The 114,212-nt window shown below is 72.5% G+C and carries 103 protein-coding genes, 3 tRNA genes, 2 pseudogenes and 1 riboswitch (1 of these 109 running past the window's edge); of the genes and pseudogenes, 22 read left to right on the top strand and 86 right to left on the bottom strand.

Features of this window, described 5'->3' with window-relative positions; translation table 11 throughout:
* From IF47_RS29310 to rimP, 3 genes are all read right to left on the bottom strand, one after another.
* A protein-coding gene (locus IF47_RS29310) for a YlxR family protein (RefSeq protein ID WP_078591716.1) crosses the window boundary here: on the bottom strand, window positions 1–162 show its 5' portion. It extends 117 nt beyond the left edge of the window; only the first 162 of its 279 coding nucleotides appear in the window; it begins with the start codon at window positions 160–162; its stop codon lies off the left edge, out of view.
* A 61-nt stretch (window positions 163–223) separates the two neighbouring features.
* Window positions 224–1,228 carry a transcription termination factor NusA gene (gene nusA / locus IF47_RS0110695; RefSeq protein WP_031508360.1) on the bottom strand — a complete coding sequence of 335 codons (1,005 nt, stop codon included), beginning with the start codon at window positions 1,226–1,228 and terminating at the stop codon, window positions 224–226.
* Window positions 1,229–1,230: 2 nt separating this feature from the next.
* Window positions 1,231–1,782: a ribosome maturation factor RimP gene (rimP, locus tag IF47_RS0110690; protein WP_031508359.1), complete on the bottom strand. Its 552-nt coding sequence runs from the start codon at window positions 1,780–1,782 to the stop codon at window positions 1,231–1,233.
* 262 nt (window positions 1,783–2,044) lie between these two features.
* Here rimP and IF47_RS0110685 point away from each other — a divergent pair, with 262 nt between their 5' ends.
* From IF47_RS0110685 to IF47_RS0110675, 3 genes are read left to right on the top strand one after another with little or no spacing between them, the layout of a single operon-like run.
* Entirely contained in the window at window positions 2,045–2,554 is a 510-nt protein-coding gene (locus IF47_RS0110685) for a hypothetical protein (protein WP_031508358.1), read from the top strand.
* Complete coding sequence (locus tag IF47_RS0110680; protein WP_078591715.1) at window positions 2,554–3,072, top strand: ferritin-like domain-containing protein; 519 nt, start codon at window positions 2,554–2,556, stop codon at window positions 3,070–3,072. Before IF47_RS0110685 ends, IF47_RS0110680 begins: the two co-directional genes overlap by 1 nt.
* A gap of 27 nt (window positions 3,073–3,099) precedes the next feature.
* Window positions 3,100–4,002, top strand: coding sequence for an aminoglycoside phosphotransferase family protein (locus IF47_RS0110675; protein ID WP_031508356.1), 903 nt, complete (start codon window positions 3,100–3,102; stop codon window positions 4,000–4,002).
* A 52-nt stretch (window positions 4,003–4,054) separates the two neighbouring features.
* Here the strand turns inward: IF47_RS0110675 and IF47_RS0110670 are convergent, their stop codons facing one another.
* From IF47_RS0110670 to IF47_RS0110630, 9 genes are all read right to left on the bottom strand, one after another.
* A complete protein-coding gene (locus IF47_RS0110670) occupies window positions 4,055–5,764 on the bottom strand; it encodes a proline--tRNA ligase (protein ID WP_031508355.1) in 1,710 nt (569 codons plus the stop codon).
* Between the two features lie 51 nt (window positions 5,765–5,815).
* Window positions 5,816–6,352 (bottom strand): GNAT family N-acetyltransferase, encoded by a 537-nt coding sequence (locus tag IF47_RS0110665; protein ID WP_031508354.1) that lies wholly within the window; start codon window positions 6,350–6,352, stop codon window positions 5,816–5,818.
* A gap of 89 nt (window positions 6,353–6,441) precedes the next feature.
* Window positions 6,442–7,287, bottom strand: a complete 846-nt coding sequence (locus IF47_RS0110660) for a GNAT family N-acetyltransferase (protein ID WP_031508353.1) — start codon at window positions 7,285–7,287, stop codon at window positions 6,442–6,444.
* A gap of 96 nt (window positions 7,288–7,383) precedes the next feature.
* On the bottom strand, window positions 7,384–8,538 hold the full coding sequence (ispG, locus tag IF47_RS0110655; RefSeq protein ID WP_031508352.1) for a flavodoxin-dependent (E)-4-hydroxy-3-methylbut-2-enyl-diphosphate synthase: 1,155 nt from the start codon (window positions 8,536–8,538) through the stop codon (window positions 7,384–7,386).
* 240 nt (window positions 8,539–8,778) lie between these two features.
* Complete coding sequence (locus tag IF47_RS0110650) at window positions 8,779–10,083, bottom strand: M50 family metallopeptidase (RefSeq protein WP_031508351.1); 1,305 nt, start codon at window positions 10,081–10,083, stop codon at window positions 8,779–8,781.
* Entirely contained in the window at window positions 10,080–11,354 is a 1,275-nt protein-coding gene (dxr, locus tag IF47_RS0110645) for a 1-deoxy-D-xylulose-5-phosphate reductoisomerase (RefSeq protein WP_031508349.1), read from the bottom strand. Before dxr ends, IF47_RS0110650 begins: the two co-directional genes overlap by 4 nt.
* A 63-nt stretch (window positions 11,355–11,417) precedes the next feature.
* Window positions 11,418–12,986 (bottom strand): FtsX-like permease family protein, encoded by a 1,569-nt coding sequence (locus IF47_RS0110640; protein ID WP_031508348.1) that lies wholly within the window; start codon window positions 12,984–12,986, stop codon window positions 11,418–11,420.
* Complete coding sequence (locus IF47_RS0110635) at window positions 12,983–13,690, bottom strand: ABC transporter ATP-binding protein (protein WP_031508347.1); 708 nt, start codon at window positions 13,688–13,690, stop codon at window positions 12,983–12,985. The genes IF47_RS0110640 and IF47_RS0110635 overlap by 4 nt, the downstream gene beginning before the upstream one ends.
* Window positions 13,687–14,226 (bottom strand): PadR family transcriptional regulator, encoded by a 540-nt coding sequence (locus IF47_RS0110630; protein ID WP_031508346.1) that lies wholly within the window; start codon window positions 14,224–14,226, stop codon window positions 13,687–13,689. Before IF47_RS0110630 ends, IF47_RS0110635 begins: the two co-directional genes overlap by 4 nt.
* Window positions 14,227–14,484: 258 nt before the next feature.
* Here IF47_RS0110630 and IF47_RS0110625 point away from each other — a divergent pair, with 258 nt between their 5' ends.
* The gene (locus IF47_RS0110625; RefSeq protein WP_031508344.1) at window positions 14,485–15,012 is read left to right on the top strand and encodes a GNAT family N-acetyltransferase; all 528 of its coding nucleotides are present in this window, start codon (window positions 14,485–14,487) and stop codon (window positions 15,010–15,012) included.
* A gap of 27 nt (window positions 15,013–15,039) precedes the next feature.
* Here the strand turns inward: IF47_RS0110625 and IF47_RS31195 are convergent, their stop codons facing one another.
* The 4 genes from IF47_RS31195 to IF47_RS0110605 form a co-directional block, all read right to left on the bottom strand.
* Window positions 15,040–15,804: a hypothetical protein gene (locus IF47_RS31195; protein ID WP_211257186.1), complete on the bottom strand. Its 765-nt coding sequence runs from the start codon at window positions 15,802–15,804 to the stop codon at window positions 15,040–15,042.
* Window positions 15,805–15,819: 15 nt separating this feature from the next.
* Complete coding sequence (locus tag IF47_RS0110615; RefSeq protein WP_031508342.1) at window positions 15,820–17,178, bottom strand: hypothetical protein; 1,359 nt, start codon at window positions 17,176–17,178, stop codon at window positions 15,820–15,822.
* Complete coding sequence (locus IF47_RS0110610) at window positions 17,178–17,603, bottom strand: hypothetical protein (protein ID WP_031508340.1); 426 nt, start codon at window positions 17,601–17,603, stop codon at window positions 17,178–17,180. Before IF47_RS0110610 ends, IF47_RS0110615 begins: the two co-directional genes overlap by 1 nt.
* A 193-nt stretch (window positions 17,604–17,796) precedes the next feature.
* The gene (locus IF47_RS0110605) at window positions 17,797–19,713 is read right to left on the bottom strand and encodes an acyl-CoA dehydrogenase family protein (protein WP_051717402.1); all 1,917 of its coding nucleotides are present in this window, start codon (window positions 19,711–19,713) and stop codon (window positions 17,797–17,799) included.
* Window positions 19,714–19,945: 232 nt separating this feature from the next.
* On the opposite strand from IF47_RS0110605, the gene IF47_RS0110600 reads away from it, so the two are divergent.
* Both IF47_RS0110600 and IF47_RS0110595 read left to right on the top strand, forming a co-directional pair.
* A complete protein-coding gene (locus IF47_RS0110600; protein ID WP_031508337.1) occupies window positions 19,946–20,959 on the top strand; it encodes a LacI family DNA-binding transcriptional regulator in 1,014 nt (337 codons plus the stop codon).
* Between the two features lie 43 nt (window positions 20,960–21,002).
* Complete coding sequence (locus tag IF47_RS0110595) at window positions 21,003–23,051, top strand: glycoside hydrolase family 31 protein (RefSeq protein WP_031508336.1); 2,049 nt, start codon at window positions 21,003–21,005, stop codon at window positions 23,049–23,051.
* A gap of 79 nt (window positions 23,052–23,130) precedes the next feature.
* On the opposite strand, the gene IF47_RS0110590 is transcribed toward IF47_RS0110595, so the two are convergent.
* From IF47_RS0110590 to IF47_RS0110575, 4 genes are all read right to left on the bottom strand, one after another.
* Complete coding sequence (locus IF47_RS0110590) at window positions 23,131–25,188, bottom strand: beta-galactosidase (RefSeq protein ID WP_031508334.1); 2,058 nt, start codon at window positions 25,186–25,188, stop codon at window positions 23,131–23,133.
* A gap of 172 nt (window positions 25,189–25,360) precedes the next feature.
* Window positions 25,361–26,242: a carbohydrate ABC transporter permease gene (locus tag IF47_RS0110585; protein WP_078591721.1), complete on the bottom strand. Its 882-nt coding sequence runs from the start codon at window positions 26,240–26,242 to the stop codon at window positions 25,361–25,363.
* Window positions 26,243–26,286: 44 nt separating this feature from the next.
* Window positions 26,287–27,351, bottom strand: a complete 1,065-nt coding sequence (locus IF47_RS0110580) for an ABC transporter permease (RefSeq protein ID WP_051717416.1) — start codon at window positions 27,349–27,351, stop codon at window positions 26,287–26,289.
* A gap of 157 nt (window positions 27,352–27,508) precedes the next feature.
* Window positions 27,509–29,173 carry an extracellular solute-binding protein gene (locus tag IF47_RS0110575; protein WP_031508329.1) on the bottom strand — a complete coding sequence of 555 codons (1,665 nt, stop codon included), beginning with the start codon at window positions 29,171–29,173 and terminating at the stop codon, window positions 27,509–27,511.
* A 314-nt stretch (window positions 29,174–29,487) separates the two neighbouring features.
* On the opposite strand from IF47_RS0110575, the gene IF47_RS0110570 reads away from it, so the two are divergent.
* The gene (locus tag IF47_RS0110570) at window positions 29,488–32,421 is read left to right on the top strand and encodes a glycoside hydrolase family 3 C-terminal domain-containing protein (RefSeq protein WP_031508328.1); all 2,934 of its coding nucleotides are present in this window, start codon (window positions 29,488–29,490) and stop codon (window positions 32,419–32,421) included.
* A gap of 154 nt (window positions 32,422–32,575) precedes the next feature.
* Here IF47_RS0110570 and IF47_RS0110565 read toward each other — a convergent pair whose 3' ends face one another.
* Window positions 32,576–34,030 carry an aldehyde dehydrogenase family protein gene (locus IF47_RS0110565; protein ID WP_031508327.1) on the bottom strand — a complete coding sequence of 485 codons (1,455 nt, stop codon included), beginning with the start codon at window positions 34,028–34,030 and terminating at the stop codon, window positions 32,576–32,578.
* Between the two features lie 288 nt (window positions 34,031–34,318).
* On the opposite strand from IF47_RS0110565, the gene IF47_RS0110560 reads away from it, so the two are divergent.
* The gene (locus IF47_RS0110560; protein ID WP_031508325.1) at window positions 34,319–35,656 is read left to right on the top strand and encodes a M14 family metallopeptidase; all 1,338 of its coding nucleotides are present in this window, start codon (window positions 34,319–34,321) and stop codon (window positions 35,654–35,656) included.
* 22 nt (window positions 35,657–35,678) lie between these two features.
* Here the strand turns inward: IF47_RS0110560 and IF47_RS0110555 are convergent, their stop codons facing one another.
* Window positions 35,679–37,379: a PucR family transcriptional regulator gene (locus IF47_RS0110555; protein WP_031508324.1), complete on the bottom strand. Its 1,701-nt coding sequence runs from the start codon at window positions 37,377–37,379 to the stop codon at window positions 35,679–35,681.
* 249 nt (window positions 37,380–37,628) lie between these two features.
* Entirely contained in the window at window positions 37,629–39,782 is a 2,154-nt protein-coding gene (locus IF47_RS0110550) for a hypothetical protein (protein ID WP_031508323.1), read from the bottom strand.
* Between the two features lie 209 nt (window positions 39,783–39,991).
* On the opposite strand from IF47_RS0110550, the gene gabT reads away from it, so the two are divergent.
* Both gabT and IF47_RS27680 read left to right on the top strand, forming a co-directional pair.
* Entirely contained in the window at window positions 39,992–41,344 is a 1,353-nt protein-coding gene (gene gabT / locus IF47_RS0110545; RefSeq protein WP_031508321.1) for a 4-aminobutyrate--2-oxoglutarate transaminase, read from the top strand.
* Between the two features lie 319 nt (window positions 41,345–41,663).
* Window positions 41,664–42,299: a phosphatase PAP2 family protein gene (locus IF47_RS27680; RefSeq protein WP_245641072.1), complete on the top strand. Its 636-nt coding sequence runs from the start codon at window positions 41,664–41,666 to the stop codon at window positions 42,297–42,299.
* On the opposite strand, the gene IF47_RS28680 is transcribed toward IF47_RS27680, so the two are convergent.
* Both IF47_RS28680 and IF47_RS30640 read right to left on the bottom strand, forming a co-directional pair.
* Entirely contained in the window at window positions 42,221–43,072 is an 852-nt protein-coding gene (locus IF47_RS28680) for a hypothetical protein (RefSeq protein WP_031508319.1), read from the bottom strand. The genes IF47_RS27680 and IF47_RS28680 overlap by 79 nt on opposite strands.
* A gap of 59 nt (window positions 43,073–43,131) precedes the next feature.
* Complete coding sequence (locus IF47_RS30640; RefSeq protein WP_051717400.1) at window positions 43,132–43,455, bottom strand: DUF4190 domain-containing protein; 324 nt, start codon at window positions 43,453–43,455, stop codon at window positions 43,132–43,134.
* A 431-nt stretch (window positions 43,456–43,886) separates the two neighbouring features.
* On the opposite strand from IF47_RS30640, the gene IF47_RS0110525 reads away from it, so the two are divergent.
* On the top strand, window positions 43,887–44,969 hold the full coding sequence (locus IF47_RS0110525) for an adenosine deaminase (protein WP_425423572.1): 1,083 nt from the start codon (window positions 43,887–43,889) through the stop codon (window positions 44,967–44,969).
* 119 nt (window positions 44,970–45,088) lie between these two features.
* On the opposite strand, the gene IF47_RS0110520 is transcribed toward IF47_RS0110525, so the two are convergent.
* Entirely contained in the window at window positions 45,089–46,537 is a 1,449-nt protein-coding gene (locus IF47_RS0110520) for a gamma-aminobutyraldehyde dehydrogenase (protein ID WP_031508315.1), read from the bottom strand.
* A gap of 297 nt (window positions 46,538–46,834) precedes the next feature.
* On the opposite strand from IF47_RS0110520, the gene IF47_RS0110515 reads away from it, so the two are divergent.
* Window positions 46,835–47,569: an ABC transporter ATP-binding protein gene (locus IF47_RS0110515; protein WP_031508314.1), complete on the top strand. Its 735-nt coding sequence runs from the start codon at window positions 46,835–46,837 to the stop codon at window positions 47,567–47,569.
* Window positions 47,551–48,723 (top strand): hypothetical protein, encoded by a 1,173-nt coding sequence (locus tag IF47_RS0110510; protein ID WP_031508312.1) that lies wholly within the window; start codon window positions 47,551–47,553, stop codon window positions 48,721–48,723. Before IF47_RS0110515 ends, IF47_RS0110510 begins: the two co-directional genes overlap by 19 nt.
* Before the next feature lie 35 nt (window positions 48,724–48,758).
* Here IF47_RS0110510 and IF47_RS0110505 read toward each other — a convergent pair whose 3' ends face one another.
* The 9 genes from IF47_RS0110505 to rpsB all read right to left on the bottom strand — a co-directional run bounded on the left by IF47_RS0110505 (window position 48,759) and on the right by rpsB (window position 58,710).
* Entirely contained in the window at window positions 48,759–49,817 is a 1,059-nt protein-coding gene (locus IF47_RS0110505) for an ABC transporter ATP-binding protein (RefSeq protein WP_031508311.1), read from the bottom strand.
* Window positions 49,818–49,819: 2 nt separating this feature from the next.
* Window positions 49,820–51,436, bottom strand: a complete 1,617-nt coding sequence (locus tag IF47_RS0110500) for an ABC transporter permease (RefSeq protein ID WP_031508310.1) — start codon at window positions 51,434–51,436, stop codon at window positions 49,820–49,822.
* Between the two features lie 56 nt (window positions 51,437–51,492).
* Entirely contained in the window at window positions 51,493–52,605 is a 1,113-nt protein-coding gene (locus IF47_RS0110495) for a thiamine ABC transporter substrate-binding protein (RefSeq protein WP_031508308.1), read from the bottom strand.
* A riboswitch (TPP riboswitch) is annotated at window positions 52,600–52,734 on the bottom strand. (Overlaps the previous gene by 6 nt.)
* A 44-nt stretch (window positions 52,735–52,778) precedes the next feature.
* Entirely contained in the window at window positions 52,779–53,885 is a 1,107-nt protein-coding gene (gene rlmN / locus IF47_RS0110490; RefSeq protein WP_031508307.1) for a dual-specificity RNA methyltransferase RlmN, read from the bottom strand.
* Window positions 53,886–54,063: 178 nt separating this feature from the next.
* The gene (locus IF47_RS0110485; RefSeq protein WP_031508306.1) at window positions 54,064–55,194 is read right to left on the bottom strand and encodes a phosphatidate cytidylyltransferase; all 1,131 of its coding nucleotides are present in this window, start codon (window positions 55,192–55,194) and stop codon (window positions 54,064–54,066) included.
* A 14-nt stretch (window positions 55,195–55,208) separates the two neighbouring features.
* Entirely contained in the window at window positions 55,209–55,766 is a 558-nt protein-coding gene (frr, locus tag IF47_RS0110480) for a ribosome recycling factor (protein WP_031508304.1), read from the bottom strand.
* A 170-nt stretch (window positions 55,767–55,936) separates the two neighbouring features.
* Window positions 55,937–56,707 carry a UMP kinase gene (gene pyrH, locus IF47_RS0110475; protein ID WP_031508302.1) on the bottom strand — a complete coding sequence of 257 codons (771 nt, stop codon included), beginning with the start codon at window positions 56,705–56,707 and terminating at the stop codon, window positions 55,937–55,939.
* Window positions 56,708–56,891: 184 nt separating this feature from the next.
* Window positions 56,892–57,728, bottom strand: coding sequence for a translation elongation factor Ts (gene tsf / locus IF47_RS0110470; protein ID WP_031508301.1), 837 nt, complete (start codon window positions 57,726–57,728; stop codon window positions 56,892–56,894).
* Between the two features lie 109 nt (window positions 57,729–57,837).
* Window positions 57,838–58,710: a 30S ribosomal protein S2 gene (rpsB, locus tag IF47_RS0110465; protein ID WP_031508300.1), complete on the bottom strand. Its 873-nt coding sequence runs from the start codon at window positions 58,708–58,710 to the stop codon at window positions 57,838–57,840.
* 384 nt (window positions 58,711–59,094) lie between these two features.
* Between rpsB and IF47_RS27665 the strand changes: the two genes are divergently transcribed.
* Window positions 59,095–59,781: a murein hydrolase activator EnvC family protein gene (locus IF47_RS27665; protein WP_078591711.1), complete on the top strand. Its 687-nt coding sequence runs from the start codon at window positions 59,095–59,097 to the stop codon at window positions 59,779–59,781.
* A gap of 49 nt (window positions 59,782–59,830) precedes the next feature.
* Here the strand turns inward: IF47_RS27665 and IF47_RS0110455 are convergent, their stop codons facing one another.
* The 17 genes from IF47_RS0110455 to proS all read right to left on the bottom strand — a co-directional run bounded on the left by IF47_RS0110455 (window position 59,831) and on the right by proS (window position 73,650).
* Entirely contained in the window at window positions 59,831–60,388 is a 558-nt protein-coding gene (locus tag IF47_RS0110455; RefSeq protein WP_031508298.1) for a TetR/AcrR family transcriptional regulator, read from the bottom strand.
* 52 nt (window positions 60,389–60,440) lie between these two features.
* Window positions 60,441–61,283, bottom strand: a complete 843-nt coding sequence (gene whiG / locus IF47_RS0110450; protein ID WP_031508297.1) for an RNA polymerase sigma factor WhiG — start codon at window positions 61,281–61,283, stop codon at window positions 60,441–60,443.
* 269 nt (window positions 61,284–61,552) lie between these two features.
* Complete coding sequence (gene dprA, locus IF47_RS0110445; protein ID WP_031508296.1) at window positions 61,553–62,683, bottom strand: DNA-processing protein DprA; 1,131 nt, start codon at window positions 62,681–62,683, stop codon at window positions 61,553–61,555.
* Window positions 62,680–64,287 (bottom strand): YifB family Mg chelatase-like AAA ATPase, encoded by a 1,608-nt coding sequence (locus tag IF47_RS0110440; protein WP_031508295.1) that lies wholly within the window; start codon window positions 64,285–64,287, stop codon window positions 62,680–62,682. Before IF47_RS0110440 ends, dprA begins: the two co-directional genes overlap by 4 nt.
* A gap of 1 nt (window position 64,288) precedes the next feature.
* Window positions 64,289–64,675 carry a YraN family protein gene (locus IF47_RS0110435; protein ID WP_031508294.1) on the bottom strand — a complete coding sequence of 129 codons (387 nt, stop codon included), beginning with the start codon at window positions 64,673–64,675 and terminating at the stop codon, window positions 64,289–64,291.
* A 145-nt stretch (window positions 64,676–64,820) separates the two neighbouring features.
* Window positions 64,821–65,144: a DUF2469 domain-containing protein gene (locus IF47_RS0110430; RefSeq protein WP_031508293.1), complete on the bottom strand. Its 324-nt coding sequence runs from the start codon at window positions 65,142–65,144 to the stop codon at window positions 64,821–64,823.
* Between the two features lie 13 nt (window positions 65,145–65,157).
* Window positions 65,158–65,907 (bottom strand): signal peptidase I, encoded by a 750-nt coding sequence (gene lepB, locus IF47_RS0110425; RefSeq protein ID WP_078591710.1) that lies wholly within the window; start codon window positions 65,905–65,907, stop codon window positions 65,158–65,160.
* A 70-nt stretch (window positions 65,908–65,977) separates the two neighbouring features.
* Window positions 65,978–66,811 (bottom strand): signal peptidase I, encoded by an 834-nt coding sequence (gene lepB / locus IF47_RS0110420; protein ID WP_425423571.1) that lies wholly within the window; start codon window positions 66,809–66,811, stop codon window positions 65,978–65,980.
* 43 nt (window positions 66,812–66,854) lie between these two features.
* A complete protein-coding gene (gene lepB / locus IF47_RS0110415; protein ID WP_031508290.1) occupies window positions 66,855–67,913 on the bottom strand; it encodes a signal peptidase I in 1,059 nt (352 codons plus the stop codon).
* Window positions 67,906–68,550 (bottom strand): signal peptidase I, encoded by a 645-nt coding sequence (lepB, locus tag IF47_RS0110410; protein WP_031508289.1) that lies wholly within the window; start codon window positions 68,548–68,550, stop codon window positions 67,906–67,908. The genes lepB (IF47_RS0110415) and lepB (IF47_RS0110410) overlap by 8 nt, the downstream gene beginning before the upstream one ends.
* A 91-nt stretch (window positions 68,551–68,641) precedes the next feature.
* Window positions 68,642–68,989, bottom strand: coding sequence for a 50S ribosomal protein L19 (rplS, locus tag IF47_RS0110405; RefSeq protein WP_031508288.1), 348 nt, complete (start codon window positions 68,987–68,989; stop codon window positions 68,642–68,644).
* Between the two features lie 132 nt (window positions 68,990–69,121).
* Window positions 69,122–69,931 (bottom strand): tRNA (guanosine(37)-N1)-methyltransferase TrmD, encoded by an 810-nt coding sequence (gene trmD, locus IF47_RS0110400; protein WP_031508287.1) that lies wholly within the window; start codon window positions 69,929–69,931, stop codon window positions 69,122–69,124.
* Window positions 69,928–70,494 (bottom strand): ribosome maturation factor RimM, encoded by a 567-nt coding sequence (gene rimM / locus IF47_RS0110395; RefSeq protein WP_031508286.1) that lies wholly within the window; start codon window positions 70,492–70,494, stop codon window positions 69,928–69,930. Before rimM ends, trmD begins: the two co-directional genes overlap by 4 nt.
* Window positions 70,495–70,594: 100 nt before the next feature.
* Window positions 70,595–70,834, bottom strand: coding sequence for an RNA-binding protein (locus IF47_RS0110390; RefSeq protein WP_031508284.1), 240 nt, complete (start codon window positions 70,832–70,834; stop codon window positions 70,595–70,597).
* Window positions 70,835–70,836: 2 nt separating this feature from the next.
* Complete coding sequence (gene rpsP / locus IF47_RS0110385) at window positions 70,837–71,274, bottom strand: 30S ribosomal protein S16 (protein ID WP_031508280.1); 438 nt, start codon at window positions 71,272–71,274, stop codon at window positions 70,837–70,839.
* 206 nt (window positions 71,275–71,480) lie between these two features.
* A complete protein-coding gene (locus tag IF47_RS0110380; RefSeq protein WP_031508279.1) occupies window positions 71,481–72,071 on the bottom strand; it encodes a hypothetical protein in 591 nt (196 codons plus the stop codon).
* A 163-nt stretch (window positions 72,072–72,234) separates the two neighbouring features.
* Entirely contained in the window at window positions 72,235–73,650 is a 1,416-nt protein-coding gene (gene proS, locus IF47_RS0110375) for a proline--tRNA ligase (RefSeq protein ID WP_031508278.1), read from the bottom strand.
* A gap of 216 nt (window positions 73,651–73,866) precedes the next feature.
* Here proS and IF47_RS0110370 point away from each other — a divergent pair, with 216 nt between their 5' ends.
* Window positions 73,867–74,676: a class I SAM-dependent methyltransferase gene (locus tag IF47_RS0110370; protein WP_031508276.1), complete on the top strand. Its 810-nt coding sequence runs from the start codon at window positions 73,867–73,869 to the stop codon at window positions 74,674–74,676.
* A gap of 156 nt (window positions 74,677–74,832) precedes the next feature.
* On the opposite strand, the gene ffh is transcribed toward IF47_RS0110370, so the two are convergent.
* The 4 genes and pseudogenes from ffh to nsdA all read right to left on the bottom strand — a co-directional run bounded on the left by ffh (window position 74,833) and on the right by nsdA (window position 79,811).
* Entirely contained in the window at window positions 74,833–76,383 is a 1,551-nt protein-coding gene (gene ffh, locus IF47_RS0110365; protein WP_031508275.1) for a signal recognition particle protein, read from the bottom strand.
* A 73-nt stretch (window positions 76,384–76,456) separates the two neighbouring features.
* Window positions 76,457–76,756 (bottom strand): annotated as a pseudogene (locus IF47_RS0110360) (P-II family nitrogen regulator); the annotation flags it as partial.
* Between the two features lie 5 nt (window positions 76,757–76,761).
* Window positions 76,762–78,084, bottom strand: coding sequence for an ammonium transporter (locus tag IF47_RS0110355; RefSeq protein WP_031508272.1), 1,323 nt, complete (start codon window positions 78,082–78,084; stop codon window positions 76,762–76,764).
* Window positions 78,085–78,308: 224 nt separating this feature from the next.
* The gene (nsdA, locus tag IF47_RS0110350) at window positions 78,309–79,811 is read right to left on the bottom strand and encodes a transcriptional repressor NsdA (protein WP_031508270.1); all 1,503 of its coding nucleotides are present in this window, start codon (window positions 79,809–79,811) and stop codon (window positions 78,309–78,311) included.
* 368 nt (window positions 79,812–80,179) lie between these two features.
* Here nsdA and IF47_RS0110345 point away from each other — a divergent pair, with 368 nt between their 5' ends.
* A complete protein-coding gene (locus tag IF47_RS0110345; protein ID WP_031508269.1) occupies window positions 80,180–80,860 on the top strand; it encodes a bifunctional DNA primase/polymerase in 681 nt (226 codons plus the stop codon).
* Window positions 80,861–80,956: 96 nt separating this feature from the next.
* Here IF47_RS0110345 and ftsY read toward each other — a convergent pair whose 3' ends face one another.
* From ftsY to IF47_RS0110320, 5 genes are all read right to left on the bottom strand, one after another.
* Window positions 80,957–82,186, bottom strand: a complete 1,230-nt coding sequence (gene ftsY, locus IF47_RS0110340; protein ID WP_031508268.1) for a signal recognition particle-docking protein FtsY — start codon at window positions 82,184–82,186, stop codon at window positions 80,957–80,959.
* 168 nt (window positions 82,187–82,354) lie between these two features.
* Window positions 82,355–83,788: a sugar porter family MFS transporter gene (locus tag IF47_RS0110335; RefSeq protein ID WP_031508267.1), complete on the bottom strand. Its 1,434-nt coding sequence runs from the start codon at window positions 83,786–83,788 to the stop codon at window positions 82,355–82,357.
* A 245-nt stretch (window positions 83,789–84,033) separates the two neighbouring features.
* Complete coding sequence (gene smc, locus IF47_RS0110330) at window positions 84,034–87,603, bottom strand: chromosome segregation protein SMC (RefSeq protein ID WP_031508266.1); 3,570 nt, start codon at window positions 87,601–87,603, stop codon at window positions 84,034–84,036.
* A gap of 183 nt (window positions 87,604–87,786) precedes the next feature.
* Window positions 87,787–87,996 (bottom strand): hypothetical protein, encoded by a 210-nt coding sequence (locus IF47_RS0110325; protein WP_031508265.1) that lies wholly within the window; start codon window positions 87,994–87,996, stop codon window positions 87,787–87,789.
* Between the two features lie 281 nt (window positions 87,997–88,277).
* Window positions 88,278–88,604: an acylphosphatase gene (locus IF47_RS0110320; protein WP_051717396.1), complete on the bottom strand. Its 327-nt coding sequence runs from the start codon at window positions 88,602–88,604 to the stop codon at window positions 88,278–88,280.
* Window positions 88,605–88,779: 175 nt separating this feature from the next.
* Here IF47_RS0110320 and IF47_RS0110315 point away from each other — a divergent pair, with 175 nt between their 5' ends.
* Window positions 88,780–89,700 (top strand): CAP domain-containing protein, encoded by a 921-nt coding sequence (locus tag IF47_RS0110315; protein ID WP_031508263.1) that lies wholly within the window; start codon window positions 88,780–88,782, stop codon window positions 89,698–89,700.
* Between the two features lie 84 nt (window positions 89,701–89,784).
* On the opposite strand, the gene mutM is transcribed toward IF47_RS0110315, so the two are convergent.
* From mutM to IF47_RS0110270, 9 genes are all read right to left on the bottom strand, one after another.
* Window positions 89,785–90,660 carry a bifunctional DNA-formamidopyrimidine glycosylase/DNA-(apurinic or apyrimidinic site) lyase gene (mutM, locus tag IF47_RS0110310; protein ID WP_031508262.1) on the bottom strand — a complete coding sequence of 292 codons (876 nt, stop codon included), beginning with the start codon at window positions 90,658–90,660 and terminating at the stop codon, window positions 89,785–89,787.
* A 110-nt stretch (window positions 90,661–90,770) separates the two neighbouring features.
* Window positions 90,771–91,595, bottom strand: a complete 825-nt coding sequence (rnc, locus tag IF47_RS0110305) for a ribonuclease III (RefSeq protein WP_211257185.1) — start codon at window positions 91,593–91,595, stop codon at window positions 90,771–90,773.
* Window positions 91,596–91,614: 19 nt separating this feature from the next.
* A complete protein-coding gene (gene rpmF / locus IF47_RS0110300) occupies window positions 91,615–91,788 on the bottom strand; it encodes a 50S ribosomal protein L32 (RefSeq protein ID WP_031508259.1) in 174 nt (57 codons plus the stop codon).
* A gap of 2 nt (window positions 91,789–91,790) precedes the next feature.
* Entirely contained in the window at window positions 91,791–92,390 is a 600-nt protein-coding gene (locus IF47_RS0110295; protein ID WP_031508258.1) for a YceD family protein, read from the bottom strand.
* A gap of 216 nt (window positions 92,391–92,606) precedes the next feature.
* Window positions 92,607–93,776, bottom strand: coding sequence for a F0F1 ATP synthase subunit B (locus tag IF47_RS0110290; RefSeq protein WP_031508257.1), 1,170 nt, complete (start codon window positions 93,774–93,776; stop codon window positions 92,607–92,609).
* A gap of 59 nt (window positions 93,777–93,835) precedes the next feature.
* Window positions 93,836–94,315 carry a pantetheine-phosphate adenylyltransferase gene (coaD, locus tag IF47_RS0110285; RefSeq protein WP_031508255.1) on the bottom strand — a complete coding sequence of 160 codons (480 nt, stop codon included), beginning with the start codon at window positions 94,313–94,315 and terminating at the stop codon, window positions 93,836–93,838.
* Between the two features lie 26 nt (window positions 94,316–94,341).
* Window positions 94,342–94,941, bottom strand: coding sequence for a 16S rRNA (guanine(966)-N(2))-methyltransferase RsmD (gene rsmD, locus IF47_RS0110280; RefSeq protein ID WP_281179459.1), 600 nt, complete (start codon window positions 94,939–94,941; stop codon window positions 94,342–94,344).
* A 115-nt stretch (window positions 94,942–95,056) separates the two neighbouring features.
* Window positions 95,057–97,297: an ATP-dependent DNA helicase RecG gene (recG, locus tag IF47_RS0110275; protein ID WP_031508252.1), complete on the bottom strand. Its 2,241-nt coding sequence runs from the start codon at window positions 97,295–97,297 to the stop codon at window positions 95,057–95,059.
* A 55-nt stretch (window positions 97,298–97,352) separates the two neighbouring features.
* The gene (locus IF47_RS0110270; protein WP_031508250.1) at window positions 97,353–99,023 is read right to left on the bottom strand and encodes a DAK2 domain-containing protein; all 1,671 of its coding nucleotides are present in this window, start codon (window positions 99,021–99,023) and stop codon (window positions 97,353–97,355) included.
* 271 nt (window positions 99,024–99,294) lie between these two features.
* Here IF47_RS0110270 and rpmB point away from each other — a divergent pair, with 271 nt between their 5' ends.
* A complete protein-coding gene (gene rpmB / locus IF47_RS0110265; RefSeq protein ID WP_031508248.1) occupies window positions 99,295–99,480 on the top strand; it encodes a 50S ribosomal protein L28 in 186 nt (61 codons plus the stop codon).
* A gap of 104 nt (window positions 99,481–99,584) precedes the next feature.
* Here the strand turns inward: rpmB and thiD are convergent, their stop codons facing one another.
* A complete protein-coding gene (gene thiD / locus IF47_RS0110260) occupies window positions 99,585–100,391 on the bottom strand; it encodes a bifunctional hydroxymethylpyrimidine kinase/phosphomethylpyrimidine kinase (RefSeq protein ID WP_031508247.1) in 807 nt (268 codons plus the stop codon).
* A gap of 79 nt (window positions 100,392–100,470) precedes the next feature.
* Entirely contained in the window at window positions 100,471–101,415 is a 945-nt protein-coding gene (locus IF47_RS0110255) for a thiamine-phosphate kinase (RefSeq protein WP_031508246.1), read from the bottom strand.
* Window positions 101,416–101,663: 248 nt separating this feature from the next.
* Between IF47_RS0110255 and IF47_RS0110250 the strand changes: the two genes are divergently transcribed.
* Both IF47_RS0110250 and IF47_RS0110245 read left to right on the top strand, forming a co-directional pair.
* Window positions 101,664–101,897 carry an Lrp/AsnC family transcriptional regulator gene (locus IF47_RS0110250; protein WP_031508244.1) on the top strand — a complete coding sequence of 78 codons (234 nt, stop codon included), beginning with the start codon at window positions 101,664–101,666 and terminating at the stop codon, window positions 101,895–101,897.
* Window positions 101,898–101,917: 20 nt separating this feature from the next.
* Entirely contained in the window at window positions 101,918–102,454 is a 537-nt protein-coding gene (locus IF47_RS0110245) for a DUF3515 domain-containing protein (protein ID WP_245641070.1), read from the top strand.
* A gap of 66 nt (window positions 102,455–102,520) precedes the next feature.
* Here IF47_RS0110245 and IF47_RS0110240 read toward each other — a convergent pair whose 3' ends face one another.
* Genes IF47_RS0110240 through IF47_RS0110230 form a run of 3 tightly spaced genes read right to left on the bottom strand, consistent with a single transcriptional unit; the run spans window position 102,521 to window position 105,531 of the window.
* Window positions 102,521–103,678, bottom strand: a complete 1,158-nt coding sequence (locus IF47_RS0110240) for a D-alanine--D-alanine ligase family protein (RefSeq protein ID WP_031508241.1) — start codon at window positions 103,676–103,678, stop codon at window positions 102,521–102,523.
* Between the two features lie 39 nt (window positions 103,679–103,717).
* On the bottom strand, window positions 103,718–104,719 hold the full coding sequence (locus IF47_RS0110235; protein WP_031508239.1) for an NAD(P)H-dependent glycerol-3-phosphate dehydrogenase: 1,002 nt from the start codon (window positions 104,717–104,719) through the stop codon (window positions 103,718–103,720).
* Window positions 104,716–105,531: a lysophospholipid acyltransferase family protein gene (locus IF47_RS0110230; RefSeq protein ID WP_037732356.1), complete on the bottom strand. Its 816-nt coding sequence runs from the start codon at window positions 105,529–105,531 to the stop codon at window positions 104,716–104,718. Before IF47_RS0110230 ends, IF47_RS0110235 begins: the two co-directional genes overlap by 4 nt.
* Before the next feature lie 144 nt (window positions 105,532–105,675).
* Here IF47_RS0110230 and cofC point away from each other — a divergent pair, with 144 nt between their 5' ends.
* Window positions 105,676–106,350 (top strand): 2-phospho-L-lactate guanylyltransferase, encoded by a 675-nt coding sequence (gene cofC, locus IF47_RS0110225; protein ID WP_051717393.1) that lies wholly within the window; start codon window positions 105,676–105,678, stop codon window positions 106,348–106,350.
* Here the strand turns inward: cofC and IF47_RS0110220 are convergent.
* From IF47_RS0110220 to leuC, 5 genes are all read right to left on the bottom strand, one after another.
* Entirely contained in the window at window positions 106,322–106,525 is a 204-nt protein-coding gene (locus tag IF47_RS0110220) for a hypothetical protein (protein WP_031508236.1), read from the bottom strand. The genes cofC and IF47_RS0110220 overlap by 29 nt on opposite strands.
* Window positions 106,526–106,653: 128 nt before the next feature.
* Window positions 106,654–107,262, bottom strand: a complete 609-nt coding sequence (locus IF47_RS0110215) for an HU family DNA-binding protein (protein WP_031508235.1) — start codon at window positions 107,260–107,262, stop codon at window positions 106,654–106,656.
* A 125-nt stretch (window positions 107,263–107,387) separates the two neighbouring features.
* Window positions 107,388–107,642, bottom strand: a complete 255-nt coding sequence (locus IF47_RS0110210; RefSeq protein ID WP_031508233.1) for an SCO5555 family protein — start codon at window positions 107,640–107,642, stop codon at window positions 107,388–107,390.
* A 257-nt stretch (window positions 107,643–107,899) separates the two neighbouring features.
* Window positions 107,900–108,493: a 3-isopropylmalate dehydratase small subunit gene (leuD, locus tag IF47_RS0110205; RefSeq protein WP_031508232.1), complete on the bottom strand. Its 594-nt coding sequence runs from the start codon at window positions 108,491–108,493 to the stop codon at window positions 107,900–107,902.
* Between the two features lie 8 nt (window positions 108,494–108,501).
* On the bottom strand, window positions 108,502–109,926 hold the full coding sequence (gene leuC / locus IF47_RS0110200; RefSeq protein ID WP_031508231.1) for a 3-isopropylmalate dehydratase large subunit: 1,425 nt from the start codon (window positions 109,924–109,926) through the stop codon (window positions 108,502–108,504).
* A gap of 152 nt (window positions 109,927–110,078) precedes the next feature.
* On the opposite strand from leuC, the gene ndgR reads away from it, so the two are divergent.
* Complete coding sequence (ndgR, locus tag IF47_RS0110195) at window positions 110,079–110,798, top strand: IclR family transcriptional regulator NdgR (protein ID WP_031508230.1); 720 nt, start codon at window positions 110,079–110,081, stop codon at window positions 110,796–110,798.
* Between the two features lie 168 nt (window positions 110,799–110,966).
* Here ndgR and IF47_RS0110190 read toward each other — a convergent pair.
* From IF47_RS0110190 to IF47_RS0110165, 6 genes and pseudogenes are all read right to left on the bottom strand, one after another.
* A tRNA-Glu gene (locus tag IF47_RS0110190) sits at window positions 110,967–111,039 on the bottom strand.
* A gap of 26 nt (window positions 111,040–111,065) precedes the next feature.
* Window positions 111,066–111,138, bottom strand: a tRNA-Glu gene (locus IF47_RS0110185).
* Window positions 111,139–111,162: 24 nt separating this feature from the next.
* A tRNA-Gln gene (locus IF47_RS0110180) sits at window positions 111,163–111,234 on the bottom strand.
* A gap of 452 nt (window positions 111,235–111,686) precedes the next feature.
* The gene (gene gltX / locus IF47_RS0110175) at window positions 111,687–113,177 is read right to left on the bottom strand and encodes a glutamate--tRNA ligase (RefSeq protein WP_031508228.1); all 1,491 of its coding nucleotides are present in this window, start codon (window positions 113,175–113,177) and stop codon (window positions 111,687–111,689) included.
* Window positions 113,170–113,952 (bottom strand): fumarylacetoacetate hydrolase family protein, encoded by a 783-nt coding sequence (locus IF47_RS0110170; protein WP_031508227.1) that lies wholly within the window; start codon window positions 113,950–113,952, stop codon window positions 113,170–113,172. Before IF47_RS0110170 ends, gltX begins: the two co-directional genes overlap by 8 nt.
* 130 nt (window positions 113,953–114,082) lie before the next feature.
* Window positions 114,083–114,212: pseudogene (locus IF47_RS0110165) on the bottom strand (ATP-binding protein); the annotation flags it as partial.

Genomic DNA, 114,212 nt, shown 5'->3' with positions numbered 1-114,212 from the left:
GGGGTGCAGATATGCGCCCCGGCCGGGCAGCGTACCGCGACGGTCGGGAACGCATCTGTCCTCGACCAACACCACACGCAGCAAATCGCCCTTGTCCGACCGCTCCCGGCAGCCCACGCAGGTGCGTTCAGGGCGTGCGCGGGCACGTGTCCGGCCAGACACTGTTCAGTCTACCTCCTGACGCCGATTGCGCCGTTGGTGGGGTACGGACGGTGATCGACGGTCAGCTCCGCGCCGCGTCCCGCTCTCCGCTCTGCTCGGTGTCGGGGCGGATGTCGATCCGCCAACCGGTGAGTCGGGCGGCGAGCCGGGCGTTCTGCCCCTCCTTGCCGATGGCGAGGGAGAGCTGGTAATCCGGCACGGTCACCCGGGCCGAGCGGGCGGCGGCGTCGACGACGTCGACCTTGCTCACCCGGGCGGGGGAGAGGGCGTTGGCCACCATCTCGGCCGGGTCGTCCGACCAGTCCACGATGTCGATCTTCTCGCCGTTCAGCTCGGCCATGACGTTGCGCACCCGACCGCCCATGGGTCCGATGCACGCGCCCTTGGCGTTCAGCCCCGGACGGGTGGACCGCACCGCGATCTTGGTGCGGTGTCCGGCCTCGCGGGCGATGGCGGCGATCTCCACCGAGCCGTCGGCGATCTCCGGCACCTCCAGGGCGAAGAGCTTCTTCACCAGGTTGGGGTGGGTGCGCGAGAGCGTGACCGACGGGCCGCGGACCCCCTTGGCGACCCGGACGACATAGCTGCGCAGCCGGGTGCCGTGGGAGTACTCCTCGCCCGGCACCTGCTCCTGCGGGGGCAGGATCGCCTCCAGCTTGCCGATGTCGACGAGGACGCTGCGCGGGTCCTTCCCCTGCTGGACGACCCCGGTGACGATGTCGCCCTCGCGACCGGCGTACTCGCCGAAGGTGACCTCCTCCTCGGCGTCCCGCAGGCGCTGCAGGATGACCTGCTTGGCGGTGGTCGCGGCGATCCGGCCGAAACCGGAGGGGGTGTCGTCGAACTCACGCGGTTCGGCGCCCTCCGGCAGGTCGGCCGGGTCCTCTTTGGCCCACACCGTCACGTGTCCGGTGGAGCGGTCCAGCTCCACCCGGGCCTGCCGGCTGCTGCCCTCGGTGCGGTGGTAGGCGATCAGGAGAGCCGCCTCGATCGCCTCCACCAGCAGGTCGAAGGAGATCTCCTTCTCCCTCACCAGGTTCCGCAGGGCACTCATGTCGATGTCCACGGCTACGCCTCCTCCTGGCTCTCGTCGTCAGAGGCCGCAGCCTGACGTGTCTTCCCGGCCTTCTCGTCGGCCTTGCGGTTGAACTCGATCTCCACCCGGGCCCTGGCGATCTCGTCGAGGGCGATCCGGCGGGTGGTGGGCTTGCGTCCCTTGACGCCGGGCACCTCCACCTCCACGCCGTCGCCGTCCGCGTCGAGGATCCGGGCGACCACCTCGCCGCCGCCCGCCTCCTCGGTCAGCCGGGCCCTGATCAGCCTGCCGACGGCGCGGCGGTAGTGCCGCGGCTCGGTCAGCGGACGGTCGGTACCGGGGGAGGTCACCTCCAGGACGTAGGGGGCGCCGCCCATCACGTCGGTCTCGTCGAGGATCTCCGAGGCCGCGCGGCTCAGTTCGGCACAGGTGTCGAGCTGCACGCCCTCGTCGGAATCCACCACCACGCGCAGGACCCGCCTTCTCCCTGCCGGGGTCACGGTGACCTCTTCCAGATCCAGGCCCCTGGTGGCGACGAGCGGCTCCAGCAGTTCTCGCAGCCTCTCGTTCTGGGTGGTGCTCATCCGGGTGACTCCTCGGCCGCGTGTGCTGTTGTGGGGAACATCCTGTCCTGGGGGTACGGGGGTCAAGCCTATCGCCTGCGGCGGGTCCCGCCGACCAGACGATCACGGAGCGCTCCACCGGGCGGCCGTCCCCCACACGGGGTACGCGCGGGGCACAGCGGTGACCCGCCTCGGGGGATCGTGCGAACACGGGTACGCTCGCAAGGCGGTGATCGCCTTCTTTCCCGCACACCACCGAACCACACCTCCCCAGGGAGCGCCCGTGCCGATCGACTCGCGTCCGCGCCGGAGGAGCCTGCTGGCCACCGGGGTGACGGGCGCCGCCGCGCTGGTCCTCGCCGGGTGCTCCGACGGCGCCTCGGAAGCCGTCGAACGCGAGCGCTCCTCCCACGCGCAACGGCTGCGGCGCCGGGCGGCCCGCGACAGCGTCGACCTGCTGGAGCGCTACGACCGGACCATCGACGCGCACCCCTCGCTCGCCGGGCGGCTGGAACCGCTGCGCGCGAACGTGGCGCGGCACGTGACGGCGTTCGGCGGCGCCGCGCCCCGTGGCTCCGCCTCCCCGCGGACCGCGGCCGATCCCGGCCCCGCGGGCACGGCCGTGCCCGCGGACACCGGACGTGCGCTGACCGCGCTGGCGAACGCCGAACGGGCGACGGCCGACGCCCGCACCCGGGCGCTCCTCGACGCCCCGCCCGAGCTGGCCCGGCTGCTGGCGTCCGTCGCGGCGGCGGGGGCGGCCCACGCGTACCTGCTCACGAACGGCGAGTGATGACCCGAGCGACGATCCCCACCGCGCCCTTTGTCCCGGCCTCCCCCACCGGGTCCGACGGCTCCGACGGCCCGGACGACGGCGTGCTCGCCGCCGTCCAGGCCGCGCTCGCCGCCGAGCACGCCGCCGTCTACGGCTACGGCGTCGTCGGGGGGCGGATCGCCGAGGATCTGCGTGCCGAGACACGTCGGGCCCACGAAGCCCACCGCGCGCGCCGTGACGCCCTGCGGCACGCGGTGCGGAAGATGGGCGGCGAGCCACGGGCCGCCGCCGCGGCCTACACCCTGCCCTTCGCCGTTCCGGACGCCGCCGCCGCGGTACGGCTCGCCGCCGAGTTGGAGGAGCGGGTGGCCGCCGTCTACGCGGACCTGGTCCGGGCGAGCGAGGGCGACCTGCGGCGCGAGGCGGCGGGCGCGCTGCGGGAGGCCGCGGTCCGCGCGGTGCGGTGGCGCGGCACGGGCGTACCCTTCCCTGGGCTCGCCGAACGCGCCGCGTCGGCGTCCCCGGAGACCTTCTGAACCGACGGAAAGGCACGGCCAGGGCATATGACACCCGCCCCACGCGTCGAACCCCCGCAGCGACTGGTGCGCGCCCTGGGCGCGGACTCCCCCTGGTTGGCCGAACTCCCGGAGCTGGTGCGGGAGTCGCTGGCGCGCTGGGAGCTGACGGTCGAACGGGTGGTCGTTCCCGGTGGGCGCGGCAGTCTGGTCGCCCTGGTGCGCCGGGCGGACGGCGCCCCGGCGGCGCTGAAGCTGCGTGCGACGGGTGCCGAGACGGAGGCGGCGGCCCTGGCCCGGTGGAACGGGCACGGCGCGGTGCGGCTGCTGGACGCGGCGCCGGAGACGGGCGCGCTGCTGCTGGAGCGGCTGCACGCGGAGATCTCGCTGCGGTCCCTGCCGGAGGCGAAGGCCAACCTGGAGGCGGTCTCGGCGCTGCGCCGGCTGTGGGTCCCCCCGACGCTCTCCGGTGCCGACCACCCCTTCACGACCGTGGCCGAGCACACCGCCCGGGCCGTGGACCACATCCGCGAACACGTGCCGAAGGAGGCCCGGCCGCTGGCCGACGAGGCGCTGGAGCTGCGCGCGGCGCTGCTCGCCGACGCCCCCGAGGAACTCCTGCTGCACGGCGAGTTCCGGCAGGGCACGGTGCTCTCCGCCGATCCGGGGCGGGCCCACTGGCTGGTGGTCGGCCCGGAGCCGCTGGTGGGCGAGCGGGCCTACGACCTGGCCCGGCTGGTCCGCGACCGGCTGCACGACCTGGGGGCCACCTCCGGCGCCGCCTCCCTCACCCGGCGCAGGGTGCGCAAACTGGCGGACTCCCTGGAGGTGGACCGCGACCGGCTGCGCGGCTGGAGCCTGTACCGGGCGGTGGAGTCGGGCGCCCGGCACATCGCCGCCGGGGACCGCGTGGACGGCGAGATGCTGCTGGAGTTCGCCGGCTGGCTGTGACGGGCCCGGCCGCGGTCCGGCCGGGCCCGACGGGCTCGGTCCGCGGCGGGGCTCAGTCGCGGCGGGTCAGCCGCTCCACGGCCTCCGCCACCGAGATCTCCTCGCGCTCGCCGGTGCGCCGGTCCTTCAGCTCCACCAGCCCCTTCGCCGCGCCACGGCCCACCACCAGGATCGTCGGCACGCCGATCAGCTCCGCGTCGGTGAACTTCACCCCGGGCGACACGCCCGTGCGGTCGTCCACCAGGACACGGACCCCGGCCGCGCCCAGCCGGTCCGCCAGTTCCAGGGCCGAGGAGATCTGGGCGCCCTTGCCGGCCGCGACGACGTGGACGTCCGCCGGGGCGATCTCGCGCGGCCAGCACAGGCCCTTGTCGTCGGCCGTCTGCTCGGCGAGCGCCGCCACCGCGCGCGAGACCCCGATGCCGTAGGAGCCCATGGTGACGCGGACGGGCTTGCCGTCCTTCCCCAGCACGTCCAGCCCGAAGGCGTCGGCGTACTTGCGGCCGAGTTGGAAGATGTGGCCGATCTCGATGGCCCGGTCCAGCCGCAGCCCGGCGCCGCAGGAGGGGCAGGGGTCGCCCGGCTCGACGGTGACCACGTCCAGGTACTCGTCGACCTCGAAGTCCCGGCCGCACACCACGTTGCGGGCGTGGGTGTCGGGCTTGTTGGCACCGGTGATCCAGGAGGTGCCCGGGGCCACGCGCGGGTCGGCGAGGTAGCGGAAGGCGGTGCCCGCCAGCCCCTGCGGGCCGACGTAGCCGCGCACCAGGGCGGGACGGCCGGTGAAGTCCTCGGCGGTGACCAGTTCGACCGTGGCGGGGGCGAGGTGCTCGGCGAGCTTGGCCAGGTCCACCTCGCGGTCGCCGGGGACGCCGACGGCGGTGATCTCCCCGTCCACCTTGACCAGGAGGTTCTTCAGGGTGGCGGAGGCGGGCACGCCCAAGTGCTCGGCGAGGGTCTCGATGGTGGGGGTGTCGGGGGTGTCCAGCTCCTCCAGCGGAGGGTGGCCCAGGGGGTCGGCCGACTTCAGGGGGAAGGTGACGGCCTCGGTGTTGGCGGCGTAGCCGCAGGAGGGGCAGTCGGCGAAGGTGTCCTCGCCGGCGGCGGCCGGGGCGAGGAACTCCTCCGACGCCGAGCCGCCCATCGCGCCCGAGACGGCCGAGACGATCCGGTGGTCCAGGCCGAGCCGGGTGAAGATCCGCACGTACGCCTCGCGGTGCAGCCGGTAGGACTCGGCCAGCTCCTCGTCGGAGGTGTCGAAGGAGTAGGAGTCCTTCATCAGGAACTCCCGCCCCCGCAGGATGCCCGAGCGGGGCCGGGCCTCGTCCCGGTACTTGGTCTGGATCTGGTAGAGGATCACCGGCAGGTCCTTGTAGGACGTGCACTGGTCCTTGACGACCTGGGTGAAGATCTCCTCGTGGGTGGGGCCGAGCAGGTGGTCGGCGCCCTTGCGGTCCTTGAGCCGGAACAGCAGGTCCCCGTACTCCTCCCAGCGTCCGGAGATCTCGTAGGGCTCCTTAGGGAGCAGGGCCGGGAGGAGGACCTCCTGGGCGCCGATGGCGTCCATCTCCTCGCGGACGATCCGGGTGACGTTCTCCAGCACCCGCTTGCCCAGCGGGAGCCAGGTCCAGATGCCGGCGGCGGCGCGGCGGACGTAGCCGGCGCGGACCAGGAGCCGGTGGCTGAGGGTCTCGGCGTCGGCCGGGTCCTCGCGCAGCGTCTTCAGCATCAGACGGGACATGCGCTGGACACGGGCTGCCATGGGGGTCTCTCCTGCGGGTGGTCGTGCGGACGTGCGATCTTCCGCAGGAGACTACCCGCGCCGCAGCGGCAGCGGCGCGCCCATCACCACGTACGGGCTCGGCGCGCTCGGGAACAGCACGTGGCGGGCCAGGTCGCGGTAGCCCAGGGAGTGGTAGAGGGCGCGGGCCGGGCTCTCGGTGTCGATCGCGGAGAGGATCGAGCGCGGCTCGTCGGCGCCGTCGGTGATCCTGGTGATCAGCTCCCGGCCGATGCCGTGCTTCTGGTGGCGGGGGTGGACGTGCAGTTCGGTGATGACGAAGACGTCGTCGAGCCAGTCGGCGTGCCCGGCCCGCCGCAGGTACGGTTCGACGACGGTGGACCACCACTGCGCGCGGTCGTTGGGCATGCCGTACACGAAGCCGACCAGCCGCCCGTCCGGTGTGGTGGCCCCCAGGGAGCGGGCCCCCGGGGAGGCCAGGTGCCGCAGCACGATGTGGCGGCGCACGTTGATCTCCTCGTCGGTCAGTCCGAAGGCGAGCGCCTGCACGGCGAGCGCGTCGTCCACCCGGGCGGCGAGATCCAAGGGACCGACCACGACGTCTTCCATGGACATCGACCCTACTGGAGAGCGCCGGAGGATTCACCGGAACGTCCACGTCCCGGTCCTCCGGCGCGGGCGGCACCGTTCAGAGCCGTTCAGAACAGCACGCTCATGAACGCCCCGGCCTCGCGGAAGCCCACTCGCCGGTACGTCGCGCGGGCCGGGGTGTTGTAGTCGTTGACGTAGAGGCTGACGACCGGGGAGACCTCGGTCAGCGCGTACCGCAGCACCGCGGCCATGCCGGTGACGGACAGGCCCTCGCCCCGGCGTTCGGGGGCGACCCACACGCCCTGGATCTGGCAGACCTTCGGGGTGACGGCGCCGATCTCGGCCTTGAAGACCACCTTGCCGTCCTCGATCCGGGCGAAGGAGCGGCCCGCGCCGACCAGTTCGGCGACCCGGGCCTGGTAGATCAGCCCGCCGTCCCCGGCCAGCGGCGAGACGCCGACCTCCTCGGTGAACATCGCCACGCAGGCGGGCATCAGCACGTCCATCTCGTCCTTGCGGACGCGCCGCACGTACGGGTCGGGCCGTATGTGCTCGGGCATGCGGTCGGTGACCATCAACGGCTGGTGGGCGCGGACCTCGCGGGCGGGCCCCCAGTGCGGCTCCAGCCGGGCCCACAGGTCGGCGGTGGGCTCGGCGGGACCGACGATGGACGAGCAGCGGCGGCCCTGGCGGCGGGCCCGCTCGGCGAAGGCGCGCACCGCCGCCGGTCCCGCGCAGACGGGGACGAGGTTGGCCCCGGAGTAGCACAGGGACTCCAGCCTCCCGCGGTGGTACCAGCCCCACATCTCGCCGCCGAGCCGCCAGGGGTCCAGGCCGGAGACCCGGACCCGGGCGGTGACGAAGGCGTTGTCGACGGGCGCGCGGTCGAGCACCGCGAGGGCGGCTTCGAGCTCGTGGGGCTCGACGACGCGGGTGGTGGTGGTCGTCAACACGTGGGATGCCTCACCGTACGGCCTGGAGGGTGTGCTGGTACTGCGTGGACGGGGGATGTCCCGCACTGTACCTCCAGGCCGCCGCGGGCGCGTACGTCAGCTCACGGAGACCTGGGGCTCCCCGGAGAGCACGCCGTCCTTCTCCATCTGCTCGGCGATCTTCATGGCCTCGTCGATGAGGGTCTCGACGATCTTCGACTCGGGCACGGTCTTGATGACCTCGCCCTTGACGAAGATCTGGCCCTTGCCGTTTCCGGACGCGACGCCGAGGTCGGCCTCGCGGGCCTCGCCGGGGCCGTTGACGACGCAGCCCATGACGGCCACGCGCAGCGGCACCTCCATGCCCGCGAGGCCGGCGGTGACCTCGTCGGCGAGCTTGTAGACGTCCACCTGGGCCCGGCCGCAGGAGGGGCAGGAGACGATTTCCAGGCGGCGCTGCCGCAGGCCGAGGGACTGGAGGATCTGGAGGCCGACCTTGACCTCCTCCACCGGCGGCGCCGACAGCGAGACGCGGATGGTGTCGCCGATGCCCTCGCTCAGCAGGGCGCCGAAGGCGACCGCCGACTTGATGGTGCCCTGGAAGGCCGGTCCGGCCTCGGTGACGCCCAGGTGGAGGGGGTAGTCGCACCGCTCGGCGAGGAGCCGGTAGGCGTTGACCATCACGACCGGGTCGTTGTGCTTGACCGAGATCTTGATGTCCCGGAAGCCGTGCTCCTCGAACAGGGAGCACTCCCACAGCGCGGACTCCACCAGCGCCTCGGGGGTGGCCTTGCCGTACTTGGCCAGCAGCCGCTTGTCCAGCGAGCCGGCGTTGACGCCGATGCGGATCGGGATGCCCGCGTCGGAGGCCGCCTTGGCGATCTCCTTGACCTTGTCGTCGAACTGCCGGATGTTGCCCGGGTTGACCCGGACCGCGGCGCAGCCCGCGTCGATGGCCGCGAAGACGTACCTGGGCTGGAAGTGGATGTCCGCGATCACCGGGATCTGGGACTTCTTCGCGATGACCGGCAGGGCCTCGGCGTCGTCCTGGGACGGGCAGGCGACGCGGACGATCTCGCAGCCGGCGGCGGTCAGCTCGGCGATCTGCTGAAGCGTGGCGCCGATGTCCGCGGTGACGGTGGTGGTCATCGACTGCACGGAGATCGGGGCGTCGCCGCCGACGGCCACGGAACCGACCTGGATCTTCCGGCTGGTCCGCCGGTCGGCCAGCTTCGTCGGTACGGACGGCATTCCGAGCGAAATCGCTGTCATTGTGCTGTGCAACCCCAAGCTGTGGTCGAGTGCCCCGTTCGGCCGCGGGCTCCGGCCTCCGAGATTACGTTACGCCGGGTGTGCCGAGCACACCGTGGTCCGCCGTACGCGGGTGACGGGCGGCCGGTGGCGGCCGGCGGCGGCTGGGGGCGGACGCGGTGCGGACCGGGCGCGAACGGACGGCGAACGCGGGACGGCGGCCGGACGACGCGCGTCCGGCCGCCGCTTCGGGTCCGGTGGTCAGCCGGTGAGGCGCACCGGGTTGACGATGTCGGCGACGAGCACCAGCAGCGTGAAGCAGACGAAGACGCCCGCCACCACGTACGCCACCGGCATCAGCTTCGCCACGTCGAACGGTCCGGGGTCGGGGCGGCGCAGGAGCTTGGCGAAGCCCCGGCGCACCGACTCCCACAGGGCCCCCGCGATGTGGCCGCCGTCCAGCGGCAGCAGGGGCAGCATGTTGAACAGGAACAGCGACAGGTTGAAGCCCGCCACGAGGAAGAGCATCACCGCCACCCGCTGCTCCGCCGGGATCTCCAGCGCGAAGACCTCGCCGCCGACCCGGGCCGCGCCCACCACGCCCATCGGGGAGTCCTGTTCGCGCTCGGCCCCCGCGAAGGCGGCGTTCCACAGGCCCGGGATCTTCTCCGGCAGGCTGATCAGGGCCTCGACGCCGCTGACCATCATGTCGCTCATCCGGTCGACGGCCTGGGGGAAGGACTGTTCGACGACGCCGGTGGCCGGGGAGAAGCCGAGGAAGCCGGTGGTGACGTACTCGCCCTCGACGTACCCGCCGCGTCCGTCGGACTTGGCGACCTGGTTCTCCACCAGGTCCGCGTGGAGGACCCGGCGCTCCCCGTCGCGTTCGACGGTGATGGTGGCCGGGCCGATGGTGTCGCGGATGCGCTGCTGGAGCTCGCCCCACTCGGCGACCTCCTTGCCGTCGAAGGCGACGATGGTGTCGCCCGGCTTGAGGCCGGCCGCCTTGGCCGGGGAGTCGGGGGCGCCCTCCGGGCAGGTGTCGGTCTTCGCCGAGGCCTTGATCACGCACTCGGAGACGGTGGAGACGGTGGTGGTCTGGGTGCTGATGCCGAAGGTCATCAGCGTGGCGAGGAAGATCACCACCGCGAGCACCAGGTTCATGAACGGCCCGGCGAACATCACGATCACGCGCTTCCAGGGCTTGCGCGTGTAGAACAGCCGCTTCTCGTCGCCCGGCTGGAGCTCCTCGAAGGCCGCCGCGCGGGCGTCCTCGATCATGCCCCGGAAGGGGGAGGTGGAGCGCTGCCGGATGGCCCCGTCCTCGCCGGGCGGGAACATGCCGATCATGCGGATGTAGCCGCCGAGCGGGATGGCCTTGATGCCGTACTCCGTCTCGCCCTTCCGCTTCGACCAGACGGTGGGACCGAAGCCGACCATGTACTGCGGCACGCGGATGCCGAACATCTTGGCCGTCGACAGGTGGCCCAGCTCGTGCCAGGCGATGGAGAACAGCAGGCCGACGACGAAGACGACTATGCCGAGAATGGTCATCACCGTCGTCATGCGCGTACCTCCGCCGTGGATCGGGCCGCCAGTTCGCGGGCGCGGGCGCGCGCCCACGTCTCGGCGTCGAGGACTTCCTCCAGCGACAGGTCGGTTCCCCTCGGGGTGCCGTGTTCCCCGACCACCGTCGCGACCGTGTCCACTATGCCGTTGAAGGGCAGCCTGCCGGCGAGGAACGCCTCGACGCACTCCTCGTTGGCGGCGTTGAAGACCGCCGGGGCGGTTCCGCCGAGCGCGCCGACGTGGCAGGCCAGCGCCACGGACGGGAAGGCCTTCTCGTCCAGAGGGAAGAACTCCCAGCTCATCGCCGTGGACCAGTCGAAGACGGGGCCGGCGTCGGGCACCCGGTGCGGCCAGCCCAGCCCGAGCGCGATGGGCAGCCGCATGTCGGGCGGGCCGCACTGGGCGAGGGTGGAGCCGTCGACGAATTCCACCATCGAGTGAATGTAGGACTGGGGGTGGACGACGACCTCGATGCGGTCGAAGGGGATGTCGTACAGCAGGTGCGCCTCGATGACCTCCAGCCCCTTGTTGACCAGGGTCGCCGAGTTGACGGTGATCACCGGCCCCATCGCCCAGGTGGGGTGGGCCAGCGCGTCGGCGGGCGTGACGTCCTGGAGCTCCTCCCGGGTCCGCCCCCGGAAGGGGCCGCCGGAGGCGGTGACCAGCAGCTTGCGAACCTCGGCCCGGGTGCCGCCCATCAGCGCCTGGAACAGGGCCGAGTGCTCGGAGTCCACGGGGACGATCTGGCCTGGCCTCGCCAGGGCCTTCACCAGCGGACCGCCGACGATCAGCGACTCCTTGTTGGCCAGGGCCAGGACGTGCCCGGCCTCCAGCGCGGCGAGGGTGGGGCGCAGCCCGATGGAACCGGTGATGCCGTTGAGGACGGTGTGGCAGGCGGACGCGGCCAGCTCGGTGGCCGCGTCCGGTCCGGCCAGCACCGTCGGCAGCGGCTCCCCCGCCCCGTACCGCGCGCGCAGGGCCTCGCGCAGCTCGCCGGCCTTGTCCTCGCGGGAGACCGCGACGGTGCGGACCCGCAGCCGGTGGGCCTGCTCGGCCAGCAGCTCGACCCGGCCGCCCGCGGCGGAGAGTCCGGTCACCCGGAAGCGGTCGGGGTTGCCGAGCACCACGTCGACGGCCTGGGTGCCGATCGATCCGGTGGACCCCAGGATCACGATGTCGCGCGGTCCGTCGTCCGGTCCGTCGGCGGCAAGGGCGCCGACCGGCCGGCGCAGGTGCGGGTCGGCGAGGGGAGCGGGACTGTCGGTCATCCCCCCATTGTGTCCGGTCCGCGAGACGGACCGGACACCGCGTCGCCCTGGGATCACCGGGGATCACCCCGTGCGCAGTTCCTCCACCGACGTGCCGGAGCGCAGGAACAGCAGACCGACGCCGGTGGCGGCCAGCACCAGGGCCAGCACGCCCAGGCCCTGGAGGGCCAGGTCGTCCAGGGGGACGGGGACGGAGAGGTGGAGGTCCGGGAGTTTCACCAGGCGGCTGTGCTCCTCGAAGGCCGTGGCGCAGACCTCGGGATCCGCGTCGCAGACCTCGCTCATGCCGCCGTACGCCTTGACCTCCACGCCGAAGTAGCCCCGGCCCATCAGGGCGCCCACCGCCGACGCCAGCAGCACGGCCGGGACCAGGGGCGCGAACGTCTGCCACAGCACCGCCCGGCCCAGTACCCGGCGGGGCACGCCGGAGGCCGTCAGGGCGGCATGGGAGCGGCGGCGGGCGACGACGGTCTCGGCGACGGCCACCAGCATCCCGCCGGCCGCGATCACCAGCGCCACGATCACGGCCGCGTCCACCAGGTCCATGGTCCTCAGGTAGAAGGTCTCCGGGGAGAAGGCGAGCCCGCCGTCCCCCAGCACTCCCTCTCGCACCGCCTCCTCGTGGCGCCGTTCCTGGATCAGTTCGGCCTTGTTCATGGTGATGAAGTAGGCGCGCGCGGCCAGCGCTCCGGAGCCGAAGACCACGGCCACCAGCAGGGCCGCCTGGGTACGGCTGCCGTGCCAGGGGTCGGCGAGCAGCCGCCGGGCGGCCAGCAGCGGGGCGGGGCGGCGGGCGAGGCGGAGCAGCACCCGACCGGCGGTGTGGGAGATCCAGCCGACGCCGAGCACCACGCCGAGAGCGGCGAGGAACCCGCCCCCGAAGAGCAGGACGAACGGCAGGGCGATGGAGGACTCGTCGGCGATGCTCGCGTGCCACTCCGTGAGCGCCTCGAAGGCGAAGAACGCGCCGACGCCGAGCACGATCGGGACGGCGGGCCAGGGCTTCGGCGTCCCCTTCGGGCGCGTCCGCCGAGTCACGCCGAGCGGGTCCACCGTCACCCGGCGCAGCATCACCGCGGCGGCGAGGGCCGCGAGCAGCGGGAGGCCGAGCACCGCGACGGCGAGCACGGGGACGGGGGGCAGGACGTCGGTGGGAAGGCGCAGCCTGCCCTCGGCGTCCGGCCGGTGCAGCACCTGGTGTCCGATCAGGTAGACGACGAGCCCGGCACAGGTGCCCAGCAGGCTCGCCACCCCCGTCTCGGCGGCGGCGACGGCGGTGGCCTGGCGTGGGGTGGCGCCGGCCAGCCGGATCGCGGCGAGCCGTCGGTCGCGGGCGGGGGCGCCGAGCCGGGCGCACTGCCCGGCCAGGGCCAGCACCGGGATGCCGAGCAGCAGCAGGGCGGTGACCACGCCGATGTGCAGTCCGGGTTCCCGGAGGACGGCGTTGGCGTACTGGTCGTTCAGGGGCACGCCCGCGTCGGCCCGGGGTTCGGGATCGGGGATGGCCAGCACGTTCAGCGCGGCGAACACCGCCAGGGCGGCGAGGAGGGCGCTGAAGGCGGTGAGCACCACCCGCAGGGTGTCGGTGCGGGTTCCGGCGAGGGCCAGTCGGAGGAGAGCGGTGGGTTTCATCGGCGCCCGCCCGTCGGAGCGGGCGCTATGTCGGCGCCGAGGCCGGTCGGGTCCACCGCGCCGTCCCGGAGGGTGATCTCGCGGTCGGCGTAGGCGGCCACCGATGCGTCGTGGGTGATCAGCACGATGCTGGTGTGCCGCTCGTGGGCGGTCCGGGTGAGGCACGCCAACAGCCGCTCGCCGGCGAGCGCGTCCAGCGCCCCGGTGGGTTCGTCGGCGAAGAGGACGCGCGGCTCGGTCACCAGCGCCCGCGCGGCGGCGCACCGCTGTTGCTGGCCACCGGACATCTCCCCGGGCCGGGCGTCGGCCACGTCCGCCACGTCCAGCCGCTCCAGCCAGGTCAGCGCGGCGGCGCGGGCCTCGCGCCGTCCCTGCCCGGCGAGCAGCAGCGGCAGGGCGACGTTCTCCGCCGCCGTCAGCTCGGGGACGAGCTGCCCGAACTGGAACAGCACTCCGAAGTCGGTGCGGCGCAGCCGCGAACGGTCGGCCTCCGAGCGGGTGTCGAGACGCTGCCCCCCGTACAGCACCTCGCCCGCGTCGGGGCGCAGGATGCCCGACAGACAGTGCAGCAACGTGGACTTGCCGCAGCCGCTGGGGCCGGTGACGGCGAGGATCTCCCCCTCGGCCACCTCCAGGTCGACGCCGCGGAGAGCGGGCGTGGGTCCGTAGGACTTCACGAGCCCGCGGGCTTGCAGAAGCGTCATGAGCGCACCTCCCGGTGCAGGTCGGCGACGCGCTCCAACGTGGTGCGCAACCAGCGCAGGTCGGCGTCGAGGTGAGCGATGGCGTAGTCGGCGGCGATCACGTCGCCGGGTGAGGACGCCGGGTCCGTCTTGACGGCGGTCAACTCCCGCAGCCGGGCGGTGTGCGCCCGGCGCTGCGCGGTGAGGTAGTCACGGGCCTGGCCGGCCCCGTCGACCAGGAGGGCGACGACGACCTTGGCCAGCAGGGTGCTGCTGATGTACGGGGCCGGCGTCTCGATCGTCTCCAGCCAGGTGCGGAGCTTCTCTCGACCGGTGTCGGTGATGGCGAACTCGGTGCGGTCCGGGCCCCCTTCCCGGCTCTGCCCCCGTTTCTCCACCAGGCCGTCGCGTTCCAGCCTGCCGAGTGTGCCGTAGACCTGGCCGAAGGCGATCGGTTTGGCCTGGGGAAGGCGCTGGTCGTGCGCCTTCTTGAGGTCGTAGCCGTGCATCGGCCCGGCGGCCAGCAGGGCGAGCAGTACATGGGCTGCGGTCGACATGGCCGTGACTATTCCCTGAGAGAATAGTCGGCGTCAAGTCGTCCTTGGCGAGGCGGTGTTGCCTGCTCCCCCGCGCCGTACCGGTCGCGGAGCTCGACCGGGTGGGACCCCACGGTTCCGGGCGGGGGTCCGGGCGGGCCGACGCCGGCCTTCCCCGCGCCTCCCGGACCGCCTCCCCCGGACGACGTACGCGCACAGGGCGAGGGACGGGCGCCTTATCGTGTTGCCCCGGCACGGGCGGCGCAGCAGACTGCCACGGTGCTGATCCGACGCGAGACCCCCGCCGACGTCCCCGCCGTGCGCGCCGTCACCGGCGCCGCCTTCGCGGCCAGGGCGGAAACCCCCGTCCCCGTCGAGGTGACCCTGCTCGACGAGCTGCGCGGCCACGGCGCGTGGCTGCCCGCGCTGTCCCTGGTGGCCGAGGGCCCGGGGGGTGAGGTCGTCGGGCACGTGGTGTGCACCCGTGGGCGCGTCGGCAGGGCGCGGGCCCTGGGGCTGGGTCCGCTCGGCGTGCACCCCGACCACCAGCGGCGCGGCGTCGGCTCGGCGCTCGTCCACGCCGTGCTCGGCGCGGCCGACGCCCTCGACGAGCCGCTGGTGGCCCTGCTCGGCGATCCCGCCTACTACGGGCGGTTCGGCTTCCGTGCCTCGACGGAGTACGGCGTCACCCCGCCCGATCCGGCCTGGGGGCGGTACTTCCAGGTCCGCACGCTCTCCGCGTACGACCCGGACGACCCCGCGCTGCGCGGCCCCTTCGCCTACCCCGAGCCGTTCGACCGGGTGTGAGCGCGCCCTCCCCGCAAAACCGGCGGCTTATGGCCCCGTCGAGGAGACGACGACTCCGCCCAGGTCTCGAGCGGCGGTACGTCCCGCCGACTCGTCGCAGAACCGGATGGACCAGTTCCCCGCTGTGACGATGAACCTGGGTATCTCCGGCACGCCGATGGCCAACCGCAGCGCGTCGTCACGGGCGGCGGGTGTGGCGTGCAGTTCGAGGTGGTGACAGGGTTCCTTCGACTGCTCCGTCCCACACGTCATCCCGCCCTCCGAAACCGTCTTCCGCCGCACACACCCGACGGAGGCGTCCAGGGCCTCCGCGAGGGCGTCGAGATCCGCGTACCGAGGCTTGTCCGGGATGTCGGGCAGCGGGTACAGGGGCGGGAGGACGACGGCGTCGAGGGCCTCGGCGATCCGTGGCGCGTAGAGGGGGTCCAGCACGCGGATGTACCAGTTGCCGGCGGCGACGATGGTGTGGCCGTACGGCTCCTTCCGGCGACTGGCGATGGACCGTCCGATCTCGCCTTCCTCGACCACCTCGGCGTCGAAGACCGAAACCTCGTTCTCGACCTTCGCCCCGTCGACCTCCGCCATGCAGTCAAGACCGCCCTGCCTGCGGCGCAGTACCTCACAATCCACGCCCTTCCTGCCGAGCGCGGCCAGGAGTTCGTCCGCGGACGCGAATCGAGGTTCTGAGGGAACGCTGTCGGGAATCGGCGTCGGCGGGCTTCCGCTGTTGCGGGTGAACGCGTCGCAGGCAGTGAGCACCACGGCCAACAGGCACGAGGTCAGTACCAGCACGGCCTTCTTCACCGCTCAACCGCCCTTCGGGTGCACAGGTGACGGGCCGGGACTCGGGGTCGGAATGCCGGGCTCGGGCTCACCGGTGCCCGTGCCGCTGGTCGGACTGCCGGCGCTGTAGATCGGGGCAATGGAGACATGGTGCCCCGCGGGGGTCTGTGACTCCAATTGCCTCATGGCCAGGGCACGTTCTTTTTCGTTGAGAGCGTCCCAGGCCATGGCGTCCTCAAGATGCGGCTCGATCTTGTCCCAGTTCTCTCCTCTGGGTCTGATGTCGCCTCCACGCTGACCGGACTCGGTACCGTACTGCTCGTTCAACTCCCGAACGCCCGGCGTGTCGGCGGAGTACAGAATGAACAGGTCCTTGTCGGTCTTGGCTCCGTAGTGATTCGCTCTGAGGTCCTGCAGATGATAAGCGGCGAGCCGTACGTCCAGTTCCGGATCCGCCTCGATCTCCGCGGCGAGTTCCGCATCGCTCACATCGCCCAAAGACCTGCCGTCAGTCAGCCGGAACGCCTGTGGATGGTTCTCTATGGTGCGGCGTGCCGTGGGCAGCTTGATATGCGTGATCCCCAGTGACTTGTCCGGGTAGGGCCCCACGGCGAGGCTCCAGTTGAAAAGTCGACCGAACTCCGTCAGCGGCCCGCGCAGGCTCGGATTGTGGTTCTGGTACCACTGCTGTTCCTGCCACAGAATGGCCAGCAGGAGCTTCCGGCTGATATTGGTCTCCCGCGCGGCTTGATCGACCGCGGCGAGGACCGTCGGTGGGACGTTGACCGGATGCAGTCCGTCCAGCCCGTCCGACAGACGCAGCGCAATACCCAACGGACTGTTGTCCTGAAGCGCTTCCTTCACCAACTTCGGGTCGCCTATGGCGGTGAGCCCCTCGATGGTGCGAAGCGCCCGGGCCGCTTCGATGTCCGCCTGGGTGGCCTTGGCCAGGGCACCGGAAATGACATCGCGGGCGTGTTCCAGCCGCTCCAGGTGACTGCCGCCGCCCTCGGGAGCCACGACGGGGTGGGCGAGCTGCACGCGACCGCTGTCGTCCACTTTCAGATCGTGCCTGCGCGCGTAGTCGAGCGCGCTGCGCAGGTCCCGCTGAGCGTCGGTGATGTCATCGGCGAGGCCGTCGTAGACACGCGCCAAGGCCCGCAGCGCGACGGCTGCGGCCTCGTAGTCGTCGGCGTGCCTGACGAAGCGGCTGCGGGCCGCCCTGCCGGTGTCGCCCACCCAACAGGTCCGGAGCGTGGCGGCGACCTCGTCCCGGGCGTAGGAGGCGAGGCTGTCGCACTGCTTCGCGGCGCTCACCGCGTCATCCGCCGCGTCCCGCCATTTCCGGGGCCGGGCGGTGTCGAGTTCGCGGACGGAGACCATCAGGCGCCCTCCAGCCAGCGGGCCGACGCGCGCAGCCGGGCCGCGGTGGAGTGGTCCTGGCTGATCTGCTGATCCATCGCCTTCGTCAGGGCGTCGGCCGCGTCGTCGACCAGGTCACCGAGGGCGCGGAGACGGTTCTGCCAGGCCGCCACACACTCATCGCTCGCCGCTCCGACGAGCCAACCGGAGTGGCTCTTCCCCGCCGCCTGCGCATCGGCCAGTTTCGACTTGGCACGGGCCTCCGCGTTCACCGTGCGAATGCCCGACGCTCTTGAGCGGACCGGCCCGTCAACCAGGCCCAAATCCGCGTTCTCCAATCCGGTTCCCCCCGGTGCGTCACCCTTGGCCGACGCGAGCCGCGTTTGCGCCTCGCGTCTGCGGCCCGCCTCCGCCACCAGGCGGTTCCACTCCTCGTCGAACGACATTCCCCCTCCTCCGCCGACATGTTCGGTCGGGGCCACGCGCGACTGCGCGTACGGCCCTCCGCCCCCTCGAACAGCAACGCGGCCACGCGGCATCCTGCCGCATGGCCGCGCCGGGTACGAAGGGGCCATGGCCGGTTTTCGGCCTCCCGAAAGGCGGCGCCGGGGCTGCCGGGGGCTGCCTCCGGTCCTGACCTCAGCCGATGGTGCGGTGGACGTCCGGCCTGGTGGACGCGCCGGGGGTGGTGTCCGCGATCCAGGGGCCGGGGGTGGAGGGGTCGATGACGCCCTCCTCCAGCCAGGTGTAGACACCGCCCAGCACGCCGCGGACGACCTTGCGGTCGACGTCGTCGGTGTTGGTCCACAGCCGGTCGAAGAGTTCCTCGACGCGGATGCGCGCCTGGCGGCAGAAGGCGTCGGCGAGTTGGTAGGCGGCGCGGCCGTTGTCACCCTCGGAACGGAGCATCTCGGCCCGGACGCAGGCCGCGCTCATGGCGAACAGTTCGGCGCCGATGTCCACGATCCTGCCCAGGAAGCCCTGCTTGGCCTCCAGCTTCCCCTGCCAGCGGGACATGCCGAGGAAGGTGGCGCGGGCCAGCCGGCGACAGGAGCGTTCGACGTGGCGCAGGTGGTCGGCCAGGTCGGGGTGGCCGGCCGGGTGGAACTCCCGGTAGGCGCCGGGGAGTCGGCCGGGGCCCACGACCAGCTTCGGCAGCCAGCGGGCGTAGAAGCCGCCGGCGCGGACGGCCGCCTTCCCCTTGTCGGTGAGCGTCGTGTCGGGGTCGATCAGGTCGCCCGCGACCGACAGGTGGGCGTCGACGGCCTCCCGGGCGATGAGCAGGTGCATGATCTCGGTCGAGCCCTCGAAGATGCGGTTGATGCGCAGGTCGCGCAACATCTGTTCGGCCGGTACGCCGCGCTCTCCCCGGGCGGCGAGGGAGTCGGCGGTCTCGAAGCCGCGTCCGCCGCGGATCTGGACCAGTTCGTCGGCCATCCGCCAGGCCATCTCCGAGCCGTAGAGCTTGGCGAGGGCGGCCTCGATGCGGATGTCGTTGCGGTCGTCGTCGGCCATCTGGGAGGACAGGTCGAGGACGGCCTCCAGGGCGAAGGTGGTCGCGGCGATGAAGGAGATCTTGGTGCCGACGGCCTCGTGGCGGGCGATCGGCTTGCCCCACTGCTCGCGGGCCGCGGACCACTCGCGGGCGATCTTCAGGCACCACTTGCCCGCCCCGGCGCACATCGCGGGCAGGGAGAGGCGGCCGGTGTTGAGGGTGGTCAGCGCGATCTTGAGCCCGGCGCCCTCGGGGCCGATCCGGTGGGCGGCCGGTACGCGGACGCGGTGGAAGCGGGTGACGCCGTTCTCGATGCCGCGCAGTCCCATGAAGGCGTTGCGGTTCTCCACGGTGATGCCCTCGGAGCCGGCCTCGACGACGAAGGCGGTGATGCCGCCGGGGTGCCCCTCGGACTCCGGCACGCGCGCCATGACGACGAGGAGGTCGGCGACGACGCCGTTGGTGGTCCACAGCTTCACGCCGTCCAGGACGTAGTCGTCGCCGTCGGGCACGGCGGTGGTGGCCAGCCGGGCCGGATCGGAGCCGACGTCGGGCTCGGTGAGCAGGAACGCCGAGATGTCGCCTCCGGCACAGCGCGGCAGGAAGGCCCTCCTCTGTTCCTCGGTGCCGAAGAGCCTCAGCGGCTGGGGAACGCCGATGGACTGGTGGGCCGAGAGCAGCGCTCCGATGGCGGGGGCGGCCGAGGCGACCAGGGCCAGCGCCTTGTTGTAGTGGAGTTGGCTCAGGCCCAGGCCGCCGTACTCCGGGTCGATCTTCATGCCGAACGCGCCGATGGACTTCAGGCCCTTGATCACCTCGTCGGGAATGCGTCCCTCGCGTTCGATGAGGCGGCCGTCCACCGAGGTCTCGCAGAACTCCCGCAGTCGGGCGAGGAACTCCTCGCCGCGCCGGACGTCCTCGTCCGCCGGTCGGGGGTGGGGGTGGACCAGATCGAGGCGGAAGCGGCCGAGGAAGAGTTCTCTGGCGAAGCTCGGTTTGCGCCAGTGGCGCTCCCTCGCGGCCTCGGCCACCTGCCGTGCTTCGCGTTCGGAGACGGTCATCGCGGGCTCACCTCGCACTACCGACGGGTGTTACCCGAGCGTATGTACCCATTTCATACCGTATTTAACGGATTTCACGCGCTGTACACCACGGGGCGCCCTTCCAGTTGAAGCGCTTCGATAACCCTGTGCGGAGTCTCTGGACAGTCAGTCGGCTCCGGTCTAGGGTCGGTCCGCAGATTCTTTGTCGAAGCGCTTCACCTGCCGCTTCCCGCACCACCCTGGAGAGCCCATGGTCACTCTCGCCGAGGTCGCCCGGCATGCCGGAGTCTCCGCCAGCACCGTGAGCTACGTCCTCAGCGGCAAGCGTTCCATCTCCGCCGCCACCCGGGAGCGCGTGGAGCAGAGCATCCGCGAACTGGGCTACCACCCCAACGCCGGCGCGCGGGCACTGGCCAGCAGCAAGTCGAACATCATCGCGCTGATGATGCCGCTCCGCACCGACATGTACATGCCGGTGATGATGGAGATCGCGCTGGCGGTCGCCACCACCGCCCGCGCCCACGACCACGACGTCCTGCTGCTGACCGGTGAGGAGGGGCCCGCCGCCGTACGCCGGGTGGTGGGCAGCGGACTGGCCGACGCCATGATCCTGATGGACGTCGAGCTGGACGACGCCCGGCTGCCGCTGCTGCGCGAATCCGAACGCCCCGCCGTCCTGATCGGCATTCCCGCCGACCCCGGCGGGCTCACCTGCGTCGACCTGGACTTCACCGCCACCGGCGCGCTGTGCGTGGAACACCTGGCCGAGCTGGGCCACCGCGACATCGCGGTGGTCGGCGAGGCCGCCGCCGTCTACGAGCGCCACACCGGCTTCGCCGAGCGAACCCGGGACGGACTGCGCGCCCGCGCCGCCGAGTTGGGGGTGCGGCTGCTGCACCGGCCCTGTGAGGGCAGCTACGCGGCGATGGCCGGGACGCTCTCCCGAATCCTCGACGAACGCCCGGACACCACCGCCTTCATCGTGCAGAACGAGGCCGTCATCGACCCGCTGCTCAGCCTGCTGCGCCAACTGGGCAAGGCCGTCCCCGAGGACGTCTCGGTGGTCGCCATCTGCCCCGACCAGGTGGCCGTCCAGGCGTCCGTGCGCCTGACCTCCGTGGCCATCCCCGCCCACGAGATGGGGCGGCGGGCGGTCGAGCTGGTGATGGCCAAGGCGCGCGGCGAGAAGGACGACCTGCTCGACCTGCTGCCGCCCCGGCTGACCGTACGGGCCAGTTCGGGCCCCGCCCCCGTCCCCCGCTGACACGTCCCGACCGACACCTCCGCCGACGAGCCCCAGGAGCACCGTGTCCACACCCTCCCTCTTCTCCCCTCCGCCGTCGTCCCTCGCCCAGCCCTCCCCCACCCACGGCACCTTCTCCACCCGCGACGGCGCGCTGGAGTGGAGGGGACGGCAGGAGACCCTGCGGCTGGAGCCCTGGGGTCCGGACGCCGTCCGGGTCCGGTCCCGGCTGGGCGGTCCCGTCCTCGACCGTCTGCCGGGCGCGCTGCTGGAGGAACCGCCGCCCGCCGAGGGAGCCGAGATCCGGATCGAGACCGGGTACGCCCTGGTGACCTGCGGCGCGATCACCGCCGTCGTCAGCGCCGACGGCATGCTCCGCTTCCTGCGCACCGAGGACGGCTCCGAGCTGCTGGCGGAGGACCGCGCCCACTTCTGGTGGCCCGGCTCCCGGCTCCACACCGCCACCGGCAACGGCTACCACCGTCTGGAACAGCGCTTCGCGGCGTACGAGGGCGAGCGGCTGTACGGACTGGGCCAGCACCAGCACGGCCTGCTGGACCAGAAGGGCACGGTGATCGACCTCGTCCAGCGCAACGCCGAGGTGTCCATCCCCGTCCTGACCTCGTCCCGCGGCTACACCCTGCTGTGGAACAACCCGGCCGTCGGTCGGGTGGAGCTGGCGCACAACGGCACCCGCTGGGTCGCCGACTCCGCCCGCCAGATCGACTACTGGATCACCGCCGGGCACCCGGCCGACGCCCAGCGCCGCTACTCCGCCGCCACCGGCCGCACTCCGATGCTGCCGGAGTGGGCGGCCGGGTTCTGGCAGTGCAAACTGCGCTACCGCACCCAGGAGGAACTGCTGTCGGTGGCCCGCGAGTACCGCAAGCGGGACCTGCCGATCTCCGCGATCGTCTGCGACTTCTTCCACTGGACGCACCTGGGCGAGTGGCGGTTCGACCCCGCCGAGTGGCCCGACCCGGCCGCCATGGTGAGGGAGTTGGAGGAGCTGGGCGTCAAGCTGGTGGTCTCGGTGTGGCCCTCCGTCTCGCCGCTGAGCGAGAACCACCGGCCGATGGAGCACCAGGGGCTGTTCATCGGCACCGAGTACGGGCCGCTGGCGCACGCCGACTGGCCGGACAAGGGGGTCTCCGAACCGGTCCAGGTCGCCTTCTACGACGCCACCAACCCCGACGCCCGCGACTTCGTGTGGTCCCGTATCCGGGAGAACTACGTGGCGCACGGCATCACGGCCTTCTGGCTGGACGCCGGGGAGCCGGAGCTGAAGCCGGGCTTCTCCGCCAACCTGCGCTACCACGCCGGGCCCGGCCTGGAGGTGGCCAACCTCTATCCCCGCGAGAACGCCCGCACCGTCCACGACGGTCTGGCCGCCGAGGGCGTCACGGAGATCATCACGCTCAACCGCTCGGCCTGGGCCGGGTCCCAGCGGTACGGCGCGGCCCTGTGGTCGGGCGACATCGGCACCGACTTCGCCACCCTGCGCCGCCAGATCGCGGCCGGGCTCAACACCGCGCTGTCGGGCATCCCCTGGTGGAACACCGACATCGGCGGTTTCCACGGCGGCGACCCGGACGACCCGGCGTACCGCGAGGTGATGGTGCGCTGGTTCCAGTTCGGGGCGCTCTCCCCGCTGATGCGGCTGCACGGCTTCCGCGAGCCGGGCATGCCGCTGGGTCCGGGGATGACGGGCGGCCCCAACGAGGTGTGGTCCTACGGCGAGGAGGCCGGCGAGGTCATGGCCGCCTACCTGCGGTTGCGCGAACGCCTCAAGCCGTACCTGCTGGAGCAGATGCGCACCGCCCACACCGAGGGGCTGCCGCCGATGCGACCGCTGTTCCTGGAGTTCCCCGACGACGCGGACGCCTGGGACGTCGCCGACGCCTTCCTGCTCGGCCCCGACCTGCTGGTGGCGCCCGTGCTGGAGATGGGCGCCCGGGAGCGCACCGTCCACCTGCCGGCGGGCGCGGAGTGGACGGACGCCTGGACGGGCGAGGCGTACCCCGGGGGCGGGCCCGTCACCGTGCCGGCGCCGCTGGAGCGGATCCCGCTGTTCCTGCGGGACGGCGCCGAGCTGCCGGTCCGGGAGGGCTGACGGCGGGCGCGGCACGGGCGGCGCCGGCGCCGTCCGTGTCCTCGCGGGCGCGGGACGCGGCATCCGGTGGGGACGGGTGTCAGCGTCCCTCCCGCAGTCCCTCCCGCGCGGGCGGCTCCTCGCGCAGGACGGCGACGCCGTGTCGGTCGAGCGGGACGCCTCGCTCGTGCCGCCGTCCGGTGAGCAGGTCGGTCGCCGGGACGCGCAGGGGGACGGCGACCGGTTCGCGGCGGTGGTTGAGGAGGAACAGCAGTCCGCCGCGGCGTACGGCCTCCACGCCCGTGGGCAGATCGGGCAGCGGAGGCCGTACGCCCGCCTCGTGGGCCGCGCGTCCCAGCAGGGCGCGCAGCGTGTCGGGGTCGGGGAGGGTGGTCAGGTACCAGGCGGTGCCCGCGCCGAAGGTGTGGCGGGTGACGGCGGGGCGGCCGTCGAGTTCGCCGCCCCGGTAGGAGGCCACGGCCTCGGCGCCGGCCGTCTCGACGTCCTCGCGCCACAGGTCGGCGGTGGCGGGCCCGGCGGCTCCGGAGATTCCGGCGGCCGGGTGGAGGGTGAGGTGTTGGGTCTCGCCCTCGGCCATCGGCCACCACTCGTGGACGAGGTCGATGCCCAGCACCTCGCGCAGCCGGGCGTCCATGCCGCCCTCGCGTATCCGGTCGTCGGCGTCGGCGACGCCGGTGAAGAAGCCGCACACCAGGGTGCCGCCGCCGTGGACGTAGGCGGCGAGGTTGTCCAGGGCCTCGTCGGTGAGCAGGTACAGGTGGGGTGCGGCGACGAGCGCGTAGCCGCTCAGGTCCGCCTCGGGACGGGCCAGGTCGCAGGTCAGGTTCCGCTCCCACAGGGCGCGGTGCCAGGCGCGCAGCGGCCCGGTGTGGGTCAGGCGGTCCGAGGGGCGGCCCTGCTGGAGGCCGGCCCACCAGGCGTTCCAGTCGTGGAGGACGGCAGTCCCGGCGGGCACGGAGGCACCCGTGACCTCGCTCAACGCACCCAGTTCGGCGCCCAGTCCGCGAACCCGCCCGAAGAGGCGGCTCCGCCTCCCGGCGTGGGGGAGCATCGCGGAGTGGAACTTCTCGCTGCCCTGACGGGACTGACGCCACTGGAAGAAGCAGATCCCGTCCGCGCCGCGCGCCACGGCCTGCAACGACCACAGGCGCATCAGCCCCTCGGGCTTGGGGCGGTTGACACCGCGCCAGTTGACGGCGCCGGCGGCCTGTTCCATCAGCAGCCACGGCCCGCGCGCCTGGGAGCGGGTGAGGTCCTGCACCAGGGCGCCCAGGGCGGCGCCGTCCGGACCGTCGGGGTCGGCGGGGTCGGGGTAGAGGTCGACGGAGACCACGTCCTGGTGCTCCGCCCACGTCCAGCCGTCCTGGCCCACGAACAGCGGCATGAAGTTGGTGGTGACGGGGACGTGCGGGGTGCGCTCGGCCAGGGCGTCGCGTTCGGCGACGAAGCACTCCAGCAGGGCGTCGCTGGTGAAGCGGCGGAAGTCCAGCGTCTGGGTGGGGTTGGCCAGGTACTGGGTCCGGCGCGGCGGGACGATCTCCTCCCAGGAGTCGTAGCGCTGGCTCCAGAAGGCCGTCCCCCAGGCGCCGTTGAGCGCCTCCAGGTCGCCGTACCGGGCGCGCAGCCAGCGGCGGAAGTGGCGGGCCGTCTCGTCGCACCAGCAGGAGGTGCCGTACTCGTTGTTCACGTGCCACAGCCGTAGCGCGGGGTGGTCGCCGTAGCGGTCGGCGAGGTCGGCGGCGATCCGCAGGGCGTACTCACGGTAGACGGGCGAGGAGGCGCAGAAGTGGTTGCGCGAGCCGTACCAGACGGTCGCGCCCGTCTCGTCGCGCGGCAGGGTCTCGGGGTGGCGGGCGCCCATCCAGGGGGGCGGGGAGGCGGTGGGGGTGGCCAGGCAGACGCCGATCCCGGCGCCGTGGAGCAGGTCCAGGACGCGGTCCAGCCAGTCGAACTCGCGGGCGCCGGGACGGGGTTCGATCCGGGCCCAGGAGAAGACGCCGACGGTGACGAGGTTGACGCCCGCCTCGCGCATCAGCGCGACGTCCTCGTGCCAGACCTCCTCGGGCCACTGCTCGGGGTTGTGGTCGCCGCCGTACAGCAGCCGGCCGCGGGTGACGTCGTGCAGGGAAGGGGTCACCGGGGGCCTCCGTCCCGCGCGCCGCGGCCGTCGGCGCCGTGCGGGGCGGGGCGCCCCACCACGGGGACACTCCGGGCGTGGGGGTGGTGTGTCATGGGGACCTCACTGCCTGGGGGATGGGAACGGACCGGGGACGGACCGGGGACGGGTCGGGGCCGAGGACGGGGCGGGGTCAGCCCTTGACGGCGCCGATGAGCATGCCCTTCTTGAAGTGCTTCTGCACGAAGGGGGAGAGCACCGCGACCGGCACCAGGGCCAGCACCATCACCGCCATCTGCACCGAGAGGGTGTGGATCTGGCCGGTGTTGACGATCTGGGACATCCCCACCGGCCGCTCCCCCTTGAGGACGATCTGGTTGAGCACGACCTGGAGCGGCATCTTGCTCTGGTCGTTGAGGTAGATGGAGGCGTTGAACCAGGCGCTCCAGTAGCCGACCGCGTAGAACAGCGAGATCACCGCCAGCACGGGCCTGGAGAGCGGCATCACGATCCGCCACAGGATGCGGAACTCCCCGGCGCCGTCGATGCGGGCGCTGTCGATCAGCTCGGGCGCGGTGTTCGTGAAGAAGCCCCGCAGCACCAGGATGTTGAACACGCTGACCGCGCTGGGCAGGATCAGCGACGCATAGGAGTCGATCAGGCCGAGGGACTGCACCAGCAGGTAGGTGGGGATCAGTCCGGCGCCGAAGAACATGGTGGCCAGCAGCGTCATCAGCATCGGCCGGTGTCCGAAGGAGCCGGGGCGGGAGAGCCCGTAGGCGCACAGCACCGAGACGGTCATGCTGAACACCGTGCCGACGACGGTGACACCGACGCTGACGACCGTCGCCCGGGTGACCTGGCCGCCGGAGAGCAGTTCGCGGTACGCCTCGAAGGTGATCCCGTCGGGCACCGTCACCAGGCCGCCCGCCTCCGTGATCGTCTCGGCCGACGACAGGCTGGTGACGACCACGATCCACAGCGGGAAGAGGATCGCCAGGCAGGCCACGGCCAGCACCGCGCCCTTGGCGGCGAGGCCGACGGAGCCGGGCGGCTCCTCCCAGGCCGGGCGCATCCGGGCGCCCGCGCCCTCCCGCTCGCGGTCCTCGGTCAGGACGCTCACTTCTTGTACACCCCCTGCTCGCCCAGCAGGTGGGCGGTCTTGTTCGCGGCCAGCACCAACGCCAGGCCGAAGATCCCCTTGACGACGCCGACGGCCGCGGCGTACCCGAAGTCGCCGTTCTCCAGGCCGACGTTCCACACGTAGGTGTCCAGGACCTCGGCGGCGCCCGTGCCCACCGCCGGGCGCTGGAGCAGGATCTGCTCGAAGCCGACGGTGAGGGCGTCGCCGACGCGGAGCACCAGCAGCAGCGCGATCACCGGGCGCAGCGCGGGCAGGGTGACGTGCCACATCCGCCGCCACCGGCCCGCGCCGTCCACGGCGGCGGCCTCGTACAGGTCGGGGTTGACCGCGGCCAGGGCGGCGAGGAAGACGATGATCCCCCATCCGGCGTCCTTCCAGATCGCCTGGAGAGTGATGAGGAACTTGAAGAAGTCGGGGTCGGTCATGAGGTCGAACCCGTCACCCCAGCCGTGCTCGCGCATGCTCTGGGCGATGAGCCCGGCGCCGCCGAGGATCTGCTGGAAGACGGTGATGACCAGGACCCAGGAGAAGAAGTGCGGCAGGTACAGGACGCCCTGCGCCCAGGCCCGCACCCGCGGGCTGACGATGCTGTTGATCAGCAGGGCCAGCAGGATGGGCACGGGGAAGAAGAACACCAGTTGGATGAGGAAGATCACCAGGGTGTTCCGGACGGCCGCCCAGAAGTAGGAGTCCTCCCACATCCGCTGGAAGTTCTCGAGGCCGATCCAGGGGCTCAGCTCGAAGCTCTCCGGGAACGACTCCCCGATGTAGGGGTCGAACTCCTTGAAGGCGATGGCGTTTCCCAGCAGCGGCACGTAGGCGAAGACCAGCACCAGCACCAGGGCGGGCAGGGTCATCAGGATCAGGGCGCGGTCGCGGCGCAGCCGGTGCCGCCAGGTGACGCCGCCGGGCGGCACGGACGCTTTCGCCCCCTTCCGGCCCGTGCGCCGTCCGCGCGGCGGGCCGCCGGACGGCGGGTCTCCGTCCGCGGTCGGCGAGTCGGCCGGTGCGGCCGGTGCGATGTGGGGCGCCGGGGCCATGCCGGTGGGGCCGGTGCCTCCGGTCGGTGCCTCGCCCGGGGCCGTGCTGTGGGACACAGGGGCTCTCCTCGTCAGCCTGGGTGCCGGCCCGGTCCGGCGCGGAGCGCCGCGGTGACGCGCCGTCCGCGCCGGACCGTTGCCTGGGTGCGCGGGTGGTTCAGGCGGCGGACTCACCGATCTCGTCGATCAACTTCTTGTACCAGTCGCGTAGTTCGTCGCCGCCGGCCTTGCGCCACTCCTCGATGGCCCGCTGCATGTCGGAGATCTTCTTGCGGCCGCGCACGACGTCGTCCTCCAGGTCCTCGAACTGGTCGCCGAGGTTGGCCCACCGATTGGGTTCGCGGACCTGCATCCCGTACAGCAGCGGCTTCCTCATGAACGCGCCCATCCGCCGCTGCCACCCGCACCAGTCCTCCACGACCCGCGGGTGGTCGGGGAAGGCGGCGACGGCCTCGGCGCCGGCGGTGAAGAAGTAGGTGTCCTGGACCTCGGTGACGCCCTGCTCGGTCTTGGTGGGCACGCCGTCCTTCAGCGTGTAGTGGGTGCCCTCCACCCCGTACCGGATCAGGCGGTTCTCCTTGGTGCCGTAGGGGGCGGCGGCGTAGTCGGCGATGGCCAGGCACTCCTCGACCGTCTCCCGGGAGGCCTTCTTGTTGACGAACGCCCAGATGCCGGCCGGGTTGGCGAAGTACAGTCGCGGGTCGCCGCCGTCGTGGCCGAAGATGTCCATGCCCTGGACGCGGAAGTCCGGGTTCCGGCCGCTCTGCTCGAAGGTCCAGCCGTACCACTTGGCGTTGCCGTCGTTGGTGATCATCGACTGGCCGGCCGTGAAGCGGGTGCCCGCGTCGCCGCGCACGGCCATGGCGTCGGGGTGGACGACCCCGGCGGCGTAGAGCTTGCGGGTCCACTCCAGCGCCTCGAGGTAGTCGTCCTTCTCGATGCGGTGGACCAGCTTGTCCCCCTGCCGCTCCCAGCAGTACGGCTTGTCCGGCAGCACGCCGAAGACGTTGAACGCCGTCCACTTCATGTCCTCGCAGGCCCACACCTTGGCCCTGGGCGCGGTGATCTCCTTGGCGAGGTCCATGAACTCCTGCGCGCTGGTGGGGACTTCCCAGCCCTTGTCCTCGAAGACGTCCTGCCGGTAGTAGGGGATGACGATGTCGACCGCGCCGGACGGGAGGGGCAGGCCCTTCAGCTCTCCGCCGAAGATGGACATCCGCCAGGCGGCGGTGGGGATGGCGGCGAGGTTGGGGTACTTCTCGACCTTCTCGCCCGACAGGTGGGGGCCGAGGTCGGCGAAGCGGCTGTCGATGGCGCTGTGGATCTTGCCCTGCATCTCCCAGCCGGGGATCACCACCATGTCGGGGATGCCGCTGGAGGCCAGCACCGCGCCGAGCTTCTCGCCGTAGGTGTTGCCGTCCTGCGTCCGCCAGTCGACGCGCACGCCGATGGCCTCGTCGACGGCCCGGTAGTAGGCGCAGTCCTTCTTCGGCGGGGTGCCCCACAGCGGGCTCATGATGGTGACCCTGCCGCCCTTGCCCATCTTCTCGGGGACCGAGGCCGGCAGCTTCTCGTACGGCTCGGCCTTGTCGGTGAAACCCGGGCGGGAGCCGTTCTCGCCGGGGATGTCCGGCTCGACGACGCGGGAGGCCACGTACGCCGGGAGGAGTTTCTCCGCGTCCTTCTTCGTCGTCGTGCCCTCGGTGCGGCCCTCGCCCCCGGAGGAGCACCCCGACAGCAGCGGCGCCCCGCCGACCACGGCGGCGGCGACGGCCGTGGAGGCGAGGAACGTTCTCCGGCTCGGGCTGTGGGTCTGGGACATGGTGGCAACCCTTCGTGGCAGCGCGTCGGCGGGACGGCGGGCGATGGCCCCACCGGTCGAACGAGGTGGGTCGAAGCGCTTCGATATTGCGCCGAGATTAAGTGTGAGGGTCATACCGCGCAAGGGTCGGGGCGAAGAAACGTCCCAGCGCGCAAGCGCACCCTGATGCCAGGACGTTCGCGGCACGGGGAGGTTGTCGCGGTTCGAAGCCTTGACACCCGCCCCCGGGTCACCCCAGCATCGAAGCGCTTCGAATCCTGAACCCCCGCGTCGTCTCGTCGCCGCGCACACCCACTGTCGGAGAGGATCCGTCCGTGAGCACCGACCAGCCGCCCTTCCGCGACCCGAGGCTGTCGATCCGGGAGCGCGTCGACGACCTGTTGGGACGGCTCACGCTCGACGAGCGCGTCGCGATGCTCCACCAGTTCTCCCCCGCCGTGGAGCGTCTCGGCGTGGCCGCCTTCCGCACCGGCCAGGAGGCCCTCCACGGGGTGGCCTGGATGGGGCCGGCGACCGTCTTCCCCCAGGCCGTGGGGCTGGGGGCCACCTGGAACGAGGAGTTGGTGCGCCGGGTCGGCGAGGCCGTCGGGCGCGAGGTCCGCGCGATGCGGGCGCGCGATCCGCGGGTGGGGACGAACGTCTGGTCGCCCACGGTCAACCTGTTGCGCCACCCGCTGTGGGGCCGCAACGAGGAGGGCTACTCCGAGGACCCGCGGCTGACCGCCGCGATCGCGACCGCCTACACCCGCGGACTGCGCGGCGACCACCCCACCCGCTGGCGCACCGCCCCGGTGCTCAAGCACTGGCTGGCGCACAACAACGAGACCGACCGCGACACCTCCTCGGCCTCGGTCCGGCCGCGGGTGCTCCACGAGTACGAACTCCCCGCCTTCCGCGGCCCGGTGAAGGCCGGCTCGGTGGCCGGGGTGATGCCCGCCTACAACCTCGTCAACGGCCGTCCCAACCACCTCTCCCCGCTGCTCGCCGAGGAGCTGCGCACCTGGTGCGACCACGATCCGGTGGTGTGCTCGGACGCGGGCGCCCCCAGCAACCTCGCCGACTCCCAGGCGTACTTCGCCGACCACGAGGAGGCCACCGCCGCCGCCCTGCGCGCGGGTGTGGACAGCTTCACCGACCACGGCGAGGACTCCTCCACCATCACCGCCCGGGTGCGCGGCGCACTGGAGCGCGGCCTGATCACGCCCGCCGACGTCGACACGGCGGTCCGGCGGCTGCTGGCGATGCGCTGCGCCCTGGGCGAGTTCGACCCGGCGCCCGAGGACGGCCCAGAAAACGGCCCCGAAAGAGACGGAGACGCCGCCTTCGACACCCCCGAGCACCGCCGGTTGGCCCGCGAGGCCGCCGAGCAGGCGATCGTGCTGCTGCGGAACGACGGGCTGCTGCCGCTGCCCGAGGGCATGCGGGTGGCCGTCGTCGGACTGCTGGCGAACGAGTGCAAGCTCGACTGGTACAGCGGCGCCCTCCTGCGCCGCTCCACCCCGTTGGACGGTCTGCGCGAGCGGTTCGGCGCCGACCGCGTGACGTACGCCGAGGGCGTCGACCGGGTGCGGCTGCGCTGCTCCGCCGGCCTGCTGACCGCTCCCGCCACCGCGCCCGCCGGGGACGGGGCGGGCGATCCGGCGACGGCCAAAGCCCTGGACCCGGCCCTGCTGCGGGGCCGCACCGACCTGCCGCCGCTGACGGCCTCCGCCGATCCCGGCGAGTCGGGCGAGTCGAGCGAGTTCGCCCTGGTCGACTGGGGCGGCGGGGTGCTGACCCTGCGCGCGGCGAACGGCCGGTACCTGTCGGTCGCCGACGACGGTCTCGTGCGCGCCTCGGCCGACCAGCCGGGCGGCTGGATCGTCCAGGAGACCTTCGAACTGCGGCCGCACGGCGAGGGACACCTCCTGAGGCACCGGGGAACGGGCCGGTACCTGACAGTGGCCGCCGAGGGCGTGAAGGTTGCCGGGGACGGCGAAGAGGGCGCGGTGTTCACCGTGGAGACGGTCGAGCGCGGCGAGGACGCGGTGGCGGCCGTCGCCGCGGCGGCCGACGTGGTGGTCGTCGTCGCGGGCAACGATCCGCACATCAACGGACGGGAGACCGAGGACCGCGTCACCCTCGCCCTGCCCCCGCACCAGGACCGGCTCTGGCGCGCGGCCCGCGCCGCCAACCCGCGCACCGCGCTGGTGCTCACCTCGGCCTACCCGTACGCGGTGGGGGACGCCGACGCCGCCCTGCCCGCCCTGCTGTGGACGGCCCACGGCGGCCAGGCGGCCGGGCAGGCCCTGGCCGCCGTGCTGGCCGGCGACGTCGCTCCGGGCGGGCGACTGCCGCAGACCTGGTACGCCGCCGACGCCGACCTGCCCGACCTCCTCGACTACGACGTCATCGGCGCCCGCACCACGTACCTGTACTTCGACGGCACGCCGCTGTACCCCTTCGGCCACGGGCTGTCGTACACGTCCTTCTCCTACGGCGAGGCGACGGCGAGCCACGACGGGGAGACGCTGACCGTCCGCTGCGCGGTGACCAACACCGGGGGGACGGCCGGCGACGAGGTCGTCCAGCTCTACGTCCGGGCCGTCGACGTGGCCGGCCCGCGGATCCCCCGCCCCCACCGCGCGCTGGCCGCCCACCGGCGGATCCGTCTGGAGCCCGGCGCCTCACGGGAGGTGGAGTTCGCCGTTCCGCTCGCCGAGGTCCTCGGCTTCCACGACGTGGCCCACCGCCGCTGGACGGTGGCGCCGGGCACCTACGGCGTCGACGTCGGCGCCTCCAGCGCCGACATCCGCGCCACCGCCACCGTCCGGGTGGACGGCGAGCCGCCCGCCCCGCGCCCGATGGCGAGCGTCCGGGCCGTCGACCACGACGACCAGCGGGGCACCCACCTGGTGGACCTGAGCCGGGAGCGCGGCGACGCCGTCGCCCCGATCGGACCGGAACCGGGCGAACTGACCTTCCAGGACTGCGACTTCGGGGCCGGCCCCGTGACCGTCACCGTGACGGCCGCCCGCGAGGAGCCGGGCGAGGCCCGGATCGTCCTGCGCCTGGCCGACGGGCGCGACGACCGCGTCCTGGCCTCGCTCACCGTCCCCTCCACCGGCGACCGCTACGCCTACACCACCGTGCGGGCCGCTCTCTCCGATCCGCCCACCGGCGTCCACGACCTGCGCGTCACCCTGCACGGCCCCGTGAGACTGGCCCGTCTGGGCTTCGGCGACCGCCCGATCGCCGAGGCGCCCTGACGTCAGGCGGGCCTCGCCGCGGTCCGGCCCTCACGCCTTCGGGTGCCGGACCGCGGCTTCGCGCACCCCCCCGGTCGGGAGGGGAAACGGCCGGGAACGGAGGCGGCCGGGACGCGCGGGTGCGCGTCCCGGCCGCCGAAGGGCACGGGCCTCGTCACAGGTCCAGGCCGGTGAGGACCATCACCCGCTCGTAGGTGTAGTCCTCCATGGCGTACAGCACGCCCTCGCGCCCGACGCCGGACTCCTTGACGCCGCCGTAGGGCATCTGGTCCGCCCGGTAGGAGGGCACGTCGCCGATGACCACGCCGCCGACCTCCAGCTCGCGGTGGGCGCGGAAGGCGGCCTGCACGTCGTGGGTGAACACGCCGGCCTGCAGGCCGTACCGGGAGTCGTTGACCGCGGCGAAGGCGGCCTCCTCGCCCTCGACGGAGGCGACGGTCAGCACGGGGCCGAAGACCTCCTCGCAGGCGATCGTGACATCGGCCGGGACGTCGGCGAGCACGGTGGGGGCGTAGGCGGCCCCGTCGCGCTTGCCGCCGGTCAGCAGCCTCGCCCCGGCCGCGACGGCCTCGTCCACCCAGGACTCCACCCGCTTGGCGGCGTCCTCGCTGATCAGCGGGCCGACGTCGGTGGCGTCGTCCGACGGGTCGCCGGTGGTCTGCGCCTCGACCGCCGCGACGATCCTGGGCACCAGTCGCTCGTACACCGAGGCGTCGGCGATGACGCGCTGGACGGAGATGCAGGACTGGCCGCCCTGGTAGTTGGAGAAGGTCGCGATGCGCTGCGCGGCCCAGTCCAGGTCGGCCTCGGAGGAGTAGTCGGCCAGGACCACGGCCGCGGCGTTGCCGCCCAGTTCCAGGGTGACGCGCTTGCGGGGGACGGAGTCCAGGATGGACCAGCCGACGGGCCCGGAGCCGGTGAAGGAGACGACCGGCAGCCGCTCGTCCCGCACCAGGGAGGGCATGCGGTCGTTGGGCACGGGCAGCACCGACCAGGTGCCGGCGGGCAGGTCCGTCTCGGCCAGCAGTTCGCCCAGCAGCAGCGAGGACAGCGGGGTCGCCGGGGCCGGCTTGAGGATGATCGGCGCGCCGACGGCGATGGCCGGGGCCACCTTGTGGGCGCTCAGGTTGAGGGGGAAGTTGAACGGCGCGATGCCCAGCACCGGACCGCGCGGGAAGCGACGGATCAGGGCGAGGCGACCGGTGCCGCCCGCGTCGGTGTCCAGGCGCTGGGCGGTGCCGCCGTTGAAACGACGGGTCTCCTCGGCGGCCCAGCGGAAGACCGAGACGGCGCGGGCGACCTCGCCGCGGGCCCACTTGACGGGCTTGCCGTTCTCGGCGGAGATCAACCGCGCGATCTCCTCGGTGCGCTCGGTGAGGCGCCGTGCGACGTGGTCCAGGGCAGCGGCACGCACGTGCGCGGGCGTGGCGGCGAACCCGGGGGCCGCCGCGGCCGCGGCGGCCACGGCCTCCTCGACCTGGGCCTCGGTGGGAACGCTGACGGCGCCGACGGTCCGGCCGTCCCAGGGCGAGGTGACCTCGAAGGTCTCGTCGCCGGTCGCCTCGCGGCCGGCGAGCCAGAACGCGTGCGTGGATGTCGCTGTGGTCACTGCGTATCCCGGCCCTTCCGATGTGGTGGAGCGATGGTTGGTGGAGCGATGCGGTGGAGCAATGCGCTGAGGCAATGCACGTGATCGGGGTCCCGCGGCGGCGCGGCGGGCTCCCGTTCCCACCGTAGGGGGCGCATCGGCGCCGGCCCCTTGTCCGGCGCGTCCCAGTCCGGCGAGGCCTTGCACCGCTTTGGCGGAACAGTGCTGTTGCCCGCGCGCCTGTCTGCCGCGAGCATGACACGGCACGCACCACCCCCACCCGTCGAACTGGACACCCCAGGAGACGCGATGCGTAGACATCACCGCGGGCGGCGGTTCACCACCGCCGCCCTCCTCCTCACCCTCGCACTGGCCGTTCCGCTCGGGGCGCAGGCCACCGCCGCCCCCGACGACGACCGGCGGACCCCCACGACCGTCGGCGAACGGCAGTACGAGATCACCGGCGTCACCGGCCCCGAGCAGCGCACGGCCATCGCCCGCACCGGCGCCGCGATCGACGCGGTGCGCGAGCGTTCGGTGGTGGTCACCGCCGACACCGCGCAGGCCGAGAAGCTGCGGAAGGCGGGCCACCTCCTCACCGAGCTGCCCGCCCCGCCGAACCGCGCCGCGGCGGCGGACGGAGAGGTCGGGATCCTCGACTTCCCGCCCGCCGACTCCGGCTACCACAACCACGCCGAGATGACGGCCGCGATCGACGGATACGCCAGGAAGTATCCGGACATCATCAGCAAGAGGGTCATCGGCAAGTCCTACCAGGGCCGCGACATCGTCGCCGTCAAGATCAGCGACAACGTCCGCACCGACGAGAACGAGCCGGAGGTGCTGCTCACCCACCACCAGCACGCCCGTGAGCACCTCACCGTCGAGATGGCGCTCTACGTGATCCGGGAGTTCGGCGAGCGGTACGGCTCGGACTCCCGCATCACCCGGATGGTCGACCAGCGCGAACTGTGGATCATCCCGGACATGAACCCCGACGGCGGCGAGTACGACATCGCCTCCGGCAGCTACCGCAGTTGGCGCAAGAACCGCCAGCCCACCCCCGGCTCCTCGTACATCGGCACCGACCTCAACCGCAACTGGCCCTACAAGTGGGGCTGCTGCGGAGGCTCCTCCTCCAGCCCCTCCGCCAGTACCTACCGCGGCCCGTCCGCCGGGTCCGGCACCGAGGTGAAGGTCGTCACCGACTTCGTCAACAGCCGGGTCGTCGGCGGGAGGCAGCAGATCAGGGCGCACATCGACTTCCACACCTACAGCGAGCTGGTGCTGTGGCCCTACGGCTACACCTACGACGACACCGCGGAGGGCCTCACCCGGGACGACCGCGACGCCTTCGCCGCCGTCGGCAGGGCGATGGCCGCCTCCAACGGCTACACCCCGCAGCAGTCCAGCGACCTGTACATCACGGACGGTTCCGTCAACGACTGGATGTGGGGCGTGCACCGCATCTTCAGCTACACGTTCGAGATGTACCCCGGGCCGAACGGCCGGGAGGGCTTCTACCCGCCCGACGAGGTGATCGAGCGGGAGACCTCCCGCAACGAGGGCGCCGTCCTGCTGCTGTTGGAGAACGCCGACTGCATGTACCGCTCGATCGGCAAGGAGGCGCGGTACTGCGCCTCCTGACCCGACTCCCGCTCCCGGCCCGCTAGGACTTCTTCCGGTCCTTCCGGGGCGGGGGCACGGCCGCCGTCGCCTTGAGCGCCAGCCACAGCTCCATCCGCACGTCCGGGTCGTCCAGCGACCGGCCGAGGATCTCCTCGACCCGCCGCATCCGGTAGCGGAGGGTGTGTCGGTGGACGCCGAGGTCGGCGGCGGCCGCGTCCCACTGCCCGTGCCGCGACAGCCAGGCGTGCAGCGAGGCGACCAGATCGCCCCGGCCGTGCGCGTCGTGCTCGTACAGCGCCCGCAGCAGTCCGTCGGCGAAGGCCCGTACGGCGTCGTCGGCCAGCAGCGGGAGCACCGATCCGGAGGCCACGTCCTCGTGCTCGACGAGCGCCCGACCGCGGCGGCGGGCCACGGACAGCGCCTGCTGGGCCTGTTTGAAGGCGACGGTCGCGGCGGAGAGTCCGGCGGGCGCGGAGACGCCGACGACCACCCCGTGCTCCGGATCGTCCTCGCCGGCGGCCTCGGCCGCCGCGGCGAAGTCCGCGCAGGCCGCCGCCGCGGCCCCGCCGTCGGCCACCAAACCCGTCAACCGGGCGCCGTGCGGCACCAGCAGGACGGCCTCTCCGGCCCGGGCGGCCGCCGCCTCGACCCGCTCGGCGAGCGTCTCCACCGCGGCGGGCAGGCCGCCGGACTCCTTCGGCTCCCCCAGGACGCCTCCCTCCGCCTCGCCCCCGCGGGCCTTCGCCCCCGCGGCGGCGGCGCGCCGCCGGCCGGTCGTGGTGGAGGCGCCCTCCGCCACGATCACCCGCAGCGGCTCGTCCAGCAGCCCCCCGTAGAGCGAACCGGCGACCGCCCGGGCGTGATCGACCTCCCCCGCCATCAACATCCGCAGCACCGCCGCGCCCAGCCGCTGCTCGGCCTCCTGCAGGGCGCGGGACCGCTCGGTGGTCAGCGTCAGCAGGGCGACGGCGGAGTTGACGGCGTACCGTTCGGCGGTCCCCGGCGGGGCGCCCGTGCCGACCGCGAGCACGGCCCGGGGCCGCCGCCCCGACCCGATCGACTGCAGCTCCACCCGGTCGTCCGCCCGGTCGCCGCCCCGGGCCTCGCTCACCACGGCGCTCGCGGGTGCGGGCCGGTCGCGCAGCCGTTCCACCTCGCCGGTCAGCCGGGCGGCGCGGCGGGCCGCCCAGGCGGGGGCGACGGCGACCAGCGCGCCGGAGATGTCGTAGAGCGCGGCCCAGCCGTCGACGTGGACGGCCAGCCTCGCCAGCAGGGCGGCGGGCCCCTCCGCGGACTGCGCGGCGCGGGTCAGTTCGCGCTGGGCCTCGAACCCCTCGGTGACCGCCTGGTACTGGTCGGCCGCCACGGCCGCCGAGACCGCCTTGCTGATGGCCAGGAACGGGGTGCGCCGGGGCACCTCCAACAGCGGGAAGTCGGTCTCGCGGGCGGCGTCGAGCAGTGCCCGCGGCACCTTCTCGTGGCTGACCCCGGCCGCGAACCCGAGCCCGACCACCCCGGCGGCGTCCAGCCGCCCGACGTAGCGGCGCATCGCCTCCTCGTCCTCGACGTCCAGCTTCAGCGCCGTGATCAGCAGCAGCTCCCCGCCCTCCAGGTACGGCACGGGGTCGGCCAGCTCGCTCACGTGCGCCCAGCGCACGGGGGTGTCCAACCGGCTCTCACCCGCGAGGACGGTGAGCTTGAGAGCGGAGTGCTGAACCAGTGAGGCGAGGGTGAGGGGCATGGCTGACCTGGTGCCCTTTCCGACGGACCGCCGCTTCTCGGTCGGCGCCCGACAGGTGGAGGGAACGTGCCGACTTTTTGGACGTACGGTAGTGAGAATAAGACCGAACTATGCCTAACCGTACAGCCGTACGCGCCCTCGCGCGCCCCCTCTGCGCCCTGTGCTCCCCTGTTGCCCCGGTCGTCGTTCCGGTCGCCGGCCCGGTCTCACCGCCGGTGCGGTCCCCGCCGAGGCTTCCGCCGCCTCCCGCTAACCCCCGAGCCTGGTCAGCACCGGCGGGCTCGCCTCGCCGCGGACCGTGGTGAGCGACACCACCGCGTGCCCCGGCGGCACCTTGTGGGCGAGGTCGGAGGCGGACCACCGCTCGCGCTGCACCGTGCGCACCGTGACCGACTTCGTCGTCGCCCGCACTCCCGTGAACAGCGTGCGGACGCCGCGCACCCCGCGCCGGAGCAGCCCCCCGGAGAAGTCGGGGTTGTGGGTGACGTCCTCGGTCTTCACCCACTCCCGGCCCCACGCCTGCGCGAACACCTCGCCGTCCCAGGTGTTCACGCCGGAGAGCACCACCCGGCAGCCGACCGCCCCGACCGCCGCCGCGCGCAGCGGCTCGGGCACCTCGTCCAGGCCGCGCAGGCCCAGCACCACGCCCGCGTTCGCCGTCCGCAACCGCTGGATCGCCCGCACGGAGGCGGGGGTGAGGGTGTGCGCGGCGTCGTCGAGCACCAGGCAGGCGAAGAGCGAACGCTCGTCTCGGGCGCGGACGCGGGTGGTGAACTGGGCCAGCAACAGCCGGGCCAGCATCCGGGACGCCTCGGCGTGCCCGTGCTCGGGCAGGTCGATCCGCACCCGCAGCGGGTGTTCCAGGTCCCGCATGGCGAAGGGGCGGGTGGTGCCGCCGGTGCCGAAGAACCCGGCGAACGCGGGCCGGTCCAGCAGCGCGATCCGGTCGGCGAGCAGCGGCCCCGGATCGCCGGGGCGTCCCGACTGGCGTTCCCGCGCGTCCAGTTCGCGCAGGGCGGCGCCGTCCCCGACGGCCTCGCACGCCTGGCGCAGCGTGGCGAGCGCCACCGGCACCCCGTCCAGCAGTTCGCGCAGTTCGGGCACCGGCGGGAAGCGGCCGTGGGCCGTCCGGTAGGGGCCGATGAGCTGGGCGAGCGCGGTGGCGGCGCGACGGGTGTCGGCCTCGCTCCCCTGACCGCCGGGGCCGGTGGGGGCGTCGCCGACCAGCGCCTCGGCCAGGACGGCGGCGGCCTCGTCGGGGTCGTCGGTGCCGCCGTAGAGGTCGAGGTCGTGGGCCGAGTCGGGGTCGCCGAGCCGGATCACCACGTCATAGGCGTCGTCGGGGCCGAGCCCGGCGCCCGCCGCGCCCACGGCGACCACCGCGGCCCGTCCGGCGAGCGCCTGGAGCGCCAGGGACTCCACCACGGGGCGCACCACGCGGCTGGTCTTCCCGGCGGCCGAGGGCCCCACCACCAGCAGCGAGGTGCTCAGCAGCGCGGGCTCCAGGGCGAGGAAGACGCCCCGGTAGGCGTACGGGTTGCGGTCCTCGTCGGGCGCCGACCCCAACCGCACCTGTCCGGTCAGCAGGTCGTGACGGGCCGCCCGCGCGGGCAGGTCCCGGGCGCCGGAGGGGTGGACGAAGGCGGTGGCGCCCCGGCTCAGCACGGCCTCGGCGAAGGCGGGCAGGTGGTCCGGCCGGGCCCGCACCGACTGCCAGGCGCGGTCGATCCGGGCGTAGTCCACGTCGTTCATCCGTCCGGCGTGGATCTCCGCGGTCAGCCGGTCGGCGGCGGCGTGTTCGCCGGCGGCCCGCAGGTGGGGCCAGAGGACCGGGTCGGCGGGCCCGCCCTCGGGCACGGTCGGTGCGGCGACCGGACCGGAACCCGCATCCGTCCCGAACAGCCGCGGACGCACGTGGCGCCGCCACACCTCGCCCCAGCGGCCGATCCGACCGAAGATCCACGCCAGCAGGGCCGCGAGGAGGGCGTAGTAGACGTACGCGGCGGTGACGAAGACCTCGTCGCCCTTCCACGAATCGGGAGTGAACCAGTCCAGCGGCCACATCAGCGGAGGGAGGTAGCCGTTGTAGTTCAGCGACCACACCAACAGTCCGCACAGCAGCGCCAGCGCCGCGCCGCCCAGCAGTTGCCGGTCGTCCAGCCGCTCGGGGTCCTCCGGCGGCTTCGGCCGGTGCCCGTACCGCCAGACGCCCGGCTCGGCCTCGGGTCGCGGCGTGCGCAGCCAATCCTCCAGGGAGGGACCGGCCGCGGGCGCCCGCCTCGGCATCGGGGGGACCGGAGGAGCCGGGGGGACCGGCGGCATCGCCGGCACGGCCTCCGCCCCTCCCCGGGCCCACCGCGAGTCCCGCGCGTCCCCTGCCCCGTGCGCCCCGTAGCCGACCATCCGCCGCCCTGCTCCTCGTCCGGCACTCCCTCGCCCGTCCACCGTCCCAATCTAGTCTCCACACCGGGCAGTTGACCGCCCCACGGAACCGGCCATGTCCACCGTGGCCAACACGGCACGGACACTTCTCCGCGGCGGTGCATGCCGACACCGTTTTCCCCGCCCTAGCCTGCGAAGGAGCAGCACCCCTTCCTACCGAGGAGCCCGCCATGACCGAATTGTCCGGAGGCCCCAGCCTCTCCCAGGAGCGCCGCGTCGTCACCGCGATCCCCGGGCCGAAGTCGCAGGAGCTGATGGCCCGCAAGCAGGCGGCCGTGGCGGGGGGCGTCAGCACCACTCTGCCGGTGTTCGCGGTGCGTGCCGGGGGCGGCGTCGTGGAGGACGTCGACGGCAACTCCTTCATCGACCTGGGTTCCGGCATCGCCGTGACCACGGTCGGCAACAGCGCCCAGGCCGTGGTGCGCCGCGCCTCCGCCCAGCTTGAGCAGTTCACCCACACCTGCGCGATGGTGACCCCCTACGAGGTCTACGTCGAGGTCTGCGAGGAGCTGGCGAAGCTCACCCCCGGCGACCACGAGAAGAAGTCCGCGCTGTTCAACTCGGGCGCCGAGGCCGTCGAGAACGCCGTGAAGATCGCCCGCGCGTACACCAAGCGCCAGGCCGTGGTCGTCTTCGACCACGCCTACCACGGCCGCACCAACCTCACCATGGCGCTGACGGCGAAGAACATGCCCTACAAGCACGGCTTCGGCCCGTTCGCGCCCGAGATCCACCGGGTGCCGGTGGCCTACCCCTTCCGCTGGCCCACCGGCCCGGAGAACTGCGCCCAGGAGGCCGCCGAGCAGGCCATCGACAAGATCACCAAGCAGATCGGCGCCGAGAACGTCGCCGCCATCCTCATCGAGCCGGTCCTGGGCGAGGGCGGTTTCATCGAGCCCGCCAAGGGCTTCCTGCCCGCGATCCGGCAGTTCGCCGCGGACAACGGGATCGTCTTCATCGCCGACGAGATCCAGTCCGGCTTCTGCCGCACCGGCCAGTGGTTCGCCTGCGAGGACGAGAACATCGTCCCGGACCTGATCACCACCGCCAAGGGCATCGCCGGCGGTCTGCCGCTGGCCGCCGTCACCGGCCGCGCCGAGATCATGGACGCCGTGCACGGCGGCGGTCTGGGCGGCACCTACGGCGGCAACCCGGTGGCCTGCGCCGCCGCACTGGGTGCCATCGAGACGATGCGCGAGCTGGACCTCAACGCGAAGGCCAAGCGCATCGAGGAGATCATGAAGGGTCGCCTGACCGCGCTCCAGGAGAAGTTCGACGTCGTCGGCGAGGTCCGCGGCCGGGGCGCGATGATCGCCATCGAGCTGGTCAAGCCGGGCACCAAGGAGCCGAACCCGGAGGTCACCGCGGCCGTCGCCAAGCACTGCCACCAGGCCGGTGTGCTGATCCTGACCACCGGCACCTACGGCAACGTGATCCGCTTCCTTCCGCCCCTGGTCATCGGCGAGGATCTGCTGAACGAGGGCCTGGACGTGCTGGAGGAGGCCTTCGCCGGCCTGAAGTGAGGAGCCGCGTGAAGAATGTGTGCGAGGGCCATGGCCTTGCGGTGACACGCCTGTCCGCCGTCCGTCGCCTGTCGTACGGTCTTCATCGGAAGAACGCAGTGTTCCGTCCGCGGGTGACCGTGGACGGTGCCGAGCCGGTGATTCCCCTTCTCCGGCCCGGCTGTGCCCTCGCGCACACTCCTCACCGATCGGACGGCCGCCCGCCCCATACCCCCCGGGGCGCGCGGTGACCGGTCGTCACGGCGACCCCGGAACCCTCCCCCCTGTTCCGGGGTCGCCGTCTCGTGTTTCCGCCCCGTCCCTCCTCCGCCCCGCGACCGTGGCGGTCCTGGCGCCGCTGCTGGTCTTCGCCGTCGCGACCTGGCAGGTGGTGACCGAGGGTCCGGCGGCGGACTCGGACGAGCGTCTGGCCCGCCGGTTGCGGGCGGACGCCCCGCCGACCCCGTTCGCCGAGTTCCTCGCCGACCTGGGCAACGTGGAGGTCGCGCTGCCCGTCCTGGCGGCGGCGCTGCTGTACGCGGGGCTGCGCGGTCGCCGGTGGCGGCCCTCCCTGGCGGCAGCCCTCGCCATGGCCGCCGTACCGGCCGTGGTGGCGCCGCTGAAGGCCCTGACCGACCGGCCCGGTCCGCTCGGCGGCACGGAGTACTTTCCCTCGGGACACGCGGCGACGGCCGCGGTGGCGTACGGCGGCGCCGTGCTGCTGGTGCTGCCGCACGTCCGCGCGCGGATGCGGCGCCTGCTGCCGGCCGCCGCCGCGGTGGTGTGCGCCGCGGTGGGCGCGGGCCTGGTGTGGCGGGGGTACCACTGGCCGCTGGACGTGCTGGCCGGGTGGTGTCTGGGGGTGCCGCTGCTGGTGGCCGCCCGGGCCGGCTTCCGTCACAGGGAGACGGTCGTGACCCCGTCGGGTTCCTCCGCGCCGTCCGGGACGGACAGGTCGAACGCCCAGAAGCCGTAGTCGTAGTCGAGGCCGGGGGCGTAGTCGAGGCTCACGATCTGCGTGCCCCTCGGCGCCCACAGGGCGAGCTCCACCGTCGTCCGCTCGTCGGGCGCCAACTCCTTCGGGGCGGACGTGGGGCGGGAGACGGCGTCGACGGGCACCCGGACGCCGTCGAGGTGGATCTCCAGGTCGCCGTCCCGCAGATCGGCCGTCTCCACCCCGTCGTGGGCGAGCGTGAGCGCGAGGACGACGCGCAACGGCTCCGTTCCGGGCTCGCCGCCGTCCTCCGCGGTCACCGAGGCGGCCGTGACGGTGAACCCGTCGTCGTAGACCACGGTCTCACCGGCGGCGGCCGGTCTGTCGGCGGTGCCGGCCGGGGAGGTCACCCGGATGAAGGTGAACAGGTCCATGACGGCGACGACCAGGACCACCGACAGCGCCGCCGAGACCAGCACCGCGCCCGTGCCCGTCCACAGTCCGGCCAGTGCCTGCCCGCGGTTGTCGGCCGCGCCCGCCTTGACGCGCCGCAGTCCGAGGACGCCCAGGACCACGGCCACGACGCCGAGCACCGCCCCGAGCGGGCTGAGGAGGACCGTCAGCCCCGTGGCGGCTCCGGCGGCTCCCGTGATCAGCGCGGCCAGGCCGAGCCCGTTGCGCGGCCGTGGGCCGGGCGCCCGACCGTACGCCCCGTGCGTTCCGTACGCCCCGCCCCAGGTGGTTCCGTGGGGCGTCCCGTACGGCGAACGGTACGGGTCGGGGGCGGTGAACGGGTCGGGGTGTCTCTCGGGCATCACGGAAGGCCTCCTCCACAGGAGTCTCCAGCCTAGAGGGGACGGTCATGTCCCGGTCATCACCCCCTGTCCGGATTCCGGTCGGCTCCGGCCACGGGCCGGGCGTGGAAGGTGCCGTCGTCCTCCCTCCAATCGTCACCGCTCTCCCCGCCGCCTCCGAGGGCGAGGACGAGGACGATCAGCCCGACGACCACGGCGCCGATCACGGTGGAGACGATCCCCAGGACGAGCCCGGCCGTGGCCGGGCCGCTGCCGTGCGCCTCGCCCCGTTTGACCCTGCGGCGCGCCGAGATCCCCAGCCCGATGGCGACGGGACCGACGAGAACGGCGAGGGCCGCGAAGTAGATGGTCGTGACCAGGAAGGCGCCGACGACGCCGAGCACCAGCGCCGCGACGCAGATGCCGCTGGTCGACGGCGGCGGGGGAGGCGGTACCCAGCCGGGGCCGGGACCGGGGCCGTACCCGTGACCGTGCTGTCCCCCCGGCCCGGGTCCGTACGGCCCGGGTCCGTATGGCGCGGGTGCATGCGGCGCGGGTGCATGCGGCGCGGGTGCATGCGGCGCGGGCCCGTACGGGCTCGGCGGTCCGCCCGCGGAGGGGAGCGCCGTCACGGTCGGCTGGTCGGCGATGCGACCGCCCGCCGCGCCGGTCCCACCCCCCGTGTCCCCCTTCCCGAGGCCGTCGCCCGGCCCTCCGTACCACGGCGCTGTCCGTTCGTCTGGCATGTCCCCCTCCTCATGACGCGTTGGGCCATCGTATGCGCGAGGGCGGACCGGTTTTCTCGCGTGCGCGGCGCCCCGGTGCCCGGCCTACCATGGCCGCGCTCCCGCATCCGTCTGGAGGAACCTTGTCCAATCCCGGCACCGGTACCGGACCCGGCGACCTGTCCGCCTTCATCGCCGGTCTCCCCAAGGCCGAACTGCACGTCCACCACGTCGGCTCCGCCTCCCCCCGCATCGTCGCCGAGCTGGCCGCCCGACACCCGAACCCGGCGGTCCCGACCGACCCGGAGGCGCTCGCGGAGTACTTCACCTTCCGTGATTTCGCCCACTTCATCGAGGTCTACCTGTCCGTGGTGGACCTGATCCGCGACGCCGAGGACGTCCGGCTGCTGACGTACGAGGTCGCCCGGGACATGGCCCGGCAGAACATCCGCTACGCGGAGCTGACGGTCACCCCCTACAGTTCGACGCGGCGCGGGATACCCGAGGTCGCCTTCATGGAGGCGATCGAGGACGCCCGCCGAGCGGCCGAGAGCGAATTGGGCGTGGTCCTGCGGTGGTGCTTCGACATCCCCGGCGAGGCGGGGCTGGAGTCCGCCGAGGAGACCGCCCGACTGGCGTGCGACCTGCGCCCCGAGGGCCTGGTCTCCTTCGGGCTGGGCGGTCCGGAGGTCGGGGTGCCGCGCCCGCAGTTCAAGCCGTACTTCGACCGTGCCATCGCCGACGGCCTCCACAGCGTCCCGCACGCCGGCGAGACCACCGGCCCGGAGACGATCTGGGACGCCCTGACCTTCCTGCGCGCCGAACGCATCGGCCACGGCACCAGCGCCCCGCGCGATCCGAGACTGCTGGAGTACCTGGCGGAGCACCGAATTCCGCTGGAGGTCTGCCCGACCTCCAACCTCGCCACCCGCGCCGTGCCGTCGCTGGACGACCACCCGGTGACGGAGATGGTCAAGGCGGGCGTCCTGGTCACGATCAACAGCGACGACCCGCCGATGTTCGGCACCGACCTGTGCACCGAGTACGAGATCGCCGCCCGGCTGCTGGGGCTGGACGCGGCGGGCGTGGCGACGCTGGCGAGGAACGCGGTGACCGCCTCCTTCGCCCCCGACCACGTCAAGGCGTCCCTGCTCGCCGAGATCGACGCCCATCTCGCCGCCTGGTCCGCCTGACCGGGGCGGGCTTCCGCCCCCGACCCTCCTCGGTCTCCCTCCGCTCCTCTCGGGAAAGGCGTCGGCCCGCGGCGCCGACGCGCCGCGGGCCGATGGCCGGGTCGACTCGGAACGTCGGCTCAGAACGCGGTCATGACGTGCTTGATGCGGGTGTAGTCCTCCAGGCCGTAGGCGGACAGGTCCTTGCCGTAGCCGGACTTCTTGAACCCGCCGTGCGGCATCTCGGCCACCAGCGGGATGTGGGTGTTGATCCACACGCAGCCGAAGTCCAGCGCCCTGGACATCCGCATCGCCCGGGCGTGGTCACGGGTCCACACCGAGGACGCCAGCCCGTACTCCACGTCGTTGGCCCAGGACACGGCTTGGTCCTCGTCGGTGAACTTCTGCACGGTGATGACCGGGCCGAAGACCTCGTTCTGGACGATCTCGTCGTCCTGCGCGAGTCCGGAGATCACCGTGGGGGCGAAGAAGTAGCCCTTCTCGCCGACCCGGGTGCCGCCGGTCTCGATCTTCGCGTGGGACGGCAGACGCTCGATGAACCCGGCCACCTTCTCCAGGTGGGTGGAGTTGTTGAGCGGGCCGTAGAAGCAGTCCGGGTCGGAGAGGTCCCCGGTCTTGACGTCGGAGGCGGCCTTGGCCAGCGCCGCCACGAACTCGTCGTGGACCGACTCGTGGACCAGCACGCGGGTGGCCGCGGTGCAGTCCTGTCCGGCGTTGAAGAACCCGCCGTCGCGGATGCCCTCCACCGCCGCGGCGATGTCGGCGTCCTCGAAGACGACGCAGGGCGCCTTGCCGCCCAACTCCAGGTGGACCTTCTTGACGTCCTTGGCGGCGCTGCCGGCGACCTCCATGCCGGCGCGCACCGACCCGGTGATCGAGGCCATCGCCGGGGTGGGGTGCTCGACCATCAGCCGCCCGGTGTCGCGGTCGCCGCACACCACGTTGAAGATCCCGCCCGGCAGGTCCATCTCCCTCAGCACGTCGCCGATGATCTCCGCCAGCAGCACCGTCGAGGCGGGGGTGGTGTCCGACGGCTTGAGCACCACGGTGTTGCCCGCGGCCAGGGCCGGGGCGAACTTCCACACGGCCATCATCATCGGGTAGTTCCACGGCGCGACCTGGGCGCACACGCCCACCGGTTCGCGCCGGACGAACGACGTCATGCCGGCCATGTACTCCCCGGCCGACTTGCCCTCCAGCAGCCGCGCCGCCCCGGCGAAGAAGCGGACCTGGTCGATCATGACCGGCAGCTCCTCGGTGCGGGTCAGCTCCAGGGGCTTGCCGGTGTTCTCGCACTCGGCCGCCAGCAGCTCCTCGCCCCGCCGCTCCATCGCGTCGGCGATCTTGAGCAGGACGGCCTGCCGGGTTCCGGGTGTGGCGTCACGCCAGGTCGGGAAGGCCTCCGCGGCGGCGGCCATCGCCGCGTCCACGTCCGCGGCCCCCGACAGAGGCGCCGTCGCGTACGCCTCACCCGTCGCCGGGTTCACCACCTCGATGGTGCGCCCGTCGGCGGCGTCCCGGAACTCCCCGCCGATGTGATTGCGCAGCCGACGCAGTTCAGTGGCCACTTCGCGCCCTCCTGCCCAGTTGTCCGATAGATGAGACACCCACCCTAACCATCGGAGTCCTTCTTCGACATACCCGCTCATCGAGGACTTCCGATCCGCTGCCGCGGCACCGCCGTGACACACCCCACCGACGGCGGCCGGCCGAAGGACCATTCGGTGGAAACTGGGCCGCGCCCGCGTCGGATGGGGTCTTTCGCGGCGGTCGCGGTCCGTACCGTTCTCGTGACCGACACCCCTGGCACCCGTTCACCCGGTCAGGGGGAGGCACGACCCCGAAGACGAGCGGAGGTGCCCGTCATGGTGGCTGCACCCGAGGACCTGCTCTGGGCACGCGGACTGCACTACGAGCACGAGGGGTCGCCCGCGCTGCGGGACGTCTCCGTCGGGGTCCGCGAGGGCGAGATCCTCGCCGTCGTCGGTCCGCGCGGCTGCGGCAAGTCCACGCTGCTGAGCTGTCTGTCCGGACGGCTGGTGCCCGGACGCGGCGAGGTGTGGTTCAACAGCGTCCCGCTGCACACCCTCCCCGAGCCGGCCCGCGAGCGACTGCGCCGCGACCGGTTCGGCTGGGTCGGCAGCGAGCCGCACCTCCTGCCGGAGTTGACCGCCTGGGAGAACGCGGCGCTGCCGCTGCTGCTCGCGGGCAGCGGTCACCGCGCCGCCCGGCGTGCCGCGTGCGAGTGGCTGGAGCGGTTGGACGTCGGCGACTGCGCCCGGCTGCGGCCGGGCGCGCTGCTCCAAGCGCAGCGACAGCGGGTGGCCATCGCCCGCGCGCTGGCGCACTCCCCGACCGTGGTCTTCGCCGACGAGCCGACCGCGCCGCTCCACCAGGCCGACCGCGCCCAGGTGCTGCGCACCCTGACCACCGCGGCCCGCTCGCACCGGATCACGGTCGTGCTGGCGTGTCCGGAGGACCGGGTGGCGGGCGTGGCGGACCGCACGGTCACGCTCGTGGACGGCCGCCGGGTCGGCGCCGACGTCCCGACCGGCTCGACCGACCCGGAAGGCAGGGCGACGTGCTCGTTCTCCGCCTAGTCCGCACCTTCCGTCCCACGGCTCTGGCGCGTCGGGCGCTGGTCGCCGGCATGGCCGGAGCGGTGGGTTTCCTCCTGCTGAGCGCGTTGGGCTACGCCGTCGCCCATCCCGAGCGTCCCGACGTGGCGCTGTCCCGGCTGCTGTGGTGCGCGGTGCCGCTGCTGGCCTGTGCGCAGTTCGCCGCCTCCGCGGCCCGCACCGACCCGTGCGTGCGCCCCCGTGAGGGGTTGGACGCGGTCGGCGTGGGGCCCGCCCGGCTGCCGCTGCTGGCCGCGTTGTCCACGGCCCTGTCCTGCGCCGTGGGCTGCGCGGTGGCACTGCCCGCCTTCCTCCACCTGCGCGACGGGCTGGGCGACGCGCCGCTGGCCGGGGCCGCGGCGGAGTTGCTGGGCGGCGACCGGGAACTGCCGCGAGCCGCCGTGGCGACGCTGCTGGCCGTGCCGCCGCTGGTCGCGGCCGGGGCGAGCGCGGTGGCGACCCGGCTGCGCGCGCTTCCGTCCGCCCGCTCCGTGGCGCTGCCCGGCACGCCGCCGCCCGCGCCCGCGGGGCTGCCGTGGGGGGTGGCGGTCATGGCGGTCGGGTTGGCCGTGGAGACCCACGCCGCCGGCCGGATCGCCTCGCCCCCGGGGCCTGGGGTGCCGTGGCCGGGCCCCCTGGACGCTCTCGGTCCGGGGGTCGTCGGCGGTTGGCTGCTGATCGCCCTGGGCCTGGGGCTCGCCGGCCCCGGGCTGGTCCACCTGTGCGGGCTGCTGCTGGCCGTGGGACGGCCGGGCGCGCTGCGGTTGCTGGCGGGCCGGGCGCTACGGGAGGAGGCGCCGCGCGTCGGCCACTCCCTGGGGGTGCTGTGCGCGGTGGTCGCGGGCGCGCCGGCGGCGGCCCGGCTGTACGAGACGTCCGGCGGTGGGCTCGAGGTCGGGCCGCTCACCGCGCTGGGCGCGGCGGTGGTCGTGGTGTGCGCGGTGGCCGCGGCGCTGAGCGCGGCGGCGGAGTTCCGTGCCGCCCGCGCGTCCGCGACCGACGGCCTGCGCCGGTTGGGCGCCTCCCGCGGGACGCTGCGCGCCGCCGCGGCGCTGCGGGTGGCGGTGCTGCTGGTCGTGCTGGTGCCGTTGGCCTGGCTGGTCTCGGAGTTGGCCGCGCTGTCGCCGGCGCGCTGAGGGGGCTGTGCCCCCGCTCCGTCCCCCGCCCGCCTTTACGCCACGCCGTCCTCGGTGCCCCGCCCGAGGACGACCACGTCGTCGGCGTCGAAGGTGACGGTGACGGTCGTGCCCGGTTCGGGCGCCTCGCGCAGGGGGCAGGAGGCCTCCAACGCGGGGCCGTCGGCGGGGTCGAGCAGCAGCGAGAGCTCCGAGAAGCCGCCGCCGCGCAGGGTGCGGGCGGTGACGGTGCAGGGCAGTCCGCGCCCGGGGGCCTCCGCCGGCCGCACTCCGGCGGGCCGTATCAGCAGGGTGCACGGCCCGGACGGGGTGCCGGGCGGTACGGGCACCTCGCCCCAGGGGGTGTCGGCGGTGTTCCCTCGCACGGTCGCCGGGACGATGTTGGCGAAGCCCAGGAAGCGGGCGACGAACTCCGAGGCGGGGCGCCGCCACACCTCGACGGGGCTGCCGGTCTGGGCGATCCGTCCCCGGTCCATCACCACCACCCGGTCGGCGAGGGCGAACGCCTCGCCCTGGTCGTGGGTGACGGCCAGCACGGTGGTGCCCAGCCGGCGGAAGAGCTGCCGCAGTTCGATCACGAGGCGTTCGCGCAGGGAACGGTCGAGCTGTCCGAGCGGCTCGTCCAGCATCAGCAGTCTCGGGCGGGGCGCCAACGCGCGGGCGAGCGCGACGCGCTGCTGCTCGCCGCCGGACAGGGCGGTGACCGGGCGGCGCTGGGCGCCGGGGAGGCCGACGAGGTCCAGCAGTTCCGCGACCCGCCGTTCCGTCTCCTCACGCGACGCCTTGTGCATGCGCGGCCCGAAGGCGACGTTGCCGCCGACGTCGCGGGTGGGGAAGAGCTGGTGGTCCTGGAACATCAGCCCCACTCCGCGCCGGTGCGGGGCGACGCCCCGCTGGTCGCGTCCGTCGAGCCACACGCGCCCGGCGTCCGGTTCCCGCAGGCCGGCGACGGCCCGCAGCAGCGTGGACTTGCCGCTTCCGGAGGGGCCGAGCACGCAGACGATCTCGTGTTCGGCGACGTCGAGGTCCACCGCGTCCAGGGCCGTGCGGTCGCCGAAGCGCACGGTGACCGCCTCCAGTCGCAGTGCCGCCATCTCTACAGCTCTCCCGATCGGTCGGTGCGGACGTTCTCCAACGCCAGCAGGACGGCCGCGCACACCAGCATCAGGATGGTGCTGAGCGCCATCGCCTGGCCGTAGTTGCTCTCTCCGGCCCGCCCCAGGAGGCGGGCGACGGCGACGGGCAGGGTGGGCGCGTCGGCGCGTGCGATGAAGACGGTGGCGCCGAACTCCCCCAGGGAGACGGCGAAGGCGAAGCCCGCCGCGACCAGCAGCGCACGGCGGGCCAGTGGCAGGTCGACCTCGCGCCACACCCGCGCCGGCGAGGCGCCCAGCACCGCCGCGGCCTCGCGCAGCCGGTCGTCCACGGCCCGCAGGACCGGCAGCAGGGTCCGCACCACGAACGGCACGCCGACCAGGGCCTGGGCCAGCGGGACCAGGATCCACGACGAGCGCAGGTCCAGTGGTGGTTCGTCGAGGGCGATGAGGAAGCCGAAGCCGACGGTGACCGCCGAGGTGCCCAGGGGCAGCATCAGCAGCGCGTCGAAGCCGCGCACCAGCCGCCCGACCCGGCGGCCGGACTCGGGGAGGGTGAGCGCGACGGCGGCCAGGCCGCCGATGACCAGGGCGATGCAGGTGGCGACGGCCGCGTAGGCGAGGGAGTTGCCGATCGCCTCCTGTGGGGCGACCGCGAAGGTGCCGTCGGTCGAGGCCAGGGCCCGGTAGTGGGTCAGGCCGTAGCCGTCGGGCCCGTGGAGGGAGCGCTCGACGAGCACGGCGAGCGGGACGACCAGCAGCACGACGATCTGGCACAGGACGGCGACGAGCAGCGCCCACTGGCGTGCCCCGCGCGGGCGGCGGGCGGTGCCGGCGGCGTCGACCAGTCCCCGGGTGCCGCGGTGCCGGCGGACGGTGCGGGCGTGGCAGGCCAGCAGGGCGGCGACCGCGGCGAACTGCACCAGGGTCAGGACGGCGGCGGTGGGCAGGTCCAGCAGGTGGGCGGTCTGCCGGTAGATCTCCACCTCCAGGGTGGCGTAGCGGGGGCCGCCGAGGATCTGGACGACGCCGAAGGAGGTGAAGGTGAACAGGAAGACGGTCAGGGCGGCGGCGGCCACGGCCGGGGCGAGCGCGGGGAGCGTCACGGTGCGCCAGGCGGCCAGGCGGCTCGCGCCGAGCATCCGGGCGGCCTCCTCCTGCCGGGGGTCGAGCTGTGCCCACAGCCCTCCGACCACGCGGACCACCACGGCGTAGTTGAAGAACACGTGGGCGAGCAGGATCGCGACGGGGCCGGTGACCGGCGGCGTCCCCCACTCGTGGAACAGGCCGCCGCGGCCCAGCAGCCCCAGGAACGCGGAGCCGACGACGACGGTGGGCAGCACGAAGGGCACGGTGACGATCGCGCGCACCACCCGCCTGCCGGGGAAGTCGTAGCGGGCCAGGACGTAGGCGCCGGGCAGGGCCGACAGGACGGTGAGCGCGGTGGAGGCCGCCGCCTGCCAGAGCGTGAACCACAGCACGCCTCCGATGCCGGGGTCGGTGAGCACCTCGGCGAACCGCTCCGGGTGCCACCGTCCGTCCGCGTACAGGCCGCGGGCGGTGATGGCGGCGACGGGGTAGGCGAAGAACAGCGCGAGGAACGCGGCCGGGACGGCCATCAGGGCGAGCCGGACGGCCGTCCCGCGCGCTCCGCCTCCCGTGCCGGGGCCGCTCCTCACCTCACGACGAGCGAGGTCCACGTCTCGACCCACGCCTCGCGGTTCTCGGCGATCCGCTCCGGCTCCACGGTGTGGGGGTCGGGGATCGTCTCGCCGTACCTGGTGAACACCTCGGGCAGCTCGGTGCCCTCGCGGACGGGGTTGACGAACATCTGCAGCGGCATGTCCTCCTGGAACGTCTCGCTCACCAGGAAGTCCAGCAGCGCCTTTCCGCCCTCGGGGTTGTCCGCGCCGGACAGGAGTCCGGCGAACTCGATCTGCCGGAAGCAGGTGCCGGTCGCCACCCCGGTGGGGGCCTGCTCGGGCGCGGGGTCGGCGTCGAGGACCTCGGCGGGCGGGCTGGAGGCGTAGGAGACGACCAGCGGGCGGTCGCCGCCGTTCTCGCCGCCGGAGGAGCCGGAGAAGCGGTCGTAGTACGCCTGCTCCCATCCGTCGACGACCTCGACGCCGTTGGCCCTCAGCTTCTTCCAGTAGCCCTCCCATCCCCCAGCGGCTTCGCCCTGGGAGGCGCCCCCGTCCCCGTACTCGGCGACGGTGGCCAGCAGGAAGCCCAGACCGGGCGAGGAGGTGGCGGCGTTCTCGACGACCAGGAGGTCCTTGTACTCCGGTTCGACGAGGTCGTCCAGGGTGTTCGGGGGTTCGATGCCGCGCTTGTCGAACCAGGCGCGGTCGTAGTTGACGCAGACGTCGCCGGTGTCGACGGGGGTGACGCGGTGCTTCTCGTCGTCGAGCCGGTACTCGGCGGGGATCTTCTCCAGTCCCTCGGCCTCGTACGGCGTGAACAGGCCGCTGTCCAGGGCGCGGGAGAGCAGGGTGTTGTCGACGCCGAAGAAGACGTCGCCCTGCGGGTTGTCCTTGGAGAGGATCGCCTGGTTGAGGGCCGATCCGGCGTCGCCGCCGCTCAGCACCTTCACCGTGTAGCCGGTCTCCTCGGTGAACTTCTCCAGCACCTCGTCGGAGGCCGCGAAGGAGTCGTGGGCGACCAGGGTGACGGTCTTCTTCCCCTCCCCCTCGTCGGACGGCTGCGAACCGCCGCAGGCCGTCAGGGCGGAGACGGTGAGCGTGCCGAGGGCGGCGACGCCGAGGGCGCGCCGGAACGTCGTGATCACGTTGTGCTGACTCCCTACGCCGGTACTAACCGGATCAGGTCCGAGGGTCTGCGGATCGCCGGCCGGTCCACGGGACCGGTACGGCGGTGCCGCACTCTCAGCGCTGTACGCGCTCCCCTGTCGGTATGTCGATACTGTGTGCGATCGCTACGGTACCAGGGTCGTCCTCGCCGTCAGCGCTCGGTGGCGGCGAGCTGCCCGCAGGCTCCGTCGATCTCCTGCCCGCGGGTGTCACGGACGGTCACCGGGACGCCGCGTGCCTCCAGCGCCTCGACGAAGGCCCGCTCGTCCTCGGGTCGGGAGGCGGTCCACTTGGAGCCGGGGGTGGGGTTGAGGGGGATGAGGTTGACGTGCGCCCTCTTCCCCGCCAGCAGCCGGCCGAGGAGATCGCCCCGCCACGCCTGGTCGTTGATGTCGCGGATCATGGCGTATTCGATGGAGACCCGGCGGCCGGACTTCTCGGCGTACTCCCAGGCGGCGTCGAGGACCTCGCGGACCTTCCACCGGGTGTTGACCGGCACCAGGGTGTCGCGCAGTTCGTCGTCGGGGGCGTGGAGGGAGACGGCCAACCGGCACTTGAGGCCCTCGTCGGCGAGGCGGTGGATCGCCGGGACCAGGCCGACGGTGGAGACGGTGATGCCGCGCTGGGACAGGCCCAGGCCGTCGGGCTCGGGGTCGGTGAGGCGACGGATGGCGCCGACGACCCGCTTGTAGTTGGCCAGCGGCTCGCCCATCCCCATGAAGACGATGTTCGACAGCCTGGCCGGTCCCCCGGTCACCTCGCCGTCGCGCAGGGCACGCATGCCCTCGACGATCTGATGGACGATCTCGGCGGTGGACAGGTTGCGGTCCAGCCCGGCCTGTCCGGTGGCGCAGAAGGGGCAGTTCATGCCGCAGCCGGCCTGCGAGCTGACGCACATGGTCACCCGGTCCGGGTAGCGCATCAGCACGGACTCCACCAGCGTCCCGTCGTGCAGTCGCCACAGCGTCTTGCGGGTGGCCCCGTCGTCGCAGGCGACGTGCCGCACCACGGTCATCAGCTCGGGCATCAGTTCGGTGGCCAGCCTCTCCCGCGCGGCGGCCGGGATGTCGGTCCAGGCGGCGGGGTCGGTGGCGCAGCGGGCGAAGTAGTGCCGCGAGAGTTGTGTGGCGCGGAAGGGCTTCTCGCCGATGGCGGCGACCGCCTCACGGCGCTCCGCGGGGGTGAGGTCGGCGAGGTGCCGCGGCGGCTTGGCGGCCCCGCGCGGCGCGACGAAGGTGAGTTCTCCGGGTGCAGGCATGGTCCGTCCAGTGTCGCAGATCGACCACGGCGCCCCGGGCCGGATCGGGGCGACCACGGTCACCCCCGCCCGTCCCCGTCACCGCGGCCGGCCCCGCGACGGGCCACGGACGGCCCGGACGTGGCGAGGGGCCCGCCGTCCGGGTGGACGGCGGGCCCCTCGGTCGGCGGCAAGGCGGTCAGCCCGCGCCGACGAAGATCACCATCAGCAGCCAGACCACGGGAGCGGTCGGCAGCAGGGAGTCGAGCCGGTCCATGATGCCGCCGTGGCCGGGCAGCAGGGCACCCATGTCCTTGATGCCCAGATCCCGCTTGATCATGGATTCGCCCAGGTCGCCCAGGGTCGCGCTGGTGGCCACGGCCAGCCCCAGCAGCAGACCCTGCCACCAGACGCCGCCGTCGATGAGGAAGTGCATGCACAGCGCGCCCGCGACCATGGCGAAGGACACCGCTCCCAGCAGTCCCTCGCGGGTCTTGCCGGGACTGATGCGCGGGGCGAGCTTGTGACGGCCGAAGCGCCAGCCGACGGCGTACGCCCCGGTGTCGCTGACGACGGTGAGCAATAGGAAGGTGAACACCCGCCACGGACCGTCGTCGGCCGCGAGCATCATGGCGACGAAGGTGGCCAGGAAGGGGACGTAGAAGGCGGCGAAGACACCCGCCGTGACGTCCCGCAGGTAGTCCTCGGGGTCCTCCGTCATCCGCCACACCAGCACGGCGAGGGCGGTGAGCGCCGCCGCCACCCAGGCGCCCTCGGCACCGCGGACGTACCCGGCGACGACCATGGCCGCGCCGCCGACCGCCAGCGGCACCAGGGGGGCCCGGATCTGCTTGTGCTCGGCGAGCCGGGAGGTGAGTTCCCACAGTCCGACCACGACCGCGACCACGATCACGCCGACGAAGACGTGCTTGTAGACGAAGAGCGAGGCGACGACGGCGGCGCCCAGCCCCAGGCCGACCCCTATCGCGGCGCGCAGGTTGCGGCCGGCCCGCTTGCGGCCGCGCGCGCGGCCCGAGGTCACGGGACCGGTCTGCTGCTCGGACGGGACGCCGTCGGAGGCCTGGCCTCCGGACGGACGCCCGGCCGCTCGATGGTCACGATCGTCCTGGTCACCGCGGGGGGCGTCGGGCACAATGGGCATACGCCGAGTCTGCGACGCATCGCCGCCGTCGTGCACGGAACCCGCCGGTGCCGGCGCCACCTCCGCGTGAAGCGGGGAGGAGTACCTCTGTTCGGGAGGGCTCCAGTATCCGAAGTCGCCGGGATGCCCGGCGCTCGGCGGTGGCGCTCCCCAGGATGAGTCATTCACGAATATCGCAGCCCTCAGACTTCGAGCAGCTCGGCTTCCTTGTGCTTGAGCAGCTCGTCCACCTGCGCGACGTACTTGGCGGTGGTGTCGTCGAGCTCCTTCTCGGCGCGGCGCCCCTCGTCCTCGCCGATCTCGCCGTCCTTGATGGCCTTGTCGATGGCCTCCTTGGCCTTGCGACGGACGCTGCGGATGGAGATCTTGGCGTCCTCGGCCTTGCCCTTGGCGACCTTGATGTACTCCCGGCGGCGCTCCTCGGTCAGCTCCGGGAAGACGACCCGGATGATGTTGCCGTCGTTGGAGGGGTTGACCCCGAGGTCGGAGTCGCGGATGGCCTGCTCGATGTTCCGCAGCGCGCTCTTGTCGAACGGAGTGACCACGGCCATCCGCGGCTCGGGCACCGAGAACGACGCGAGCTGGTTGATCGGGGTCATCGCGCCGTAGTACTCCGCCACGATCTTGCTGAACATCGCAGGGTGCGCACGGCCGGTGCGGATCGCGGCGAAGTCCTCCTTGGCGACGACGACCGCCTTCTCCATCTTCTCCTCGGCTTCGAGGAGGGTCTCTTCGATCACCACGTGCTCCTGGTTCGCTGATTGAGCCGGAAAGCCCTGATTCCTGCACGGTGTCCGACCGGCAGGCTGTTGTCCATCCCCGTACCGTGCCCATCGTGCGGCACGGAGTTGCCGTACGGCGCCGTGGGCGCCGCGCCGCCGTACGGATTCGTGTCGCGCCGACGCGGGCGTCAGGCCCGAGAGCCCTGGTCGCTCACGAGCGTGCCGATCTTCTCACCCTTCACCGCTCGCGCGATATTCCCCTCGGCCAGCAACTCGAAGACGAGGATCGGCAACTTGTTGTCCCGGCAGAGGGTGATGGCGGTGGCGTCGGCCACCTTCAGATCGCGGGCGATGACCTCGCCGTACCCCAGGGCGTCGAACTTCACCGCGTCGGGGTTGGTGGCGGGGTCGGAGTCGTAGACGCCGTCCACGCCGTTCTTGCCCATCAGCAGTGCCTCGGCGTCGATCTCCAGAGCGCGCTGGGCGGCGGTGGTGTCGGTGGAGAAGTACGGCATGCCCATACCGGCGCCGAAGATGACCACCCGGCCCTTCTCCAGGTGCCGTACGGCCCGCAGCGGGATGTACGGCTCGGCGACCTGCCCCATGGTGATGGCGGTCTGGACGCGGGAGTCGATGCCCTCCTTCTCCAGGAAGTCCTGGAGGGCGAGGCAGTTCATGACGGTGCCGAGCATGCCCATGTAGTCGGAGCGGGCCCGGTCCATGCCGCGCTGCTGGAGTTCCGCGCCGCGGAAGAAGTTGCCGCCTCCGATGACGACGGCGATCTCGGCGCCGTCCCGTACCACGGCGGCGATCTCACGGGCGACCTTGTGCACGACGTCGGGGTCGACTCCGAGCCCTCCACCTCCCGCGAACGCCTCACCGGAGAGTTTCAGCAGGAAGCGGCGGCGGTTGCGGTGTTTGTCGGAGGCTTTGCCTCCGGGGTCGATGCCCTGTTTCATGCTGCTCTCCTCGTGCACATGCGTAAGGAGGCCATCGCCGGTGGTTCCTCTCGGTTCCCGAAAACGGCAATGGCCTCCTCGTCACAACTGCGGTCGTCCGTCCGTGGGCGACGCACCAGGACGGGCCCCGTGGCCGACCCTGTCCGGGTGTGGCCGGTCCGCCGTGGAAGTACGGCGTTGCGGGTCAGGCGCCGACGCGGAAGCGGGCGAAGCGCTTCAGCGTGACACCGGCCTCGTCCAGCACCTTCTGGACGGTCTTCTTGTTGTCCTTCGCGAAGGGCTGCTCCAGGAGGCAGTTCTCCTTGAAGAAGCCGTTCACGCGGCCCTCGACGATCTTCGGAAGGGCCTGCTCGGGCTTGCCCTCCTCGCGGGCGGCGGCCTCGGCGACGCGGCGCTCGTTGTCGACGGTCTCCTCCGCGACGTCCTCACGGGAGAGGTACTTCGGGGCGAACGCGGCGATGTGCTGGGCCACGTCCTTGGCGACCTCGGCGTTCTCCTGCTCCAGCTCGACCAGGACACCGACCTGCGGCGGCAGGTCCGGGCTGGTGCGGTGCATGTAGGCGGCCACGTAGCCGCCGGAGAACTGCGCGAAGCGGTCCAGGACGATCTTCTCGCCGAGCGCGGCGTTGGCCTCGTCCACGTAGGTCTGGACGGTCTTGCCCGACTCGATCTCGGAGTCGAGGAGCGCCTGGACGTCGGCCGGGGAGGTGGCGGCGACGTGGGCGGCGATCGCGTCGGCGACGGCGATGAACTTCTCGCCCTTGGCGACGAAGTCGGTCTCGCACTTGAGCTCGACCAGCACACCGGACTTCTTGTCGTCGGCGATCAGGGAGACGACGGCGCCGTTCTCGGCCGTGCGGGACTCGCGCTTGGCGACGCCCTTCTGACCCTTGACACGGAGGATCTCGACGGCCTTGTCGACGTTGCCCTCGGCCTCGTCCAGCGCCTTCTTGCAGTCCATCATGCCGGCGCCGGTGAGCTCGCGAAGCTTCTTGACGTCAGCGGCGGTGTAGTTCGCCATGGTCGGTGAATCTCTTCTCGAAAAGTCGATGAGGATGGATCGATCTACGGGTGCGCGCCGGGGGCGGCGCTCATGGCACCGCCCCCGGCCGTACCACCGTGCTGCGTGCTCAGGCCTGCTCGGCGGGCTTGTCGGCCTCGGCCGGCTGCTCGCCCTCGGCGGCCTTCTCCTCGGCCGGAGCCTGGGCGGTGGCCTCGGCGGCCTTCTTGGCGTCGCCCTCCAGCAGTTCGCGCTCCCACTCGGCGAGCGGCTCGCCGGCGGCCTTCTCGCCCTTGCCCTCGCCGGCGGCGCCGGAGCGGGCGATGAGGCCCTCGGCCACGGCGTCGGCGATCACGCGGGTGAGCAGGGTGACGGAGCGGATGGCGTCGTCGTTGCCCGGGATCTTGTAGTCGACCTCGTCGGGGTCGCAGTTGGTGTCGAGGATGGCGACGACCGGGATGTTGAGCTTGCGCGCCTCGCCGACGGCGATGTGCTCCTTCTTGGTGTCCACGATCCAGACGGCGCTGGGCACCTTCTGCATGTCGCGGATACCGCCGAGCGTCTTCTCCAGCTTGGCCTTCTCGCGGGAGAGGACCAGCAGCTCCTTCTTGGTGAGGCCGGAGGAGGCCACGTCCTCGAAGTCGATCTGCTCGAGTTCCTTCAGGCGCTGCAGGCGCTTGTGGACGGTCGAGAAGTTGGTCAGCATGCCGCCGAGCCAGCGCTGGTTGACGTAGGGCATGCCCACGCGGGTGGCCTGCTCGGCGATGGCCTCCTGGGCCTGCTTCTTGGTGCCGACGAACATGATGGAGCCGCCGTGGGCGACGGTCTCCTTGACGAACTCGTAGGCGCGGTCGATGTACGACAGCGACTGGAGCAGGTCGATGATGTAGATGCCGTTGCGCTCGGTGAAGATGAAGCGCTTCATCTTCGGGTTCCAACGGCGGGTCTGGTGCCCGAAGTGGACGCCGCTCTCCAGCAGCTCCCGCATCGTGACGACGGCCATGGCCGTATCTCCTTGAATGCTCGGTTGTCCGCGGCGGCCGGGTGACCTCCGCGCCTGACGCCCCGGCGCGCTGTGCCTGCGGATGGGCCCGAGGACCGTCTCCGAGGACCGAGGTGCGCGGCCACCGAATACGGGGGTGGCGGGACGTGCGAAGTCGACCCGGTGACCCGGATCGCACCAGAAGTGTACGGGACCGGGAACCGGCAGGCGACACGCACGGGCCGCGGACGTGGCCCGTGCCGGACGCGGACGGGCACGGACGGGCACGGACGGGCGTGGGGGCGAATCGGCGTGTCGGGTGACGGACTTGTCCACAACCGGCCGGTGGTCCACAGGTTCCGGGCGCGATCCCCGCGGAACGGCCCCGGCCGTCACCCTGTGCTCATGGGACTTCGACTCTGTGCGGTGCTGCTGTGGTGTCTGCCGCTCCTCGCCTCGGGGGCCGCTCCGGCCCGCGCGGCGCCCGGGGACGCTCCGGGCGCCGGGGTGGAACGGGTCCGGCCGGTGCCGGGGGCGGTGGAGCGCGGGTGGGAGCCGCCACCCGTGCGGTGGGCGGCGGGCCACCGCGGTGTGGACCTGGCGGCCCGTCCGGGGGATCCGGTGCGCGCGCTGGCGGCGGGCCGGGTCTCGTTCGCCGGAAGGGTCGCCGGGCGCGGGGTGGTCTCGATCGAGTTGGCGGCCACGGGGGAGCCGCCACTGCGCACCACGTACGAGCCGGTCGAGGCACGTGTCCGCGAGGGCGACCCGGTGGCGGCGGGCGACGTGGTGGGGGTGTTGGAGGCGGAGGGGTTCCACTGTCGAGCCGGGTGTCTCCACTGGGGGCTGCGCCGTGGCGAGGTCTACCTGGACCCGCTCTCCCTGTTGCGTCGTGGCCCCTCCCGTCTGCTTCCGGTGTTGGGGGTCCCGCTTCCCGAGGGGCCGGAGGGAGGGCGGGACGGCGCGGTGCGCCCGGCGGCGGCCGACGGGCGCCGGCCCTCGGGCGCCGCCGTGGGGGCGGTGGCGCTGGCCGTGGTCGCGGTCTGGGCCCACCGCCGTCACGTCCGTCCGCGCGGCGGGGGCCCGCCCGTGTGACGGGGCCGGTGGAGGGAGAGGGGGCGAAAGGGGGCGGGGGCGGGGAGGTTCAGCCCCCGACGCCGCGGAGCACCATCGACACCGCCGCCCTCGTGATCCGTTCCGGGTCCTCCGCGGCGCCCAGTTCGACGCGGCGGACCGCGGCGTCCACGACGCCCTGCAACAGGACCGCGGTCAGCCGGGGCTCGTCGTGCCCCAGGGCTTCCAGGGCGTCCACGACCATGGTGATCAGCCCGCCGTGGGCGGCGCGGATCTTCTCCCGGGCGGCCGCGTCCAGTTCACCGGCCGAGATGGCGACGACGGCTCGGTGACGGCGGTCGCCGACCAGGGCCAACTGCTGTCGTACGTAGGCCTCGACCTTCGCCTCGGGGGTGTCGGCCCGCTCCATGGCGGCCTCCACCTCGGCCGCCCAGACCGGGAAGTCGACGGCGCACAGTTCCTCGACGACGGCCGCGCGGGAGCGGAAGTACTCGTAGACGGAGGAGCGCGCCAGCCCCGTGCGTTCGGCCAGGGCGGGGAAGGTCAGTGCTTCCGTGCCGCCCTCCGACAGCAGGGACCGTGCCGCCTCCAGCAGGGCGTCGCGTTGCATCCTCCGGTGCTCGGCCACGGAGGCCGCTCGAATCCTTGGCACGGTCCCACTTTAGGGATGGGGTGTCGATTCAGCGACTGACGTCCGCCAGCTTGGCCCGAAGCTGCAGTACGGACTTGGTGTGGATCTGGCTGACCCGGCTCTCGGTGACCCCGAGCACCTGTCCGATCTCGGCGAGGGTGAGCCCCTCGTAGTAGTAGAGGGTGACCACGGTCTTCTCGCGTTCGGGCAGGGTGTTGACCGCGCGGGCGAGCAATCGCCGCAGTTCGCGGTCCTCGGCGATCTCGACGGGATTGTCGGCGGCCGTGTCCTCCAGGGTGTCCACGAGGCTGAGGCGGTCGCCGCCCTCCCCGCCGGTGTGGAGCACCTCCTCCAGGGCGACCACGTTGGTCAGGGGCAACTGGCTGAAGATGCCGTGCAACTCCTCCAGGGGGATGCCCATCTCGTCCGCGACCTCGGCCTCCGACGGCGTGCGCCGCAGGGTCGCCTCCAGCGCGGCGTGGGCGCGTTCGAAGGCGCGGGCCTTCTGCCGCACGGAGCGGGGGATCCAGTCCAGTGCCCGCAGCTCGTCGATCATGGCTCCGCGGATGCGGGTGATGGCGTAGGTCTCGAACTTGATCGAGCGGCTCGGGTCGAACTTCTCGATGGCGTCGATCAGTCCGAACACCCCGGAGGAGACGAAGTCGGCCTGGTCCACGTTGGCGGGCAGGCCGACGCTGACGCGCCCGGCCACGTACTTGACCAGGGGCGAGTAGTGGAGGATCAGCTGTTCCCGCAGCCGCTCGTCACCCGTGCACTTGTACGACCGCCACAGCTCGTCGAGCGATCTGGGCGGGGCAGGGCGTGCGGCGTCGGCCGCAGTCGGTTCTGCCGTGGCCGTGCGGTCGGGCCCGGAAGTGTGGTGGGGGGGCATGCGTGGTCTTGAGCCGTTCTGCCGTGACTGTGGTCTGTGCGCTGACGCCGATGGGACCTGAGGGGCGGGAACCTTCGGAGCGTAGCGTGACCGAGGTGTGGCTCAGTGCGAGGATCGGTCGATCAGGCATACGCAGATACGTTCCGCTGCCCGCACCCCGGAGTTACCCCGGAGTGCGGGACGGTCCTGCGAGGCCAAGCGGAACGAACCATTCAGCGATCATGCCTCTCACCCTTTCACTCGATCGTCCCAGGTCAAGGATCGCCTCGTCACCTGTTGGGGTGTTGGTTTCTCCGTCGCACCAACTGCCAGTGGTCGCCGTTGCGTTCGAGGAAGCCGAGTGTCCCCAGCTCCCGGAGGCGGGCGAGCGCGCGGTCCTTGGTGAGGGCCGCGGCACGCGCCACCGCCTCCGTGTCGAGCGCGCCCCGGGCCGGCAGGGCCTCCAGGACGCGCGCCGCCTCCGGTGCCAGCAGGTCGCGCGGCAGCATCGGCCCGCGCTTCTCGGGCGCCAGTTCACCGATGCTGCCGACCAGTTCGATGATCTCGGCCGCGTCGGTGACGACGACTCCCTCGCCCCGCAGGAGTTGGTGCACTCCGGCCGACAGCCCGCTGGTCACCGGGCCGGGGACGCCCATCGTGACCCTGCCGAGGGCGAGTGCCCGCCGGGCGGTGACCAGCGATCCGCTGCGCAGCTCGGCCTCCACCACGACGGTGCCGCGGGTGAGCGCCGCGATCACGCGGTTGCGCAGGACGAACCGGCTGCGGGTCGGGTGGGCTCCGGGTGGCAGCTCGGCGACCAGCAGGCCCTCTTCCCCGATGCGCCGGATCAGGGGGCCGTTGCCCGGCGGGTAGGCCACGTCGACCCCGCAGGCCAGGACCCCGACGGTGGCTCCGCCCACGGCCAGGGCGCCGTTGTGGGTCGCGCCGTCCACGCCGTACGCCGCGCCGGAGATCACCGTCCAGCCGCGGGCGGCCAGGCTGGAGCCGAGCGTCGACGCGACGTGGGCGCCGTAGTCCGTGCAGGCGCGGGCGCCGACGACGGCGACCGAGCGCAGCGCCCACATCCGCAGCGACACCCTGCCGCGCACCCACAGTCCGACGGGACGGCCGTCGCCCAGGTCGTCCAGTTGGCTGGGCCACTCGGGGTCGCCCGGGCAGACGAAGCGTCCGCCCAGTCCGTCGACGGTCCTCAGATCCGCCTCGGGGTCGAGTCCGCGGGCCCGTTGCCGGAGCCCGGCCCAGCGGTTCCGGGAGACGCCGGGCAGCGGGGTGTCGGAGCCGAGGGCCCTGAGAGTGTCCACGGCGCCGTAGCGGTCGAGCCATCCGTTCGCCGTCTCGTCCCCGGGCTCCACGATCCTGGTGAGCGCCGCCCGGGCCAGACGCTCCTCCTCGCCGGTCACGTCCCGCCCCCGGCGAGTGCCGTGCCGCGCCGTACGCCCGTGCGCAGTTCCAGTGCCCCGTCCACGTCGTCGGCGGTGGGCCTGTCGTGCCCGGCGAGGTCGGCCAACGTCCAGGCGACCCGGAGGACCCTGTCCAGGCCGCGTGCGGTGAGCAGCCCGCGCTCCATGTCCTCCTCGGCCCTGTTCAGGGCTCCGGGGGCGCCCGGCCACCTCGTCCGCAGTTCGTGTCCGGGGACTTCGCTGTTGGTGCGCCAGGGGGTTTCGGTGTAGCGGGCCTCGGCCCGCTCCCGTGCGGCGCGGACGCGCTCCGCCACCGTCGCGGTGGACTCCCCGTGCGCGTCCGGGTCGGCCAGTTCGGCGCGGGTGACGGGTTCGACGGTGACGCGGAGGTCGACGCGGTCGAGCAGGGGGCCGGAGAGTCGCGCGCGGTAGCGCCGGACCGAGGAGGGGCGGCACTCGCAGCCGCCGCCCCTGGAGCCGTGCCGGCCGCAGGGGCAGGGGTTGGCGGCGAGGACGAGGAGGAAGCCGGCGGGCATGCGCATCATGCCCTGGGCGCGGGCCACGACCACCTGCCCGGACTCCAACGGCTGGCGCAGGGCGTCCAGCACCCGTGCGCTGCACTCCGCCGCCTCGTCCAGAAAGAGCACCCCTCGATGGGCGAGGGAGACGGCCCCCGGCCGGGGCAGCCCGCTGCCGCCTCCGACGAGGGAGGCCATGGTGGCCGAGTGGTGCGGGGCGCAGTACGGCGGTCGTTCGATCAACGGCCGGCCGGGCGGCAGGGCCCCGGCCACCGAGTGAACGGCGGTGACCTCCAGTGCCTCCTTCCGGGTGAGGGGCGGCATCAGTCCGGGGAGCCGTTCGGCGAGCATCGTCTTGCCCGCGCCGGGCGGTCCTTTGAGGAAGAGGTGGTGACGGCCCGCGGCGGCCACCTCCAGGGCCCTGCGGGCCGCGGTCTGCCCGGCGACCTCGGCGAGGTCCACCGGACGCTCCTCGCCGAGCCCCGGGATGCCCTTCCCCGCTCCGGGCACGGTGAGCCCGGCGAGCATCGGGGCCGCGGCACCCTCCTCGGCCGGATCCTCGTCGGGCACGGGCGCGTCGGTCAGGATGGCGACGAGTTGGCGCAGGGAGCGGACGCCGAGCACGGACACGCCGGGGACCAGAGCGGCCTCGGAGGCGGTCTGCTCGGCGACCACGACCTGGCGGTATCCGGCGTCGGCGGCGGCCAGGACGGTGGGGAGGACGCCGCGGACGGGACGGACTCGGCCGTCGAGCCCGAGTTCGCCGATCATCACCAGGTCGGCGAGGTCGCGGGGGTCGATCCGTTCCGCCGCGCCGAGGACCGCGCAGGCCACGGCGAGGTCGAAGCCGCTGCCGCTCTTGGGCACCGAGGCGGGGCTGAGGCCGACCGTGAGTTTCTTCTGCGGCCAGTCGATGCCGGAGTTGACGACGGCGGCCCTGACCCGGTCGCGGCTTTCGACCAGGCTCTTGTCGGGCAGGCCCACCAGGGTGAAGGTGGCGAGGCCCGGTTCGAGGTCCGCCTGGACCTCGACCACCACGCCCTCGACACCGACGAGGGCGACCGAGCAGGTGCGTGCGAATCCCATCTCAGGCCACCCCCCTGACGTGCTGGACCCGGGGGGCGCCGCGCTCGGGCAGGACGACGCCGACGAGATCGATGCGCACTCCCCCGGTCGGCGGGCGGCCGTACCGGGTCAGCCAGCGTTCGCTGAGCCAGCGGGCGGCGAGCCTGCGCAGCCGTGCCGCCTTGCGCGGTGTGACGGCCGCCATCGGGTGTTCGTAGGCGCCGGCTCTGCGGGTCTTGACCTCGCAGATGACCAGCGCGTCGGCGTCCCGGGCGACGATGTCGATCTCGCCGTCGACCTCACCGCCCCGGCAGCGCCAGTTGCGTTCCAGGACGGCCATGCCCGACTCGCGCAGCCGGCGGGCGGCCAGGTCCTCTCCGTAGCGTCCGAGTGCTTCCCTGCCGTTCATCGGTACCACCTCCGGGTCCGACTGTGGCGGCTGGGGAGGCGGCCGGATGATCATGGTCCGATTCGGTGGAGAACCGGCCGATTGTGGATATCTCGCTCACCCGTACGGGTGACGCCCGGGTGAGCGCGGGCGCGCGGGAGGTCGGTCACCGCTTGAAGCCGGAGCCCTCGGGGAGGTCGAGGTCGCTCTTGTTCAACTCCTCGATGTTCACGTCCTTGAAGGTGAGCACCCGCACCTGCTTGACGAAGCGGGCGGGGCGGTACATGTCCCACACCCACGCATCCGCCATCGTCACCTCGAAGAAGACCTCGCCCTGGACCGAGTGCACCTGCATCTCGTAGTCGTTGGTGAGGTAGAAGCGCCGCTCGGTTTCGATCACATACCTGAACAGCCCGACGACGTCCCGGTACTCCCGGTAGAGCTTCAGCTCCATCTCGGTCTCGTACTTCTCGAGATCCTCGGCGCTCATGGCATGTTCCCCTTCAGCCGTGCGTCCCCCCATTGTGCGTCAGGCCCGCCCGCCTCTCCCGGACCGTGGTGATCGCCCCGGTCGCGGCGCCGACGAGGATCAGCACGGTACCGACGGCGATCGCCAGTGCGGCGGGGCGCAGCGGTCCGGGGCTGGAGACACCACCGGGCAGGTCCGCGAAGCTCCCGGGGCGTTCCGTCATCCTCGTCTCGCCCAGCGGCCACACCACGGCGTCGACCCGGCCGACCACCGTGTCCCGCTTCACCGAGCCGTTGGCGGCGTCCTGCAGGTGCGTCCGGGAGTCGAGCGAGTCGTTGCGGTGGTCGCCGAGGAGGAAGAGATGACCTTCGGGCACGGTCGCTTCGAAGGCCTCGAACGAGGCGCGGTCCCCCTGCCGCAGGTACGGCTCGTCGAGGGCCTCGCCGTCGAGGGTGAGCCTTCCCCGCTTGTCGCAGCACGCCACGGTGTCGCCGCCGACGCCCACGACCCGTTTGATCATCGGCAGGTCGCCCCACATCGGGTCCCGGAAGACGACGACGTCACCGCGTTTGACCTGGTCCCCGTCGATGCGTTGGGCCAGTATCCGCTCCCCGGCGCTCACGGTGGGCGCCATGGAGTCGCTGGGCACGGTGTAGGGCTGGTACAGGACGGCCGCCCATCCGAAGCCGCCCAGGAAGAGCACGCAGCCGACCGCCACGGCCAACGAGGACAGGGCGCGGCCCAACCGGCCGCGGGCTCCTCCGGTACGTTCTGCTCTGCTCACTCGCGCGCTCCCGGACGGTCTGGATCCACCAACGGCCTGGCCGCACCCTATCCCCGGGCACGCGCTCGGGTCAGTCCTCGTCAGCCCTCGTTCGCCGGTCCCCCGTCGGTGCGGTCGGTGCGGTCGGTGCGGCCTCGACGGCCGTCCGGCCCGTCCTCAGCCTCCTCCGCCACAGCACCAGCGGTACCGCGCCCACCAGTCCCATCGCCGCGGGGGCCATGGCGAGGCCCTTCTCGGCGAAGGTGTCCGGCACCGGGAGGGTGCCCCAACGGTCGATCGGCCACGCCCTGACGATGGCCCGTCCCACGACCTCGTCCACGGGGACCGTCCCGTGTCCGGGGAGCTGCTGGTGGAAGCGGGAGTCCAGGGAGTTCTGACGGTTGTCGCCCATCACCCAGATCCGTCCCTCGGGCACCTCGACCGGGCCGAAGCCCTCACTGCCGCACGGGGTGCCGCCGGGGTAGATGTAGGACTCCTCGTCCAGGGCCTTGCCGTTGACCGTGACGGGACCGTTCTTCTCGCACGCCACGGTGTCGCCGCCGACGGCGATGACCCGCTTGATCAGGTCCTGTTCCTCGGCGGAGGGCATCAGTCCGATGAAGCTCATGAACTCCTGGAAGGCCCCCGCGATGCCGCCCGGGTCGCTCTGCGCGCTCTCGTCCAGCCAGCCGCCCGGGTCGTGGAAGACGACGACCTCGCCGCGTTCGGGCTCGGCCCCGAACCACGGCGTCAACTTGTCCACCAGGACCCGGTCGCCCCGCTGGAGGGTGTTCTGCATCGAGTCGGAGGGGATGGAGAACGCCTGGACCAGGAACGTCTTGATCAGCAGCGCCAGGATCAGCGCGATGCCGATCAGCAGAGGGAGTTCCTTCAGGAAGGAGCGCTGCTGTTTCCTGTCCTTCACGTCTTCCGTGTCTTCTCCGTCGTCCGGTTCCGCGGTCGGCTGCTCACCGCGCTCCACGGGCTCGTCCTCGTCCCGCCTCTCCGGTCCGTCCGCGTCGGAGCGCGCTCCAACCGCCACGTCCCCCACATCCACTCCTCACACTGCTCGTACTGCGCCGTCGCCCGCGCCTCAGTCGGTGCAGGCCCACCACTCCCATAACGAGCGGAAGTTCCGCAGGGCTCGGGGCCCACACCATGTCGTCGACCGTGTCATTCTCCCCGGCCGCCGCCGCGGAGGCGGGCTCGCCGCGCGGGTCGGGCACCGACGCGTACGTCTCGGGCTCCTCCAGCCGTCGCCAGTGGGAGTACGGCCAGGCGATCACCACGGCCTTGCCCACCACGAGTTCCTCCGGAATGGTCCCCTTCCCGGGCTCGTCCAAGTGGTAACGGGAGTCGGCCGAGTTGGCTCGATGGTCACCCATGACGAAGATCCGGTTCTCGGGCACCTCCACCTCGAAGGTCATCTGCGAGGGGGCGTTGCCGGGATGGAGGTACGGCTCGTTCAGGGGCGTGCCGTTGACGGTCACCCGACCGTCCGCGTCGCAGCACGCCACGGTGTCGCCGCCGACGGCGATGACCCGTTTGATCAGGTCCTGTTCGTCGTCCGAGGGCAGCAGGCCGATGAACGTCAGGAACTGCCTGCCCTGTTTGATCCCCACCGGGTCGTTCCGCTCGGGCTTCTCCTCGGGGGGCAGCCAGCCTCCCGGGTCCTTGAAGACGACCACGTCGCCGCGCTCGGGGCGCGCGCCGAACCAGGGGGTGAGCTTGTCCACCAGCACCCGGTCGTCGATCCTGATCGTCTGTTCCATGGAGCCGGAGGGGATGACGAACGCCTGGACCAGGAACGTCTTGAGCACCAGCGCGATCAGCAGCGCCACACCCACCAGGATGGGTATCTCCTTGGTCGCCGACAGCCGTCGCCGCCGCTTGATCCGCTTGGCCGCGCGCCGGCGGTCCGCTCGTCCCTCACCGGGGCCGCGCAGTGTCGTCCGGGGCTCCGGGGGCGTGCCGGGTGTGGTGCCGCTCGCCCCGCGGCGCCCTCGGGGGCGTCCGCGTCTACCCATGGCGACCCCGCAGGGAGGTCCAGCGGTCCGCGGGCCAGACGATCCAGTCGACCCGGCCGATCACCCGGTCCACCGGCACGGTGCCGCCGCCCGGGGCGCCGAGGAGGTCGCGGGAGTCACGGGAGCGGGAGCGGTGGTCGCCCATCGTCCACAGCCGTCCCTCGGGGACCTCGATGTCGAACGGGACGGTCGAGGGCCGGTCGCCGGGGTGCAGGTACCTCTCGTCCACCGGTTCGCCGTTCACCTCGATCCTCCCCCGCTCGTCGCAGCACGTGACCCTGTCGCCGCCGACTCCGACGACGCGCTTGACGTAGTCGGACGCCTCCGACGGCCCCTGGTCGAACGAGCCGGCGCCGTCGAACACCACAACGTCTCCGCGCTCCGGAAGGTTGCCGAAACGGTACGCCAGCTTGTTCACCAGGACACGGTCGCCGACGTCGAGGGTGTTCGCCATCGAGTCGCTGCGGATACGGAAAGGCTCCACCACGAACGCGTCGACCAGCAAGAGCAGCAGGGCCGCCACGGCGGTCGTCAGCGCCCCCGCACGCACGGAGCGCGACCGGCGCCCCCGTCCCGTCGAGGGGGTCGGGGTGCGGTCGCGCTCCGTGGGCTGTGCGTGTTGTGCGTCGGTGTCCATCGAGCCGAGAGCCTAACCCGGCGGGCGATGGACTGCGGCGAGGACGGTGTGGTACCGCCGCCCTCGCACGGGCGCCGTGCCCGGCCGCGGATCAGCCCTCGCGCTTCTCCTTGATCTTGGCGGCCTTGCCGCGCAGCTCGCGCAGGTAGTACAGCTTGGCGCGGCGGACGTGACCGCGGGTGACGACCTCGATCTTCTCGACGATCGGGGTGTGCACGGGGAAGGTGCGCTCCACGCCGACGCCGAAGCTGACCTTGCGGACGGTGAAGGTCTCGCGGACACCCGAGCCCTGGCGGCGGATGACGACGCCCTTGAACTGCTGCACGCGGGAGCGGTTGCCCTCGATGACGCGCACGTGGATGTTGACGGTGTCGCCGGGGCGGAACTTCGGGATGTCGCTGCGCAGGGACGCGGCGTCGACGCTGTCGAGCAGGTGCATGACGATCTGCTTTCCTCGCCGATGCCACAGGTCATCGGCGGAACGGTTCGTTGGAAACGGTCGGGGGCCACCGCGCCGGGCGAACGTCGGTCCCCCTGTGGCAGGGTCGCGCGCCGGGCGTGAGGCAGCGGTCTATTCTTCCATGCCTTCGGCGGTGCGCCCAAATCGGCCGTCCGGGCGCTCGGCCCACCCCAGCTCCGTCAGGAGCTTGCGGTCGTCCGCGTCCAGTGCCGCGGGGTCGCAGCGCTCGATGAGGTCGGGACGGTACCGCGCGGTGCGCAGGAACGCCTGGTCGCGGCGCCAGCGGGCGATCCGTCCGTGGTGGCCGCTGAGCAGCACCTCGGGGATGCCCCGCCCCCGCCACAGCGGGGGCTTGGTGTAGACGGGGCCCTCGAGGAGGTCGGCCATGGCGCCGGGCGCGAAGGAGTCGTCGCGGTGGGACTCGGCGTTGCCCAGGACGCCGGGGAGCAGCCGCGCGACGGCCTCGACCATGACCAGGACGGGCGCCTCGCCGCCGGCCAGGACGTAGTCGCCGATGGACAGCTCGCGCACCTCGAAGCGCTCGCCGTACTCGTCGACGACCCGGCGGTCGATGCCCTCGTAGCGGGCGGGGGTGAAGATCAACCAGGGCTTCTCCGCCAGCTCGACCGCCGTCGCCTGGTCGAACGGCCGTCCGCTGGGGGTGGGGACGACGACGACCGGGTCGCCCTCTTGCGAGGCGATGATCGTGTCCAGTGCCTCGCCCCACGGTTCGGGCTTCATCACCATGCCGGGTCCGCCGCCGTAGGGGGTGTCGTCGACGGTGTTGTGCCGGTCGTGGGTCCACTGCCGAAGGTCGTGGACGCGCACGTCGAGCAGGCCGCGGGCGCGCGCCTTGCCGACCAGGGAGACGTTCAGCGGCTCCAGGTACTCGGGGAAGATCGTGACGACGTCGAGCCTCATCGGTCCTCGTCCCCGCCCCGGCCGCCGTCGGGTCGGGAGCCGGCGATCTCGGCCCGGTCGTCGAGGAGCCCCGGCGGCGGGTCGATCACCGCGCGCTGCGCGGCCAGGTCGATCTCCGGCACGATCTCGCCGACGAAGGGGACGAGCACCTCGCCGCCGTCCGTCCTCCGCACCACCAGGAGGTCCTGGTAGGGCAGGTGGGCGATCTCCTCGATCCGTCCGACGACCGTCCCGTCGCGGGTGACGACGTCGAGGTCGACCAACTGGTGGTCGTAGTACTCGTCGGGGTCCTCGGGCCGCTCCTCGGGGTCGACCTCGGCGATCAACAGAGTGTTCCGCAGCGCCTCGGCGGCGGTGCGGTCCCCGACCCCCTCGAAGCGCAGCAGCAGCCGCCCGCTGTGGACCCGGCCGCTCTCGATGGTCAGCGGGCCGACGGAGGCGGGGTCCGTGGCCAGGACCGCGCCGGGGGCCAGTCGCACCTCGGGTTCGTCCGTGCGCACCTCCACCGTGACCTCGCCCTTGATTCCGTGGGCGCGGCCGATGCGTGCGACTACCAGCTGCACTGCTCGTCAACTCCGTGTGTCCGTGTACCGGCACGGGCCGGGAGCGGCGGTGCCGCTCCCGGCCCGTGCCGGTACCTTGTGCCGTGTCTCCGCCGCGATCTCAGCGGACCTGGTCGACGTCGACGAGGTCGACGCGGACGCCCCGGCCGCCGAGGGCCGTCACGACGGTGCGCAGCGCGCGTGCGGTCCGGCCGTTGCGGCCGATCACCTTGCCGAGGTCGTCGGGGTGCACCCGGACCTCCAGCACGCGCCCACGACGCAGGTTGCGGGAGGCGACCTGCACCTCGTCGGGGTGGTCGACGATGCCCCTCACCAGATGGTCGAGGGCCTCTTCCAGCATGGTCACGCCTCGGTCGACTCGGCGGTCCCGGCCTCGGCCTCGTCCGCCTTCTTGTCGGCCTTCTTGCCCTTCTGGGTGATGGCGTCACCCTGGGGCTCGTCCGCGGACTCCTTGGCCGCGGCCTCGAAGACGGCGCGCTTGTCGGCCTTGGGCTCGGGAAGCTTCATCGGCTCCGGCGCGGGCAGCCCCTTGAACTTCTGCCAGTCGCCGGTGACCTTCAGGATCGCCAGGACGGGCTCGGTCGGCTGCGCGCCGACTCCCAGCCAGTACTGGACGCGCTCCGAGTCGATCTCGATGCGCGAGGGGTTCTGCACCGGGTGGTACAGACCGATCTCCTCGATGGCCCGGCCGTCACGACGCGTACGGGAGTCGGCGACGATGATGCGGTAGTGAGGCGAGCGGATCTTGCCCAGTCGCTTCAGCTTGATCTTGACTGCCACGGGTGTGGTGTCTCCTGGTCTTTGGCGTGGTTGGACACGGCGGGATGCCACGTGGGGTGGTGGTACCCGAGTGCCCGAGTGGACGCGTCAGCCGGAGGAGAGAGGGGTCCTGTGCGGCTGTCGAGTACAGCCGCCCATTCTGCCACACCTCGTCAGGGCAGCCGGCCTCTCCCTCCGGCTTCCCCTCCCCCGGCCGTTCGCGCCTCTCAACCCACTCCGACTGTCTCCGGGATGCGGAACGGCTGGCCGCAGGCTCCGCACATGATCGGCGCCTGGGCCAGGACGGACGGGACGACCCGGACGTTGCGTCCGCAGTCGCACACCGCCTTGACCCGCACGCCGCCGCCCGACGAACCGTGCCGTGCGGCGGGGCCGCGGAAGGTGCGGGAGGTGTCGGTGGCGGTGGCGGCGCTGTGGGCGCGCAGGGCGCGCTGCAGCCGCTCGATGGTGGGTCGGTAGCGCTTCCTGGTCTCGGGCTTCATGGCGACCAACGAGAAACCGCTGCTCGGATGCGGTTCGTCGGAGTGCTCCAGCCCCAACTCCTCGGCGATCGCCAGGAAGCGGCGGTTGTGGTAGCGGCCGGCGCGCGAAGTGTCCCGGACTCCGCGTGCGGCGGCGATCCCGTGGACGGCCTCGTGCAGCAGCCGTTCGAAGGAGAGCTCGGCGCCACAGGCGGACGACGACTCTCCGATCAGCGATTCGGGCGCGGCCAGATCGGGCAGCTCGGGGTGGTGCCGTTGAATGTCGGCCCACGCGAGCGCCAGTTCGGCGGCGAGTACAGGTGGTGTCGTGCTCACGTCGTGAACAACGAGCCAGAGTGTCCCGGTGTTCCGATTACGGGGCATCCCAAATATTTTGCACGTACCAGTCAGTTCAGGGGTGATGCGTCCCGACGGGGCGGGTGTGCCGATCCGGGGAGGACTCGCCTCCACCCGCCCCAAGCCGGGATGGACCGACCCGTCAGTAGGCCCGGGCGACCACGGCCAACGTGCCGGGGGCGTCGTCGGACGCGGGGACCGAGCCGTCCTCGCCCACCAGGCACCGGACCGTGACGGCCTGCTCGGCCAGCTTCGCCTCGCCCTCGGGGCCGAGGTCGGCCCACGGGATGCGGGCCCAGCCTCCGGCAGCGGCGGCCTCGGCGGCCTCCTCCACGGTCCGCACGTCCGTGGTGCGGGCCTCGCGGCGCTCGCGGGACTGGCGCAGCAGCAGCGCCTGGTCCTCCTCCAGAAGCTTGGGGCACAGCTCGTCGAGGGCGTCGATCGCCACCGGCTCCTTGCCCCCGGCGATGCGGCGGACCAGCATCGCGGTGCCGTTCTCCAGGTCGCGGGGGCCGATCTCGACGCGCAGCGGGACGCCCTTGAGCTCCCAGTCGACCGCGCGGCGGCCGAAGGGGGTGTCGGTGCGGTCGTCCACCCTCACCCGGACACCGGCGGCGGCGAGCCGGTCGCCGACCTCGCGGACCTTCGCCAGCACCGCGTCGTCGCCCTTGATCGCCAGGACGACGACCTGGGTCGGGGCCAGGCGCGGCGGGACGCGCAGGCCGTTGTCGTCGCCGTGCATCATCACCAGAGCGCCGATCATCCGGGTGGTCGAGCCCCAGGAGGTCTGCCAGACCAGCTCCCGCTCGCCGTCCTTGGACAGGTAGCGGGTGTCGAACGCCTTGGCGAAGTTCTGGCCCAGCTCGTGGCTGGTGCCCATCTGGAGGGCCTTGCCGTCGCCCATCATGCCCTCCAGGGTGAGGGTGTTGATGGCGCCCGCGAAGCGCTCCTTGGGGGTCTTGCGGCCCAGCACGACGTCCATGGCCAGGACGTTCTCCATGAAGTCCGCGTAGACCTCGCGGTGGATGCGGGCCGCGAAGTCCCGCGCCTCCTCGTACGTGGCGTGGGCGGTGTGCCCCTCCTGCCACAGGAACTCACTCGTTCGCAGGAAGAGACGCGGACGCATTTCCCAGCGCACCACATTGGCCCACTGGTTGATCAGCAGGGGCAGGTCGCGGTAGCTCTGCACCCACTTGGAGAAGTAGTCGTTGATGATCGTCTCGGAGGTCGGCCGGACGACGACCGGCTCCTCCAGCTCCTTGCCGCCGCCGTGCGTGACGACCGCCAGTTCGGGGGCGAAGCCCTCGACGTGCTCCGCCTCCTTGGTCAGGTAGGACTGCGGGATGAACAGGGGAAAGTAGGCGTTCTCGACGCCCTGGGCCTTGATCCGGGCGTCCATGTCCCGCTGCATCCGCTCCCAGAGCCCGTACCCGTACGGTCGGATGACCATGGTGCCGCGCACCGGTCCGTTGTCGGCCAGTTCGGCCTTGTTGATCACGTCCTGGTACCAGCGGGGGAAGTCGTCCGTCCGGGGGGTGAGCACGGGAGCCTTTGCCATGACGGGCATGTTACGGCGGTCTGCTGCGGATGCGTGAATCAGGTTGTCGGGGCACCGTGGGAGTGCGCGCGGGCGGCGCGGGCGAAACACCCCGGCGCACCCTCTGGACTCGGGGACGGACGCGCAGTTCCCTGGCATTCGGGCACAGGGACTTCTCGGGGGACGAGACGGCGACCGGTTATCCGGCGATCCTTCCATCGGAATGGGGATGTTGCGATGGCACCCACGCTCGCACAGCGGCACCTCCCGCGGCCCGCCCGGGACTGGGCGGAGATTCAGGAGCGGATGCTGGTTCCGCTCTACGAGGCGGTGTACGAGCGGTTCGAAGTCGGACGGCACACACACGTTCTGGGCCTCGGCTGCGGCTCCGGTCTGGCGCTGGTGATGGCCGCCGCCCGCGGCGCCACCGTCACGGGAGCGGACACCGACGAGGCACGTCTGGAGCTGGCCCGGCAGCGGCTGCTGCCGGAACCGCAGTGGGGCGCGCGGCACTGGACCGCGCGGGTGTTGTCCTGCGGGCCGGACGGCGGACCGGACACCGCGGCGCTGCGCGAGGGACCGCCGCCGACGCTGGTGACCGCCTTCGACACCCTGCCCGATCCGGCCGTGCTCGCCCGGGTGGCGGAGGTGACGGGGCGGGACACCCCGGTGGTGTTGGCGGGCTGGGGTCCGGTGGAGCGCTGTGCGGCCGCCCCCGCGCTGCGGGTGGCCGAGCGCCTGGCCGAGCCCCGCCGCGCGGCGGGACGGTGCTGGCGGCCGGGCGGGCGGGACGACCTGGAGGACCTGGCCCGGCGCGCCGGGCTGCGTCCGGACGGCTCGGGGCGGGTGGCGTGCCCGTTCGGCTACGCCGACCTGGAGAGCGCGGTGCGGGGACTGCTGTCGACCGGCCTGTACGACGCGGCCGTCCGGGCGACGGACAGGGGGCAGGTCACCAAGGAGCTGGCGGAGGCGCTGCGGCCCCACGTGCGGCCCGACGGCACGGTGTGGATGCAGAACCTGTTCCGCTACGTGGTCGCCATGACGTGACGGCGCGGCGAGAGGGGCGGTACGGCGGAGGGGCGGGACGGGGCCCCGTGGCCCCGACGTCCGCCCCTCGCCGTGGGACGGCCGACGGCCGCGGCGTGGACGCGGTGTGGGCACGGCCGGGAGGAGTGCGCCGGAACGCTCCGACGTGGGCGGCCGTCACTTCGGCGGAAGCAGGTCCTTGAACTCCTGGGGCAGTTCGAAGTCCTCCACGTCCCGACCGCCGGGCAGGCCGAAGGCCCCGCCCTGGGCGGCACGGCGCTCGGCCAGGGCCTGCTCCTCGGCCTTGCGCTTCATCGGGTTGCCCGAGCGCTGCCTGCCCTTGACCTTCTTCTGCTGCTTGCCCTTCTTCCGCTGGCCGCCCGCCCCCGGCATGCCCGGCATCCCGGGCATCCCCGGCATGCCGCCCTGGGCCATCTTCGACATCATCTTGCGGGCCTCGAAGAAGCGTTCCACGAGGTTCTTCACCGCGCTGACGTCCACACCGGAACCGCGGGCGATGCGGGCCCGCCGCGAGCCGTTGATGATCGTGGGGTCGGTGCGCTCGGCCGGGGTCATCGACTTGATGATCGCGGCGGTGCGGTCCACGTCGCGCTCGTCGATGTTGTTGATCTGATCCCGGATCTGCCCCATGCCGGGCATCATCCCCAGCAGCTTGGAGAGGGAGCCCATCTTGCGGACCTGCTCCATCTGGGACAGGAAGTCGTCGAGGGTGAACTCCTTGGGCCCCTTGGCCAGCTTGGCGGCCATCTTCTCGGCCTCTTGCCGGCTGAAGGTCTGCTCGGCCTTCTCGATGAGGCTGAGGACGTCGCCCATGCCCAGGATGCGGGACGCCATGCGGTCCGGGTGGAACGCGTCGAAGTCGTCCAGCTTCTCGCCGTTGGAGGCGAACATGATCTGGCGGCCGGTGACGTGCGCGATCGACAGGGCCGCGCCACCGCGGGCGTCGCCGTCGAGCTTGGAGAGCACCACGCCGTCGAAGCCGACGCCGTCGCGGAACGCCTCGGCGGTGTTGACCGCGTCCTGACCGATCATGGCGTCGACGACGAAGAGGACCTCGTCGGGGGAGACCGCGTCGCGGATGTCGGCGGCCTGCCGCATCATCTCCTCGTCGATGCCCAGCCGGCCGGCGGTGTCGACGATGACCACGTCGTACTGCTTGGTCCGGGCGTACTCGATGGAGTCCTTCGCGACCTTGACCGGGTCTCCGACGCCGTTGCCCGGCTCGGGCGCGTAGATGCCCACGCCCGCGCGCTCGGCGACGACGGTGAGCTGGTTGACGGCGTTGGGGCGCTGGAGGTCGCAGGCGACCAGCAGCGGGGCGTGCCCCTGGCCCTTGAGCCAGTGGCCCAGCTTGCCCGCCAGGGTGGTCTTGCCCGCACCCTGCAGACCGGCGAGCATGATCACCGTCGGCGGGTTCTTGGCGAACCGCAGCCGGCGGGTCTCGCCGCCGAGGATGCCGACCAGCTCCTCGTTGACGATCTTGATGACCTGCTGTGCGGGGTTCAGGGCCTTGGAGACCTCCGCGCCCAGGGCGCGCTCCTTGACCTGCTTGATGAAGGCCCGCACCACTGGCAGGGCGACGTCCGCCTCCAGCAGGGCGATGCGGATCTCGCGCGCCGTGGCGTCGATGTCCGCCTCGCTCAGACGGCCCTTGCCCCTGAGGTTCTTGAACGTCGCCGTGAGGCGATCGGAGAGAGTGTCGAACACGTCGGTCGCGGATCCTTCGCGTTGGCGGCGGTGGCGGTCGACCTCCAAGGGTATCGGGCCGCCGCAGGTGGGGTCAGCCGCCCGGGGCTCGTTCCGGTTCCCCGGCGAGCGCGGCGCCCGCTCGGAGGGCGTCGGGACCGCGCTCGCCCGTCCGGACCCCTACGACGGCCTCGACGGGGACGCTCCAGACCTTGTCGTCACCGATCTTCCCGGTGCGGGCGGCCTTGACGATCACGTCGACGAGCCGCTCGGCGTCCTCGTCCTCGACGAGGACCTCGACACGGACCTCGGGCACCGGGTCGACGGTGTACTCAGCGCCCCGGTACACCTCGGTGTGGCCTCGCTGCCGTCCGTACCCGCGGGCCTCGGTGACGATCCTCACGCGTCCACCCTCTCGCCGAGCTCCTGCTTCTCGTCGAGCTCCTTCCCGGACGCCGGCGCCGTCGCGTCGTCGCCGTGTCCGCCGGACGTCCCGGCCGTGCCGCGGGACGCGGGCGAGCCGCTCACCGCTCCGAAGTCGTAGGCGGTCTCGGCGTGGTACGCCCGGTCCAGACCGGCGGTCTCGTCGTCCTCGCTCGCGCGGAAGCCGATGGTGACGTCGACCAGTTTCGCCAGCACCCAGGAGACCGCGAAGGAGAAGGCCATGACGGAGACGGCGCCGACGGCCTGCTTGCCGAACTGCTCGACGCCGCCCACGCCGTCGACCGCCAGGAAGCCGACCAGCAGGGTGCCGATCACACCGCCGACGAGGTGGACGCCGACGACGTCCAGGGAGTCGTCGTAGCCGAACCTGTACTTCAGGCCGACGGCCCAGGAGCAGACCGCGCCGGCGACCAGGCCGATGACGGTCGCGCCGATGGCGTTCACGTGCGCGCCGGAGGGGGTGATGGCGACCAGGCCGGCGATGGCGCCGGAGGCGGCTCCCAGGGTGGTGAGGGCGCCGTGACGGACGCGCTCGCAGGCCAGCCACCCCAGAATGGCGGCCGCGCCGGCGACCTGCGTGTTCAGGGCCATACCGGCGCCGGTGCCGCCCGCGCCCAGCGCGGAGCCGGCGTTGAAGCCGAACCAGCCGAACCACAGGAGGGCGGCGCCCAGGACCACCATCGGGAGGTTGTGGGGACGCATCGGCTCCCTCCGGAAGCCGATCCGCCGGCCGACCACCAGGGCCGCGGCCAGCGCGCCGACACCGGCGTTGATGTGGACGGCGGTCCCGCCCGCGAAGTCGATGACCTCCATCTCGAACAGCCAGCCGCCCTCGGCCCAGACCCAGTGGGCGACGGGGAAGTACACGACCGTGACCCACAGGGCGATGAACACCGCCCAGGCGCCGAACCTCACCCGGTCCGCCAGCGCACCGCTCATCAGGGCCGGCGCCAGGACGGCGAACATCATCTGGAAGAGGACGAAGGCGAGGACCGGGATGCCCTCGTCACCGCCGGTCAGGGCCGCCTGGTCGATGCCGCTCAGACCGACGAACTCGAAGCCGCCGATCAGGCCCCCGGAGTCGGCGCCGAAGGTGAGCGAGTAGCCGTAGAGCACCCACAGGACGCTCACGACGCCCAGGGAGACCAAGGACATCATGAGCATGTTGAGGGCGCTCTTGACCCGGACCATGCCGCCGTGGAACAGCGCCAGGCCGGGTGTCATCAGCATGACCAGCGCCGCGCTGATCAGTACGAAAGCGGTGTCCGCGCCGTTCACCGTGGGCGTCTCCTCACGTCGCGACCCGTGGGGCGGGTCAGGGATCAGGGTGAGCCACAGGTTTCCCGAGCCCCGTTTCGTCCGGCGCCCCCCGGTGTTTCACGACCGTGACGAAGACGCGTGGCGTGTTACGCCGGAATGAACGTGCGCCCCTACGGAAGCCGTCCGGCCGTGCCGGGCGGCTTCCCGAGTGCGGTGGGCAGAGGTGGGGAGACGGGCCGGGGTCAGACCGCGACGGCGACGCCCTCGGGGAGTTCCCCGGCGAGCCGCTCGCTGAGGGCGACGACCTCGGCGACGCCTCCGAATTCGCGGGCCGCGGTGGCCACGGTCTTGCGGATGCGGGTGTTGACCCGCTCCGAGCGGAGGCGCTTGGCCACGTCCAGGGCCCGGCCGGCCAGGGCGGCGCACTGCTCGGGCTCGCGCTGCAGCAGGTGGACGGTGGCCATTCCGGCGAGGTTGAGCGCGTACGACCGCTGGTGGCCGGTGCCGTCCTCGCCGCACTCGCGGGCGAACAGCTCGACGGCCTTCTCCATCTCCGGCTGCGCGAGCGAGGCGTAGGCGGGGCTGCGGCCGGCCACCTGGGCGAGGTCGCGGTAGGAGTGGGCGTTCTCCGCCGCCAGTTCCGCCTCGGAGAAGAACCCGATCCAGTCCGGGTCGGCGTCGCCGGGGGTGATCTCGGCGAAGGTCTCCTGGGCCATCCGCACCGCCCGGTGGCACTTGTCGGGCCGGCCCATGTTGGCGTACGCGCGCGCCTCCATCGCGTACAGCATGGCCTGCGTGCGGGGGGTGGCCCCGTCCCTGCTGCCGTACTGCGCGAGGTGGATCAGTTCCAGCGCGTCCTCGGGGCGGCCCAGATGGATCATCTGGCGGCTCATGTCGGACAGCACGTACGCGCCCAGCGGCCTGTCACCGGCCTCCTTGGCCGCGTGGAGGGCGAGGACGAAGTACTTCTGCGCGGTCGGCTGGAGCCCGATGTCGTAGCTCATCCACCCGGCCAGCTCCGACAGCTCGGCGGTGACCTTGAACAACCGTCGCCGCACCGGTTCGGGGTGGGAGTCCTGGAGCAGGTCGGTGATCTCGTGGAGCTGCCCGACGACGGCCTTGCGCCGCAGCCCGCCGCCGCACTGGGCGTCCCACTTGCGGAACATCACCACCGTCTGTTCCAGCAGCTCCAGCTCCGGGCCGGACAGTCCGGTCCCGCGCCGCGCGCCGCGGTCCCGCTCCCGTGGCGCGGGGACGGACGGGCTCGCGGGGGTGGGCACCAGCCAGCGCTGCATCGGCTCGATCAGGGCCGGTCCGGCGGCCATCGTCAGGGAGGTGCCGAGGAAGCCGCGGCGGGCCAGCATCAGGTCGCTGCGCGAGAACTCGCCGATCATCGCCGCGGTCTGGGGCCCGGTCCAGGGCAGGTCGACGCCGCCGGCGGAGGCCGCCGGCCGGCCGGTGCGCAGGCCCAGGTCCTCCACGGCGACCACACAGCCGAAGCGCTCGGAGAACAGCTCGGAGAGGATGCGCGGGATCGGTTCGCGGGGCTGCTCCCCGTCGAGCCAGCGGCGCACCCGTGAGGTGTCGGTGCTGACGTGGTGCGCGCCCATCCGTCGGGCGCGACGGTTCACCTGACGGGCCAGCTCGCCCTTGGACCAGCCGCTGCGCACGAACCACGAGGCGAGCCGTTCGTTCGGGCGCTTCCCAGCGGTGCCGGTGCCGCCGCTGTTTCCGTTGCCGCCCACTGGAACGCCCCCATCCCGGCCCGTGCGTGTCGTCCCGCTCCCGGTCGCACGCCTCTCGACGGCATACCTCCGGCACAGACGCACGCCGGACGTCTTCCGCGTGTTTCCGTCGCTGTGTGAACCGAAAGTAATCCTACGATCACTGACGTGGCGAGTGAAATTGCAAAACCGCCACCATTCGCCACCCCTTTGGATGAACCCAAGCGGCGCCTCGCACGGTTCACTTGTCCCGGGCGGCTGCGACCGGTTGGAGTGGCGCACGCCAGGGGCGCGCGTCGCCCGCCGCGCCCCCGACGGAAGGACTCGCTCGGCGTGTCCGTGGCGAGACCCTCCGTAACCATCAGCGCACGGAACCCGTTGGAGGGGGCATGGGCTTCACGATCGGCAGCATCCGCGAGATCCGGGAGCTGCGGTCCGGCACCCGGCGCCGCAACCGCGCCTCGGTGTGCACGGCCGTCGCCGAGTACACGGGTCTGTGGGGCTGGGACGTCGTCCCCGGCGCCCGCGCCGTGCGCGGCGGCGGCCGTACGGAGTGCTCCTGCGGGCTCCTCGACTGCCCCTCTCCCGGCGCCCACCCCCTCGACGCCTCGCTGACGGTGCCGGCCGGGGCGACCCTGGACGAGGCGACCGCCGCGTGGGGGCGGGTGCCCGGCGCGGCGCTGATGCTGCCGGTGGGCCGTGCCTTCGACGTCATCGAGGTGTCCGCGTCGACCGGGCGGCACGCCCTGGCCCGGTTGGAGCGGATGGGAGTGCCGCTCGGACCGGTCGCCGTCGCCCCGCACGGTCGCGCCTGGTTCCTCGTGGCCCCCGGCGCGGCGGCGGAGCTTCCCCGGCTGCTCTACCGGACGGGCTGGGACGACACCGTGCTGGACCTGCGCGGCCTCGGCCCCGGTGACCACATCACCGCCCCGCCCTCCGACCTGGGCGGGCTCGGCCCGGTCCGGTGGCTGCGACCGCCCACCCTGGAGGCGGCGGGTCGCCCTCCACAGGCCAGGCTCCTGCTGGGGACCTTGGCGTACGTCTGCCACCGCGAGCTTCGCCGCGGCTGAGGCGCGTCCCCGCCGCCTCGGTGGGGCCGGGCCCCGCCGCGTCCGTGCCGTTCGCGGCGGGGTGCCTCCCGTCTCCTTCTCGTCCCGCCCGGAGCGTCAGTCGCCGATCAGGGCGTCCACGAACGCCTCCGGCTCGAACGGCGCCAGGTCGTCCGCGCCCTCGCCCAGACCGACCAGCTTGACCGGGACGTTCAGTTCGCGCTGGACGGCGATGACGATGCCGCCCTTGGCCGTGCCGTCGAGCTTGGTGAGCACGATGCCGGTGATGTCCACGACCTCGGCGAAGACCCGGGCCTGGATCAGACCGTTCTGACCGGTGGTGGCGTCCAGCACGAGCAGCACCTCGTCCACCGGGCCGTGCTTCTCCACCACCCGCTTGACCTTGCCCAGCTCGTCCATCAGGCCGGTCTTGGTGTGCAGCCGTCCCGCGGTGTCGACGAGGACGACGTCCGCGTTCTCGGCGATGCCCTCCTTGACCGCGTCGAAGGCGACCGACGCCGGGTCGCCGCCCTCGGGGCCGCGGACGGTGCGGGCGCCGACGCGCTCGCCCCAGGTCTGGAGCTGGTCGGCGGCGGCGGCGCGGAAGGTGTCGGCGGCGCCGAGCACGACCGACTTGCCGTCGGCGACCAGCACGCGGGCCAGCTTGCCGGTGGTGGTGGTCTTCCCGGTGCCGTTGACACCGACGACCAGCACCACGCCCGGCCGGACCACGCCTTCGGAGGAGACGCCGCCCTCGGTGTGGACCGTGCGGTCCATGTCGGTGCCCACCAGCTTCAGCAGCTCCTCGCGCAGCAGCGCGCGCAGCTCGTCGGGCGTGCGGGCGCCCAGCACCCGCACCCGCTCGCGCAGCCGCTCGACCAGCTCCTGAGTGGGGGCGACGCCGACGTCGGCGGTGAGCAGGGTGTCCTCGATCTCCTCCCAGGTGTCCTCGTCGAGGTGGTCCCGGGAGAGGAGGGTGAGCAGGCCGCGGCCCAGGGTGTTCTGGGAGCGCGCCAGGCGCTCGCGCAGCCGCACCAGTCGTCCGGCGGTGGGGGCCGGGGTCTCGATCTCGGGTGCCGCGGGAGGTTCGGGCGCCTCGGCCACGGTGGCGTCCGTGGCTCCCGAGGGTGGCAGGTCGACCTCTTCGATGGTGCGCCGCTGTTCGTCGCGGGCGGCTTCGGCCTCCTCCCCGACCCGTGGTTCGGTCGGGGGTGGAGCGGTGATGGTCGGGGGGGCGGAGCGGTCGAGCGGCGGCGTCTTCTTCCGGCGGGTGGTGGTGACCACGAGCCCGCCGATGGCGGCGACGGCGACCACGGCGATGACTACGGCGAGGATGACGATGTCCATAACGCCACCCAGTATCGGCCACGGCCGGTCGTGGCACGGGGTCCGTCCCCCGTCCCCGGCGACGTCGCGCGCTCCGGAGAGGGACGCGCACCGCCCCGGCGCGTCGGGCGCGGCCGGGGCGGTGCGGGGCAGGGGGAGAGGGGCGTGGGGAGGGGCTGCCCGAGGTGGTTACCCCATGTCCTCCAGGGTCCTGCCCCGGGTCTCCGGCACCCACTTGAGGACGAACGGGATCGAGAGCACGGCGAAGATCGTGTAGATGACGTACGCGCCCGAGAGGTTCCACTCCGACAGGCTCGGGAAGGTGACGGTGATCAGCCAGTTCGCCACCCACTGGGCTCCGGCGGCGACGCCGAGGGCGGCGGCGCGGACGCGGTTGGGGAACATCTCGCCGAGCATCACCCAGACCACCACGCCCCAGGAGAGGGCGAAGAACAGCACGAAGCAGTGCGCGGCGATCAGGGCGACGGTGCCCTGGGTGTCGGGCAGGGTGATGTTCTCGCCGGTGCCGCTCTTGTAGGAGAACGCCCAGGCGGCGGCGCCGAGCGAGAGCGCCATGCCGGCGGACCCGATGAGGGCCAGCGGCTTGCGGCCGATCCGGTCCACCAGCAGCATCGCGATCACGGTGCCGACGATGTTGATGATCGAGGTGGTGAAGGAGTAGAAGAACGAGCTGCTGGGGTCGATGCCGACCGACTGCCACAGCGAGGCGCTGTAGTAGAAGATCACGTTGATGCCGACCAGTTGCTGGAACAGCGACAGGCCGATGCCCACCCAGACGATCGGCAGCAGGCCGAAGCGTCCTCCCAGCAGGTCGCGCGCGCTCGGCTTGCGCTCGCCGCGCATGCGCTCGGTGATCTCGGCGATCCTGGCGTCCAGGTCGGTGCCCTCGGGCTCGACGCCCGCGAGGACGGCCTTGGCCTCGTCCGTCCGGCCCTGGGCGACGAGGTGACGCGGGGACTCGGGGATGCGCAGCGTCAGCAGGCCGTAGACGAGGGCCGGGACGGCCGCGACGCCGAGCATGACCTGCCACGCCTCGATGCCCAACAGTTCTCCGCGCTGCTCGCCGTCGGCGAGGTTCAGCAGGGCCCAGTTGACGAGCTGGGAGAGGGCGATGCCCAGCACGATCGCGGCCTGCTGGAAGGAGGCGAGCCGGCCGCGGTACTCGGCCGGGGCGACCTCGGCGATGTAGGTGGGGGCGATCACCGAGGCCATGCCGATGGCGACACCGCCCAGAACGCGCCAGAAGGCGAGGTCCCACAGGGTGAAGGGCAGCATGGAGCCGATGCTGCTGACGACGAAGAACACGGCGGCGATCTGCATCACCCGGATGCGGCCGAGCCGGTCGGCGAGCCGGCCGGCGGTGGCGGCACCGACCGCCGCACCGATCAGAGCGGCCGCGATGACCTGGGCGAGAGCGCCCGAGCCGACGGCGAATCTGCCGCGGATGCCCTCGACGGCTCCGTTGATCACTGAGCTGTCGTAGCCGAAGAGGAAGCCTCCCATCGCCGCGGCGGCGGCGATGAAGACGACGTGTCTGAGGTGCTGGTGCCGTGCGGCCGGGGCGTCCGGCGCGTCCGACCCCACCTGTGTGGTGCTGGTCACGGTTGGTACTCCTGCGGTGCCCGGCGACGGTGCCGGGTGGGATGCCGAGTGGGATGCCAGGTAGATGCAGCCTCCACCGGCCCGACAAGTCGAACGTCACCATGTGAAGGCAAGTGCAACTGGAGAGAGACTATTCCTTCAAGTAATTAAGTCAATAGGTGGAGTGGGATAGGAAAGAGACCACCAGGTGACCAATCTTGTTCGACTTGTGAAGCGTTTGTGAACCGCGGGCCTGGGTCGGTGGCTCAGCGCAACCGCTGACTGACGACCTTCGAGACCCCGTCGCCCCGCATCGAGACGCCGTACAGCGCGTCGGCGACCTCCATGGTCCGCTTCTGGTGGGTGATCACGATGAGCTGGGAGTTCTCCCGCAGCTCCCGCATGATCCCGATCAGCCGCTGGAGATTGGTGTCGTCCAGGGCCGCCTCGACCTCGTCCATGACGTAGAACGGGCTGGGCCGCGCCTTGAAGATCGACACCAGCAGCGCCACGGCCGTCAACGACCGCTCCCCGCCCGACAGCAGCGACAGTCGCTTGACCTTCTTACCGGGCGGCCTGGCCTCGACCTCCACGCCCGTGGCGAGCATGTCGTCCGGATCGGTGAGGACCAGACGCCCCTCGCCACCGGGGAAGAGCCGCGAGAAGACGCCCTCGAACTCGCGGGCCGTGTCGTGGTAGGCCTCCGTGAAGACCTGCTCGACCCGCTGGTCCACCTCCTTGACGACCCTGAGGAGGTCGGTCCGGGTCTTCTTCAGATCCTCCAACTGCTCGCTGAGGAACCGGTGCCGCTCCTCCAGCGCCGCGAACTCCTCCAGGGCCAGCGGGTTGACCTTGCCCAGTTGCCGGTAGGCGCGCTCGGCCGCCCGCAGCCGCTTCTCCTGCTCGGCACGGACGAACGGGGCCGGCCGGTTCCGCGGGTGGTCGGGGTCGTCCGGCAACGTCTCGCCCTCGGCCGGCGGGGACGGCGGCACGAGCTGGTCGGGGCCGTACTCGCGGATCAGCACCTCCGGCTCCACGCCCAGCTCCTCCAGGGACCTGGTCTCCAGTTGCTCGATTCGCAGCCGCTTCTCGGCCCCCAGCACCTCGCCGCGGTGCACCGAGTCGGTGAGCTTGTCCAGCTCCTCCTTCAGCTCCCGACCCCGCTTGCGTTCCCCGGACAGCTCCCGCTCGCGCTCGGCCTTCGCCCGCTCGGCGGCCTCCCGCTCCTCCCGGGCCCGGGCCAGGGAGACCTCCACGTGCGCCAGTAGCTGCCGGGCCCCGGAGGCGACGGCCGAGGCGACCTCGGCCTCGTGCCGCATCCGGGCCCGGCGGCGGGCGGCCCGCGCCCGCGCCTCGCGCTCCGCGCGAGCCGCCCGGTCCAGGGAGTCCGCCCGCCCGGCGAGCCCCTTGACGCGCTCCTCATGGGTGCGGACCTGGAGACGGGCCTCCATCTCCGCCTGCCGTGCGGCGACGCCGTCGGCCGCGAGCCGATCCCGCAGGGAGGTGTCCGGTTCCTCGTCGCCCGGCTGCTCCTCGATCGCCGCCAGCCGCTCGGCCAACTCCTCGGCCTCCGCCGCCGCCCGCGCCAGGGCCTCCTCGGCCCGAGCGACGGCCGCCTCGGCGCGCTCGGCCTCGCCGGCCGCGGCGCGCGCCTGTCCGCCCAACCGTCCCAGGTCCCCCGCCACCCGCGACTTCTCCCGCTCGGCGGCGCTGCGCCGAGCGCCCAGCTCCTCGACCCGGGCGGCGCACTCCCGCTGCCGCTCGCGGGCCCGCTCCCGCTCCGCGGCCAGCGCCTCGCACCGGCCCTCCAGCTCCGTCAGCTCGGCGTCGGCCTCGTCCACCGAGGCCCGCACCTCCAGCAGCGAGGGCGCTCCCGCGGAGCCGCCCTGCGCGAAGTGGGCGCCGAGCAGATCGCCCTCGGCGGTGACGGCGGTCAGCTCCGGGTGCGCCGTCACCACCTCCACCGCGTCCTGGAGCGTGTCGACCACCACCGTGTCGCGCAGCAGCCTCCGCAGCGCGGGCAACAGGGTGTCCGGGCCCGACACCAGGTCCACCGCGTGTCTCGCCCCGGGCACCTCCGGTGTCCGGGGCGGTTCCTCCGGGGAGGGGACGCCGCCCAGGATCAGTGCCGCGCGACCCGCGTCGTGCTTGCGCAGCAGGCGCAGGGCGTCGGCCGCCGTGGCGGGGCCGTCCACGGCGACGGCGTCCGCCGCCGAGCCCAGGGCGGCGGCGACGGGCACCTCGCTTCCGGGGGCGACGGTGAGGAGTTCGGCCGCCGGGCCGAGCAGACCGGTGAGCCGGTCCCGGGCGTCGAGGAGGGCGCCGGTGCCGTCCTTGCGGCGCAGCCCCAGGGCCAGGGCGTCCCGGCGGGCGGAGACCGCCGCGCGCTCGCGTTCGGCGGCGGCCAGCGCCTCGCGGGCCGCGCCCAGCGCCGTCTCCGCCTCGGCCGACTCCCGTTTGGCCCTCTCGTGGCTCTCGGCCAGCTCGGCGTCGTCCGCGTCGAGGCCGTCCACCTCGGCCCGCAACGCCTCGTACTCCTCCCGGGCGGCCTCGGCACGCTCACGCGCCTCGTCCCGTGCGGCGGACAGACGGTCGATCTCGGCCTGGGCGGAGGCGGCCCGGTCCCGGGCGGCGGTGACCCGACCCTGCAGTCGGGCGAGCCCCTCGCGGCGGTCGGCGACGGCGCGGGCGGCGTCCTTGAGCCTGCGCTCCTCCTCGGCCAGCCGCCGCTCCAGCGCGGCGCGGCGCGCGACGGTGTCCTCCAGCATGCGGTTCGCCGCCTCCAGCGCGGCGGTGAGCTCCGCCTCCTGTTCGCGGATCGCGGCGGCCTCGCGTTCCAGGTCCTCCGGGTCGCGTCCCCGGCGCTCCTCGACGGGTTCGGCCGCGGCGCTCCTGACCCGGGCCTCGGCCAGGCTCACGGTGCCGCGCACCCGCTCGGCGAGCTGCGACAGCTCGTACCAGGTCTGCTGCGCCCTCTCCAACCGCGGCGCGAGGTCTCCCACCCGCCGTTCCAGCTCGGCCTCGCGGCGCAGCGCCTCCCTCAGCTCGCCCTCCACCGCCTCCTTGCGCTCCTTGAGCGCGGCCTCGTCGGCGAGTTCGGCCTCCAGAGCCGCGCGCAGGGCGACCAGGTCGTCGGCGAGCAGCCGCAGCCGGGCGTCGCGCAGGTCGGCCTGGATCACCGCCGCCCTGCGGGCGACGGCCGCCTGTCGCCCCAGCGGCTTGAGCCGGCGGCGCAGTTCGTCGGTCAGGTCCTGGACACGGGCGAGGTTGGCCTGCATCGCGTCCAGCTTCCGCAGCGCCTTCTCCTTGCGCTTGCGGTGCTTGAGGACGCCGGCCGCCTCCTCGATGAAGGCACGACGGCCCGCGGGGTCGGCGTGCAGGACGGAGTCGAGTTGCCCCTGTCCGACGATGACGTGCATCTCGCGGCCGATACCGGAGTCGGAGAGCAGTTCCTGGATGTCCAGCAGTCGGCAGGTGTCACCGTTGATCTGATACTCGCTGCCGCCGTTGCGGAACATGATCCGCGTGATGGTGACCTCGGAGTACTCGATGGGCAGTGCGCCGTCGGAGTTGTCGATGGTGAGGGAGACCTCGGCGCGGCCGAGCGGGGGACGGCCGGACGGGCCGGCCGTCCCGGCGAAGATGACGTCCTCCATCTTGCCGCCGCGCAGCGATTTGGCACCCTGTTCGCCCATCACCCAGGACAGCGCGTCCACCACGTTGGACTTGCCGGAGCCGTTGGGACCCACCACACAGGTGATGCCGGGCTCGAACCGCAGCGTCGTGGCCGAGGCGAAGGACTTGAACCCGCGCAGGGTCAGGCTCTTGAGGTGCACGTTGCCGGACTTTACTCCCCGGTGTCGGTTTCATGACCGAAGCGAGTTTCGCCACTGAACGGGTGGGGCACATCACACGGTAAGCGCCGTGCCCGCGAGCCGAAACAACGAAGGGACGCCGAAGCGTCCCTTGCAGTTTTCTCCAGCGGTCTGGCGCTGCGGTTTCCTGTACCGGCAGGCCGGTCAGGTGAGCGCAGGCTCCGCCTTGGATACGTCCATGCTGTCCAGCAGCGAGTCGCCGTGCCGTGCCGCGGCGGCCGACAGCGCGTCGTTCTCGGCCCGCATCCGAAGGAGTTCGGATTCCAGGTCCTGAACACGCTGCTGCAGCCGTCGCATCTCGGCGAGGACTCGGGGGTCGGAACCGCCGACGTAACCGAGAAGCGCCTTTGCCATGATGGATGGTCCTCCACACTGAGTGACCGACCGATACGGTGGTGGGTCGTGAGGGATTGGCACCCGCGATTCCTGTCTTGTGCCTATTCCCAAGGCCGAACAGTTGCGGTGCGCGGGGCTTCCAGCGTCTCACCAAAAGGTTTGACGGTCAACACGATCACGCCGCGCACACCCGGCGGCATCGCCTCGACGGCACTCGAATTGCCGGAGAGCTCACAGGGTCCTGGCGGTCATCTGGCGGCAGCCTTGCACGTCGTGCCGCGAAAGGCAACCAGTTCGGATCATCGAATGGCGAAGCCCTCGTAGTCGCCGCGCGGGGTGCCCCAGATCTCGGTCACACCGTCCACCCGGCCCGGCGTATCACCCGTACGGAGCCACTCCAACAGCCGCTCACAGCGGTCGCGCGTCCCCTCGGCGACCACCTGGACCCGACCGTCGTCGAGATTGAGCGCGAAGCCGTCCAGCCCGCCGATCCGCAGCGCGTTGGCCCGCGTGTACCACCGGAAGCCGACCCCCTGCACCCGTCCGCGCACCCAGGCCGTCATTCGCACGGTCTCCCCGGCCGCGCCGCTCTCCGTTCCGCCCGTGCCCTCTGCCCTCGTACCCATGTCCGCACGCTATCCGGACGCGGTCCCCACCGGCACCGTCCCCCGCGCCCCTCCTTGCTCTCATTTCCTCCGACGGCACCTCCGTCCCGTCCGTATGCCGTACAGTCACGCGGCAACGGGGTTCACCCGTTCGGGTGATACACGAGTGACGCCGATCACGTGAGGACTGCAGCAGATGGGACGCCACAGTCGCGCCAAACCGGCCCCCGCACCGGCCCGCGTCACCCCTGCACGCGACACGACGGGCGGACGCCACCGCAGCCGGCACCGCAAGCGGAGCGCCGTCCCCGTCCGCACCGGACTCCTGGGCGCCTCGGCCGCGATGGCGATGGGAGCCGTGGCGGTGGCCTCGGGGCTGATCCCCGGGCCGAACGGCACCTACACCATCGGCGGTCCCGCCGACTCCGCCGACGTGCGGGCGGGAGGGATTCCCCACCTGCAGACCCAGGGCGCCACGGCGCCGCCCGTCGACCGCGAGGCCTCGGCCGCCGACCGCGGCGACGACCGCGGCTCCTCCCCCGACACCACCGCTCCCTCGCGCGGCTCCGCCGAGCCGGAGCGGACGCCCCCGAAGAAGCCCGACGAGCCGAGCCCCTCGCGCAGCGACACGCCCTCGGCCGGCGGGACCGAAATCTCCGAGACACCCTCCGAGACGCCGCGGCAGACCTTCTCCCGGAAGCCCACCACACCGAGCGGCTCCTCCGCGTCGCTCGGGACGGAGGCGGCGGCCGAGGCCGAGGTGCTCAGACTGGTCAACCTCGAACGGGCCGCGGCCGGGTGCCGCCCGCTCACCGCCGACCCCGCCCTGGCCGAGTTGGCCGGGGAGTTCAGCCGGGCCATGGCCGACCAGGGTTTCTTCTCCCACACCGGCCCCGATGGCGACACCCCCTGGGACCGCGCCGCGGCGGCGGGCATCGACAACCTCGGCGGCGAGAACATAGCCCGCGGTCAGGCCGACGCCGCGGCGGTGATGGACGCCTGGATGAACAGCCCCGGCCACCGCGCCAACATCCTCAACTGCGACTACCGGACCCTGGGCGTGGGAGCGCACTTCGCCGAGGGCGGCCCGTGGTGGACGCAGAACTTCGGGTTCTGAGAAGCCGGCAGGTCGGGGCCCCACTCCGATCCCCGGGCCGGGCCCGAGCCGGCGCCGGGGAGCCCGGGCGGGGAGTCCGGTCGGTCACACCCCGGACCGGGCCGGGCGGGGCGGGCGCTGGCAGCGGGGGCAGAAGTAGCTGGAGCGGTTCATCCAGGGACGGCGGCGCAGCGGGGTGGCGCAGCGACGGCAGGGCAGGCCCTCGCGACCGTAGGCGTCCAGGGAGCGGTCGAAGTAACCCGACTCGCCGTTGACGTTGACGTACAGGCTGTCGAAGCTGGTCCCGCCGACGGCGAGGGCGGCGTTCATCACGTCCCGGATGTGGCCGAGCAGTTCGGTGGTGCGCGGACGGGTCAGGGTGGCGGTGGGGCGGTCGTAGTGCAGGCGGGAACGCCACAGCGCCTCGTCGGCGTAGATGTTGCCGACCCCGCTGATGAGCGACTGGTCGAGCAGGGCCCTCTTGACGGTGCTGCGCCTGCGCCGCAGGGCGGCGTGGAAGGCCTCCTCGTCGAAGGCCGGGTCCAGCGGGTCACGGGCGATGTGGGCTATGACGTCGGGCAGGCCGTCGGGGGTGAGCTCGTGGAGTGACAGCCCGCCGAAGGTGCGCTGGTCGATGAAGCGCAGTTCGGTGCCCGTCTCGTCGGCGAAACGGACGCGGACGCGCAGGTGCTTCTCGTCCGGTGCGTCGTGCGGCTGGACGAGCAACTGTCCGCTCATGCCCAGGTGGGCCAGGACGCAGAGGCCGTCGCCGGTGCCGGCGAGCGGCAGCCACAGGTACTTGCCGCGGCGCAGGGGGGTGCCGATGCGCGCGCCGCGCAGCCGGTCGGCGAAGTCGACCGCCCCGGCGAGGTGGCGACGGATCGCACGCGGGTGCAGAACCTCCACCTCGGCGACCGTCCGGCCGCCGACCCAGCTCTCCAGTCCGCGCCGGACGACCTCCACCTCGGGCAGTTCGGGCAACGGGTACTCCTCGAACACGGGGTGACCGGGTCACCGACGATCGACACGCCCACCCACCCGGAAGCCGGGCGGGTGGGCGACGGTGGTGCGGCGCTTCGCGGGCGCGCCGGTCAGGACACCTTCTGGGCGGCCTGGCCGCTCGGGCCGGTCTCCTCGTCGGTGTCGGTGTCGGCGGCGGCCCGGATCGCGCGCCAGGCGGCCTCGGCCGCCTGTTGTTCCGCTTCCTTCTTGCTGCGGCCGGTGCCGGTGCCGTACGCGACACCACCGACGCGGGCGGCAGCCGTGAAGGTCTTCTCGTGGTCGGGGCCGGTCTCGGTGACCAGATACTCCGGAACGCCCAGCCCTTCGGCCGCGGTCAGCTCCTGGAGGCTGGTCTTCCAGTCCAGTCCGGCGCCGAGGTTGGAGGACTCCTCGATCAGCGGGTCGAAGAGCCGGTGCACCAACTCGCCGGCCGCCTCCAGCCCTTGGTCGAGGTAGACCGCGCCGATCACCGCCTCCAGGGTGTCCGCGAGGATCGACGCCTTGTCCCGGCCGCCCGTGCCCTCCTCGCCCCGGCCGAGCCGGACGAAGGCGCCCAGGTCGAGACTGCGGGCGACTCCGGCGAGCGCTCGGGAGTTGACCACCGCGGCGCGCAGCTTGGCGAGTTGGCCTTCGGGGAGGTCGGGGTGGGTGCGGTAGAGCGTGTCGGTGACCACCAGGCCGAGGACGGAGTCCCCCAGGAACTCCAGACGCTCGTTGGTGGGCAGCCCACCGTTCTCGTACGCGTAGCTGCGGTGCGTCAGTGCGCGCGTCAGAAGGGCGGACTCGAGTCGGTACCCGAGCCGCCCTTCCAGAAGCGTGTGGGACGAGGCCGCGTCCACCAGACCCGCCTCCTGCGCCTCCGTTCCGTCCCCGCCGCGGCGGGACGGGGTTTCGGGCGTGGTGGCGTCTGACATGGAGCCCGTCACCCGCCGATCAGACCTCGAGGACCTGGCGGCGGTTGTAGGTGCCGCAGTTCGGGCAGGCGATGTGCTGCTGACGGGGCTCCTGGCAGCGCTCGCACTTCACCAGGGTGGGGACCGCAGCCTTCCACTGCGACCGGCGGTGGCGCGTGTTACTGCGCGACATCTTCCGCTTCGGAACAGCCACGGCTATTTCTCCTGTGGATCGTCCCCGGCGGTGCGGGGTTCGTTGTCTTCGTCCTTCTCGCCGTCCCGCATGGTGTCGGCGAGTCCTTCCAGTGCCGCCCACCGGATGTCGACGGCCTCGTTGTGGTCGTGCCCGGGGTCGTCCGCGAGCCGCGCACCGCAACGGGGGCACAGCCCGGGGCAGTCCTCCCGGCACACCGGCTGCAGCGGCAGCGACAGCACCACCGCGTCGCGCAGCACGGGCTCGAGGTCGAGCAGGTCGCCCTCGAGGTGGAACGTCTCCTCGTCCTCGGCGTCGTCGCCGGCGTCCGCGAAGCGGCTCCGGTCGTCGGCGTCGGGGTAGGAGAACATCTCCTGGAAATCCGCCTCGCACTCCTGCTCGAGCGGCTCCAGACACCTTACGCACTCCCCCGTCAACGGCGCACGGACGGTGCCTGTGACGAGCACCCCGTCCATGACCGACTCCAGACGGAGGTCGAGCTGCATGGAGGCGCCCTCCGGCACCCCGATGACCTCGATGCCCATGTCCTTGGGGGCCGGAGCCGTACGGGAGAGCCGCTTGAGCGCACCAGGACGACGCCCCAGCTCGCGCGTGTCGAGCACGAGCGGGGATCGGGGGTCTAGGGGGGCGTTCAGGGCTTCCTGCTTTCTACGGTCTGACACCGACCGACTCCCATGCGTTCCGGGCAGCCGGACGTCGCGGGCGGACCACGACCGAGGAGCCAGGATACTGGACGGATCGCCACGGTCCCAACCCGGGACGGCCGGACGCCCTCCGGCGCGACGGTGGACGCGGCCGGTCCCGGTCGGCCCGCGCGGCTAGCGGCCCTGTTCGTACTGCTTCAACTGCTCCATGTCGATCATGCTGGTGTCGAAGAAGCTGGTCTCGTCGAGCGTGGCGGGCTGCTGGGGCTGGTACGGCGGCGGCGGAGGGATCGCGCCCTGCCCGTAGCCCTCCTGGGGGTAACCGTGGCCCCCCTGCTGCTGGTACTGCTGCGGCTGCTGGTAGCCGTACGGATCGGCCTGCTGCGGCTCGTAGACGGGCTGCCCGGACTGCCCCGCGTAGTAGGGGTCCGGCTGCCGGTAGGCCTGGGGGTGGCCGTAGCCCCCCTGCTGCTGGTACTGCTGCGGCTGCTGGTAGCCGTACGGATCGGCCTGCTGCGGCTCGTAGACGGGCTGCCCGGACTGGACCGGAGCCTGGGCGGAGACCTGGGCGGGGGCCTCGACGGGAGCGTGGGCGGGGGCCTGGACGGGGTCCTGGGTGACGGCGGCGAGGTCCGCGAGGTAGTCGGCGGTGTCGCCGTTCCCCGCCTGCGGGCCCTGCTCGTCCTGCGCGGCGAGGTGGGCGCCCAGCTCGTCGATGGGACGGTGGCCGGTGAGTTTCTGCCGGCCGCGTCCCACCGCCTCCAGCGTCTTGGTCAGCACCGCTTCGAACGCCCGGAACTGCGCCTCCACATAGGCGTCGGCGCGCTGCCGCAGCTCGGCGGGGTCGCTGGAGCGCTCCGGGGCGTCGTCGCCGTCCTCCCCGTAGGGGTCGGCACCCGGGTGGCGACCGAGGAGCTTCTCCCTGCCCCGGTCGACCGAGCCGATGGTCTTGCTCAGGACGACCTCGAAGTTGGCCAGCTTGCTGTCGACGTAGTCGTCGGCCTCGGCGCGGATCTCCTCGGCCTCTTGGCGGGCCTGGGCCAGGATGCGGTCGGCCTCCTCCTGCGCGCGGCGGGCGACCTCGGTGCCGGAGACCAGCGCACCGCGCTCGGCCTGGGCGGACTCGATGATCCGCTGGGCCTCCTGCCGAGCCTCGGCGATCATCTGCTCCCGGTCGCCGAGCAGCTCCTGCGCCTGGGCGAGCGAGCCGGGCAGCGCCTGCCGCACCTCCTCCAGCAACGCCAGCAACTCCGCGCGGTTGACCACGCAGGAGGCCGACATGGGCATGGAGCGGGCACCCTGGACCGTCGCGACGATGTCGTCGAGTTTCTGCTGTACGTCCACGAGGGTGACTGTACGGGCACCGGCCGCCGGCGCGACACCGGATGGTGGAAAGCGGAGGTTCAGGGGCGGGCCAGGCGCTCGCGCAGGGCCTCCAGGACGCAGGGCGGCACCAGGTGCGCGACGTCGCCGCCCCAGGCGGCGACCTCCTTGACCAGGCTGGAGGAGAGGAAGCTGTAGGTCGGGTTGGTCGGCACGAACAGCGTCTCCACTCCGGAGAGTCCGTTGTTCATCTGGGCCATCTGCAGTTCGTAGTCGAAGTCGCTGACCGCGCGCAGCCCCTTGACGATGGCGGGGATGTCGCGCTGCTTGCAGAAGTCCACCAGGAGCCCGTGGAACGCCTCGACCCTGACGTTGCCGTACTCGGCGGTGACCCGGCGGATCAGGTCGATGCGCTCCTCGACCGTGAACAGGCCCTTCTTCGACTTGTTGATCATCACCGCGACGTAGACCTCGTCATAGAGCTTGGAGGCGCGGGCGATGATGTCGAGATGTCCGTTGGTGATGGGATCGAAGGACCCCGGACAGACGGCGCGGCGCACGGGCGTTTCCTCGCTCTCGGGACGGGTCATGACACGTCGCTCTTTTCGGCGGCGCGACCGTACCAAAGGGTTCCCTCGCCGTAACGGCGGGATCGCAGCCCCTCGAAGCCGGCAGGCCAGTGGAATTCGCCGCCTCTGGTGCTGCGTTCCACGGTGGCGAGCGCGCCGGCCGTGAGCCACCCCTGAGCGTGGAGTGTGAGAAGGATCTCCCGGAGATCGTCGTCGGAGACGGTGTACGGCGGGTCGAGGAAGACCAGGTCGTAGGGCGTCCGTGGGGCCGGGCCGCGTACCACCTGTTCCGCCCGGCCCGCCCGGACCTCCGCCCCGGGCAGGCCCAGCTCGCGGACGTTCCGGCGGATGGTGCGGACGGCACGGGCGTCGGACTCGACCAGCAGGGCGTGTTCGGCGCCGCGCGAGAGCGCCTCCAGGCCGACCGCGCCCGAGCCCCCGTACAGGTCGAGCACCCGCACTCCCGCCAGGGAGCCGAGCAGCGACTCCCAGGTGGAGAACAACCCCTCGCGCGCCCGGTCGGAAGTCGGGCGGGTGCCCTGGCCGGGCGGGACCGCCAGCCGTCGTCCGCCGGCCGCTCCGGCGATCACGCGGGTCATCGTCTCGGTCGTCCTCACAGGTTCTCGGGCGGTGGGGGCGGCGGCCCGCGCGGGCCGCCGCCCCCACGATAGGCGCCGGATCGCCGGCCGGTCCTCCCCGACCTCGCCGCCGGCGGTCCTCGACCGGCTCCGGTCAGCCCTTCTCCAGGTACTCCTCGCGCTCCTCGTCGAGCAGGGCGTCCAGGGCGGCGCGCAGTTCGGGCAGCCGTTCCAGTTCCGGGTCGGCGGCGACGATCTCGCCGGCCCGGGCCCGCGCGGCCACGATGACCTCCTCGTCGTCGATGACGGCGAGCATCCGCAGGGAGGACCTGCTGCCGGACTGGGCCTGGCCCAGCACGTCGCCCTCGCGGCGCTGTTCCAGGTCGATCCGGGACAGCTCGAAGCCGTCCAGCGTCCCGGCGACCGCCGCCAGTCGGGCGCGGGCGGGGCTCCCCTCGGGGGCCTCGCTGACCAGCAGGCACAGCCCCGGCGCGGTGCCGCGCCCGACCCGTCCGCGCAACTGGTGGAGTTGGGAGACGCCGAAGCGGTCCGCGTCCATGATCACCATCACGGTGGCATTGGGCACGTTCACCCCGACCTCGACGACGGTGGTGGCGACCAGGACGTCCACCTCGCCCTCGGCGAAGCGGCGCATCACGTCGTCCTTGGCGTCCGGCTGCATCCGGCCGTGGAGCACCGCCACGCGCAGCCCCTTCAGCGGCCCGTCGGCGAGTTGCTCGGCGACGTCCAGGACGGCCAGCGGCGGGCGACGCTCGCCCTCCGCTCCTTCGCCGTCCCCGCCGCCCTTGCCGGGGGCTTTGGCCGGCTCCTCCTCGTCCCCGATGCGGGGGCAGACCACGTACGCCTGGTGGCCGGCCGCCACCTCCTCGCGGACCCGCTCCCAGGCGCGGGTGAGGAAGTGGGGCTTCTCCGCGGCGGGCACCACGTGGCTGGCGATGGGCGAGCGGCCAGCCGGGAGCTGGTCCAGCACGGAGGTCTCCAGATCGCCGAAGACCGTCATGGCGACCGTGCGCGGGATCGGCGTCGCGGTCATCACCAGCAGGTGCGGGGGCTGCTTCCCCTTGGAGCGCAGGGCGTCGCGCTGTTCGACGCCGAAGCGGTGCTGTTCGTCCACCACGACCAGGCCCAGGTCGTGGAACCGGACCTTGTCCTCGATCAGGGCGTGGGTGCCGATCACGATCCCGGCCTCGCCGGTGGCCAGGTCCAGCAGGGCGCGGCGGCGGGCGGCGGCGCCCATCGAGCCGGTGAGGAGCACCACCCGGGTGGCGTGCTCGGCGCCGCCGAGCATCCCGCCCTCGGCGAGCTCTCCCATCATCTCGGTGATCGAGCGGTGGTGCTGTTGGGCCAGCACCTCGGTGGGGGCCAGCATCGCGGCCTGTCCGCCCGCGTCCACCACGGCGAGCATGGCGCGCAGCGCCACCAGCGTCTTGCCGGAGCCCACCTCGCCCTGGAGCAGTCGGTGCATGGGATGCGCGGAGGCGAGGTCGTCGAAGATCTCCCGGCTGACGGCCCGCTGTCCGTCGGTGAGGGTGAACGGCAGTCGGGCGTCGAAGGCGTCCAGCAGGCCGCCCTCGCGTGGTACGCGCGGCACGGCGGGCAGTTGGCTCTCGGCGAGGCGGCGGCGGGCCAGGGCGACCTGGAGGACGAACGCCTCGTCCCACTTGAGCCGGGACCGGGCCTGCTCGACGTCCGCCTTCGAGCGCGGGCGGTGGACCTTCCGCAGCGCCTCCGGCAGCGTCGGCAGCCCGTACTCCTCGCGCAGCGCGGCCGGCAGCGGGTCGGCGATCCCCGCCCATCCGGTGGCCTCCAGGGAGTCCAGGACGGTGGTGACGGCCTTGGCGAGCTTCCAGGACTCCATCTGCTTGCAGGCCGGGTAGAGCGGGATCATCTTCCCGGCGAACGCGTCCACCGCCTCCCTGCCGCTGTCCGCTCCCAGCAGTTCGTAGGCGGGGTGGGAGAGTTGGAGCTTCCGGTTGAAGACCCCGACCTTGCCGGCGAACATTCCGCGCCGGCCCGGCAGCAGTTCCCTGTGGTGGTGGTGGACCGAGCGGCCGAAGAAGACGATCCGGAGGCGTCCGCTGCCGTCGGTGAGCGTGACCTCCAGCCGCTTGCCCCGTCCCTGGTTGAACGTGTGCACCCGGGCGTCGGCGACCTGGGCGACGACGGTGACGTGTTCGTCCAGGGGCAGGTCGGCGAGCCGGGTCAGCTCGCCTCGCTCGGCGTACCGCCGCGGGTAGTGGTGCAGCAGATCGCCGACGGTGTGCAGGTCGAGGTGTTCGGCCATCGCCTTCGCGGTGGTGCCGCCGAGCACCTTCCGCAGCGGTTCCGTCAGGGGGTCCTTGGTGGTCTCTTCCAGCGCGGGCACGTCCTCCATTGCACACCACGCCACCGACAGCGTCGGTGCGCGACCCGGCCGCGAGTGGCGGGGCTCACTCCACGCCGATCAGCAGGGGGCCGCTCTGCCGCCCCTGGTAGACGAGCGTGTCCACGGCCAGGTGGGTCCGCCGCACGTGGTCCTCCAGGCGTTCGGCCAGCCCCTGGGGGGCGTCCGCGCCGACCACCAGCGTCACCAGTTCGCCCCCGGCCGCGAGCATCCGGTCCAGCACCGCGACGGCCACCTCCTCCGGTGCCGTCCCGATCAGCGCCACGTCCCCCTCGATCATGCCGAGCACGTCCCCGGCCTGGCAGATCCCGGCGGTGGTCCACGCCTGCCGCTCGGCGACGGACAGCTCGCCGTACCGGGTGGCCCCGGCGGCCGAGGTCATGGCGACGACGTCCTCGTCGAAGCTGCGGTCGGGCTCGTGGACGGCGAGCGCGGCGATGCCCTGCACCGGGGAGCGGGTGGGGATGATGGCGACCCGCAGGCCCTCGGGGCGGACCTGTTCGGCGGCCGCGGCGGCGGCGTGCCGCAGTTCGGGGTCGTTGGGCAGCAGGACGACCTCGGGGGCGTTCGCCTTCCGCAGTGCCTGTGCCAGTTCGCCACTGGCGGGCGGCTCCCCGGGGCGCGCGGTGACGGTCGTCGCGCCCGCCTCGGCGCACAGTTCGGCCAGTCCGTCGCCGGGCACCACCGCGACCACGGCGCGGGGGGCGCCGTGGTCGGCGCGGTCGGCGTGCCGGTCGGTTCGGACGCCGAAGTGGGTGATCCGGATGCGGAACGGGCGGCCCGCCTCGATGCCGGCCTCCACGGCGGCGCCCGCGTCGTCCACGTGGACGTGGACGTTCCACAGCCCGTCGCCGCCGACGACCACCAGGGAGTCGCCCAGGGCGTCGAGCCGGGCGCGCAGGGCGGCGACGGCGCCGTCGTCGGCCTCCAGCAGGTAGACGACCTCGTAGGCCGGGCCGTCCGCCGCGCAGTCGGGTCCGGGGACCTCCGCCGGGCGCGGCGCTCTTGTCCCGCCGTGCTCCGCGCGTTCGGCGACCGGGCCCATGGGCCGTTCTCCGGAGAGCACTCCGACCAGCGCGCCCAGGATCGTGACCAGGCCGTAGCCGCCCGCGTCCACCACACCGGCGCGGGAGAGCGCCGGGAGTTGGTCCGGGGTGGCGTCCAGGGCCGCGCGGGCCCCCGTCCAGGCGGCGCGGGCCACGGCGGCGCAGTCGCCGTCGGCGCCGCGGGCGGCCTCGGCGGCGGCCTCGGCCACGGTGAGCACGGTGCCCTCCACCGGGTGCGCCACCGCCGCCCGGGCCGCGCCGGCGGCCCGGCGCAGCGCCCGGCGCAGCAGTTCGGCACCGTGCTCGGCGCCGTGCTCGGGGCCCGTCGGCCCCTCGGGGTCCTCGGGGTCCCGGCCGTCCTCCGCCGCGCCGATCTCCTCGGCCATCCCACGCAGCAACTGCGCCAGGATCGTCCCTGAGTTGCCGTGCGCGCCGATCAGCGCGCCGTGCGCCATGGCGCGCACCGCCTGGGCCGGTGTGGGCTCCCCCGCGCAGGCCGCCTCCACGGCCCGGGCGGCGGACTCCACGGTCAGGTAGAGGTTGGTGCCGGTGTCCGCGTCCGCCACCGGGTAGACGTTGATCGCGTCGATCGTCTCGCGGGCCCGGCCGAGCGCGTCGAGCGCCTGGGCACACCACTCCCGTACCGCGGCGGCGTCGAGCGGATGCGGCACGGCATGGCCTCCTTGCGTGCGGCGGCCGGGCGGCCGGGCGAACAGCGTCGACGGCCGAAGGCTAGTGCGGCGGGGGAGTTCCGTCGGGGCCGGGGGCCGGGGGACCGCGCGGAACCGTGGTAATTTCATGGTCCGGAGACGGTCGAGGTATGCTGCTCCGGTTGCCCGACCGATTCGGGCTCTACACAATTCCCTGGCAGTGCCGGTCATCCCTGATCCTGCCGACGCCGGGATTTCACCGTAAGTGCATCTGAAGTCTTTGGAGTGACCCGTGGCTGCCAACTGCGACGTCTGCGGCAAGGGGCCGGGCTTCGGCAACAACATCTCGCACTCGCACCGCCGTACGCCCCGCCGTTGGAACCCCAACATCCAGCGGGTGCGCGCGATGGTCGGTCGGACGCCGAAGCGGCTCAACGTGTGCACCTCGTGCATCAAGGCCGGCAAGGTCTCGCGCTGACGTAACGCCCAGCGCGGCCACCTCGCCGGTCACCGCCAGGCCGGTCCACTCCGTGTGGACCGGCTTTTCGGTGTGTACGGGCGCCCCGGCTCGGGCGTCCCGACTCAGGCGTCCCGGCCCAGGCGCCAGCCGTGGTCCACCGGCCCGATGCCGCCGCCCAGGGCGAAACCGGCGGCGATGGCGCCCGTCACGTAGTCCTTGGCCTCCGCGACGGCCTCCGGCACGGAGCGTCCCTTGGCCAGTTCGGCCGCGATCGCGGACGCGAGGGTGCAGCCCGTTCCGTGGGTGTGGCGGTTGTCGTGGCGCGGCGCGCGCAGCCAGTGCTCGACGGTGCCGTCGGTGAGCAGGTCCACCGCGGCGTCGCCGTCCTTCAGGTGCCCGCCCTTGATCAACGCCCACCGCGGGCCGTGGGCCAGCACCGCCTCCGCGGCGCGCGGCAGGTCGGCCTCCGTCTCGGCCCGTACGCCGGTGAGCTGGGCCACCTCGTCCAGGTTGGGGGTGGCGACGGTGGCCTTCGGCAGCAGCGCGGTGCGCACCGCCTCCAACGCCTCGGGGGCCAGCAGCGAATCCCCGTGCTTGGAGACCCCCACCGGGTCGACGACCACCGGAACCGTGAGGCCGGCGAGCAGGTCGGCGACCGTCTCGACCAGCTCGGCGCTCGCCAGCATGCCGGTCTTGACCGCCCGCACCCCGATGTCGTCCACGACGCTGTGGAACTGCCGGCGGACGGCTTCGGCGGGCAGTTCCCAGACGCCCTGCACGCCCAGGGAGTTCTGCGCGGTGATGGCGGTGAGCACGCTCATCCCGTGGGTACCCAGCGCCAACATGGTCTTCAGGTCGGCCTGGATGCCCGCTCCGCCGCCCGAGTCGGAGCCGGCGACGGTGAGCACTCTCGGTGGTGGTGTACGCATGGCCGCAGCCTACGGCCGGGGCTCGCGGCGTTCGCCGTCCGGCTCCGGAAACGGCCCCGGCCCGGGCTTCCCGACCTCCTCAGCCTCCGAAGTGGTCCCAGCCGCCGGTCCTGGTCCAGGGCGCGCCGTCCACCGTCACCTGGGGCGCCGCGGAGAGGTGGAGCACCTCGCCGATGCGGCGCCAGCGGGCGGGGAGCTTGGTCTCCGGGGGGAAGGTGGCGACGATCGCGTGGTCCTCTCCCCCGGTGAGCACCCACTGCAGCGGGTCCACGCCCACCGCCTGGCCGATGTCGGACATCTGGGCGGGGACGTCCAGCGCGGCCGAGCGCACGTCGATGCGGACCTTGCTGGCCTCGGCGATGTGGCCGAGGTCGGCGACGAGCCCGTCGCTGACGTCGGTCATCGCGGTCGCGCCCAGTTCGGCCGCGGCGGGACCCGCGTGGTACGGCGGCTCGGGGCGGCGGTGGGCCTCCACGAAGGCGCGCGGGGAGCGGAAGCCCCGGGCGAGCACCGCGTGGCCGGCGGCGGACCAGCCCAGCCACCCGGTGACCGCGACGACGTCGCCGGGCCGCGCGCCGGACCGGGTGACCGGCTCGCGGCCCTGCAGGTCGCCCAGGGCGGTGATCGCCACGGTGATGGTGCCGCCGCGCACCACGTCCCCGCCGACCACGGCCGCGCCCGCGACCTGGCACTCGTCGTGGAGACCGTCCATCAGCTCGGTGGGCCAGGTCGCCGGCAGTTCGGCCGGAACGACGAGGCCGAGCAGGAGCGCGGTGGGGTCGGCTCCCATGGCGGCGATGTCGGCCAGGTTCTGCGCGGCGGCCTTCCGCCCGACGTCGTAGGCGGTGGACCAGTCGCGTCGGAAGTGCCGCCCCTCCAGCAGCAGGTCCGTGCTGGCCACCACACGCCGATCGGGTGCGGCGACCACGGCGGCGTCGTCGCCCGGGCCGATCCGTACCGCCGGGGTGGGGGTGATGCGCGAGGTCAGTTCGCGGATCAGTCCGAACTCCCCGAGCTCCCCCACGGTCCGGCCGGGGGTCCTGGGCGCTTCCCCAGGAAAGCGAGGGGGAGACTGCCCCCCGGGAGAACTCAGCATCGTTGTGCCCCTTCGTCAGTGCGCTCGAACGGTATCGCCGCGACCGACCGGGCCGTTCGCCGCCCCGTCGGCCTGCCGCGCCCGTCCACGGTGCGGGTCTCCCCCGTGATGTCGGCCACGCGGTACCGTGGCGTCCCTTCTTTCCACATGGTCCTCACGGCCGCCCAGGAGGTTCCGTGGTACAGGCGTACATCCTGATTCAGACCGAGGTCGGCAAGGCCTCGACCGTCGCCGAGGTGATCGGCGGGATCCCGGGAGTGATCCAGGCCGAGGACGTGACCGGTCCCTACGACGTGATCGTGCGCGCCCAGGCCGACACGGTGGACGACCTCGGTCGCATGGTGGTGGCCAGGATCCAGCGCGTGGAGGGCATCACCCGGACTCTGACCTGCCCGGTCGTGCATCTGTAGCTCCCCCGTATGCTCGTCCGGTGAGCTTCTCGCCCCGCCGGTGCCTCCCGTCGGCCGTGTTCTCGACCTCCTCGGCCGTCTCGCCGCTCGTATCACTGAGCGCCGTCGTCGCCGTGTTCGTCACGGCCGCCGGTTGCTCGTCCGACGAGGGCCCCCGCCCGCCCGTGCCGAGTCCCACGGGCTCGGCCGCCGCGGCCTGCCGCGCGCTGCACGACGCGCTGCCGGAACGGGTCGACGGACAGCAGCGGGTCGAGCTCGCGTCCGAGACGCGGTACGCCGCCGTGTGGGGAGATCCCGCGATCGAACTGGGCTGCGGGGTGCCGCGGCCCGGGGTGCTCACTCCCGGCAGTGAACACTACAACCCCACACCGGACGTGATTGGGGTGAACGGCGTCTCCTGGGTGCTGGAGGAACAGGACGACGGCTACCGGTTCACCACCGTCGAACGCACGGTCTTCGTTCGCGTGACGGTCCCCGACGCCTACGCTCCGGAGGTCAACTCCCTGGTCGACCTCGCGGACGCGGTGCGCGCGACGATCCCCGAGCAGCCGGAGTGACGCCCGGCCGCCTCCGGCCCTCCCGGTGGCGGCCCGCGCGTCCTCTTCCGGCCCCGGCCGTCCCGGTCAGCGCAGCCCGGAGGAGCGGCGCAGCGCGGCCCCGATCAGACGGTCGACCAGCTCGGCGTAGTCGACGCCGCTCGCCTCCCACATGCGCGGGTACATGGAGATGGGCGTGAAGCCGGGCATCGTGTTGATCTCGTTGATGACGAACTCGCCGCTGTCCAGCAGGAAGAAGTCCGCGCGGACCAGTCCCTCGCAGGAGGCCGCCTCGAAGGCGCGCACCGCCAGCTCCCGGACCTCACGGGTCTGCTCCTCGGTCAGCGGGGCGGGCACGATGCCCTCGGCGGAGTCGATGTACTTGGCCTCGAAGTCGTAGAAGTCGTGGGCGGCGGGCGGCGGGATCTCCGCCGGGAGGCTGGCGCGCGGGCCGTCCTCGAACTCCAGGACGCCGCACTCGATCTCGCGGCCGTGCAGCAGCGACTCCACGATGATCTTCGGATCGTGGCGCCGCGCCTCGGCGATCGCCTCGTCCAGGCCGGCCGGGTCGTCGACCTTGGTGATGCCGAAGGAGGACCCGGCGCGGGCCGGCTTGACGAAGACCGGCCAGCCGTGGTCGCCCGCGAAGTCCACGATCTTCTTGCGGGCGGCGGCCTCGTCCCGTTCCCACTCCCGCGGCCGGATCACCGTGTACGGGCCGACGGGCAGCCCGAAGGAGGTGAAGATCCGCTTCATGTACTCCTTGTCCATGCCGACCGCCGAGGCGAGCACGCCCGAGCCGACGTAGGGCACTCCGGCGAGTTCCAGCAGGCCCTGGATCGTGCCGTCCTCGCCGTAGGGGCCGTGCAGGACGGGGAAGACGACGTCGACCTCGCCGAGCGCCTTGGGCACCGAACCCGGCTCGGTGTAGACCACCTCGCGGTTGTCCGGCTCGAAGGGCAGCAGGACGGAGCCCGTGTCGGACTCGGCGAGCTGTTCCACGCTCGGCAGGTCGCGGTCCGTGATCGCCATTCGCTCGGGGTCGTCGGCGGTCAGCGCCCAACGGCCGTCCGCGGTGATGCCGATCGGCAGGACGTCGTAGGCGGTGCGGTCGATGGCGCGCAGCACGGCACCCGCGGTGACCACGGAGATCGCATGCTCGGAGCTGCGCCCGCCGAAGACGACGGCGACGCGCGGCCTGCGGCCGGACGCCTGGAGGTTCTGGGAAGAGGACTGGCTGCTCATATCCGGTCGAGATTACCTAACGTAGTGACGGTCGGGCAGTCAGCGGCGCTCGGCCTTGGCGCTGCGCGACATCAATTCCTTCAGAGCGACCAGCGGCGGCTTGCCCTCGTGGACGATACCGACGACGGTCTCGGTGATGGGCATCTCGACGCCGTGTCGTCGTGCCAGGTCCAACACGGACTCACAGGACTTGACGCCCTCGGCGGTCTGCCGGGTGGCGGCGATGGTCTCCTCCAGGGTCATGCCCTTGCCGAGGTTGTGGCCGAAGGTGTTGTTGCGGGAGAGCGGCGAGGAGCAGGTGGCGACCAGGTCGCCCATGCCCGCCAGTCCGGCGAAGGTGTGCGCGTCGGCCCCCATCGCCAGCCCGAGCCGGGTGGTCTCGGCCAGTCCACGGGTGATCAGCGAGGCCTTGGCGTTGTCGCCCAGGCCCATGCCGTCGGCGATGCCGACCGCCAGCGCGATGACGTTCTTCACGGCCCCGCCGAGTTCGCAGCCGACGACGTCGGTGTTGGTGTAGGGACGGAAGTACGGGGTGTGGCAGGCGGCCTGCAGGCGCCGGGCCACGTCCTCGTCACGGCAGGCGACGACGGAGGCGGCGGGCTGCCGTTCGGCGATCTCGCGGGCGAGGTTGGGGCCGCTGAGCACGGCGATCCGGTCCGGACCGGCCCCGGTCACCTCCTCGATGACCTCGCTCATCCGCTTGGCGGTGCCGAGTTCGACGCCTTTCATCAGGGAGACGAGCACGGTGTCGGCGGGCAGCAGCGGCGTCCACGCCGTGAGGTTTCCGCGCAGGGTCTGGGAGGGCACGGCCAGCACCGTGAACTCCGCGTCGGCGGCGGCCTCGGCGGGGTCGGTGGTGGCGCGGACGGTCTCGGGGAGGGTGACGCCCGGCAGGTAGTCGGGGTTGGTGCGGGTGGTGTTGACCGCCTCGGCCAGCTCGGCGCGGCGTCCCCACAGGGTCACCTCGCAGCCCGCGTCGGCGAGCACCATCGCGAAGGCGGTGCCCCACGATCCGGTGCCGTACACGGCGGCGCGCGTCACGCGTTCTCCCCCTCGGCCGCGCCGTCGGGGACGGCGCCGGCAGCGGCGGTGCCGTTCCCGGCGGGCCTCACGGCTCCCGCCGCCCTCATCCGGTCCGCGGCGAGCGCCCTGTCCCGGGCGTGGCGGTGGGCGGGTGCCGGTTCGCCGCGCAACTCGACCAGCAGCTCGGTGATCGCGTCCATGATGACGTCGGTGACCTCGCGGAGCAGCTCGACGGTGGGTTCGCGGTCGTGGTACCGCGACAGGTCCACGGGCGGGCCTACCAGCACCCTGAGCGTCTTGCGCGGGAAGAGCCTGAGCCGTTTCCGCTTCGCGTACGGGGGAACGGCCTCGTGGGCGCCCCACTGGGCGACGGGGATGACGGGCGCCTTGGTGAGCAGGGCGACGCGGGCGGCGCCGGTCTTGCCCTCCATCGGCCACAGGTCGGGATCGCGGGTGAGGGTGCCCTCGGGGTAGAAGGCCACGCACTCGCCCTTGTTGATCGCCTCGACGGCGGCGCGGAAGGCGTGGGCCGCGTCGACGCTCTCGCGGTAGACGGGGATCTGTCCGGTGCCGCGCATCACCGCGCCGACGAATCCGCCCCTGAACAGGGAGTCCTTGGCGAGAAAACGAGGAACTCGTCCGGTGTTGTACTGGAAGTGGGCGTAGGAGAGCGGGTCGAGATAGGAGTTGTGATTCACCACGGTGATGAATCCACCCTCGGCCGGAATATGCTCCATTCCACGCCAGTCCCGCTTGAACAGCAGCAGTAGGGGCGGTTTCGCCAAAACCGCGGCAAAGCGGTACCAGAAGCCGATTCTGCGGCGGGACACCCGGACACCATCTCCTCTTGCCTGCTGCGGCACACGCACCACCGGAACAACCGCACAAGTGTCGCCCCGGGTCGTCACCCTGTCGAGCACACGGTAACCCCGAGGACGGCGGACGGCTCCGGCGGTGGTGAGAATGCGGTGAGAATGGTGCCGATGGATCGTGACGACGGACCGGGGATCGCGGCCGGCTGGACGCTGGTCGTGCCCCTCAAGCCCCTGTCCCGGGCGAAGAGCAGGCTCGCCGCGTCGGCCGGGGAGCGGCTGCGGCCCGAGCTGGCGCTGGCCTTCGCCCGGGACACCGTGACCGCCGCGCTGGCCTGCCCGGCGGTGGAGAGTGTGGTGATCGTCACGGACGATCCCCGCGCGGGGGCGGAGCTGGCCGCCGCGGGGGCCCGGGTCGTCCCCGACGTCCCGGCCGCCGGGCTGAACGCCGCGTTGGAGCACGGCGAGGCGGTCGTGCGGGGGCGGCGTCCCGACGCCGCGGTGGCCGCGCTCAACGCGGACCTGCCCGCTCTGCGTCCGGACGAGCTGGCGCGGGTGCTCGCCGTCGCGCGGGCGCATCCGAGGGCCTTCCTGGCCGACGCCGCCGGGGTCGGCACCACACTGCTCGCCGCGGCCCCCGGCACCGCGCTGGCTCCGGCCTTCGGCGGCGCCTCGCGCGAGCGCCATCTGCGCTCGGGGGCGGTGGAGATCGTCCTGACCGACGTGGAGAGCGTGCGGCGGGACGTGGACACCGGCGAGGACCTGGCCGCGGCGCTGGCCCTGGGCGTGGGGCCGCACACGCGCGGGCTCAGAACGTCTGCAGCGTCACCAGCGTGATCCGACGCCGTTCGCCCTCGCCCTCGGTCTCGATCCGCACCCGCTGGCCGGGGCGCAGCAGCCGCAGGCCGCCCGCGTCGAAGGCGGCGGCGCCGAAGGGGAGGGGCGTGCCGTCGTCGAGGAGCACGCTGCCGCTGCGGGTCGCGGGGTCGTAGGTGTACGCGGTGGCCTGCATGGCCCCGAGCCTAGACGAGCGGCGGGACCGGGCGGACGACCGAGCGGGGGCGGTGGCGACGCGGCCCCGGACGGACCGCGGGCCGGGCTCCGACGGAGCTCGGCCCGACGCGGTCGTGCACGTCGGCCTCACTTCCGGCGGGTGGTGGCCTTCTTGGCGGTGGTCTTGCGCGCGGTGCTCTTGCGGGCGGGGGCCTTCTTGGTCGTGGACCTCTTCGCGGGAGCCTTCTTGGCGGTGGCCTGCTTGGCGGTGGTCTTCTTCGCGGCGGTCGTCTTCTTCGCCGCGGTCTTCTTGGCGGCGGTGGTCTTCTTCGCCGTGGCCTTCTTCGCCGCGGTGGTCTTCTTCGCCGGCGCCGCCTTCTTGGCCGCCGCCTTCTTCGCCGTCGCCTTGCGGGTGGTGGTGCCGCCCGAGAGGCTGCCCTTGGGGGCCTTCTTCACCGCCACGTCGTTCTTGGGGAGCTTCTTCGCGCCGCTGACCAGGTCCTTGAAGCCCTGGCCGGCGCGGAAACGCGGAACGGAGGTCTTCTTGACCCTGACGCGCTCGCCGGTCTGGGGATTGCGGGCGTAGCGGGCCGGACGTTCGACCTTCTCGAACGAGCCGAAACCGGTGACCGAGACCCGGTCTCCGGCGACGACCGCGCGAACGATCGCGTCCAGCACCACATCGACCGCTTCGGCGGCCTGCTGTCGTCCGCCGAGCTTGTCGGCAATTGCTTCAACGAGCTGCGCCTTGTTCACGTCTTCCCCTTCGGAGGCATTGCCAGAACGAATCTGTCCAAGCTTTTTCGCACATTAGGCAGATATTTACCGCAAATCAAACGCGAAACGGGCGAATCACCCTTGTGTCGCAACGAAATCGACCGTCACGCGCTTCCCTCCGCAGGCCGGTCTTCCTGTTCCGCGGGGGCCTCGCTTCCTCGAATGTCCTCCATCAGACGCTCCAGCCTCCGCGCCGCACGGGCCGGATCGTGTTTGGACGCGGCCGTGACGACGAGGAGCCTCCGAACGAGCGCCGCCCGTACGTCCTGGGGCACTTGCAGCCGGCGCACCGTGGTGTGCGCTTCCTTCAGGCGAGCGGCGACGAGGTCGTAGAGGGGGAGTTGACCGTCGCTCTCCATGCACAGATTGTGCCATTGGAGGCGAGTTGTCACTTCCCGGGGCCTCAACACGCCGGAAGAACGGGGCGCATGGGTGACACAACTCCGCGCCGAGAGCGGTGACTTCGTTCCTCTCCTTCCGCCTGCCCGGCTCCGTCTCCCGTCCCGGCTTCCCCGAATCCGGAACGGCAAAAGCCCGAACGCCCCCGGCCGGAGCCGGGGGCGTTCGGAAGGCGCGTGTCGGTGGGCGACGGGGCGCCGCCCACCGTCGCGGCGCGTCAGACGGGGAGGGTCCGCGGCTTGTAGGAGGGCCGCTTCGCCTCGTACGCGGCGATGTCCTCCTCGTGCCGCAGCGTGATGCTGATGTCGTCCAGGCCCTCCAGCAGCCGCCAGCGGGCGTTCTCGTCCAGGTCGAAACCGACCTCGACGCCGGGGGCGGTGACCTTCCGCTCGACGAGGTCCACGGTGATCTCGGCCGTCGGGTCGGCCTCGGTCAGCTCCCACAGCCGGTCCACGGTCTCCTGCGGCAGGACGACCGTCAGCAGGCCGTTCTTCAGCGAGTTGCCGCGGAAGATGTCGGCGAAGCGGGAGGAGATCACGGCCTTGAAGCCGTAGTTCTGCAGCGCCCAGACGGCGTGCTCGCGGGAGGAGCCGGTGCCGAAGTCGGGGCCTGCGACCAGCACGGTGGCGCCCTGCCGCTCGGGGCGGTTGAGCACGAACTCGGGGTCCTTGCGCCAGGCCTCGAACAGGCCGTCCTCAAAGCCGTCGCGGGTGACCTTCTTCAGCCAGTGCGCGGGGATGATCTGGTCGGTGTCGACGTTGCCGCGGCGCAGCGGAACGGCGCGACCGGTGTGTGTGGTGAAGGCTTCCATCGCTGTTCTCAGACTCCCGCGAGCTCGGTTGCGTCGGACAGGTCGGCGGGCGAGGCCAGCCGGCCCAGCACGGCGGTGGCGGCGGCGACCTGCGGGGAGACCAGGTGGGTGCGTCCGCCCTTGCCCTGCCTGCCCTCGAAGTTGCGGTTGGAGGTGGACGCGGCGCGCTCACCCGGCTTGAGCTGATCGGGGTTCATGCCCAGACACATCGAGCAGCCCGCGTGCCGCCACTCGGCGCCGGCCTCGGTGAACACCTTGTCCAGGCCCTCCTCCACGGCCTGGAGGGCGACCCGGACCGAACCGGGCACGACCAGCATCCGCACCCCGTCGGCGACCCTCCGGTCCTTGAGGACGGCCGCCGCCGAGCGGAGGTCCTCGATCCGGCCGTTGGTGCAGGAGCCGACGAAGACGGTGTCCACGGCGATCTCGCGCAGCGGCTTCCCGGGCTCCAGGCCCATGTACTCCAGCGCCTTGGCGGCGGCCAGCTTCTCACTGGGGTCGGTGAAGGAGTCCGGGTCCGGCACCGAGGCGCTCAGCGGCGCGCCCTGGCCGGGGTTGGTGCCCCAGGTGACGAACGGCGCCAGCTCGGCGGCGTCGATGACCACCTCGTGGTCGAAGACGGCGTCCGCGTCGGTGCGCAGGGTCCGCCAGTACTCCACGGCGGCGTCCCAGTCGGCGCCCTTCGGCGCGTGCTCGCGGTCCTTCAGATAGGCGAAGGTGGTCTCGTCCGGGGCGATCATCCCCGCGCGGGCACCGGCCTCGATGGACATGTTGCAGATGGTCATCCGCGCTTCCATCGACAGCTTCTCGATGGCCGAGCCGCGGTACTCGATCACATAACCCTGGCCGCCGCCGGTGCCGATCCGGGCGATGATCGCCAGGATCAGGTCCTTGGCGGTCACGCCCTCGGGCAGCTCGCCGTCGACCGTGATGGCCATCGTCTTGAAGGGGGCCATCGGCAGGGTCTGGGTGGCCAGGACGTGCTCGACCTGGCTGGTGCCGATGCCGAACGCCAGCGCGCCGAAGGCGCCGTGCGTGGAGGTGTGGCTGTCACCGCAGACCACGGTCATGCCCGGCTGGGTCAGTCCGAGCTGCGGTCCCACCACGTGGACGACGCCCTGCTCCACGTCGCCGAGCGGGTGCAGTCGGACCCCGAAGTCCGCGCAGTTCTTGCGCAGCGTCTCCAACTGGGTGCGGGAGACGGGGTCGGCGATGGGCTTGTCGATGTCGATGGTGGGGGTGTTGTGGTCCTCGGTGGCGATGGTGAGGTCGGTCCGCCGCACCCGGCGCCCGCTCTTGCGCAGCCCGTCGAAGGCCTGCGGGCTGGTCACCTCGTGCAGGAGGTGCAGGTCGATGTAGAGGAGGTCGGGCTCGCCTTCCGCGCGCCGGACGACATGGTCGTCCCAGACCTTCTCCGCGAGTGTCCGTCCCATCGCTTTCCCTCCGGCCGGCAGCACTGCCGGCCTCGTCTCGACGTCCATGCCGCCACGGCCCGCGCGGCGGGGTGGCGACCGTCACCCCAGCTTGGCGGCTGATCCGGAAAATTGAACTTGCGTTTCGCAATGTGAGACGCGAATATCGTTGCATGGACAACTCTAGCGGCGTCGGCGTTCTCGACAAGGCGGCTCTGGTACTGAGCGCTCTGGAGTCCGGTCCGGCCACCCTCGCCGGGCTGGTCGCGGCGACCGGGCTCGCGCGCCCCACGGCACACCGACTGGCGGTGGCCCTGGAACACCATCGCTTCGTGGCCCGCGACATGCAGGGCCGATTCATCCTCGGGCCGCGGCTGGCCGAGCTGGCCGCCGCCGCGGGCGAGGACCGCCTCCTCGCGTCCGCGGGCCCGATCCTCACGCACCTGCGCGACGTGACCGGGGAGAGCGCCCAGCTCTACCGTCGCCAGGGCGACATGCGGATCTGCGTGGCCGCGGCGGAACGGCTGTCCGGACTGCGGGACACCGTGCCGGTCGGCTCCACCCTGCCGATGAAGGCGGGTTCGGCCGCCCAGGTCCTGATGGCATGGGAGGAGCCCGAGCGGCTGCACCGCGGCCTGCAGGGCGCCCGCTTCACGGCGACGGCCCTGTCGGGCGTACGGCGACGCGGCTGGGCCCAGTCCATCGGCGAGCGCGAACCCGGCGTCGCCTCCGTCTCCGCGCCCGTGCGCGGCCCCTCCAACCGCGTGGTGGCGGCCGTGTCCGTCTCGGGCCCGATCGAGCGTCTGACGCGCCACCCGGGCCGGATGCACGCCCAGGCGATCGTCGAGGCCGCCAACCGACTCACCGAGGCGCTGCGCCGCAACGGCGGCTGACACCGCCCCTGTCCATCCTCCGCTCCGGGTCCTGTGACGGTGCGCACAGGGCCCGGAGCGGAGGATGCACCGACGCGACCGGTCCGCTCCCCGACCCGTGGCGCCGTGGCACCCCGGGCACGACGAGAGGCCCCCCACCGAAGTGGGGGGCCTCTGGCCGTATTCCCGTACCCCCGACCGGATTCGAACCGGCGCTACCGCCTTGAGAGGGCGGCGTGCTAGGCCGCTACACAACGGGGGCCCCAGCCATGGTCCCGAGGGACCGAGTACCCCCGACCGGATTCGAACCGGCGCTACTGCCTTGAGAGGGCAGCGTGCTAGGCCGCTACACAACGGGGGCTTGGATCTCGCTGGGAAGATCTCGCTGGGGTACCAGGACTCGAACCTAGACTAACTGAACCAGAATCAGTCGTGCTGCCAATTACACCATACCCCACCGGAACTCAAGCTCTTTCGAACTTTTCGTCCTGGTGATCGCCTTGCGTCTCCGGCCTTTCGGCCCGTTCCGCCTGGCGACGGGAAGAACATTACCCGATCGAGGCCCGTGCTCCAAAACGAGTTCCCGCCGGGGCGTCCGCGGCCCGGACCATCCACCGCGGACGCCCCTCTCGTCCGGGTTCGGGGCGAGAGGAGAACCGGGCGCTCGACGAGAACGGGAGGGAGCCACGGCGCGTCGGTGAACGCGCCGAACGCGCGCCGCGTCACCGCCCACGAGTGCGCACCGATCCGGTGGTGTCGTCGCCGACGGTGAACGGGCGCGTCCCGCCGTGACGTCGCGGAAAGGCCCGGGAAGCCCCGGGAAGATCGCGGCGGGCCGCGGAAAGCCCGTGGGCGGGCCCGGGAGCCCTGCAACGGCTCCCGGGCCCGCCCACGGGTACGTCGGGCGCCTCAGCCCTCCGGCTGCGCCTCCAGCCTCGCCAGGGCGGCGTCGACGCGGGCCAGGGTGCGGTCGCGACCGAGCACCTCCAGCGACTCGAAGAGCGGCAGGCCGACGGTGCGGCCGGTGACCGCCACCCGGACCGGGGCCTGGGCCTTGCCCAGCTTCAGTCCGTGCTCCTCGCCGGCCGCCAGGACGGCCTCCTTGAGCGCCTCGGCCCTCCACTCCGCCTCCGCCAGCTTGGCGCGGGCGGTGCGCAGCAGGGCGTCCGAGCCGGCCTTCATCGCCTTCTGCCAGGACGCCTCGTCCTCCACGGGCTCGTCCAGGAAGAGGAAGTCGACGTTGGCGGTGATGTCCGACAGGACGGTCAGCCGGGTCTGGGCCAGGGGCGCCAGGGCCTCGAAGGCCGCGCGGTCGAACTTCTCCGGCGCCCACGGGGCGTGCGGGGCCTTCAGCCACGGCTCGCACCGGGCGATGAAGTCCTTGGTGTCCAGCTCCCGGATGTGGGTGGCGTTGATGGCCTCGCACTTCTTGAGGTCGAAGCGCGCCGGGTTGGCGTTGACGTCCCCGATCTCGAAGGCCGCGACCATCTCGTCCATCGAGAAGATGTCCCGGTCCTCGGCGATCGACCAGCCCAGCAGGGCGAGGTAGTTGAGCAGGCCCTCGCGGAGGAAGCCGCGCTCGCGGTAGAGGTTGAGCGAGGACTGCGGGTCGCGCTTGGAGAGCTTCTTGTTGCCCTCCCCCATCACGTACGGCAGGTGTCCGAACTCCGGGACGCTGCCGTTGCCCACGCCGATGTCGGCCAGCGCCCGGTACAGGGCGATCTGGCGCGGGGTGGAGGAGAGCAGGTCCTCGCCGCGCAGGACGTGGGTGATCTCCATCAGCGCGTCGTCGACCGGGTTGACCAGCGTGTACAGCGGGGCGCCGTTGGCCCGGACGATGCCGTAGTCGGGGACGTTCTCCGGGGTGAAGGTCAGCTCGCCGCGGACGAGGTCGGTGAAGGTGATCGGCTCGTCCGGCATCCGGAAGCGGACGATCGAGGGACGTCCCTCGGCCTCGTACGCGGCCTTCTGCTCGTCGGTGAGGTTCCGGCACGTGCCGTCGTAGCCCGAGGGCCTGCCGGCCTTGCGGGCGGCCTCGCGGCGCTCCTCCAGCTCCTCGGCGCTGCAGTAGCAGCGGTAGGCGTGGCCGGCCTCCATCAGCCTGCGCGCGACGTCGGCGTAGACGTCCATGCGCTGGGACTGCCGGTACGGGGCGTGCGGGCCGCCGACCTCGGGGCCCTCGTCCCACTCGAAGCCCAGCCAGCGCATCGAGTCCAGCAACTGCTCGTAGGACTCCTCGGAGTCGCGGGCCGCGTCGGTGTCCTCGATGCGGAAGACGAAGGTGCCGCCGTGGTGCCGGGCGAAGGCCCAGTTGAACAGGGCGGTGCGGACCAGACCCACGTGGGGGTTGCCGGTCGGCGAGGGACAGAACCGTACGCGTACGTCAGATGCGCTAGCCACGCTTGATCACCTTGTTGGTGAGAGTGCCGATGCCTTCGATGGTGACGGCGACCTCGTCGCCGACGTTGATGGGGCCGACGCCCGCCGGGGTGCCGGTGAGGATGACGTCGCCGGGGAGCAGCGTCATGGCCTCGGTGATGTGGACGACGAGATCCTCGATGGAGCGCACCATCTGGCCGGTCCGGCCGAGCTGCCGCTGCTCGCCGTTGACCGTGCACATCACGGCCAGGTCCGAGGGGTCGAGGTCGGTGACGACCCACGGGCCCAGCGGGCAGGAGCCGTCGAAGCCCTTCGCCCTGGCCCACTGGTCCTCGACGCGCTGGACGTCACGGGCGGTGACGTCGTTGGCGCAGGTGTAGCCCAGGATCACGTCCGCCACCCGCTCGCGGGGCACCTGGCTGCACATCCGGCCGATCACCACGGCCAGCTCCGCCTCGTGGTGCACCTCGTGGGAGAAGGACGGGTAGACGATGGGGTCGTCGGGGCCGATCACCGAGGTGGAGGGCTTGAAGAAGGCGGTGGGCACCTCGGGGACCTCGTGGCCCAGCTCCGCGGCGTGCTCGGCGTAGTTCCGGCCGATCGCCACCACCTTGTTGGGCAGCACGGGCGGCAGCAGTCGGACCTTGTCCAGGGGAATCCGCTTGCCCGATCGCTCGAACTCGGCGAAGGGATGGCCCTTGATGATGTCGAGGACGAGGCCGTCGCCGCTCCGGGCGTCCCCTTCCACGACTCCGAACGCGACGTTGCCGTCGATGGAGAATCTGGCGATGCGCACGGGTGGTGCTGCCCCTCGTTGCTCGCGGGTGGGAGTTGACACTCAAGGGTAAGCCCCGCACACCGGCGGTGTGCGGGGCCCTTGCCGCGCGCGTGTGTGAAGCCGGCGGACCGTCCGCCGGCCTCGGTCGTCAGCGCAGACGTGCCATGAGAGCGTGTTCTACGAGGGTGATCAGTGCGCTCTTGGCCTCGGCCCGATGCCGGGCGTCGGTGGTGATGATCGGCGCGTCCGGACCGATCTGCAACGCCTCGCGCACCTCG

The sequence above is a fragment of the Streptomyces megasporus genome (assembly GCF_000718985.1).
Lineage (GTDB): Bacteria > Actinomycetota > Actinomycetes > Streptomycetales > Streptomycetaceae > Streptomyces > Streptomyces megasporus.
Note: the sequence above shows the minus strand (reverse complement) of the source record. Positions and strands in the feature narration are given on the sequence as shown.

Excerpts from the sequence above, each read along its gene's own strand:
- IF47_RS0110635 (WP_031508347.1), bottom strand. The coding sequence starts at position 13,690 with ATGACGCTTCTGCAAGCCCGCGGGCTCGTGAAGTCCTACGGACCCACG.
- trmD (WP_031508287.1), bottom strand. The coding sequence starts at position 69,931 with ATGAGGCTCGACGTCGTCACGATCTTCCCCGAGTACCTGGAGCCGCTG.
- rplS (WP_031508288.1), bottom strand. The coding sequence starts at position 68,989 with ATGCACCTGCTCGACAGCGTCGACGCCGCGTCCCTGCGCAGCGACATC.
- IF47_RS0110560 (WP_031508325.1), top strand. The coding sequence starts at position 34,319 with ATGCGTAGACATCACCGCGGGCGGCGGTTCACCACCGCCGCCCTCCTC.
- proS (WP_031508278.1), bottom strand. The coding sequence starts at position 73,650 with ATGGCAAAGGCTCCCGTGCTCACCCCCCGGACGGACGACTTCCCCCGC.
- IF47_RS0110240 (WP_031508241.1), bottom strand. The coding sequence starts at position 103,678 with ATGAGCAGCCAGTCCTCTTCCCAGAACCTCCAGGCGTCCGGCCGCAGG.
- IF47_RS0110580 (WP_051717416.1), bottom strand. The coding sequence starts at position 27,351 with ATGGCCCCGGCGCCCCACATCGCACCGGCCGCACCGGCCGACTCGCCG.
- IF47_RS0110665 (WP_031508354.1), bottom strand. The coding sequence starts at position 6,352 with ATGGAAGACGTCGTGGTCGGTCCCTTGGATCTCGCCGCCCGGGTGGAC.
- IF47_RS0110610 (WP_031508340.1), bottom strand. The coding sequence starts at position 17,603 with ATGTCGTTCGACGAGGAGTGGAACCGCCTGGTGGCGGAGGCGGGCCGC.
- IF47_RS0110680 (WP_078591715.1), top strand. The coding sequence starts at position 2,554 with ATGACCCGAGCGACGATCCCCACCGCGCCCTTTGTCCCGGCCTCCCCC.
- recG (WP_031508252.1), bottom strand. The coding sequence starts at position 97,297 with ATGGAGGACGTGCCCGCGCTGGAAGAGACCACCAAGGACCCCCTGACG.
- rnc (WP_211257185.1), bottom strand. The coding sequence starts at position 91,595 with ATGTCAGACGCCACCACGCCCGAAACCCCGTCCCGCCGCGGCGGGGAC.
- IF47_RS0110430 (WP_031508293.1), bottom strand. The coding sequence starts at position 65,144 with ATGAGCGCCGAGGATCTCGAGAAGTACGAGACCGAGATGGAGCTGAAG.
- IF47_RS0110615 (WP_031508342.1), bottom strand. The coding sequence starts at position 17,178 with ATGGTCTCCGTCCGCGAACTCGACACCGCCCGGCCCCGGAAATGGCGG.
- IF47_RS0110670 (WP_031508355.1), bottom strand. The coding sequence starts at position 5,764 with ATGGCAGCCCGTGTCCAGCGCATGTCCCGTCTGATGCTGAAGACGCTG.
- ftsY (WP_031508268.1), bottom strand. The coding sequence starts at position 82,186 with ATGGACATCGTCATCCTCGCCGTAGTCATCGCCGTGGTCGCCGTCGCC.
- IF47_RS27665 (WP_078591711.1), top strand. The coding sequence starts at position 59,095 with ATGGGACTTCGACTCTGTGCGGTGCTGCTGTGGTGTCTGCCGCTCCTC.
- IF47_RS0110525 (WP_425423572.1), top strand. The coding sequence starts at position 43,887 with ATGGCCGCGCTCCCGCATCCGTCTGGAGGAACCTTGTCCAATCCCGGC.
- gabT (WP_031508321.1), top strand. The coding sequence starts at position 39,992 with ATGACCGAATTGTCCGGAGGCCCCAGCCTCTCCCAGGAGCGCCGCGTC.
- IF47_RS0110550 (WP_031508323.1), bottom strand. The coding sequence starts at position 39,782 with ATGGTCGGCTACGGGGCGCACGGGGCAGGGGACGCGCGGGACTCGCGG.
- cofC (WP_051717393.1), top strand. The coding sequence starts at position 105,676 with ATGGTGCCGATGGATCGTGACGACGGACCGGGGATCGCGGCCGGCTGG.
- IF47_RS0110325 (WP_031508265.1), bottom strand. The coding sequence starts at position 87,996 with ATGGCAAAGGCGCTTCTCGGTTACGTCGGCGGTTCCGACCCCCGAGTC.
- rlmN (WP_031508307.1), bottom strand. The coding sequence starts at position 53,885 with ATGCCTGCACCCGGAGAACTCACCTTCGTCGCGCCGCGCGGGGCCGCC.
- whiG (WP_031508297.1), bottom strand. The coding sequence starts at position 61,283 with ATGCCCCCCCACCACACTTCCGGGCCCGACCGCACGGCCACGGCAGAA.
- tsf (WP_031508301.1), bottom strand. The coding sequence starts at position 57,728 with ATGGCGAACTACACCGCCGCTGACGTCAAGAAGCTTCGCGAGCTCACC.
- IF47_RS0110210 (WP_031508233.1), bottom strand. The coding sequence starts at position 107,642 with ATGGAGAGCGACGGTCAACTCCCCCTCTACGACCTCGTCGCCGCTCGC.
- IF47_RS0110315 (WP_031508263.1), top strand. The coding sequence starts at position 88,780 with ATGGGACGCCACAGTCGCGCCAAACCGGCCCCCGCACCGGCCCGCGTC.
- IF47_RS0110390 (WP_031508284.1), bottom strand. The coding sequence starts at position 70,834 with ATGCTGGAAGAGGCCCTCGACCATCTGGTGAGGGGCATCGTCGACCAC.
- IF47_RS0110440 (WP_031508295.1), bottom strand. The coding sequence starts at position 64,287 with ATGGGATTCGCACGCACCTGCTCGGTCGCCCTCGTCGGTGTCGAGGGC.
- IF47_RS0110605 (WP_051717402.1), bottom strand. The coding sequence starts at position 19,713 with ATGACCGTCTCCGAACGCGAAGCACGGCAGGTGGCCGAGGCCGCGAGG.
- IF47_RS0110630 (WP_031508346.1), bottom strand. The coding sequence starts at position 14,226 with ATGTCGACCGCAGCCCATGTACTGCTCGCCCTGCTGGCCGCCGGGCCG.
- pyrH (WP_031508302.1), bottom strand. The coding sequence starts at position 56,707 with ATGAAACAGGGCATCGACCCCGGAGGCAAAGCCTCCGACAAACACCGC.
- IF47_RS0110220 (WP_031508236.1), bottom strand. The coding sequence starts at position 106,525 with ATGCAGGCCACCGCGTACACCTACGACCCCGCGACCCGCAGCGGCAGC.
- thiD (WP_031508247.1), bottom strand. The coding sequence starts at position 100,391 with ATGCGTACACCACCACCGAGAGTGCTCACCGTCGCCGGCTCCGACTCG.
- lepB (WP_031508289.1), bottom strand. The coding sequence starts at position 68,550 with ATGGACACCGACGCACAACACGCACAGCCCACGGAGCGCGACCGCACC.
- IF47_RS0110500 (WP_031508310.1), bottom strand. The coding sequence starts at position 51,436 with ATGGCCGTCCCGGCCGCGTTCCTCGCGCTGTTCTTCGCCTACCCCGTC.
- leuD (WP_031508232.1), bottom strand. The coding sequence starts at position 108,493 with ATGGAAGCCTTCACCACACACACCGGTCGCGCCGTTCCGCTGCGCCGC.
- IF47_RS0110675 (WP_031508356.1), top strand. The coding sequence starts at position 3,100 with ATGACACCCGCCCCACGCGTCGAACCCCCGCAGCGACTGGTGCGCGCC.
- ndgR (WP_031508230.1), top strand. The coding sequence starts at position 110,079 with ATGGACAACTCTAGCGGCGTCGGCGTTCTCGACAAGGCGGCTCTGGTA.
- IF47_RS0110640 (WP_031508348.1), bottom strand. The coding sequence starts at position 12,986 with ATGAAACCCACCGCTCTCCTCCGACTGGCCCTCGCCGGAACCCGCACC.
- rimP (WP_031508359.1), bottom strand. The coding sequence starts at position 1,782 with ATGAGCACCACCCAGAACGAGAGGCTGCGAGAACTGCTGGAGCCGCTC.
- IF47_RS0110600 (WP_031508337.1), top strand. The coding sequence starts at position 19,946 with ATGGTCACTCTCGCCGAGGTCGCCCGGCATGCCGGAGTCTCCGCCAGC.
- IF47_RS0110435 (WP_031508294.1), bottom strand. The coding sequence starts at position 64,675 with ATGAACGGCAGGGAAGCACTCGGACGCTACGGAGAGGACCTGGCCGCC.
- dxr (WP_031508349.1), bottom strand. The coding sequence starts at position 11,354 with ATGACCGACAGTCCCGCTCCCCTCGCCGACCCGCACCTGCGCCGGCCG.
- IF47_RS0110555 (WP_031508324.1), bottom strand. The coding sequence starts at position 37,379 with ATGCCCCTCACCCTCGCCTCACTGGTTCAGCACTCCGCTCTCAAGCTC.
- leuC (WP_031508231.1), bottom strand. The coding sequence starts at position 109,926 with ATGGGACGGACACTCGCGGAGAAGGTCTGGGACGACCATGTCGTCCGG.
- IF47_RS0110650 (WP_031508351.1), bottom strand. The coding sequence starts at position 10,083 with ATGACGACGGTGATGACCATTCTCGGCATAGTCGTCTTCGTCGTCGGC.
- IF47_RS0110320 (WP_051717396.1), bottom strand. The coding sequence starts at position 88,604 with ATGGGTACGAGGGCAGAGGGCACGGGCGGAACGGAGAGCGGCGCGGCC.
- lepB (WP_031508290.1), bottom strand. The coding sequence starts at position 67,913 with ATGGGTAGACGCGGACGCCCCCGAGGGCGCCGCGGGGCGAGCGGCACC.
- rpsB (WP_031508300.1), bottom strand. The coding sequence starts at position 58,710 with ATGGCCGTCGTCACGATGCGGGAGCTGCTGGAGAGCGGCGTCCACTTC.
- IF47_RS28680 (WP_031508319.1), bottom strand. The coding sequence starts at position 43,072 with ATGCCCGAGAGACACCCCGACCCGTTCACCGCCCCCGACCCGTACCGT.
- IF47_RS0110370 (WP_031508276.1), top strand. The coding sequence starts at position 73,867 with ATGGCACCCACGCTCGCACAGCGGCACCTCCCGCGGCCCGCCCGGGAC.
- IF47_RS0110345 (WP_031508269.1), top strand. The coding sequence starts at position 80,180 with ATGGGCTTCACGATCGGCAGCATCCGCGAGATCCGGGAGCTGCGGTCC.
- IF47_RS0110505 (WP_031508311.1), bottom strand. The coding sequence starts at position 49,817 with ATGGCGGCACTGCGACTGGAGGCGGTCACCGTGCGCTTCGGCGACCGC.
- IF47_RS0110585 (WP_078591721.1), bottom strand. The coding sequence starts at position 26,242 with ATGCGCCCGGCCTGGGAGGAGCCGCCCGGCTCCGTCGGCCTCGCCGCC.
- IF47_RS0110575 (WP_031508329.1), bottom strand. The coding sequence starts at position 29,173 with ATGTCCCAGACCCACAGCCCGAGCCGGAGAACGTTCCTCGCCTCCACG.
- ispG (WP_031508352.1), bottom strand. The coding sequence starts at position 8,538 with ATGACAGCGATTTCGCTCGGAATGCCGTCCGTACCGACGAAGCTGGCC.
- IF47_RS0110515 (WP_031508314.1), top strand. The coding sequence starts at position 46,835 with ATGGTGGCTGCACCCGAGGACCTGCTCTGGGCACGCGGACTGCACTAC.